Source organism: Ralstonia sp. 25mfcol4.1 (assembly GCF_900104095.1).
In the GTDB taxonomy this organism is placed as follows: domain Bacteria; phylum Pseudomonadota; class Gammaproteobacteria; order Burkholderiales; family Burkholderiaceae; genus Cupriavidus.
Genome location: NZ_FNJO01000006.1, coordinates 169550 through 282386, shown reverse-complemented (window position 1 = coordinate 282386; position 112837 = coordinate 169550). Strand labels below are relative to the sequence as shown.

Annotated in this window: 104 protein-coding genes and 1 pseudogene (2 of these 105 cut by a window edge); 55 read left to right on the top strand and 50 right to left on the bottom strand. The window is 66.4% G+C overall.

What is annotated here, in order from left to right:
* Positions 1 to 105: the 5' portion of an OpgC domain-containing protein gene (locus BLQ58_RS13440; protein ID WP_254775929.1), read on the bottom strand. 1038 nt of this gene lie to the left of the window's left edge; only the first 105 of its 1143 coding nucleotides appear in the window; it begins with the start codon at positions 103 to 105; the stop codon falls past the left edge of the window.
* Positions 106 to 429: 324 nt separating this feature from the next.
* Between BLQ58_RS13440 and BLQ58_RS13435 the strand changes: the two genes are divergently transcribed.
* Positions 430 to 1002, top strand: coding sequence for an FkbM family methyltransferase (locus BLQ58_RS13435; RefSeq protein WP_029050713.1), 573 nt, complete (start codon positions 430 to 432; stop codon positions 1000 to 1002).
* Positions 1003 to 1022: 20 nt separating this feature from the next.
* Here BLQ58_RS13435 and BLQ58_RS13430 read toward each other — a convergent pair whose 3' ends face one another.
* Both BLQ58_RS13430 and BLQ58_RS13425 read right to left on the bottom strand, forming a co-directional pair.
* A complete protein-coding gene (locus BLQ58_RS13430) occupies positions 1023 to 1604 on the bottom strand; it encodes a TetR/AcrR family transcriptional regulator (RefSeq protein WP_029050714.1) in 582 nt (193 codons plus the stop codon).
* An 84-nt stretch (positions 1605 to 1688) separates the two neighbouring features.
* Positions 1689 to 2540, bottom strand: a complete 852-nt coding sequence (locus tag BLQ58_RS13425; protein WP_029050715.1) for a class II glutamine amidotransferase — start codon at positions 2538 to 2540, stop codon at positions 1689 to 1691.
* 243 nt (positions 2541 to 2783) lie between these two features.
* Here BLQ58_RS13425 and clsB point away from each other — a divergent pair, with 243 nt between their 5' ends.
* Positions 2784 to 4022: a cardiolipin synthase ClsB gene (gene clsB / locus BLQ58_RS13420; protein WP_029050716.1), complete on the top strand. Its 1239-nt coding sequence runs from the start codon at positions 2784 to 2786 to the stop codon at positions 4020 to 4022.
* Positions 4019 to 4996, top strand: coding sequence for a lysylphosphatidylglycerol synthase domain-containing protein (locus tag BLQ58_RS13415; RefSeq protein WP_029050717.1), 978 nt, complete (start codon positions 4019 to 4021; stop codon positions 4994 to 4996). The genes clsB and BLQ58_RS13415 overlap by 4 nt, the downstream gene beginning before the upstream one ends.
* 57 nt (positions 4997 to 5053) lie before the next feature.
* Here BLQ58_RS13415 and BLQ58_RS13410 read toward each other — a convergent pair whose 3' ends face one another.
* A complete protein-coding gene (locus BLQ58_RS13410) occupies positions 5054 to 6460 on the bottom strand; it encodes a dihydrolipoyl dehydrogenase (RefSeq protein WP_029050718.1) in 1407 nt (468 codons plus the stop codon).
* Between the two features lie 208 nt (positions 6461 to 6668).
* A complete protein-coding gene (locus BLQ58_RS13405) occupies positions 6669 to 7403 on the bottom strand; it encodes a glutathione peroxidase (protein WP_029050719.1) in 735 nt (244 codons plus the stop codon).
* A gap of 235 nt (positions 7404 to 7638) precedes the next feature.
* Here BLQ58_RS13405 and BLQ58_RS13400 point away from each other — a divergent pair, with 235 nt between their 5' ends.
* Entirely contained in the window at positions 7639 to 9384 is a 1746-nt protein-coding gene (locus BLQ58_RS13400) for a dipeptidase (RefSeq protein ID WP_029050720.1), read from the top strand.
* 80 nt (positions 9385 to 9464) lie between these two features.
* Here BLQ58_RS13400 and BLQ58_RS13395 read toward each other — a convergent pair whose 3' ends face one another.
* The 3 genes from BLQ58_RS13395 to BLQ58_RS13385 form a co-directional block, all read right to left on the bottom strand.
* Positions 9465 to 9944 carry a nuclear transport factor 2 family protein gene (locus BLQ58_RS13395; protein WP_029050721.1) on the bottom strand — a complete coding sequence of 160 codons (480 nt, stop codon included), beginning with the start codon at positions 9942 to 9944 and terminating at the stop codon, positions 9465 to 9467.
* A gap of 158 nt (positions 9945 to 10102) precedes the next feature.
* Positions 10103 to 11179 (bottom strand): alpha/beta fold hydrolase, encoded by a 1077-nt coding sequence (locus BLQ58_RS13390; RefSeq protein ID WP_029050722.1) that lies wholly within the window; start codon positions 11177 to 11179, stop codon positions 10103 to 10105.
* Positions 11180 to 11470: 291 nt separating this feature from the next.
* On the bottom strand, positions 11471 to 11773 hold the full coding sequence (locus BLQ58_RS13385) for a hypothetical protein (RefSeq protein WP_139186109.1): 303 nt from the start codon (positions 11771 to 11773) through the stop codon (positions 11471 to 11473).
* A gap of 438 nt (positions 11774 to 12211) precedes the next feature.
* On the opposite strand from BLQ58_RS13385, the gene BLQ58_RS13380 reads away from it, so the two are divergent.
* Entirely contained in the window at positions 12212 to 13189 is a 978-nt protein-coding gene (locus BLQ58_RS13380) for a hypothetical protein (protein ID WP_029050723.1), read from the top strand.
* Between the two features lie 77 nt (positions 13190 to 13266).
* Here BLQ58_RS13380 and BLQ58_RS13375 read toward each other — a convergent pair whose 3' ends face one another.
* A complete protein-coding gene (locus tag BLQ58_RS13375; protein WP_254775938.1) occupies positions 13267 to 14205 on the bottom strand; it encodes a tripartite tricarboxylate transporter substrate binding protein in 939 nt (312 codons plus the stop codon).
* 231 nt (positions 14206 to 14436) lie between these two features.
* Positions 14437 to 16191, bottom strand: a complete 1755-nt coding sequence (locus BLQ58_RS13370) for an FAD-dependent oxidoreductase (RefSeq protein ID WP_029050725.1) — start codon at positions 16189 to 16191, stop codon at positions 14437 to 14439.
* 427 nt (positions 16192 to 16618) lie between these two features.
* On the opposite strand from BLQ58_RS13370, the gene BLQ58_RS13365 reads away from it, so the two are divergent.
* The 8 genes from BLQ58_RS13365 (at position 16619) to BLQ58_RS13330 (ending at position 23732) form a co-directional block, all read left to right on the top strand.
* On the top strand, positions 16619 to 18145 hold the full coding sequence (locus tag BLQ58_RS13365; protein WP_029050726.1) for an acetyl-CoA hydrolase/transferase family protein: 1527 nt from the start codon (positions 16619 to 16621) through the stop codon (positions 18143 to 18145).
* Positions 18146 to 18483: 338 nt separating this feature from the next.
* Positions 18484 to 18756, top strand: a complete 273-nt coding sequence (locus BLQ58_RS13360) for a hypothetical protein (RefSeq protein WP_029050727.1) — start codon at positions 18484 to 18486, stop codon at positions 18754 to 18756.
* 9 nt (positions 18757 to 18765) lie between these two features.
* Positions 18766 to 19290: a helix-turn-helix transcriptional regulator gene (locus BLQ58_RS13355; RefSeq protein WP_029050728.1), complete on the top strand. Its 525-nt coding sequence runs from the start codon at positions 18766 to 18768 to the stop codon at positions 19288 to 19290.
* A gap of 111 nt (positions 19291 to 19401) precedes the next feature.
* Positions 19402 to 20361, top strand: a complete 960-nt coding sequence (locus tag BLQ58_RS13350; RefSeq protein ID WP_029050729.1) for a patatin-like phospholipase family protein — start codon at positions 19402 to 19404, stop codon at positions 20359 to 20361.
* A complete protein-coding gene (locus tag BLQ58_RS13345; RefSeq protein ID WP_049815795.1) occupies positions 20345 to 21184 on the top strand; it encodes an AraC family transcriptional regulator in 840 nt (279 codons plus the stop codon). Before BLQ58_RS13350 ends, BLQ58_RS13345 begins: the two co-directional genes overlap by 17 nt.
* Before the next feature lie 81 nt (positions 21185 to 21265).
* Complete coding sequence (locus BLQ58_RS13340) at positions 21266 to 21664, top strand: cupin domain-containing protein (RefSeq protein ID WP_049815796.1); 399 nt, start codon at positions 21266 to 21268, stop codon at positions 21662 to 21664.
* 219 nt (positions 21665 to 21883) lie between these two features.
* A complete protein-coding gene (locus tag BLQ58_RS13335) occupies positions 21884 to 22255 on the top strand; it encodes a hypothetical protein (protein ID WP_049815797.1) in 372 nt (123 codons plus the stop codon).
* A gap of 220 nt (positions 22256 to 22475) precedes the next feature.
* A complete protein-coding gene (locus BLQ58_RS13330) occupies positions 22476 to 23732 on the top strand; it encodes a BON domain-containing protein (protein WP_049815798.1) in 1257 nt (418 codons plus the stop codon).
* A gap of 79 nt (positions 23733 to 23811) precedes the next feature.
* Here the strand turns inward: BLQ58_RS13330 and BLQ58_RS13325 are convergent, their stop codons facing one another.
* Positions 23812 to 25761, bottom strand: coding sequence for a methyl-accepting chemotaxis protein (locus BLQ58_RS13325; RefSeq protein WP_049815799.1), 1950 nt, complete (start codon positions 25759 to 25761; stop codon positions 23812 to 23814).
* Positions 25762 to 25970: 209 nt separating this feature from the next.
* On the bottom strand, positions 25971 to 26735 hold the full coding sequence (locus tag BLQ58_RS13320; protein ID WP_029050733.1) for an SDR family NAD(P)-dependent oxidoreductase: 765 nt from the start codon (positions 26733 to 26735) through the stop codon (positions 25971 to 25973).
* Between the two features lie 208 nt (positions 26736 to 26943).
* Here BLQ58_RS13320 and BLQ58_RS13315 point away from each other — a divergent pair, with 208 nt between their 5' ends.
* Together BLQ58_RS13315 and BLQ58_RS13310 are read left to right on the top strand one after the other, a co-directional pair.
* On the top strand, positions 26944 to 27570 hold the full coding sequence (locus BLQ58_RS13315; protein ID WP_029050734.1) for a TetR/AcrR family transcriptional regulator: 627 nt from the start codon (positions 26944 to 26946) through the stop codon (positions 27568 to 27570).
* A gap of 71 nt (positions 27571 to 27641) precedes the next feature.
* Positions 27642 to 28940 (top strand): MFS transporter, encoded by a 1299-nt coding sequence (locus BLQ58_RS13310; RefSeq protein ID WP_092598606.1) that lies wholly within the window; start codon positions 27642 to 27644, stop codon positions 28938 to 28940.
* Between the two features lie 24 nt (positions 28941 to 28964).
* Here BLQ58_RS13310 and BLQ58_RS13305 read toward each other — a convergent pair whose 3' ends face one another.
* Positions 28965 to 29831: a LysR family transcriptional regulator gene (locus tag BLQ58_RS13305; protein ID WP_029050736.1), complete on the bottom strand. Its 867-nt coding sequence runs from the start codon at positions 29829 to 29831 to the stop codon at positions 28965 to 28967.
* 122 nt (positions 29832 to 29953) lie between these two features.
* Between BLQ58_RS13305 and BLQ58_RS13300 the strand changes: the two genes are divergently transcribed.
* From BLQ58_RS13300 to BLQ58_RS13285, 4 genes are all read left to right on the top strand, one after another.
* Entirely contained in the window at positions 29954 to 30376 is a 423-nt protein-coding gene (locus tag BLQ58_RS13300) for a VOC family protein (RefSeq protein WP_029050737.1), read from the top strand.
* A gap of 42 nt (positions 30377 to 30418) precedes the next feature.
* Positions 30419 to 31114 carry a fumarylacetoacetate hydrolase family protein gene (locus tag BLQ58_RS13295; protein WP_029050738.1) on the top strand — a complete coding sequence of 232 codons (696 nt, stop codon included), beginning with the start codon at positions 30419 to 30421 and terminating at the stop codon, positions 31112 to 31114.
* 399 nt (positions 31115 to 31513) lie between these two features.
* Positions 31514 to 31963, top strand: coding sequence for a hypothetical protein (locus tag BLQ58_RS13290; RefSeq protein ID WP_029050739.1), 450 nt, complete (start codon positions 31514 to 31516; stop codon positions 31961 to 31963).
* A 228-nt stretch (positions 31964 to 32191) separates the two neighbouring features.
* Positions 32192 to 32797 (top strand): TetR/AcrR family transcriptional regulator, encoded by a 606-nt coding sequence (locus BLQ58_RS13285; protein WP_029050740.1) that lies wholly within the window; start codon positions 32192 to 32194, stop codon positions 32795 to 32797.
* 295 nt (positions 32798 to 33092) lie between these two features.
* Here the strand turns inward: BLQ58_RS13285 and xth are convergent.
* Positions 33093 to 33869: pseudogene (gene xth, locus BLQ58_RS13280) on the bottom strand (exodeoxyribonuclease III); the annotation flags it as partial.
* A gap of 116 nt (positions 33870 to 33985) precedes the next feature.
* On the opposite strand from xth, the gene BLQ58_RS13275 reads away from it, so the two are divergent.
* The 3 genes from BLQ58_RS13275 (at position 33986) to BLQ58_RS13265 (ending at position 37841) form a co-directional block, all read left to right on the top strand.
* Positions 33986 to 36319, top strand: a complete 2334-nt coding sequence (locus tag BLQ58_RS13275; protein WP_049815800.1) for an ATP-dependent DNA helicase — start codon at positions 33986 to 33988, stop codon at positions 36317 to 36319.
* 80 nt (positions 36320 to 36399) lie between these two features.
* Positions 36400 to 36726: a thioredoxin family protein gene (locus tag BLQ58_RS13270; RefSeq protein WP_029050742.1), complete on the top strand. Its 327-nt coding sequence runs from the start codon at positions 36400 to 36402 to the stop codon at positions 36724 to 36726.
* Positions 36727 to 36890: 164 nt separating this feature from the next.
* Entirely contained in the window at positions 36891 to 37841 is a 951-nt protein-coding gene (locus tag BLQ58_RS13265; RefSeq protein ID WP_029050743.1) for an MBL fold metallo-hydrolase, read from the top strand.
* A gap of 78 nt (positions 37842 to 37919) precedes the next feature.
* On the opposite strand, the gene BLQ58_RS28800 is transcribed toward BLQ58_RS13265, so the two are convergent.
* The 4 genes from BLQ58_RS28800 to BLQ58_RS13250 form a co-directional block, all read right to left on the bottom strand.
* A complete protein-coding gene (locus BLQ58_RS28800; protein ID WP_139186108.1) occupies positions 37920 to 38477 on the bottom strand; it encodes a hypothetical protein in 558 nt (185 codons plus the stop codon).
* 248 nt (positions 38478 to 38725) lie between these two features.
* Positions 38726 to 39043: a hypothetical protein gene (locus BLQ58_RS29485; RefSeq protein ID WP_254775928.1), complete on the bottom strand. Its 318-nt coding sequence runs from the start codon at positions 39041 to 39043 to the stop codon at positions 38726 to 38728.
* Entirely contained in the window at positions 39040 to 39576 is a 537-nt protein-coding gene (locus BLQ58_RS13255; protein WP_139186107.1) for a PAAR domain-containing protein, read from the bottom strand. The genes BLQ58_RS29485 and BLQ58_RS13255 overlap by 4 nt, the downstream gene beginning before the upstream one ends.
* A gap of 221 nt (positions 39577 to 39797) precedes the next feature.
* Positions 39798 to 40271: an Lrp/AsnC family transcriptional regulator gene (locus BLQ58_RS13250; RefSeq protein WP_029050746.1), complete on the bottom strand. Its 474-nt coding sequence runs from the start codon at positions 40269 to 40271 to the stop codon at positions 39798 to 39800.
* 206 nt (positions 40272 to 40477) lie between these two features.
* Here BLQ58_RS13250 and hppD point away from each other — a divergent pair, with 206 nt between their 5' ends.
* The 3 genes from hppD to BLQ58_RS13235 all read left to right on the top strand — a co-directional run bounded on the left by hppD (position 40478) and on the right by BLQ58_RS13235 (position 44396).
* Complete coding sequence (hppD, locus tag BLQ58_RS13245) at positions 40478 to 41551, top strand: 4-hydroxyphenylpyruvate dioxygenase (RefSeq protein ID WP_029050747.1); 1074 nt, start codon at positions 40478 to 40480, stop codon at positions 41549 to 41551.
* Positions 41552 to 41743: 192 nt separating this feature from the next.
* Entirely contained in the window at positions 41744 to 43132 is a 1389-nt protein-coding gene (locus tag BLQ58_RS13240; RefSeq protein ID WP_029050748.1) for an amino acid permease, read from the top strand.
* A 67-nt stretch (positions 43133 to 43199) separates the two neighbouring features.
* Positions 43200 to 44396, top strand: coding sequence for an amino acid aminotransferase (locus BLQ58_RS13235; protein ID WP_029050749.1), 1197 nt, complete (start codon positions 43200 to 43202; stop codon positions 44394 to 44396).
* Between the two features lie 106 nt (positions 44397 to 44502).
* Here BLQ58_RS13235 and BLQ58_RS13230 read toward each other — a convergent pair whose 3' ends face one another.
* Positions 44503 to 45258, bottom strand: coding sequence for an SDR family NAD(P)-dependent oxidoreductase (locus BLQ58_RS13230; protein ID WP_029050750.1), 756 nt, complete (start codon positions 45256 to 45258; stop codon positions 44503 to 44505).
* 159 nt (positions 45259 to 45417) lie between these two features.
* Between BLQ58_RS13230 and BLQ58_RS13225 the strand changes: the two genes are divergently transcribed.
* Both BLQ58_RS13225 and BLQ58_RS13220 read left to right on the top strand, forming a co-directional pair.
* The gene (locus BLQ58_RS13225; RefSeq protein WP_029050751.1) at positions 45418 to 46338 is read left to right on the top strand and encodes a LysR family transcriptional regulator; all 921 of its coding nucleotides are present in this window, start codon (positions 45418 to 45420) and stop codon (positions 46336 to 46338) included.
* 127 nt (positions 46339 to 46465) lie between these two features.
* Entirely contained in the window at positions 46466 to 47155 is a 690-nt protein-coding gene (locus BLQ58_RS13220; protein WP_343654877.1) for a hypothetical protein, read from the top strand.
* Positions 47156 to 47209: 54 nt separating this feature from the next.
* On the opposite strand, the gene nfsB is transcribed toward BLQ58_RS13220, so the two are convergent.
* The 3 genes from nfsB to BLQ58_RS13205 form a co-directional block, all read right to left on the bottom strand.
* Positions 47210 to 47863 carry an oxygen-insensitive NAD(P)H nitroreductase gene (gene nfsB / locus BLQ58_RS13215; protein WP_029050753.1) on the bottom strand — a complete coding sequence of 218 codons (654 nt, stop codon included), beginning with the start codon at positions 47861 to 47863 and terminating at the stop codon, positions 47210 to 47212.
* 173 nt (positions 47864 to 48036) lie between these two features.
* The gene (locus tag BLQ58_RS13210; protein ID WP_254775927.1) at positions 48037 to 49461 is read right to left on the bottom strand and encodes a heavy metal sensor histidine kinase; all 1425 of its coding nucleotides are present in this window, start codon (positions 49459 to 49461) and stop codon (positions 48037 to 48039) included.
* On the bottom strand, positions 49458 to 50132 hold the full coding sequence (locus BLQ58_RS13205) for a heavy metal response regulator transcription factor (protein WP_029051470.1): 675 nt from the start codon (positions 50130 to 50132) through the stop codon (positions 49458 to 49460). The genes BLQ58_RS13210 and BLQ58_RS13205 overlap by 4 nt, the downstream gene beginning before the upstream one ends.
* A gap of 186 nt (positions 50133 to 50318) precedes the next feature.
* Between BLQ58_RS13205 and BLQ58_RS13200 the strand changes: the two genes are divergently transcribed.
* Genes BLQ58_RS13200 through BLQ58_RS13190 form a run of 3 tightly spaced genes read left to right on the top strand, consistent with a single transcriptional unit; the run spans position 50319 to position 56208 of the window.
* On the top strand, positions 50319 to 53537 hold the full coding sequence (locus BLQ58_RS13200) for an efflux RND transporter permease subunit (RefSeq protein ID WP_029051471.1): 3219 nt from the start codon (positions 50319 to 50321) through the stop codon (positions 53535 to 53537).
* Complete coding sequence (locus tag BLQ58_RS13195; protein WP_029051472.1) at positions 53534 to 54718, top strand: efflux RND transporter periplasmic adaptor subunit; 1185 nt, start codon at positions 53534 to 53536, stop codon at positions 54716 to 54718. Before BLQ58_RS13200 ends, BLQ58_RS13195 begins: the two co-directional genes overlap by 4 nt.
* Before the next feature lie 20 nt (positions 54719 to 54738).
* Complete coding sequence (locus tag BLQ58_RS13190) at positions 54739 to 56208, top strand: efflux transporter outer membrane subunit (RefSeq protein WP_049815956.1); 1470 nt, start codon at positions 54739 to 54741, stop codon at positions 56206 to 56208.
* Positions 56209 to 56786: 578 nt separating this feature from the next.
* Here BLQ58_RS13190 and BLQ58_RS13185 read toward each other — a convergent pair.
* The 5 genes from BLQ58_RS13185 to BLQ58_RS13170 all read right to left on the bottom strand — a co-directional run bounded on the left by BLQ58_RS13185 (position 56787) and on the right by BLQ58_RS13170 (position 61326).
* Complete coding sequence (locus BLQ58_RS13185; protein ID WP_139186106.1) at positions 56787 to 57176, bottom strand: hypothetical protein; 390 nt, start codon at positions 57174 to 57176, stop codon at positions 56787 to 56789.
* Positions 57177 to 57211: 35 nt separating this feature from the next.
* Complete coding sequence (locus BLQ58_RS28795) at positions 57212 to 57586, bottom strand: hypothetical protein (RefSeq protein ID WP_139186105.1); 375 nt, start codon at positions 57584 to 57586, stop codon at positions 57212 to 57214.
* A gap of 8 nt (positions 57587 to 57594) precedes the next feature.
* Positions 57595 to 59961 (bottom strand): hypothetical protein, encoded by a 2367-nt coding sequence (locus tag BLQ58_RS13180; RefSeq protein ID WP_092598603.1) that lies wholly within the window; start codon positions 59959 to 59961, stop codon positions 57595 to 57597.
* Positions 59962 to 60259: 298 nt separating this feature from the next.
* Positions 60260 to 60913, bottom strand: coding sequence for a response regulator transcription factor (locus BLQ58_RS13175; RefSeq protein WP_092598600.1), 654 nt, complete (start codon positions 60911 to 60913; stop codon positions 60260 to 60262).
* Complete coding sequence (locus BLQ58_RS13170; protein ID WP_092598597.1) at positions 60910 to 61326, bottom strand: response regulator transcription factor; 417 nt, start codon at positions 61324 to 61326, stop codon at positions 60910 to 60912. Before BLQ58_RS13170 ends, BLQ58_RS13175 begins: the two co-directional genes overlap by 4 nt.
* Before the next feature lie 314 nt (positions 61327 to 61640).
* Here BLQ58_RS13170 and BLQ58_RS13165 point away from each other — a divergent pair, with 314 nt between their 5' ends.
* The 3 genes from BLQ58_RS13165 to BLQ58_RS13155 are packed head-to-tail and all read left to right on the top strand — an operon-like array spanning position 61641 to position 64194.
* The gene (locus BLQ58_RS13165) at positions 61641 to 62462 is read left to right on the top strand and encodes an alpha/beta fold hydrolase (protein WP_092598594.1); all 822 of its coding nucleotides are present in this window, start codon (positions 61641 to 61643) and stop codon (positions 62460 to 62462) included.
* Positions 62463 to 62491: 29 nt separating this feature from the next.
* The gene (locus BLQ58_RS13160) at positions 62492 to 62701 is read left to right on the top strand and encodes a hypothetical protein (RefSeq protein ID WP_092598591.1); all 210 of its coding nucleotides are present in this window, start codon (positions 62492 to 62494) and stop codon (positions 62699 to 62701) included.
* Positions 62683 to 64194: an MFS transporter gene (locus BLQ58_RS13155; RefSeq protein ID WP_092598588.1), complete on the top strand. Its 1512-nt coding sequence runs from the start codon at positions 62683 to 62685 to the stop codon at positions 64192 to 64194. The genes BLQ58_RS13160 and BLQ58_RS13155 overlap by 19 nt, the downstream gene beginning before the upstream one ends.
* Positions 64195 to 64216: 22 nt before the next feature.
* Here BLQ58_RS13155 and BLQ58_RS13150 read toward each other — a convergent pair whose 3' ends face one another.
* Positions 64217 to 65395, bottom strand: coding sequence for an HlyD/EmrA/EmrK family protein (locus BLQ58_RS13150; protein WP_092598585.1), 1179 nt, complete (start codon positions 65393 to 65395; stop codon positions 64217 to 64219).
* Entirely contained in the window at positions 65392 to 66891 is a 1500-nt protein-coding gene (locus BLQ58_RS13145; protein WP_092598582.1) for an efflux transporter outer membrane subunit, read from the bottom strand. Before BLQ58_RS13145 ends, BLQ58_RS13150 begins: the two co-directional genes overlap by 4 nt.
* 265 nt (positions 66892 to 67156) lie before the next feature.
* Here BLQ58_RS13145 and BLQ58_RS29135 point away from each other — a divergent pair, with 265 nt between their 5' ends.
* The 5 genes from BLQ58_RS29135 (at position 67157) to BLQ58_RS13125 (ending at position 71338) form a co-directional block, all read left to right on the top strand.
* On the top strand, positions 67157 to 67312 hold the full coding sequence (locus BLQ58_RS29135; protein WP_175459900.1) for a hypothetical protein: 156 nt from the start codon (positions 67157 to 67159) through the stop codon (positions 67310 to 67312).
* A 151-nt stretch (positions 67313 to 67463) separates the two neighbouring features.
* Positions 67464 to 68474, top strand: a complete 1011-nt coding sequence (locus tag BLQ58_RS13140; protein WP_092598579.1) for a helix-turn-helix transcriptional regulator — start codon at positions 67464 to 67466, stop codon at positions 68472 to 68474.
* On the top strand, positions 68467 to 68943 hold the full coding sequence (locus BLQ58_RS13135) for a DUF3331 domain-containing protein (RefSeq protein WP_092598576.1): 477 nt from the start codon (positions 68467 to 68469) through the stop codon (positions 68941 to 68943). Before BLQ58_RS13140 ends, BLQ58_RS13135 begins: the two co-directional genes overlap by 8 nt.
* 6 nt (positions 68944 to 68949) lie before the next feature.
* Positions 68950 to 70350, top strand: a complete 1401-nt coding sequence (locus BLQ58_RS13130; RefSeq protein WP_092598573.1) for a cytochrome ubiquinol oxidase subunit I — start codon at positions 68950 to 68952, stop codon at positions 70348 to 70350.
* 16 nt (positions 70351 to 70366) lie between these two features.
* The gene (locus BLQ58_RS13125; protein ID WP_092598570.1) at positions 70367 to 71338 is read left to right on the top strand and encodes a cytochrome d ubiquinol oxidase subunit II; all 972 of its coding nucleotides are present in this window, start codon (positions 70367 to 70369) and stop codon (positions 71336 to 71338) included.
* A gap of 79 nt (positions 71339 to 71417) precedes the next feature.
* Here the strand turns inward: BLQ58_RS13125 and BLQ58_RS13120 are convergent, their stop codons facing one another.
* Complete coding sequence (locus BLQ58_RS13120) at positions 71418 to 71891, bottom strand: Dps family protein (protein ID WP_092598568.1); 474 nt, start codon at positions 71889 to 71891, stop codon at positions 71418 to 71420.
* Between the two features lie 300 nt (positions 71892 to 72191).
* On the opposite strand from BLQ58_RS13120, the gene BLQ58_RS13115 reads away from it, so the two are divergent.
* A complete protein-coding gene (locus BLQ58_RS13115) occupies positions 72192 to 73664 on the top strand; it encodes a sensor histidine kinase (protein ID WP_092598565.1) in 1473 nt (490 codons plus the stop codon).
* An 86-nt stretch (positions 73665 to 73750) separates the two neighbouring features.
* On the opposite strand, the gene BLQ58_RS29130 is transcribed toward BLQ58_RS13115, so the two are convergent.
* Complete coding sequence (locus BLQ58_RS29130) at positions 73751 to 73888, bottom strand: hypothetical protein (RefSeq protein ID WP_175459899.1); 138 nt, start codon at positions 73886 to 73888, stop codon at positions 73751 to 73753.
* Positions 73889 to 73895: 7 nt separating this feature from the next.
* On the bottom strand, positions 73896 to 74159 hold the full coding sequence (locus BLQ58_RS13110; protein WP_092598562.1) for a hypothetical protein: 264 nt from the start codon (positions 74157 to 74159) through the stop codon (positions 73896 to 73898).
* A 295-nt stretch (positions 74160 to 74454) separates the two neighbouring features.
* Between BLQ58_RS13110 and BLQ58_RS13105 the strand changes: the two genes are divergently transcribed.
* From BLQ58_RS13105 to BLQ58_RS13095, 3 genes are all read left to right on the top strand, one after another.
* A complete protein-coding gene (locus BLQ58_RS13105; protein ID WP_092598559.1) occupies positions 74455 to 76773 on the top strand; it encodes an FdhF/YdeP family oxidoreductase in 2319 nt (772 codons plus the stop codon).
* A 462-nt stretch (positions 76774 to 77235) separates the two neighbouring features.
* The gene (locus BLQ58_RS13100) at positions 77236 to 79359 is read left to right on the top strand and encodes a di-heme oxidoreductase family protein (protein ID WP_092598556.1); all 2124 of its coding nucleotides are present in this window, start codon (positions 77236 to 77238) and stop codon (positions 79357 to 79359) included.
* 85 nt (positions 79360 to 79444) lie between these two features.
* Positions 79445 to 80410 carry a glycosyl hydrolase gene (locus tag BLQ58_RS13095; protein WP_254775926.1) on the top strand — a complete coding sequence of 322 codons (966 nt, stop codon included), beginning with the start codon at positions 79445 to 79447 and terminating at the stop codon, positions 80408 to 80410.
* A gap of 70 nt (positions 80411 to 80480) precedes the next feature.
* Here the strand turns inward: BLQ58_RS13095 and BLQ58_RS13090 are convergent, their stop codons facing one another.
* Complete coding sequence (locus tag BLQ58_RS13090) at positions 80481 to 81497, bottom strand: hypothetical protein (RefSeq protein WP_139186104.1); 1017 nt, start codon at positions 81495 to 81497, stop codon at positions 80481 to 80483.
* 79 nt (positions 81498 to 81576) lie between these two features.
* On the opposite strand from BLQ58_RS13090, the gene BLQ58_RS13085 reads away from it, so the two are divergent.
* Together BLQ58_RS13085 and BLQ58_RS13080 are read left to right on the top strand one after the other, a co-directional pair.
* Positions 81577 to 81795, top strand: a complete 219-nt coding sequence (locus tag BLQ58_RS13085; protein WP_139186103.1) for a type 2 periplasmic-binding domain-containing protein — start codon at positions 81577 to 81579, stop codon at positions 81793 to 81795.
* A gap of 196 nt (positions 81796 to 81991) precedes the next feature.
* Entirely contained in the window at positions 81992 to 82699 is a 708-nt protein-coding gene (locus tag BLQ58_RS13080; RefSeq protein WP_092598547.1) for a glutathione S-transferase N-terminal domain-containing protein, read from the top strand.
* A gap of 34 nt (positions 82700 to 82733) precedes the next feature.
* Here BLQ58_RS13080 and BLQ58_RS13075 read toward each other — a convergent pair whose 3' ends face one another.
* On the bottom strand, positions 82734 to 83552 hold the full coding sequence (locus BLQ58_RS13075; protein WP_092598544.1) for an IclR family transcriptional regulator: 819 nt from the start codon (positions 83550 to 83552) through the stop codon (positions 82734 to 82736).
* A gap of 101 nt (positions 83553 to 83653) precedes the next feature.
* Between BLQ58_RS13075 and BLQ58_RS13070 the strand changes: the two genes are divergently transcribed.
* Positions 83654 to 84625, top strand: coding sequence for a Bug family tripartite tricarboxylate transporter substrate binding protein (locus BLQ58_RS13070; RefSeq protein ID WP_092598541.1), 972 nt, complete (start codon positions 83654 to 83656; stop codon positions 84623 to 84625).
* Positions 84626 to 84654: 29 nt separating this feature from the next.
* On the top strand, positions 84655 to 87018 hold the full coding sequence (locus BLQ58_RS13065) for a cytochrome P450/oxidoreductase (protein WP_092598538.1): 2364 nt from the start codon (positions 84655 to 84657) through the stop codon (positions 87016 to 87018).
* Here the strand turns inward: BLQ58_RS13065 and BLQ58_RS13060 are convergent.
* From BLQ58_RS13060 to BLQ58_RS13035, 6 genes are all read right to left on the bottom strand, one after another.
* Complete coding sequence (locus BLQ58_RS13060) at positions 87013 to 88023, bottom strand: transketolase family protein (protein WP_092598534.1); 1011 nt, start codon at positions 88021 to 88023, stop codon at positions 87013 to 87015. The genes BLQ58_RS13065 and BLQ58_RS13060 overlap by 6 nt on opposite strands.
* Complete coding sequence (locus BLQ58_RS13055) at positions 88020 to 88865, bottom strand: transketolase (RefSeq protein WP_092598531.1); 846 nt, start codon at positions 88863 to 88865, stop codon at positions 88020 to 88022. The genes BLQ58_RS13060 and BLQ58_RS13055 overlap by 4 nt, the downstream gene beginning before the upstream one ends.
* 20 nt (positions 88866 to 88885) lie before the next feature.
* The gene (locus BLQ58_RS13050) at positions 88886 to 90217 is read right to left on the bottom strand and encodes an MFS transporter (protein WP_092598528.1); all 1332 of its coding nucleotides are present in this window, start codon (positions 90215 to 90217) and stop codon (positions 88886 to 88888) included.
* Between the two features lie 84 nt (positions 90218 to 90301).
* Positions 90302 to 91051 (bottom strand): SDR family NAD(P)-dependent oxidoreductase, encoded by a 750-nt coding sequence (locus BLQ58_RS13045; protein WP_092598525.1) that lies wholly within the window; start codon positions 91049 to 91051, stop codon positions 90302 to 90304.
* A gap of 144 nt (positions 91052 to 91195) precedes the next feature.
* On the bottom strand, positions 91196 to 92098 hold the full coding sequence (locus BLQ58_RS13040; RefSeq protein WP_092598773.1) for a LysR substrate-binding domain-containing protein: 903 nt from the start codon (positions 92096 to 92098) through the stop codon (positions 91196 to 91198).
* A 35-nt stretch (positions 92099 to 92133) separates the two neighbouring features.
* Positions 92134 to 93066: a LysR family transcriptional regulator gene (locus tag BLQ58_RS13035; RefSeq protein WP_092598522.1), complete on the bottom strand. Its 933-nt coding sequence runs from the start codon at positions 93064 to 93066 to the stop codon at positions 92134 to 92136.
* Positions 93067 to 93166: 100 nt separating this feature from the next.
* Between BLQ58_RS13035 and BLQ58_RS13030 the strand changes: the two genes are divergently transcribed.
* The gene (locus BLQ58_RS13030) at positions 93167 to 94591 is read left to right on the top strand and encodes an aldehyde dehydrogenase family protein (RefSeq protein ID WP_092598519.1); all 1425 of its coding nucleotides are present in this window, start codon (positions 93167 to 93169) and stop codon (positions 94589 to 94591) included.
* Between the two features lie 49 nt (positions 94592 to 94640).
* Here BLQ58_RS13030 and BLQ58_RS13025 read toward each other — a convergent pair whose 3' ends face one another.
* Positions 94641 to 95639 (bottom strand): class I SAM-dependent methyltransferase, encoded by a 999-nt coding sequence (locus tag BLQ58_RS13025; RefSeq protein ID WP_254775925.1) that lies wholly within the window; start codon positions 95637 to 95639, stop codon positions 94641 to 94643.
* A gap of 218 nt (positions 95640 to 95857) precedes the next feature.
* Positions 95858 to 96922: a VWA domain-containing protein gene (locus BLQ58_RS13020; protein WP_092598515.1), complete on the bottom strand. Its 1065-nt coding sequence runs from the start codon at positions 96920 to 96922 to the stop codon at positions 95858 to 95860.
* 72 nt (positions 96923 to 96994) lie between these two features.
* Here BLQ58_RS13020 and BLQ58_RS13015 point away from each other — a divergent pair, with 72 nt between their 5' ends.
* From BLQ58_RS13015 to BLQ58_RS13000, 4 genes are read left to right on the top strand one after another with little or no spacing between them, the layout of a single operon-like run.
* Entirely contained in the window at positions 96995 to 97936 is a 942-nt protein-coding gene (locus BLQ58_RS13015) for a S1C family serine protease (protein WP_092598512.1), read from the top strand.
* A gap of 12 nt (positions 97937 to 97948) precedes the next feature.
* Positions 97949 to 98962, top strand: a complete 1014-nt coding sequence (locus BLQ58_RS13010) for an AAA family ATPase (protein ID WP_092598509.1) — start codon at positions 97949 to 97951, stop codon at positions 98960 to 98962.
* Positions 98940 to 99935 (top strand): DUF58 domain-containing protein, encoded by a 996-nt coding sequence (locus tag BLQ58_RS13005; RefSeq protein ID WP_092598506.1) that lies wholly within the window; start codon positions 98940 to 98942, stop codon positions 99933 to 99935. Before BLQ58_RS13010 ends, BLQ58_RS13005 begins: the two co-directional genes overlap by 23 nt.
* Positions 99932 to 101005, top strand: coding sequence for a vWA domain-containing protein (locus tag BLQ58_RS13000; protein WP_092598504.1), 1074 nt, complete (start codon positions 99932 to 99934; stop codon positions 101003 to 101005). The genes BLQ58_RS13005 and BLQ58_RS13000 overlap by 4 nt, the downstream gene beginning before the upstream one ends.
* 21 nt (positions 101006 to 101026) lie before the next feature.
* On the opposite strand, the gene BLQ58_RS12995 is transcribed toward BLQ58_RS13000, so the two are convergent.
* The 3 genes from BLQ58_RS12995 to BLQ58_RS12985 all read right to left on the bottom strand — a co-directional run bounded on the left by BLQ58_RS12995 (position 101027) and on the right by BLQ58_RS12985 (position 103875).
* Entirely contained in the window at positions 101027 to 101500 is a 474-nt protein-coding gene (locus BLQ58_RS12995) for a PaaI family thioesterase (protein ID WP_092598502.1), read from the bottom strand.
* A gap of 124 nt (positions 101501 to 101624) precedes the next feature.
* Entirely contained in the window at positions 101625 to 102866 is a 1242-nt protein-coding gene (locus tag BLQ58_RS12990; protein ID WP_092598500.1) for a GGDEF domain-containing protein, read from the bottom strand.
* Between the two features lie 235 nt (positions 102867 to 103101).
* On the bottom strand, positions 103102 to 103875 hold the full coding sequence (locus BLQ58_RS12985; protein ID WP_092598497.1) for an IclR family transcriptional regulator: 774 nt from the start codon (positions 103873 to 103875) through the stop codon (positions 103102 to 103104).
* 199 nt (positions 103876 to 104074) lie between these two features.
* Between BLQ58_RS12985 and BLQ58_RS12980 the strand changes: the two genes are divergently transcribed.
* A complete protein-coding gene (locus BLQ58_RS12980; protein ID WP_092598494.1) occupies positions 104075 to 105301 on the top strand; it encodes an MFS transporter in 1227 nt (408 codons plus the stop codon).
* Here the strand turns inward: BLQ58_RS12980 and BLQ58_RS12975 are convergent, their stop codons facing one another.
* The 5 genes from BLQ58_RS12975 to BLQ58_RS12955 all read right to left on the bottom strand — a co-directional run bounded on the left by BLQ58_RS12975 (position 105302) and on the right by BLQ58_RS12955 (position 109836).
* On the bottom strand, positions 105302 to 106069 hold the full coding sequence (locus BLQ58_RS12975; RefSeq protein ID WP_092598491.1) for a class I SAM-dependent methyltransferase: 768 nt from the start codon (positions 106067 to 106069) through the stop codon (positions 105302 to 105304).
* A gap of 67 nt (positions 106070 to 106136) precedes the next feature.
* A complete protein-coding gene (locus tag BLQ58_RS12970) occupies positions 106137 to 107006 on the bottom strand; it encodes an ABC transporter permease (protein ID WP_092598488.1) in 870 nt (289 codons plus the stop codon).
* Positions 107007 to 107024: 18 nt separating this feature from the next.
* The gene (locus BLQ58_RS12965; protein ID WP_092598485.1) at positions 107025 to 107888 is read right to left on the bottom strand and encodes an ABC transporter ATP-binding protein; all 864 of its coding nucleotides are present in this window, start codon (positions 107886 to 107888) and stop codon (positions 107025 to 107027) included.
* 1 nt (position 107889) lies between these two features.
* The gene (locus BLQ58_RS12960; RefSeq protein WP_092598482.1) at positions 107890 to 108915 is read right to left on the bottom strand and encodes an ABC transporter substrate-binding protein; all 1026 of its coding nucleotides are present in this window, start codon (positions 108913 to 108915) and stop codon (positions 107890 to 107892) included.
* A gap of 42 nt (positions 108916 to 108957) precedes the next feature.
* Positions 108958 to 109836, bottom strand: a complete 879-nt coding sequence (locus BLQ58_RS12955; protein WP_092598478.1) for a TauD/TfdA dioxygenase family protein — start codon at positions 109834 to 109836, stop codon at positions 108958 to 108960.
* 209 nt (positions 109837 to 110045) lie between these two features.
* On the opposite strand from BLQ58_RS12955, the gene BLQ58_RS12950 reads away from it, so the two are divergent.
* The 3 genes from BLQ58_RS12950 to BLQ58_RS12940 all read left to right on the top strand — a co-directional run.
* A complete protein-coding gene (locus tag BLQ58_RS12950) occupies positions 110046 to 111029 on the top strand; it encodes an aliphatic sulfonate ABC transporter substrate-binding protein (protein WP_092598475.1) in 984 nt (327 codons plus the stop codon).
* Between the two features lie 171 nt (positions 111030 to 111200).
* A complete protein-coding gene (pdhA, locus tag BLQ58_RS12945) occupies positions 111201 to 112292 on the top strand; it encodes a pyruvate dehydrogenase (acetyl-transferring) E1 component subunit alpha (protein ID WP_092598472.1) in 1092 nt (363 codons plus the stop codon).
* Positions 112285 to 112837, top strand: the 5' portion of a protein-coding gene (locus BLQ58_RS12940) for an alpha-ketoacid dehydrogenase subunit beta (protein ID WP_092598469.1). The gene runs 428 nt beyond the window's last position; 553 of the gene's 981 nt are visible here — the first part of the coding sequence; it begins with the start codon at positions 112285 to 112287; the stop codon falls past the right edge of the window. The genes pdhA and BLQ58_RS12940 overlap by 8 nt, the downstream gene beginning before the upstream one ends.

Sequence of the window (112837 nt, the reverse complement as noted above, 5' to 3'; positions counted from 1 at the left end):
CGTGTAGTCGGCCAGCACACTGCCGTTGACGTGATCGACCACGATGAAGAGCAGCGCGATGCCGCGAATGAGGTCGATTTCGGTGCGCCGCTGATTGTTGTTCACTGCGTTCACAGGCGTACATCCCAAGGCTTGCCTGCGGCGGGGGCGCCACGCGGCAATCACGGTGGGCATCTTACCTTGATCTCAGGGTTTACCTGTAAGAACAGTGTTTCAGCAAGTTACGATTTGTGATGCCCGCGGCAGGCGTTAATTTCACCAGGACGGTCAGATATTTCGATAATTATTTCGTAGATTTTCTATTGTCAAATCGCAGTTTTACGAAAATACGATTCACTTAATGACCGCACGGCGATTTCTGCTGGAATTTTTCCTATAATTCGCGCTGCTTTTCCCATCCTTACCTTGCAAAAAAAGGGGCGCGAAACAATGAGCACGATTCCGCAATGGCTTCATGACGAGGTCAATGACTATTTTGTTGTCCCGATTCGGATAACGCCCCGCACCGTGCTCGATATCGGCGCAAATATCGGCGCATTTGCACTCCGGGCCCACCGCGAATGGCCATCTGCCACGGTATTCTGCTATGAGCCAATGCCATTCAACGTGGAAAAGCTGCGTGAAAACGTCGATGGCGCCTGGTGCCATATTTCCCCCAGCGCCGTTCGCGCTGAAACGGGCGAGGACGACATTCACGTCGGGGACATGTTCGTCACGGGCGGATTCTCAAAAGGCGCGCGCATGACAAACCAGACCATTCGCGTCCAATGTGTGGCGGCCGGCGGCCTGCCTTCATGCGACCTGGTGAAAATCGATACCGAGGGGTCCGAAGTCGAGATTCTGTCGCATCTGAATCTCGAAAATACCCAGGTAATCATGTTGGAGCATCACAGCCTGAGCGATGCCGAAACCATCAGGCAAATGCTGAGCCCCATTTTTGAAATGGTGCACGACGAAACCTCGCGCGAGGTGGGTACCGAGGTGTATTTCCGGCGTGGCTAACGATGCAACGAGGACTGGCGTCAGTCCTCATACCCGGTAAATGCCGCGTGCAGCCGGGCAAGCGTGTGCCGCCCCGCGCGCACCACAGCCGCATCATGGGTGGTCTGCGCGCGCACGATCATCCCCTCGATACAGATAATCGCCTCTTCGGCGACCGCCTCGGGCTGATCCAGTCCCAGTTCTTTGGCGATCACCCGGACAAAATCCTGCAACGACGCCTTGTGCGACACGGCCTGCTCCAACAGCCGGGGGTCGTCACCGGCACCCCCGCCCGACTCCGCCACCATATTGATAAAGGCGCAGCCGCGAAAATCCTCGCCGTCGAACCATTCGCCCAGCGTATCGGCCATTACGTCAAGATTGGGCCGCGCTGCCAGCCGGCGTCGCACGCTCGATTCAAACCAGTCCATCCAGAAGTCATGGCGTCGCTGCAGGTATTCGAAGATCAGATCGTTCTTCGAGGCGAAGTGTCGATATAACGACATTTTGGCCACGCCCGATTCGGCAATGATGCGGTCGATGCCGGTGGCACGGTAGCCATCGCGATAAAACAGGCGTGCGGCGGTGTCGAGTATGCGGTCGCGAGCGGAAGGGGTGGCCATGGCGGGGTACAAGGTTCAGCGAAAACGCTGCCATTATAGTAGACAGGTCTGTCTCCGAGACAGCGTACTTCTGCGCTGGGCCTGTCACCGCGCCCAATCCTGATCCGGCAACCGGGGCGTGAAACAACGCTGCTGGATATCGCCGCGCCGTGCCACCAGCATGGTGGACTCCGGGATCTCTTCCCACACGCCCTGCACGTCGATCAGCGGCTCGGACAACACCAGGAAGGCATCGTCGCCGGCAGCGATGATGCGCGGGTCATCGGGATAGAGCGCCCGCAACTGGCGAAACGACGTGCTATGGAACAGCGAGCGGGAATCGCGTTCACTTGAATAGCGCGCCGCCACGATCTGCTGCCCGTCGGTCACGCAGACGGTCATGTTGATCGGGTGCTCGATATCGTGGCGATGCCCGACTGACTCGATCAGCCCTACCATCTGCTCCAGCGCACCCTGCGGGTCCCGCTCCAGGCCGAATGTCAGGGCCAGGAAGAACATCACCTCGGAATCAGTCGAGCCCTCGATCCACCGGAACAGGTGCGGCGCCACGGACATCATCAGGTCGCGCCGCACCAGCGGGTAGTCGCGGATGAGCCCGTTGTGAGCAAACAGCCAGCGTCCAAACCGGAACGGGTGACAGTTGGTTTCCTGGGTTGGCGTACCCGTGGCGGCCCGTATATGCGCCACGAACAGCGGCGCCCGCACCGCCCGTGCGGCCTCGCGCAGGTTGGTGTCGCTCCAGGCCGGATGCAGGCACCGATAGCGGAACGGCAACTCGGAATGCCGCCCGTACCAGCCGACGCCGAAGCCGTCGCCATTGGTCGTGGTATGTCCGAGGCGGGAATTCAGGCTCTGGTCTATCAGCGAATGCTCGGGCTGAAACAACACTGCCTCCATCGGAACGGAACGGCCCGAATAGGCCAGCCAGCGGCACATGATGCCTCCTCCAGTCAGTCAGTGCGGGATCTTCACTTCAGCATAGCAAGTGGCCCGCGAGGATGCTGTCGCAGCGCAATCCGCGTGGCCGTCCTGTGGCAATTCCTACATCGGCTGCCCGGGATCGCGCATCAATCGGCCCTGCCAAACACCCGGCACAGGTCTGATTCATCACCTTTCCGGCCGCTGGCGGGCTGCGCAGGCCTGTCCTCCGGCGGGCACCATTCGTGCTACATGCCCGAAATGGAGCAAGCATGGACCACCGGAAACCGCCTGCAGTTGCTGGAAAACGGCGACGAATACTTCCCGCGCCTGATGGCCGCCATCGGGGCGGCGCGCCATAGCGTGCTGCTGGAAACGTTCATCCTGTTCGAGGATGAGGTCGGCAGGCAGCTTGGCGATGCGCTGGCGGCGGCCGCGCGCCGTGGCGTAGCGGTCAGCATGACCGTGGACGGATTCGGCACGGCCGACCTGTCGCCCGACTACGTTGCGAAGCTGGCGGAAGCCGGCGTCGTGGTGCGCGTGTTTGCGCCGGGGCGCCGGCTGCTGGGCAAGCGGACCAATCTCTTCCGGCGGCTGCACCGCAAGCTGGTGGCCATCGACGGCGAACTCGCGTTCGTGGGCGGGATCAACCTGTCAGTCGAGCATCTGGTCGAGGCCAGTCCGTCCGCCAAGCAGGACTATGCCGTCGAGGTGCAAGGCCCGGCCGCGCGCATCATCCACGCCTTCATGCTCGAAGCCAGTGGCGACCGGCCCGCCAGGCAGCCCCGCGCACCGATCCCGCCGGCGCTGCCGCCCCAACCCGTGCGTGCCGCGCCCGGCTCCGTGCTCTTCGTCACACGCGACAACCAGGCACACCGCAATGACATCGAACAGCAATATCTGGCGGCGATTCGCTCGGCGCGACACCAGATCGTGATCGCCAACGCCTATTTCCTGCCAGGCTACCGGCTGCTGCAGGCGATCTGCAACGCCGCGCAGCGGGGCGTCGATGTGCGACTGGTGCTTCAGGGCCGGCCGGACATGCTATGGGTCAAGCGAACCGTTGACATGCTTTACGCGCACCTGCGCGAATCGGGCGTGCGCATTTTCGAATACTGCGAGCGGCCCAACCACAGCAAGGTGGCCGTGGTGGACGACGACTGGGCCACGGTGGGATCGAGCAACCTCGACCCGCTGAGCCTGTCGCTGAACCTCGAAGCCAACCTCGTGATCCGCGACACCGCGTTCGTGGCATCGCTGCGGGACAACCTGCGCGACCTGATGTCCGCGCGCTGCTCCGAGGTCTGCGCCGATTCGACGCCGCGCGGTGCGTGGTGGCATGGCATCGCCACGCCGCTGATCTTCCATTTCCTGCGCAAGTTTCCGGCGTGGGCAGGTTGGCTGCCGGCACACACCCCCAAAATCGTGTCGCCGGTGCCAGTACCCGACATCGCATCGGCGGAGCCGATGGTGCGCCAGACGCAGCAAGACAGCCCATGACGACCGCCGCCAGCCTGCGCCGCAGCCTGCGGCGCAATATCCGATGGTCCATCGTCAAGCGTGTGGCGGGGCTGGTGTTCGTGGCGCTGGTGATCTACCTGATCTACCGGAGCCTGAGTGGCGTCGATTGGGCGCAGGTTCTGCAGGCGCTGAAGCAGTACGACGCCGCAACGCTACTGCCGGTGCTCGGGCTGGCGTGCGTCAGCTTCTCGCTGCACGCGTCGTTCGACCTGCTTGGGCGCCGCTACACCGGGCATCACCTGTCCACGCCCCGCGTCATGCTGATTGCCTTCATCGCCTATGTCTTCAACCTCAACGTGGGGGCGATGGTAGGCGGGCTGGGCATGCGGCTGCGGCTCTATTCGCGCGCCAACGTCAGCGGATCCCAGGTGGCGGGCATCTACACCATCGCCATCATCACCAACTGGACGGGCTACATGCTGCTGGCCGGCGGGGTACTAACGCTGGCACCGCCGCCGCTGCCGGCGGACTGGGGCATCACGCCATGGATGCTGCGCGCCGTGGGCGCGGCAATGCTGGCTTGCGGCCTGTTGTACTGGCTGGCCTGCGCCAAAGCCAAAACGCGCAGCGTGCGGTTTGGCCGGCATGTGTTCCGGCTGCCTGGCTTCCGCTTTGCGCTGCTGCAGAACGTGCTGTCGATCGCCAACTGGATCGTGCTGGCGTGCATTATCGATCTGCTGCTGCCCAAGGCGGTCAGCCTGCCCCAGGCGCTGGCCGCCCTGCTGGTGGGTGCGGTGGCGGGCGCGCTGGCGCACATCCCGGCCGGCATCGGTGTACTCGAAAGTGTGTTCGTGGTGCTGCTGCGCCCCGTTGCGCCGGAGCACATCGTGGTGGCCGCCCTGATTGCCTACCGGGCGTTGTACTACCTTCTGCCGATGGTGTTGGCCACGTCGGCCTATGCGTGGATGGAACTGCGTGGCGCCCGGGCCGCAAGGCGCGTGGAGGCTCGATAGCAAAAGGGCAGGCAGCGCGTCTGCGCCACCTGCCCTTCAGTCATCGGTCTTCAGGCTTCAGGCTGCCACCTTCAGTTGCGTCAGCTTGGCCTCCGCATCGCGCAGTGCGGTACGCAGGCCCTCTTCCACCACCGGGTGATAGAACGGCATGGCCAGCATCTGCGAGATCGTCAGGTTCTGCTGGTACGCCCACGCCAGCAGATGCGCGATGTTTTCGGCGCGCGGCCCGATCCATTCGGCACCCAGGAAGCGGCCCGTGGCCCGGTCGGCATAGATGTGCATCAGCCCCCGGTTCTTCAGCATCACACGGCTGCGGCCCTGATCCTCGAAGCTGACTTCACCGGTCACGAAGCGGCCCGGGATCAGATCCGCATGACGCTTGCCCACCATGGCGATCTGCGGATCGGAGAACACCACGGCGATCGGCGCGCGGCGCGCCAGCGGACGCAGGTTCGGCCAGTGCGCGGCGTTCTCGCCGGCGATCCGGCCCTCGTCGGCCGCCTCGTGCAGCAGCGGCAGCACGTTGTTGGCGTCACCGGCGATGAATACCGCCGCATTGCCACACTGCAGCGTGACCGGATCGAACACCGGCACGCCACGGGCATCCAGTTCCAGCGCCGTGTTTTCCAACGCCAGGTTGTCGATGTTCGGCCGACGTCCCGTGGCAGCCAGCACGTACGCAAAGCGCTCGGTCACCGGCTTGCCGTCCTCGCCCTGGAACGTGATCACCGCTTCGTCGCCCTCGCGGCGCATATCGGTCACGTTGGCATCGGGCAGCAGCGAAAACTCCGCATTGAACGTCCTGGCCGCGTAAGCCCGGATCTCGGGATCGGATAACGGGCCAACGCCGCCGCCGACGCCGAACACGCGGACCCGCACGCCCAGCCGGGACAGCGCCTGGCCCAGTTCCAGCCCGATCACGCCGGGGCCGAACACGGCCACGCTGGCGGGCAGGTCCTGCCACGAGAACACGTCGTCGTTGACGATCAGGCGGTCACCGAACACCGTGAACGCCGGCGGCACGGCCGGACGCGAGCCGGTGGCAATCACCACGCGGCTGGCTCGCACCACGGTATTGGCGCCCACCTGCAGCACCGTGTTGTCGATGAACTGTGCGTAACCGCGCAGACGGTCTTCCTCGGGAATGTTGTCGACGCCGCGCACCACGAAGCCCACGAAGCGGTCACGCTCGCTGCGTACGCGGTCCATGACCTGGCGGCCGTCGATGCGCACCGGGCCGTCCACATGTACCCCGAATGCGGCGGTATGGCGCGCCTCGTGGGCGGCCTCGGCTGCCGCGATCAGCAGCTTCGACGGCATGCAGCCGACTCGGGCGCAGGTGGTGCCGTAGGCGCCGCCCTCGATGACGACGGCACGCTTGCCTGCGGCGATGGCCGCGCGATACGCTGCCAGCCCGGCGGTTCCTGCGCCAATCACTGCCACGTCGGTCTGAATCGTTTTCATGTGCGTTTCCTGTTCGTGAGTCTGCTTTGCGATCAATCGGCGGATGGGATGGCACCGTCCTCGCCATGGCGCGGCGAAGGCGATGCCATCGGGTCCGGCGACTGCCGGCCCGCGCCGCCGGTGCCCGGCGGAAGGTTGCGGGAGCGTTGCGGGGGCGGGAAAAGGTGCCCAGGACACCAGCCGGGGGAGCCGGGCCCGGGCGGGAGGATCAGGCGGCAGCCAGGTACTGTTCCAGCGCGGCGGCGCCGCCAACGAGCTTGCCGTTGATGAACACCTGCGGCGCGGTCATCTCGCCGGACATGGCGCCCAGCACCTTGCCGCGGATCTTGTTGTCCAGCGGCACGTCGATGTACTCGTAGCCCTTGTCCTGCAGCAGTTGCTTGGCCTTTGCGCAGTGCGAACAGCCCACCTTCGAGAACACCACCACCTGGTCAGGACGCTTCGCGTTCGGCGCGATGTAGTTCAGCATCGTGTCGGCGTCGGACACCTTGAACGGGTCGCCCGGCTCTTCCGGCTCGATGAACATCTTGTCCACCACCCCATCCTTCACGACCATCGAATAGCGCCAGCTGCGCTTGCCGAACCCCAGGTCAGCCTTGTCCACCAGCATGCCCATGCCGTCGGTGAATTCGCCGTTGCCGTCGGGGATCATCACGATGTTTTCGGACTCCTGGTCCTTGGCCCACTCGTTCATCACGAAGGTGTCGTTGACCGACACACACAGGATGGTGTCCACACCGGCGGCCCGGAACGCCGGGGCCAGTTCGTTGTAGCGCGGCAGGTGGGTCGACGAACACGTCGGGGTGAAGGCGCCCGGCAGCGAGAACACGGCCACGGTCTTGCCGTTGAACAGTTCAGCCGTGGTCACGTCCTTCCATTCGTTGTTTTCACGGACACGAAACGTCACATTCGGAACGCGTTGGCCTTCACGGGATTGCAGCATCGGAATCACTCCTTGGGTTGGTTTGGCGCCACATGTCGTGGCGATGGAGTGGATTTTCGCGGTCTGAATGTGATCCGTAAAATTCATTGTCTCAACCAACCCGATTAAAACTTTCTATGATCAATCGGAGGAATCCGATTGCTTTTGACTATCGAGCAGGGTTTTGAATGCTTCCGCTCGCACATGGGCGTCGCTATCATGCGGGCACACAAAAACCATGAAGGGACACCGCTCCATGACTCGCCTGCCCATCCGGCTACCCGCCGCGACCCTGCTGGCCGCCACCCTGTTCGCCCTCGGCGCCACGAGCGCCCCCGGCGTCGTCGCCGCCCCGCTGGCCAAGCCCCAGCTCGACCAGCTGGTGGCCAGCGCCACGGCCACCCCGCCCGCCAGCTTCGACGCGTTCCTGGACGCTGCCGTCAGGGCCGACCCGAAACTGGCCGGCTCGGTACGCGCCTATCGGGCCAAGCGGCCGCTCAAGGGCGACGACCTGGTCAACATCGGGCGCCTGCTGGGCATCTACAACCGCGTGCATAACCACCAGGCGGTGCTCGACACCATCACCGAGATGGTGGCGCTGCGCACCGTACGCGACGACAAGGTGCCGCAGCACGAAAACCCCGCCATCATCGCGTTCGGCAAGGTCGTCGAGCGCATGGCGAAGGATTTCGGGCTGCAGTTCCGCAATGTCGACAACCGCGTGTTCGAGGTGACCCTGCCGGGCCAGGGCAAGGAAACCTTCGGCATCCTCACGCACGCCGACGTGGTGCCCGTGGTGGCCGACGAATGGGTGCTCGACGACGGCACGAAGCTCGACCCGTTCCAGGTCACGCGCGTGGGCGATTACCTCTACGGCCGCGGCACCATCGACGACAAGGGATCGATTGCGGCGGCGCTCTTCGCCATGAAGACCGTGCGCGAGAGCGGCGTGCCGCTGGCGCGCACGATTCGCCTGATGATCGAGACGACCGAGGAAACCGGCGGCGACGGCATGAAGTACTACCGCGACAAGACCGCCCTGCCCGAGTACAACATCGTGCTCGACAGCAAGTACCCGGCCGTGGTGGCCGAAAAAGGCTCTGGCGCGCTGACCGTGCGCTTTCCGGACCAGCCCGCCGACGGCAAGCAGGCCGCCATCGTCGCGATGGCCGGCGCCGCATCGGCAAACGCGATTCCGCAGACGGCCACCGCCCGCATTGCCGGCGGCGACCTGAACGCCGTGGCCGCGACGCTGGAGCAGGCGCGTGCGGCCTTCATCGCCCAGCAAGCCGCGCAGGGAAAGTTCACCATCGATATCGCACGCAACGGCGACGCCATCGACGTAAAGGTGACTGGCTCGTCGGCACACGGCTCGCGCCCCGAGGAAGGCGTGAACCCCGTGCCGCGCCTGGCGATGTTCCTGCAGGCGTCGGGTGTGCCGTTCGCGGACAACCAGTACGCGCGCGCCACGCGCTACCTGACGGACCTGTACGGCACCGGCTACCTGGGCGAAAAGATGGATGTGGGCTATCGCGACGACTTCATGGGTCCGCTGACGATGTCGCCAACGCTGATCCGCGACCGCAACGGCAAGCTGGAAGTCACGGCCAATGTGCGCATGCCGCGCGGGTCCACGCCCGACGCCCTGCGCGCGAAGATCGCCGAGCGCATCCAGGCCTGGGCCGCGCAGACGCACACCGCGCTGGAGATCCAGCACGAACAGGGCGACTGGATGGCCCGCGACCCCAAGGGGGCCTGGCTGTCCACGCTGCTGAACATCTACGGCGACACCACCGGGCTCGAAGCCAGGCCGGTGCCCACGGCCGGCAGCACCACGGCCAAGCTGATGCCGAACGCCATCAACTTCGGCCCCGCCATGCCCGGCAAGAAGTACACCGCGCACAATGCCAAGGAGTACAAGGAAGTCTCCGACCTGAACCTGGACATGCAGATGTTCACGGAGATGCTGGTGCGCGTGGGCAACCTGCAGAAGATGCAGTGATGCAGTGAAGCCGTGATGCAAGACGCCCTCTCCCGCTTTTGGGAGAGGGCGAAGACGGCGCGCTCCGGGTGGGCAGCGTCTCAGAACCCCAGATCGCTCAGGCCCGGATGGTCATCGGGCCGGCGGCCCAGCGGCCAGTGGTACTTGCGGTCCGCCTCGCGGATCGGCGCGTCGTTGATGCACGCGAACCGGCGGCGCATCAGGCCGTTTTCGTCGAATTCCCAGTTCTCGTTGCCGTACGACCGGAACCAGTTGCCCGAGTCGTCGTGCCACTCGTACGCAAAGCGCACCGCGATGCGGTTGCCGTCGTGCGCCCAGAGCTCCTTGATCAGCCGATAGTCGAGTTCCTTCTGCCATTTGCGCGTCAGGAAGGCCACGATATCGTCGCGCCCGTTCACGAATTCGGCACGGTTGCGCCAGGCACTGTCGACCGTATAGGCCAGTGCCACGCGGTGCGGGTCGCGTGTGTTCCAGCCGTCTTCGGCCGCGCGCACCTTGGCGGTGGCGGTCTCCAGGGTGAACGGCGGCAGCGGTGGACGAACTTCGGGTTGGCTCGACATGGGAAAGCTCCTTGCGAATCGGAAAACCTTCAATCGGAAATCGGGACGAAACTTGCAGATCCAGAAGTAGACAGATCTGTCTCATAGTGTTAGGTAGACAGATCTGTATGTCAAGCGGAAATTCGTCGCCGCCGCCGGGTTGGGTGCGCTTCGGAGCGCTAGACACGCTGCCGGTCAAACCCCGATTCCCGCGCCAGGACGATGGCTTGCGAGCGATTCTCCACCTCGAGTTTCGAAAAGATGCTGGTGATGTGGTTGCGCACGGTTTTTTCGCACAGCCCCAGATGGGCGGCGATCTGCGCGTTGTCGCGGCCCTGCGCGATCAGCACCACGATGTCGCGTTCGCGCCGCGTCAGGGCACCGAAGGCGGGGTCGGTGGACGGTGCAGGTGCCGGCAGAAAGGCACGCACCTCCTCGATCCAGCGGTCCCAGGCCGGCTCGGTTTCCAGCAGCAGGTGATTGCCACTGTCCAGCGGCACGAAGCGGGCGTTGGGGATCATGCTGGCGATCAGCCGACCTTCGTCGAACGGCACCCGCGCATCGCGCACGGCATGCATCACCAGCGTCGGGCAGCTGACCCGCGGCAGCAGGTCCACCACGTCGATTTCGTTGAAGATGCGCATGAAGCGCGCGGCATTGACCGGCGACGTGGAAACCCGCTCCAGTTCATTGAACCAGCGGTGCTGCTCGGCCGTGCCGCCCGGAATGAACTGCGTGGTGAAGAACTGCCGGAAGGCCGGATTTTCCTGACCCCAGCCGATTTCGGCCAGCCGGATCATCAGATCGGCCTCTTCGCGCATGGCTTCGCCCTGGTTGCGCTTGAGCCGCCCCCGTGCGTAGCCGCCGTGCAGCACCAGATGGCTGACGCGCTCGGGATGCGCCACGGCATAGGCCACGGCGATCGATGCCCCCTGCGAGATGCCCAGCAACGCAAACGGCTCCACGGCCATGGCATCGACGATGGTTTCCAGGTCGCGCAGCCAGGCGTCGAATGACAGGTCTTCCACGTGGCGATCGGAAAGGCCGCAGCCGCGTTCGTCGTACCGGATCAGCGTGTGCTGCTCGGACAACGCGCACAGCATATGGCTCCAGACCGGGCTGCCCACGTCGAACTCGAGGTGGCTCATCCAGTTGGCGGCCTTCACCAGCGGCGGCCCGCTGCCCGTGATGGCATACGCCAGGCGTACGCGGTCCGGGCTGGTGCATAGGCGAATCTGCTGCTTGAGCATCGGCATGGGCGGGTCGCGCACGGGGCAGGATACGGGCGACGCGGCGCGCCGCCGGGCAACGTCCGGCAACGGCTCGCCGCGTCCGGCCGTGCCGGGCGACTCACCTATCTTAGACAACGATCCCCAGCGCGCCGACATCAATGACGACTGCCGGCCCCGCCATGTGCGGAAGGCCAGACGCGGTGCATGGATGGTGCGCCGGATGCCGTACACCAGGGCCGGTGTCTCGCGACGGAGGTTGAAATCCCGGCTGCAACAGGTGGTCTGTCGCGGCCGGGCGAAGCGCGCTAGCGCGCGTCAGACCGCGCGCATCGCGCAGTCCCCCTGGGCGCCCACGCTGCGCGCGCCGTCGGTGTACGCGTCGCGCGGACCGATGCGGTTGCCGCCGTCGCTGAAGGCATCACGCGGGCCCATTCGGGCGCCATCCGCATAGGGATCAAAGGTGCCACGCAGGCACGATGACTTGCTCACGTGCAATGTCGATCCATTCGACGGAACGAATACTTCGCTCCACGCGGCGTGGGCGGTCTGGGCGATGCCGATGGTCAATGCGGAAACGGCTGAAACGGCAAGCAGGGTCTTTGCAACTTTCGTACACATCTCGACGACTCCAAACTTTGAACTCCAATCAGAAGCAACACACGGATGGCCGGGGGCCGGGATGGCAGCGGCCGATCCGTGGAGTCATTGTCGGAAATCGCTGGCGAGCGTGTCCGTGACCGGTGTCCCGGTTTTTGCCCGCTCCGGGGGAAAACCCGGTGCCCGCACGTGGGACTTCGGTCCCGTGCAGGCGAACGGACCGGGCCGGTGGCGTACAGCGGTGGTCTGCACGCCGCGTCCAGCATGGCATTGCCGGTAGTCCTATCGTAATTCCCCGAGTAAACCCGCGCCAAGGACGCACGTCCCGCTTTCCGGTGCCGATTCCGATGAAAACGATTGCAGTCGGGACACCGGCCTCACGCGCGACGCCCCCAAAACGTCCGAGTATCCGCCCCACGTCCTCCATGGGACGGATTTCACGTATCAAGGAGTTTCGCAATGCAAGCTGTATCCCTTTCCGCCGACACACAACGCTACGCCCGCTGCATCGCCGCTTCACGCCGCATCCGCTGGGACATCGACCAGGACGTGATTCGCGGCCGCACGTTCGACCTTTCGCACAAGTTCATGCCCGACGGCCTGTCGCTCGTCGACGAACTGCCCTTCCTGAGCGCCTCTGAGCAGCGATTCCTGAGCCAGGTCCAAGGCCGTACCTACGCCAACATGTTCGGGCTGGTGGAACGCTTCGTCAGCGCGAAGGTGCTGGAGTTGACCGGGCAACATGCGCTGGGCGACCAGGTCGCGCTGGAGGCCCTGATCCGCTTTTCCGACGAGGAACTGAAGCACCAGGAACTGTTTCGCCGCATCGAACGGCTGGCCGCGCAGGACATGCCCGAAGGCTATCGCTTCGACGCCCAGCCGAACGACGTGGCCGCGTTCGTGCTCGGCAAGCGCACATGGGCCGTGCTGGCCGTGATCTGCCAGCTCGAACTGTTCTCGCAGGCCCACTATCGCGCCAGCATCGGCACGGCGCCGGACGTATCCGAGCTGTTCAAGGATGTGTTCCTGTACCACTGGCGCGAGGAATCGCAGCACGCGATCCTGGACGAGCTGGAGTGGATCCGCGAGAACGCCCGCGTCAGCGACGCCGAGCGCGATGCGGCCATCGACGACATGCTGGCGATCGTGGGCGGCTTCGACGCGATCCTGCAAGCACAGGCCCACGCCGATGCGGCCTACTTCCTGCGCGTGATCCGCGGCGCGCAGGATGCCCCGCATGCGCCGGACGTGGAGGCGGTGATCCTCAAGGCGTACCGCTGGACGTACATCGTGACCGGCATGTTCGAACCGCGCTTCTCGAAGCTCCTGGAGGAGATGACCACCGAGGCACAGCGCGCACGCATCCAGGCCGGCGCGGCGCCGCTGATGTACGCGATGCCGGCCAACGGTGCGCCGATGCCGGCGATGGCGGCCTGAGCCAGCCGGCGATCCGCCAGCCTGGCCCTTTGGCCATCTGGCGGACCGGCAACCCGGCGATGGCTCCCCGGGGCGCGTTACTCGGGCGTAATCCCGGCCTTCTTGATCTGCGCGGCCCAGCGGACCATTTCCTTGCGCAGCATGGCATCGGCCTGGGCCGGGCTCATCGTCAGCGGCTCGAAGCCTTCCTTGAGCAGCCGCGCCTTGAGTTCGGGCTGGGCCAATGCCGCGTTGAGCGTCTGGTTCAGTTTCGCCAGCACATCCGTGGGCGTACCGGCCGGCGCGCTGACGATAAACCACGTCTCGAACGCGTAGTTCGGCAGGCCGGCCTCGGCCATCGTGGGCACGTCAGGCATCAGCGGCGAACGCCTGGGCCCGGTCACGGCCAGCGCGCGCAGCTTGCCCGCCTGCACGTGCGGCAGCGCCGCGGACAGCACCGGGAAGCTCATCTGCACCTGGCCGGCAATCGTATCGACCAGGGCCGGGCCGCCGCCTTTGTAGGGCACATGCAGGATGTCGGCGCCGGACTCGGTCTTGAACAGTTCGGCCGCCATATGGAACGTGCTGCCCGACCCGGCCGATCCGAAGCTCAGCTTGCCCGGCTGCGCGCGGGCCAGGGCCACCAGTTCCTTGACGTTCTTCACCGGCAGCGCGTTGTTGACCACCAGCACGTGCTGCGACGTCCCCATCGTGCCAACCGACGCAAAATCCCTGGCCGTATCGAATGGCAGTTTGGCGAACAGCGAGGGATTGACCGCCAGCGCCACGTTGTTGATGGCCAGCGTGTAGCCGTCGGGCTTCGCCTTGGCGAGCTGGTCCATGCCGATATTGCCCGACGCGCCGGCGCGATTGTCGGCCACGATCGACTGCCCCAATTGCTTGCCCCAGGCATCGGTGATGAGCCGGCCGGCGATGTCGACGCTGCCGCCGGGCGCGAACGGCACGATCAGGCGGATCGGCCGGTTGGGGAAGCTGTCTGCGGCAAGCGAAGGCACGGCGGCAAGCGTGGCAGCCATCGCCGCAACGGCAATGCCCGCACGCTTCGCCAGGCTGGCGAAGGGAATACCCATGATGATCTGTCTCCTGGTTGATGCGCCGGGCTAGGGCCCGGTCGAATACCCGAATCGCCCTGCCGGCGACGATTCCGGACAGGGCGCAGGCAGTGTAACCATGAAACAAAGCGCAGGGTCATCGTCTTCAGAACGACATTGATGCCCTCAACTCACGAATCAGACATTCCTCCGCGCTCAGACCCGTGCATGTTCCAGCGTGGCCAGATAGTGATGGATCTGTGCCACCACGGCCGCGCCCTCGCCCACCGCGGCAGCCACGCGCTTGGTGGAGCCCGACCGGACGTCTCCAATCGCGAACACGCCGGGCACGCTGGTTTCGAGCGTGTAGTCGGCCCGTTCGGTGCAGGAGTGATGCGCGTCGTAGCCGGTCAGGATGAAGCCCTTGTTGTCGGTCTCCACATGGCACGAGCGCAGCCATTCGGTGTTCGGCGCCGCGCCGATGAAGAGGAACACGTGGCGCATCGGCACGGCCACGCATTCCGGCCCCCTGGCGCGCTCCTTGTACCGCACCGTGGAAAGCCAGCCATCGCCCTCCATCGCCGTGATCTGCGAATGGGTGTGCAGATGCACGTTCGGCAGGCCCTTGAGCCGGTCAATCAGATAGCGCGACATGGTGGCCTCCAGCCCCTCGCCGCGCACCAGCATATGCACCTCGGCCGCGTGCGACGCCAGGAATACCGCCGCCTGGCCAGCCGAATTGCCGCCGCCCACCAGCATCGCGTGTTCGTCCTTGCAGAGCTTGGCCTCCACTGGCGACGCCCAGTAGTACACGCCGCGCCCCTCGTAGCGTTCCAGCGAATCGATCTCGGCACGCCGGTATTGCGCCCCGCTGGCAATCACCACGGTCCGCGTGGGAATGCGGCGGCCGTCCTGCAGTTCGAGTTCGATCGGATTTTCGCCACAATGCAACGCCTTGGCTTCTAGCGGAATGGCGACGTGGGCACCGAACTTGAGCGCCTGCACGAACGCGCGGCCGGCCAGCGCCTGGCCGGAAATGCCGGTCGGAAAGCCCAGGTAGTTCTCGATGCGGGCACTGGCGCCGGCCTGGCCGCCCGGCGACCGGCAATCGAGCACGGCCACCGACAGCCCCTCGGACGCGGCATAAACGGCCGTCGCCAGCCCGGCCGGACCGGCCCCGACCACGATCACGTCATAGACATGGTCCGGATCGAATTCGGGCACCAGTCCCAGGCAACTGGCAAGCTGGCCTTCGTCCGGCGCGCGCAGCACGCTGCCGTCGGGGCAGATCACCATCGGGAAATCGCTCTGGGGCGCCTTGCTGATATCGAGCAGACAGGTGGAATCGGTGTCGGTCTCGATGTCGATCACGCGGTGCGGATGGCCGTTGCGGCGCAGGAACGCCTGCAATGCCAGCAGCAGCGGCTCGGTGCCCTTGCCGACCAGCACCGGCCCGCCCCCCTGCTCGATCAGCCCCACCCGGCGCAGGATCAGCGCGCGCATGATGCGCTCGCCCAGATCGGCTTCGGCCACCAGCAGCGCCCGCAGGCTGGGCGGCGGGATCACGAGGATGGTCACATCCTCCAGCGCCACGGCGTCCACCAGCGCCGGCTTGCCGGTCAGTTGCCCGACTTCGGCCAGGAACTGGCCCGGGCCCTCCTCGGTGATCGGCGTACGGTGGCCTAACCCGTCACGACGGTCGATCCGCACGCGCCCGGCCAACACCACATGCATGCCGCGGCCTGCATCGCCTACCTGGAAAATCAGTTCGCCGGCCTGCCATGTTCGGACGTGGCCGAAACGCCGGATACGGTCGATCTCGGCATGCGTCAGCGTGGGGAACATCTGGTGCCGGCGCGTTTCCAGGTTCGAGAACGGCGCCTCGAGTTCGGTCGGCGTCGGCTGCGCGGCCGGTGCGTCATCGGTGTCAGGATTGGCGTCGAGTTCCGACGTCGCCTGGGTCATCTCCATGCTTTCCCCCGTTGCTGTGAAGCGGCCGGCCACGCCGGCGCGTGATGCATCGATCGAAGACTGCGAAGACTGCCTGGCCGGGCATGCCGGCCGCGCTGGAAACGATAGTAGCCCCGCCAGCGCCGAAACACATCCGGGATGTTTGCGGCCCCCGGAAACGGCTCGCCATGCACCACTCTTGCGCAGGATCATGAAGCACCGGTATCCCTCCATGTATGGTTCTCGCCGCACTCTCCTGCCGCACGCTACGACAGTGGCGTGCCGTCTTCATGACTATGAAAATTCCGACTCGATCCCAGAGCTTTAAATCATGGTGAGAATATTAAGCGGTCGCTACACTGTGCTACGCGCCTCCAAGACGCACCGTCCGTCACGGACCCACGAGGCCCCTGGCGGCAGATCAGACAGCCCCCAGCAAGGAGACTAGATGTACCGCGATCGCATTCGCCTGGCCGCCCTCCAGGACAGGATCATGTCGGCCGATGAAGCCGCAAGCCTGATCCGGGACGGCATGACCGTCGGCATGAGCGGATTCACGCGTGCCGGCGACTGCAAGGCCGTTCCCGTGGCGCTGGCGCGCCGCGCCGCCACCGATCCGCTCCAGATCACCCTGATCACCGGCGCCTCGCTGGGACACGACACCGACAAGATCCTGGCCGAAAGCAACGTGCTGGCGCGGCGCCTGCCGTTCCAGTCCGACGCCACGCTGCGCCGCAAGATCAACGGCGGCGAGGTCATGTTCATCGACCAGCATCTGGGCGAGACCGCCGAACTGCTGCGCAGCGGCCAGATCGGGCCAGTGGACATCGCGGTCATCGAGGCCACCGCCATTACGGAGTCGGGCGGCATCGTCCCCACCACGTCGGTCGGCAACTCGGCCAGCTTCGCCAAGACGGCGAAGAAGGTCATCATCGAGTTGAACCTGAACATGCCGAGCGGGCTGGAAGGCCTGCACGACATCGCCTTCCCCGTGCAGCGGCCGTATCGGCAGCCGATTCCGTTGATTGCCGTGGAGCAGCGCATCGGCCTGCCCTACATCCCGGTCGACCCGTCGCGCATCGCGGCCATCGTCATCACGCAGGCCGACGACAGCCCGTCCAACGCGCTGCCGCCCGATGCCGAGACGAATCTGATTGCCGGCCACCTGAATGCGCTGCTGGAGCGTGAAGTGCGTGCGGGCCGGCTGTCGCCGACCCTGCAGCCGCTGCAGGCCGGCATCGGCACCATCGCCAACGCGGTGCTGCACGGCCTGGCCGATTCGCCATTCCATGATCTGACAATGTATTCCGAGGTGCTGCAGGACAGCACCATCGCGCTGATCGACGCCGGCAAGATGCGCTTTGCCTCGGCGGCGTCGATGACGCTGTCCGCGCCGGTGTATCGCCGTGTGCTCGACGACATCGACCACTACAAGAGCAAGCTCGTACTGCGTCCGCAGGAGATCAGCAACCACCCAGAGGTGCTGCGCCGCCTGGGCCTGATCACCATCAACACGGCGCTGGAATGCGACATCTACGGCAACGTCAACTCCACGCACGTGGGCGGCACGCACATGATGAACGGCATTGGCGGCTCGGGTGACTTCGCGCGCAATGCGTATTTGTCGGTCTTCGTCACGAAGTCGGTGGCGAAGGACGGCAAGATTTCCAGCATCGTGCCCATGGTGACGCACGTGGACAACAGCGAGCATGACGTGGATATCCTCGTCACCGAGCACGGCCTGGCCGACCTGCGCGGCCTGGCGCCACGCGAGCGGGCGCTGCAGGTCATCAACAACTGCACCGATCCGGCCTATCGCGACGGCCTGCTCGACTACTACCGCCGCGCCTGCCTGCGCGGCGGGCAGACGCCCCATGTGCTGGAGGAAGCGTTTGCCTGGCACACCCACTACCGCGACCACGGCACCATGCTGACGGACGCAGGCAAGCCGGCAAACGAACCGCTGGCGGCCTGACCGGTCCGCCGCGCGAGCCGCCCCTCAGGACCCGCAGCATGTGTTGCGGGTCCCCCATGAATCGTCCTCCCATCGCATCCAATGGCATGCCTGGATGAGCCTCCAGGCCACGCGCTCGCGGCGGCCAATTCCAGAGCGTTGTCGCCCATCTCCCGTTGAACCATGCGTCCGTCGCCCCGACGCGGGCGGACACATGTTCGTGCGAGTTTGTGTCTTTTGTGTCCAAATCGCCATTTTTCCGGCGCGCCCTGATAGGGTCTCTCCCACTGCTTTTCGTCAACCGGCTCGCAGATTGTCAGTTGACAACTGACGAGCTGCCGCATATCGTGGGAGGCCTGATGGGTCGGGAAAAACATCCAGGAAAGGAAATCGAAGCCGCAGTCCAGTACGCGGAGGGTGAATTCTGGCGTTGCAAGCTGGGCGGCGCGCATGCGTGGGGCAAGCTGTATTGCCCCTACCACTGCGCCGCCTGCCGCTGCGGGGAATTCTGCATCGTGTCGATCTGGAGCACGCCTCGCAACCCGGAACTCCATGCCCGGTTCCTGCGTCGCGTGGTAGACCACTGCGCCATCCATCAGAGCCGCAAAGCGCCCCCTGGTGTCTCGCACTGACAGGACAACATGGAATACAACTTCACCCTTAAGTACCAGCTGCCCGCTTCGGACGACGATCAGGACGACGTGGTGGAACGCCTTGGGGCCAGTGGCTGCGACGACGCGCTGGTCGGCATCGGCATTCCGGGACGCATTGCGCTGATGTTCGCACGGGAGGCCGACACGGCCCATGGCGCCATCCTCAGCGCGCTGGCCGATGTGCGCCGCGCCGCGCCGCTTGCGCGGTTGATCGAGGCCACGCCCGACTTCGTCGGCCTGACCGATGTGGCCGAGGCCGTCGGGGTCTCCCGGCAGAACATGCGCAAGCTGATGACCACCTACCCCGCTTCGTTTCCGCTGCCGGTGCACGAGGGCTCCGCGTCGGTCTGGCACCTGGCGGACGTGCTGCGCTGGCTGGCGCAGCGTGGCAGCTATAACCTGGACCCCGCGCTGGTCGATGTGGCCGAAGTCACGATGCAGGTGAACCTGGCGCGCTGCGCAACCCGCCTGCTGCCGGAAATCCGGCAGCAACTCGAGCCGCTGGTGGCCTGACAGGTCATTTCCACCCTGCCGGCCCTTTTTGCCGGACCGGAAGTGGCCTATCCTCTCCACACCACAATCGGTTCCAAACTCCACGGGCGATGCCGCCCAGATCTGAAGACCATGGAAAAGACTGCATTCGTGTTCGCCGGCGGTGGCAGTTTGGGCGCCATCGAAGTCGGCATGCTCCGCGAACTGGTGAGTTGGGGCGTCACGCCAGATCTGGTCATCGGTGCCTCCGCCGGTGCCATCAACAGCGCCTACTTCGCCAGCAACCCACACCCCGATGGCATTTCGAAGCTGGAAGGCCTGTGGCGCAGCATCACGCGGGCGGAGGTGCTGCCGTGGTCGTGGCGCAGCATGCTCGGGATGATCATTGGCAATCGCGGCCATCTTGTGGAGTCCATGGCGCTGAAGCGCCTGCTGAAACGCCATCTTGGCGACGCACGCGTGGAAGACGCGGCCTTGCCGCTGCACATTGTCGCCACCGACATGCATAGTGGGGCGGAAGTCCTGCTGTCGTCGGGCAATATCGTCCAGGCCGTGCTGGCCAGCGCGGCCATCCCGGGCGTCTTCCCGCCCGTGGAAATCAACGGCCAGAAGCTGATCGACGGCGGCGTGGCGAACAACACGCCCGTGTCCACGGCCATCCGCCTTGGCGCCACGCGCATCATCGTGCTGCCGGCGGGCTTTGCATGCGCCGAACGGCGTCCGCCCAAGGGCGCGATCGAACATGCGTTCAATGCGCTGTCGCTGCTGGTGGCGCGGCAACTGGTGCATGACCTGGAACGCTGGGGCGAGCAGGCCCACATTGCCGTGGTGCCGCCGCTGTGCCCGCTCGATGTCTCGCCGTACGACTACAGCCGATGCGGCGAGCTGATCGATCGCGCGGCCGCGGCGACGCTGGCCTGGCTGCGCGCCGACGGCCTGTCGAGCCGCCGGGTACCCGGCGCGCTGGAACCGCACGAGCACGATGCCGAAAACCCCAGCTGCAGCGCCGACATCGGCCTGCCCCCGGCCGGCGCCCCACATGCCCATCCCCACACCCATGACCACTCGACCACGCATGGCGGCGTCCACTGACGCCAGCATTGCGCTGCCGGGCAAGCGCGACTGGGTGCAACGTGACGCGTCCGCGCGCCAGATGGAGCGCATCGAGGCGTTTTTCGGTGGTCATGGCTATGACATGCACCGCCATGACACCTATGCCATCGGCTGCACGCTGTCCGGCGTCCAGAGCTTTTCCTATCGACGGGGCATGGTTCATAGCCAGCCGGGCGGCACCATCGTGCTGCATCCGGACGAGCCGCACGATGGCCATGCCGGCACCGACGCCGGATTCCACTACCGCATGCTCTACATCGAGCCTGCGCTGATCCAGCGCGTGCTGGGTGGCCGACCGCTGCCCTTCGTGGCCGGCGGGCGTTCCGACGATCCGCGGCTATTCGCGGCGGCCGGCACCTTGCTTCGGTCCATGGACAGCGCCATGGACCCGCTGGAGGAGGACGACGCGATCTTCGACCTTGCGCACGCGCTGGCAGCGGCGGCCGGGGCGGCACGTGGACGCCAGGCGGTGGACTACCGCGCCGCCGAACTGGCCCGGACCTGCCTTCGGGACAACCTGGAACGGCCGGTGACACTCGACGAGCTGGAGCTGGCCAGTGGCCGCGACCGCTGGAGCCTGTCGCGCGACTTCCGGGTGCTCTATGGCACCAGTCCGCACCGCTATCTGGTGATGCGCAGGCTGGACATGGTCAGGCGCCTGGCAGCGGCGGGGCAATCGCTGGCCGACGCCGCCGTCTGCGCCGGGTTCACCGACCAGAGCCACATGACCCGCCATTTCACGCGCGCCTTCGGGCATTCACCGGGCCGCTGGTTGCGCGCGTTGCGAGGCGCCGCGACCTGAGGCTGCACGATCGTACAAGACCGTGCGCCGACACAGGCGCAGACTCGGCTGCCTGTCTCATACACCACAAGGAGCCCCGTCATGCAGCCATCGCCGGTCGCAGTCCCCGCCCATCGCGCTGCCAGCGCCGTCAATTTCACCCAGAAGCTGAGCCTCTTCACCGACCACTGGCAGCCGCGCGTCATTGCCGAGATGAACGACTACCAGTTCAAGATCGTCAAGATCGAGGGTGAGTTCATCTGGCACCAGCACGCCGATACCGATGAGACGTTCATCGTGCTCGACGGCCAGTTGCGCCTCGACTTTCGCGACGGCCATGTGACCGTCAACGCAGGCGAAATGTACGTGGTACCCAAAGGTGTCGAACACAGGCCCGTAGCCGAGGCGGAAGTCCGCATGCTGCTGATCGAGCCGCGCGGTGTGGTCAACACAGGCGACCAGGGCGGCGACCGCACGGCGCAGAACGACGTCTGGATCTGAGCGGCGGCATCCGCATAGTTGGCATTTGCCCAACGAATCGCGATGCCAGGTGTTGGAATGACATAGCAGTTTGCCCAGTTTTATCCGCCAAAAGTGACGGGCGCCGCGCGCCCCGTCCGCATACGCCGATGGCATGTTCCCTGCAATCAGACGCATCGAGCGCGGCGCCGCGCCTCGACCCTGATCCGGAGCGTATTGCTCCTTTCCCGGAGAACTGCCATGTTGATTCCGCCACAGTTGCGGCCGGGCGTCGTCGCGCCGTCTCGCCCAAGCCAAGCCCGCATCATCCGCTACCGGATTCGGGGTTTCATCCTGCTGCTGCGCGTCCTGCTGCTTTGCTTTCACACGGCCGCCCACGCGGACAAGGCGCTTCCCGCGCCAGCCGAGGCGCGACCGCCCGCCAATTTTCTGGAAGCGGTGGCCATCGAATACGCGAACAGCCACCTGTTCAACACGGTGGAAGGCATTGCGCCGGTCCGCGAACCCCGCGCCGTGCCTGGCGAACCTGCGCCTGTGCCACAGCCGCCCAGTTCGGCCGCCACGAATGGTCCGCCCCCGGCCGGGAACATCCGTCGCGTGAACGCGCGGTGACCCACGGCGCACCCGCGCCCGACGTGCAGTCTTTACATGCAGCCTCGCAAGGCTTGCATGGAACGAGTGGTTTCCCGAGCGCCCCGTCGCCCGCCACGCCAGTCCGCACAAGGCGTCTTCGCCACGGTACGAAACTTGCCAGATTGTTGGAATGGCCAGCGGCGCGACGCGGCATGCCGCATCGCACGCATGGCGATCCCACAACCTTCAGGAGCGCAATATGGGCGACTACCACAGCGAGCGCAATCGCCGGAACACCCCCTGGCGAGCCGATGAAAACCGACGCGACGACGACATGGGCGATCCCTGGGACGATGGCCGCGGCTCACGCTGGCAGGATCAGGACTGGCAGCCCGAATCGTTCGGTGACAACTGGGACGACGCGCGGCGCCGCCAGCGCCTGACGCCGGGGCAGCTAAGCGAAGGCGGTCCGGCACCATCGGGCTATCGCGGCCGGGACGATCGCGGCAGCGATCTGCAATACGGACTGAACGGCGGTTATGGCGAGTCCCCGGAGGACGACCAGGACTGGCGCCAGCGAGAGCAATACCGCAGCCGCCAGTACGCCAGCGAGTATGGCGATTACGGCGATCTGGGCGACGAGCGCCGGCGCGTCGACTATGGCGTGCACCGCCGGCAAGGCGAGTTTGGCCAGTATGGCTCCGGCGGCGACTACGGCAACGATGACGAAGGGGGGAGCCGCAGCCGCGGTGACGACTGGCAGCGCGGCCAGGGCGGCCGGGCTGGCCGGGAGTCGGGCGAACGGCGCGACGAACGCGGATTCGGCAACGCCGACCAGGCCTGGCTGCGCGCGGCGGAGCGGCGCGCCCCGGCATATCGGGGCCAGGGCGGCGACGAGCACAGCGGTCAGGGCAGCGGCCGGGGCAGCGGCCACACCGCCTATTTCAACGACCTGCGCAGCGATACCCGCTACTGGACGGAGCCGCGCGACGAATGGGGCGAAAGCCGCCCGTCCTACCACGCGCAACGCTACGGGCGGGACTATATGAGCGGCGGCGATGACCGGGAACGCGGCTATTCGCAATCGGGACGCGAATCCGGCGGACGGTGGCGCGAGGCGTGGCGCGACCATGACGACGACCGTGAAGAAGAGCACGGCGCGCTCTACAACCTTGGCCACCGCATCGGCCAGGCCGTCAGCGACTGGTTTGGCCCCGGCGCCATGGAAAAGCGCGCAGGCCCGCGCGGCTACACGCGCACGGACGAGCGTATCCGCGACGAGATCTGCGAACGGCTGACCTTCACCAGCGGCATCGACGTGCGCGAGGTGTCGATCGACGTCGACAAGGGCAAGGTCACGCTTGGCGGCACGGTGCAAACGCGCGGCCAGAAATACGATATCGAGGATCTGGCCGACAACACGTTCGGCGTGACGGAAGTGGAAAACAACATCCGCGTCCAACGCCAGGATGTGGATGCCGCCGTCACCGGTGCCGGCGGCTTCAACGGCTGGTAAGGCCGGTCCGGCCCGCCCGGCAACACGCGCCCGCTGCGAAGCGGGCGCTTTGCTTTCGGGGCCTCCGTTTTCACACGCCCTACGCCGCCAGCCGGAACACGCTCACCGCCTGCTCCATCCGCTCGGCCTGTTCCTGCAGCGCCCTGGCCGCCGCCGCAGCCTCTTCCACCAGCGCGGCGTTCTGCTGGGTGACCTGGTCCATCTGGGTCACAGCCTGATTCACCTGCGCAATGCCGCCGCTCTGCTCGTGCGACGCGCGGCTGATCTCGTCCATCATCGTCGTCACGCGCTGCACCGCCGTCACCACTTCACTCATGGTGGCCGCGGTATCGACGGCCAGCGCCGTGCCATCGGCAACACGGCCTGCCGACTGCGAAATCAGCGTGCGGATTTCCTTGGCCGAATTGGCGGCGCGCTGGGCCAGCGTGCGTACCTCGCCCGCCACCACCGCAAAGCCTCGCCCGGCCTCGCCGGCCCGGGCCGCCTCGACGGCCGCGTTGAGCGCCAGGATATTCGTCTGGAACGCAATGCTGTCGATCACAGCGATGATGTCGACGATCCGGCGCGAATCGGCCTCGATCTCGCTCATGGTCTGGCGCATGCGGCTCACCGACTCGCCACCCGCCACGGCAATGCCGGCCGCTTCGGCAGCAAGCGTGCTGGCCTGGCTGGCGTTGCCGGCGTTCTGCTGCACGATCGACGTCAGTTCCTCCATGCTGGCCGCCGTCTGCTCCAGCGACGACGCCTGCGCCTCGGTGCGCTGCGACAGGTCCGCATTGCCTTGTGCGATCTGCCCCGCCGCCACCAGCACGTTCTGCGCGCTGTCGCGCGTATCGCCGATGATGCCGCGCCATGCCTCCACCAGCGTCATCAGGTGCCGCTTGACGTCGCTGAGTTCGTCCCGGCCGCGCGCCTCGATCTGCACGCCCAGGTCGCCGTCGTTGATGCGCGTCACCAGGTCGGCCACATCGCGGACGTCGTCGCGCATGCCACGGCTGAAACCGGCAAACAGGTAGAGCGCGCCGCCCACGGTCAGCAGCGCAATGGTTGCCAGCACAGCCAGCTTGCGCTGCTCGGCGGCCACGCGCTGCGCCAGCATGGTGCCCGCCAGGGCGGTGAACTCGCGGCTGACCGCCGATACGGCTTCGATCGCGGCGGTGCCCTCGGCAAAGTACGATTTGGCATCGATCGTGATACCGGCCGAACCAAGCATGCTGACCTTCAGCGTGCGATAGAAATTGTCCACGGCCGCCAGCTGCTTCATCGCCGCATCCACCCGGTCGTGATACTGCGGCGCGGCGCGCTCCACGCGGGCCATGTCACGGCGGGCAACTTCCAGCCCGTCCAGGATCTGGTCGGCCAGCGCGGCCAGGTCGGCCTGCTGCGCGGCGTCGGAATAGCCGCCCTGGGCGATGATGCCGGCGCCCCGCCCGCGCGCCAGCGCGCTGACTTCGGCCAGCTTGGGCATCGGACCCACGGTCAGGTTGATCAGGTAGTAGGAGCCGGCCTCTGGATCAAGCGCCAGCGACGAATGGTCGGCCACGTCGCCGATGAACAACCGCGTCTGCCTGACCAGCGCGGTATGGCGCTCGAACAGCGGCGCGGCAGGCGTGTCGAGGCCAAGCTTGCGGATCTGCTGCCAGGATTCGTCCAGCTTCCGTACGTCGGGCGCGATGGCAAACGATTCAATGGCACCCGATTCCCCGAGCAGGCTGGCCAGATGCTGCGCGGCCTTGCCGTCGGCGGCGTCGAAGGTGGGCCGGAAACTGGCGTTGCCGAGCAGCACGCCATTTGCAGCGCCCCGGCGCACCTGCGTTTCGCGCATGAAGTCCAGCGCGATACCCACGAGCTTGAGGCCGCGCTGCTCGTCCTGCGTGTCGCGGATCGACTGCACAGACTGGTTCAGCACCGCCAACAGCGCCCCGCACAGCGGGATCAGGAACAGTACGGACAACAGCACCAGCTTGCGCGTGATGGTCAGGCGGGACATCAACCGGGTGGCGGGGGTCAGGAATGCGGTCACGATCATCCTAGATTCGAGGGTCTCATAGCCCGCTGTAACGGCTTCAATTCGTAGGAATAAAGCCATTTTTCCCGCTATTTCGCGCGCTTTTTGATATCGCACAAATGCAGTGCGATCCGCGCACAATGCCAGTGCCGCGCGCACAAAAAAGGCGCGGCCGACTGCACATGTCTTGCAGCCGGCCGCGCGCTGGTGCGCTGCTGACAGACGCGGATTTATGCCGTGGCGCCGCCGTCCAGGCCGATGGTCTGACCCGAGATATAGCGGCCCGCCGGCGATGCCAGCAGCACCGCCAGGCCGGCTACGTCGCTGGCCTCGGCGATGCGGCGCATCGGGATATTGGCGGACAGCGCCTTCTCGCGTTCGGGGTCGCCCCACAGCGCGTCGCGCGAGAAGTCCGTGCGCACCGGACCGGGGTTGATGCTGTTGACGTTGATGTTGTACTGGCCCAGCGTCTGCGCCAGATTGCGCATGGCCAGGTCGGTCGCGCCCTTCGAGATGCTGTACAGGGCCAGCATGGCGGAGCCGCGCCGCGCGGCAATGCTCGACATGAAGATGATCGAACCGTCCTTGCGCTCGATCATCTGCGGCGCCAGCGCGTTTACCAGCACCAGGTTGCCGCGCACGTTGCCGGCCATCACCTCGTCGAACTGCTCCGGCCCCTGCCCCAGCATCGAACCCACCGCCGTGCTGCCGGCGGCGTTCAGCACCAGCGCGTCCACGCGGCCGAACCTGGCCAGCACCTGGTCGGCAAAGGCGCGCACGCTGTCGAGGCTGACGATGTCGCAGGCAATGCCCGTGGCATCGATGCCCTGTTCGCGCAAGCCGGCCGCAACCTTGTCGGACACCGCAGCGTCGCGGCCCGATACCACCACGCGGGCACCAGCCTGGCCCAGGGCACGCGCCATTTCCAGGCCCATGCCCTTGGTGGAGCCGGTGACGACCGCGACGCGGCCAGACATATCGAACAGTTTGAACATGACAGGTTCTCCTTTGGGGGTGAGGAAAGGGTTTCAGGGTTTCAGGATTTCGGTTTCAACGCTTCAACGCTTCAACGTTTGCGGCACCTTCGCCGGATGCCGCCATCGCCCAGTTTGGATGATGATCGACATCTATTGAATAAAGTATGGACATCATCTAAACTGCGGTCAAGCTCGTTTTTCAAGAATTTGCGACAAGGAGATCGACATGGCACGTGCATCACGGGCAGTCGCCGATCAGCATAGGACAGCCATCGAGGCTGCGTCGGCACGGTTGTTCCGCCAACACGGCCTGCACGGCGTCACGGTGGCGCAGGTGATGGCTGACGCCGGACTGACCCATGGCGGTTTCTACGGTCATTTTTCGTCGAAGGACGAACTGGCGGCGGTGGGCTGTGCGCGTGCCTTTGCCGATTCGGCGGCGCGCTGGCGGCAGCGGATCGAACAGGCCGGCGGCGACACGCACGCAGCCCGGCGCTTTCTGGTGGATCAATACCTCGGCGAAGTGCATCGCGATGCACCCGAACATGGTTGCCCGGCGTCGGCACTGGTTGGCGACGTGGCGCGCGAACCAGCCGGCAAGCCCGTGCGCGGCGCCTTTCTGGATGGCATCCGGCAGCTGCTGGACGCCTGGAAGACGCTCGCACCCGATGCGACAGCGGCGGGGCCCGGTGCTGACGACGCCCTCGCGCACCGCACTGCCCTGCTGGAAATGGCCACGATGGTCGGTGCCGTCACGCTGGCACGCGCCACCGCCGGGGATCCCCTTTCCGACGACATCCTGGACGCCGCCCGCGCCTGGCTGCTGAACGCCGGCGAGGCCGCCCCGGCCTGATCGCCTTGGGCATCGCGCCATAACCGTCGATGCCTTTCCTCCTTCCACCCCATCGCCCCCAACGGAGCCCCATGTTTGCGCAAGCCCTATCCAGCCGGCTGGACCGGCGCGGCATCCACTACGCGTGGATCGTCGCCGCCATCACGTTCTGCGTGATGCTGACCACTTCCGCCGCGCTCGGCCTGCCCGGCGCCTTCCTGAAACCGCTGACCACCGAGATGGGCTGGAGTACCGACCAGGTGTCATCGATCCTGGCCTTCCGCTTTGCGCTGTTCGGGCTGATGGCGCCGTTCTCGGCCATCCTGATGGAGCGATTCGGTGTTCGCAATGTCGTCTGTGCGGCCCTGGCGCTGATTGCCGGTGGCATGGCACTGGCGACGGTCTCCACGCAGATCTGGCAGCTGTTCGTGGCCTGGGGCCTGATGCTGGGCGTCGGCTCCGGGCTCACGGCCCTGGTGCTGGCCGCCCTGGTGGCCAACCGCTGGTTCACGGCGCGGCGCGGGCTGGTCATCGGTGTGCTCACCGCCAGTTCCGCCACGGGACAACTCGCCTTCCTGCCTGTCGCGGCATGGCTGATCGAGCATATGGGCTGGCGCGTGGCAGTGCTGCCCGTGCTGGCGGCATGTGCCGCGCTGGCGGTGGTGGTGCTGGGTTTCCTGCGCGGGCGGCCGGCCGACGTCGGCCTGGCGCCCTATGGCGAAGTGCCGGCGGCGGTTGCCGCGGCGCCGGCGCCAGCCGCGCCCCTGTCATGGTCGGGTCCGTTCGTGGTGCTGCGCGAGGCAGCCCGCACGCAGACGTTCTGGATCCTGGCCGGCACCTTCTTTATCTGCGGACTGTCGACCAACGGGCTGATCCAGACGCACTTCATCGCACTGTGCGCAGACTTTGGCATGTCAGCCGTACCAGCCGCCTCGGCGCTGGCGATGATGGGCGCGTTCGACTTCGTCGGCACCATCATGTCCGGCTGGCTGTCGGATCGCTACGACAGCCGCAAGCTGCTGTTCTGGTACTACGCGTTGCGCGGCCTGTCGCTGTTCTGGCTGCCGCACTCGGAATTCACGCTCTATGGCCTGTCTGTGTTCGCCATGTTCTACGGTCTGGACTGGATCGCCACGGTACCGCCCACCATCAAGCTGGCCGGCAGCACGTTCGGCCGCGAGCGCGCCCCGATGGTGTTCGGCTGGATCTTCGCCGCGCACCAGATAGGCGCGGCCACGGCGGCGTTTGGCGCCGGGCTGTCACGCACGCTGTGGCTCACCTACTCGCCGGCGCTGTACGTTGCGGGTAGCGCCTGCCTGGTGGCCGCGCTGCTGGCGCTAATGGTGCGCCGCAAGGCGCCGGAAGCCACCCCACAGCCGGCACGGGCCTGAGAATCCCCTGTCCCGCCTTTCCCCTCAGCGTTCGCGGCTGGCCACCACGAACGCGTCGATCAGGGCGGCAGCCGACGCTCGCTTGAGCGCCGACTGCCGCACCAGCACCCCGATCTCGCGATACAGCGGCTGGCCCGGCATCGGCACTTCCTTGATGTGAGGGGTCTGCCGCAGCGGCACCAGTGCCGACGGAATGATCGCGCAGCCCAACCCTTCGCTCACCATCTGCAGGATCACGGCGGGCTCGTCCAGCTCCATGCCCTCGCGCACCCACAGCCGGTGGCGCCGCAGGTACCGATCCACCAGCTGCCCACCCGTGGAGTGGCGGTTGTAGCGGATGAACGGCACGGTCTCCAGCAACGTCTTCAGGGTGTCCGGCGCGTCGGGCGGCGCCACGGCCACGAACCGTTCGCGGATCAGCGGCACCCATTTCAGTTCCGGCGGAATGCCGAGGCGTGGCTTCACCAGCACGGCGATATCCAGTTCGCGGGCATCCACCTGAGTCAGCAACTGGGTCGACATGCCCGGCACGATGTTCACGTGGGTGTCGGGGTGCGCCACCCTGAAACGCTGCATCGCCTGGGGCAGCAGGCTCGATTGCACGGTGGACACGGCGCCAAGGTCCAGCGGCGCCATGTCGCGGTGGGCCCGCGCACCTTTCATCGATTCGTAAAGCCCGACCATCCGCGCGGCATCGTCCAGCATCTGGCGGCCTTCGTCACTCAAGGCCACCGATTTGCCAGTGCGGTCGAACAGCGTGCAGCCCAGATCGTCTTCCAGGCGGCGGATCTGCGTGCTGACCGCCGATTGCGTCAGGCCCAGCCGCGTGCCGGCGGCGGAAAACGAGCCGGTTTCGGCGGCCACCAGGAAAGTCTTGAAGTAGCGTAGCAAGGCGCGATTCAAGCATCGAAATTTTCGATACTTAGTCAAAAAATGATTCGTTTCATATTACGAGTTCTGCTGATTACAATCAACGACACACTCCACAACCGCCTCTCCAAAGAGCCACAGCGATGAGCGCCATTCCCCTGTTCCACCTTGCCTTTCCGGTTCACGACCTCGCCACCGCACGCCAGTTCTATGGCGACCTGCTGGGCTGCCCCGAAGGGCGCAGTTCGGACGCCTGGGTGGACTTCAACTTCTACGGCCATCAGGTCGTGGCGCACCTGTCGCCGGACGAATGCGGCCATCGCGCCACCAGTGCCGTGGATGGCGACGATGTCCCGGTACGCCATTTCGGCGCGATCCTGCCGATGGCCGAATGGGAACGCCTAGCAGACAAACTGCGGGCCGCGGGCACGAAGTTCGTGATCGAACCGCACGTGCGCTTCAAGGGCCAGGTGGGCGAACAGGCCACGATGTTCTTCCTGGACCCGTCGGGCAACGCCCTCGAATTCAAGGCGTTTGGCGACCTGAGCCAGGTGTTTGCGAAGTAACCCGGGCAATCCTTTCCCACTGATAGAAAGACAGAGCGAGACATGACCGATTTCGTGATCCAACCCGCGCCGCAGGCCAGCGTGGCCGTTGCCGGCAGCCAGGCCCGTTTTCCGATCCGCCGCGTGTTCTGCGTGGGCCGCAACTACGCCGCGCACGCCCGCGAAATGGGCAAGGACCCTGACCGCGAACCGCCGTTCTTCTTCACCAAGCCGGCTGACGCCGTGGTGGCAGCCGAAGGCACCGTGCCGTATCCGCCACTGACCGAAAACCTGCATCACGAGATCGAACTGGTGGTGGCCATCGGCAAGGCCGGCACCAACGTCAAACCCGAACAGGCGCTGGATCTCGTGTGGGGCTATGGCGTGGGCGTCGACCTGACGCGCCGCGACCTGCAGGACGTGGCCAAGAAAATGAGCCGCCCGTGGGACTGGTCGAAGTCGTTCGACGCGTCGGGCCCGTGCGGCCCGCTGCAACCGGCCTCGGCAATCGGCCACCCGGCCAAGGGCGCCATCTGGCTCAAGGTTAATGGCGAAATGCGCCAGGAGGGCGACCTGACCGAACTGATCTGGCCCGTGGCCGACGTCATCGCCTATATCTCGGAGGCCATGGCCCTGCAACCCGGCGACCTGATCTTCACCGGCACCCCGGCGGGTGTGGGCGCCCTGAACCCCGGTGATGCCGTGACAGCTGGCGTCGAAGGTGTCGGCGAGATCGCTTTCACGATCGGCAAGCGGTAAACCTGGCCGTACGGCTGATGCAAGGGCGGCGAGGTCCCAGCGCGGGGCGTCGCCGTTTTCTCATTTAAATTCAACGGATTACCATAGAATGGAGGGGCGCGTAGAGCAAACCCTCCACCTTGCACATCGGAATTTCTTCAAATTCTCCTTGCTTATCTATCTAGTAGTAGATAATATTCGAGCCATGGACGACGCAACGCAGCAAACGAAACAAGCAGCGCAGCCGAATCCAAGCATCATCAGGTTGTTTGTCAGTACCGGAAGCGGTCTTTTTTTTAGCGCAACGTATCTATCTAGCAGTAGATAGCAGCCAGAACAAAGACCCCTGATTCGCAGCACAGACATCGGCCAGCGATCCACACACGAACCGGGATCGCCGACCTTGCAAAGGAGAGCATCATGAACGCCAAGACCATCGTTACCGCCGCCGCCCTCGCCGCCGCCTTTGTGACTGGCGCCGTCCAGGCAGCCCCCGCCGCGCAAAAGACCGGCGAAGTCTACGGTTACAGCTATCGCGTGCAAGACCAGCGCAGCGCATTTACCGATGGCGCCCGCCAGGGCAAGTTCGATGCCTTCACCGAAGGCGCCCGCATCGGTAACCGGGACGCCTTCACCGACGGTGCCCGCGTGACCAACCGCGACGGCCTGGTGGCCAGCATCGGCAACCGCGACGCCTACACCGATGGCGCACGCGTCGGCAAGGCCGACCCGTTCACCGACGGCGCCAAGATCGGCAAGTTCGACCCGTACACCGATGGTGCCCGCACCGTCGCCGGCCTGGACCGCACGGGTGTGTCGTCCGAACCGTCGCGCAACTTCGACGTGTACACCGACGGCGCCCTCGTCTGAGCCCCCGCAACGGCCGTGACCCGGTAAATGACGGGGCACGGCCGCAACAGATACCTGGAGTTTCATCATGACCTTGCGTGACACAGCCCTGATCCTGGGCGGCTGGGTGGTGCTCTGCCTCACCAGCGGCGCAGTCCTCTCGCTGGTTGCGCAGACGCTGTCCATCTGAGAGGACGGACGGGCGAACAACCGGAGGGTCCATCGCCACAAAAGGCGCGGACAGTTGACATGAAAACGCATTCCGTACGCGATCAATTGCTCGAGCACGCCTCCGTGCTGATCCGGCAACGGGGCTACAACGGTTTCAGCTACCGCGACCTCGCGGAGCTGGTAGGCGTGAAGACATCGAGCATCCACTACTACTTCCCGGCCAAGGACGACCTGGTGCTGGAAGTGGTGCGCCTGTACCGTGAACGCTCGCAGGCCCGGCTGGCGGCCATCGACACATCGCTGCCGCTGATCGAGCAGGCGGAGCGATATGTGGGCCCGTTGCGCAACGATATCGAGCTGAACCAGATCTGCCTGGCCGGGATGTTGTCCGCCGAGGTGCTGGCACTGCCCGATGCGATCCGCAGCTACCTGCAGGCGCATTTCCAGGCGAATGAAACCTGGATCGCGAACCTGCTGCGCCGCGCCGAAACCGAACGCGGCCAGCCGTACCCGGTGCCGCCGCAGTTGCTGGCCAAGGTGCTGTATGGCGCGATCCAGAACGGCATCATCACCGCGCGGATGTCGGGCTCCAGCGACCGGCTGGACGCCGCGGCCGACATGCTGCTGGGCGCCGTGCGCGGGTCGATGTGCGCGGTGACGGAGCACGAACCGGCGATGGCCTGATGACCCGCCTGGCCTGAACAGTTTTCTGGGCGCCCCGGTTCAGGCGCCCGACGCCAGCTGTCCGCTCTCGCGACGGGCGTCACCATTTCTCCGACGCCGGGATCGTCCCCCGGCGATTTTTTGTTTACGAGCCGGCCTTCTTCGTGGCGGCCTTCTTTGCAACGGCCTCCTTTGCAGGCGCGTTCCTTACGGGCGCCTTCCTTGCCGCCGACTTTTTTGTAACGGACTCCTTCGCCGCTACCTTCGTCGCTACCTTCGCCGCAGCCTTCGTCGCTGTTCCGGCCGGCTCCCCGCCGCCAGCGTCGATCACCACCCATGCCGGCGCATGATCGCTGGCCTTCTCCTCGCCGCGCACCCATTTGTCGACGCCGGCATCACGCATCCGCATGCCCGGGCTCAGCAGCAGGTGGTCGATCCGCAGCCCCGAATTGGTCTGCCAGTGCTGGCGAAAGTAATCCCAGAACGTGTAGATCTTCTCGTCGGGATAGCGCGCCCGCAGCGCATCGGTCCATCCCTGCGCCAGCAGACGCCGGTAACATTCGCGGCTTTCCGGCTGCAACAGCGCATCCTTGAGCCATGAACGCGTGTTGTAGATGTCGTCATCGGTGGGCACCACGTTGTAGTCGCCGGCGATCACCACCGGGTGGCCGCTCTCCAGCAGGGTCTGCGCATGCTGGATCAGCCGTTCAAACCACGCCAGCTTGTAGTCGAACTTCGGGCCCGGCTGAGGATTGCCGTTGGGCAGGTACAGGCACGCGATCAGCACGCCCTCCACGGCGGCTTCCAGGTAACGGCTCTGCGTGTCCTCGTCGCCGCCCGGCAGTCCGCGTCGCACCTCCACGGGATCGGCGCCCCTGGCCAGGATCGCCACGCCATTCCAGGACTTCTGCCCGTGCCAGATCGCCCCGTAGCCGGCCGCGCGGATCTCGTCGATCGGAAACCCCTCGTCCACCGTCTTCAGCTCCTGCAGGCAGGCCACGTCGGGCGCCTCGCGTTCCAGCCAGTTCAACAGCGCCTGCAGGCGCGTGCGTACCCCGTTGATATTGAAGGTGGCGATCTTGAGCGGATGCATCGGAACGTTCTCCTTTCAGGCCGGTTTCCATCTTAGATTCCCGCGCGGGGATTTCCTGTCGGTGTCCGATCACTGTATATTCATACAGTCCCGCGATCTTCCACCCCCTTTGCGTCTTGTCCGCCACATCCACCAACCCGCCCCGCTATACCGTCGCCGTGCGCACCCTGTGCGAGTTCACGGCCAAGGCGGGCGACCTCGACCTGCGCTTCACGCCCTCACCCACGGGGCAGGAGGGCGTGGCCGGGCATGGCGTGGTGACAAGCCGGCGCGGGCCGGGCTATGAGGCCGAGGTAGCCCTGTCGGGCGATTTCGAGGGCCTGCGGGTGCGCGGGCGGGCCGATGGCTACAACCCGGTGACCAACCGCGTGGAAGAAATCAAGACGGTGCGCGGTCAGAAGGTGGAGATTCCGCAGAACCACCAGGCGCTGCACTGGGCCCAGGCCAAGATCTACGGCTGGTTGCTGTGCCAGTCCCGCGAACTGAAGCAGATCGACGTCGCGCTGGTGTATTTCGACATCGTGAGCCAGCAGGAACGCGTGCTCAAGGAACGATTCGAGGCCCAGGCACTGCGCGAATTCTTCGAGGACAGCTGCCGCCGCTTCATGCACTGGGCCGAGCGCGAGGCCGCGCATCGCGCGGGCCGCGACGCCGGGCTGGCCGCGCTGGCCTTCCCGCACGGCACGTTCCGCGATGGGCAGCGGCTGCTGGCGGAATCGGTCTACAAGGCCAATGCGTCGGCGCGCACGCTGCTGGCGCAGGCCCCGACGGGCATCGGCAAGTCGATCGGGACGGTGTTTCCCGCGCTCAAGGCCATGCCGACGCAGCGCATCGACAAGGTGTTCTTCCTGTCGGCGCGATCCACGGGGCGCGCCGTGGCGCTGCATGCCACGCGGCAGCTCAGGCAGAACGCCGACGAAACGCCGCTACGCGTGCTGGAGCTGACCGCCCGCGACAAGGCCTGCGAACACCCCGACCTGGCCTGCCACGGTGAATCGTGCCCGCTGGCGCAGGGCTTCTACGACCGCCTGCCCGCTGCCCGCGACGCCGCCAGCCGCGCGCCGCTGCTGGACCGCGCCACCACGCGCGACATCGCCCGCGCACACCAGGTCTGCCCGTATTACCTGGCCCAGGAGATGATCCGCTGGAGCGATCTGGTGGTTGGCGACTACAACTACTACTTCGACCGCAGCGCGCTGCTGTACATGCTGACCGCGATGAACGAATGGCGCGTCAGCGTGCTGGTGGACGAAGCGCACAACCTCGTGGACCGGGGCCGTGCGATGTACACGTCCACGCTCGACCATGCGGCGTTCCGGGGCGTGCGGCTCGCCGCGCCGGCGGCGCTGAAGCGTCCGATGGACCGCGTCTACCGGCAGTGGCATGCGCTGGCCAAGTCCGGCGATGCCGCGTACGAAACGCGCGACGAGGAGCCCGCCGCGTTCGTGGAGGCGCTGGTGCAGCTTTGCACGGCCATCATCGACGACATGAGCGACCATCCGCAGCGGCACGACGCCGCGCTGGAACGCTTCTATTTCGATGCCATGCATTTCCTGCGGCTGGCCGAGCAGATGACCGAATACGGCGGCAAGCATTCGCTGTTCGACATCACGCGCACGCCGCGCAAGCGGACTGGCTTCGACGCCGACCTGTGCATACGCAACCTGTTGCCGGCCCCCTACCTGGCCCCGCGCTTCGCGGGCGCGCATTCGACCACCCTGTTCTCGGCCACGCTGCAGCCCGCCGACTACTACCGCAACCTGCTGGGTCTGCCCGCCAGCGCGGTAGGCGTGGAAGTGCCTTCGCCATTTCAGGCCGAGCAGCTCGATGTACACGTCGCGCGCCATATTTCCACGCGCTTCGCACAGCGCCGGCGCTCGCTGCCCGCCATCGTGCAACTGATGGCCGACCAGTTTGCGCGGCGTCCAGGCAACTACCTGGCGTTCTTCAGCAGCCACGACTATCTGCAGCAGGCGGCTGCGCTGCTGGCCGAACAGCACCCCGGCATTCCCGCCTGGTCGCAGGCGCGCGGTATGACCGAGGCGGGCCAGGCAGCCTTTCTGGACGCCTTCGCACCCGGCGGCCAGGGCATCGGCTTCGCGGTGCTCGGGGGGGTATTTTCCGAGGGCGTGGACCTGCCCGGCGACCGCCTGATCGGTGCCTTCGTGGCCACCCTGGGCCTGCCGCAGATCAATCCGGTCAACGAGCAGCTGCGCGAGCGCATGGAAACCGTCTTCGGACAAGGCTACGACTACGCCTACCTGTATCCCGGCCTGCGCAAGGTGGTGCAGGCCGCCGGCCGGGTGATCCGCACCCAGCAGGACCGCGGCGTGGTCTGGCTGATCGACGATCGCTATGCGCGCGCCGAAGTGCAGGCGCTTTTGCCGGCATGGTGGGAAATTCTTACCGGGCCGCCGGCGCACGCGCGCCCGCTGTCGCTGGCAGAATGACGGCTACGCCGCTGGCGCGGAAATCGCGTGTCGGGGCATAAGCCTTCACCAGATCCCATGTATCGACGGAGTCCCAACCGATGAGCATGACCCACACTTTTGCCACGACGGAGCCGTCGCGCGACGAGATCGATGCGCTGCGCGGCGCCACCATCCTGGAGTTCGGCACCCCCTGGTGCGGCTTCTGCCAGCGCGCGCAGCCGCTGATCGAATCGGCCTTCGGCCAGCATCCGGCCATCGGCCATATCAAGGTGGAGGATGGCAGCGGCCGTCCGCTGGGGCGCTCGTTCCGCGTCAAGCTCTGGCCCACGCTGGTGTTCCTGCGCGACGGAAAGGAAGTGGCGCGCCTGGTGCGCCCGAACGACGCCCGGGATATTACCGAGGCCATGCGCAAGATCGACCAGTGATTCGCCGAAGCCCGCGTCCCCGGGTTCGCTTTGTCCCACTGAACGTTCCATTCGTGCCTTGATGATGTGCGAAGGCCGGCGCTAAGGTTGTGCCTGCCTATTCTGGCTGTTTTCCGATTTCAATGTCGGCGCGACGGCCAATCACAACATCAAGGAGACAACACGTGTTCCAGCCCCGACGCCGCAAGGTGCTTGGCCTGGGCGTGGCCGCCGCCGGCGCCGCCCTGCTGCCCCAGATCCCGTTCGCTCAACCGGCCGCCGGGCCGGGCGGCACCCGGCTGATCCTCCTGGGCACCAAGGGCGGCCCACGCGTGGGCGGGTCGCGCTCGAACCCGGCCAACCTGCTGCTGATCAACGGCGTGCCCTACGTGATCGACTGCGGCTCGGGCGTGTCACGCCAGATGGTCAACGCCGGCGTGCCGCTGTCGGCGCTGCGCTACGTGTTCATCAGCCACCACCATTCGGACCACGATCTCGAATACGGCAACCTGATCTACAACGCATGGGCCACGGGCCTGAACCAGACCGTGCATGCCTACGGGCCCGCCGGAACCGCCGAAATGACGCGCACCTACTGGGCGCTGAACCGCTTCGACATCGACACGCGCATCGCCGACGAAGGCCGTCCCGACATCCGCAAGCTCGTGGAAGCCACCGATATCACCGACAACGGCGTGGTCCTGCAAAACGCCGACGTCAAGGTGACGGCCTTCCGCACGCCCCACCCGCCCATCGTCGACAACTTCGCCTACAGGTTCGAGACGGCCGACCGCACCATCGTGTTTTCCAGCGACACCGCCTACAACCCGAAACTGGCCGAATTTGCCAAGGGCGCCGACGTGCTGGTGCACGAGGCCATGTACGGCCCGGGCATCGACGCCCTGGTGGCCCGCGTGGCCAACGGCGCCACCATCAGGAAGCACTTCCTGGAAAGCCACACCCTGACTGAAGACGTCGGCCGCATCGCCGCGGCGGCGGGCGTGAAAACGCTGGTGCTCAGCCACTTCGTGCCCGGCGATGACGACCGCATCACCGACGAAATGTGGGCCGCCGACGTCCGCAAGCACTACAGCGGCCGGATTGTGGTGGGGAAGGATTTGATGGAGGTGCGGTAGGCTTTGACAGCCAATCCTATGGAGCGACAACAATCAGCCCGCACTATGGCGGGCTGCTTTTACTCGCCAACCGCAAAATCAATCTGACTTGAATCCCTTGAACGTCTTGGTGTCCGCTACGGCATAGTAAAGCTGTATGCCCTTTCCCTTGGCAGGCGCAAATCGACCGATATACCCGGCCATCACGAACGCCGCAGAGCCCTGCCCAGTCGATTCCACTACACATACGTACCGGCTTGTTCCCTGTGTCACGACGCCATAACCAGCGCGCAAGGGGACTTCCAAAGGTGCCGGCTTCCATTGCGAAAGTGGAATGGCCGTCCGGATATACCCGCGACGTCTGCCTACAAATACATAGTCGTTATCCCCGCCCTTGCTGACAGCGTATCCGACGCGGACACCGGGCAACCGCTCCGGCCAGGTCAAGCGGTAGCCGGGAACGTCCTCAACCACCTGATGGCCGCTCGCCCCCATCACGACGGAAATGCCGGCAGCCGTTGAATACCCGAGCAGGCAACTTTCGATGACAGCTTGCGGCGGCTGCGCGTGGGCAACGGAACAGCAACCGACAAGTAAAAATACAGATGGCGCGAATCGCATTACCTGTGCGCCTTTCCTCTGGAAATCTTCAGCCATTCGCTCCCAAATTTCCAAAATATCGTTCCTCCATGGGCCGCAGTGGATTCGTAAGTGTATGGATATGTTCCTATAACCTTTCGTTCCTGAACGATTTTTCCGCGTCGTCTCTTCTTGACAACGATCGATAGCTCATACTCGCCATCCGTCGCTTTGACATCATAGATGTTGTGTCGCGGATCGGAGAAATATATTCCCGCTCTAACCTTCTGATGAGCCTTGTAGTTTGATTTGATATCGGCACCATCTCAGAAATATGCGCCATTTGAGTGGTCTACACCATCCGCAAAGGCATTTTGTGCCGCCGCTATTGCGACAGACATCTCAGGCGATTTTTCTATTTGAGCATCCGTCGATTTCATTAGCTTTGCAAATCTTTGATTACCGTCGGCCACGACAAAACTGAAGGACCGCTCCTTGGTCGTGAAGATGGCCATAGTTTGATATCCACGTGCCTTCATTTGCCTGACGCTGGCAATGGCCGCCATTTCCTCATAGACATTCTTCGGTGACGATTCGCCATAAGCAATCGCGGCCAGCAATCTCGTTTCCGAATCGTAGCTCATGCCTGCCGCCCCTCATGCCAAATAACCGCTTCTAAATAGCATTGCCCCGCCACGGCTTGAGTGCACCCGTTATCCATCAATTGATCCCTGAATACCATCTCGCCGTCGATGTAAAGATCGTAGCGCAGGCCGGTCACCCGTTCACCCGACCCGGTATTTACTACCTCAAAATACTGCTCAATTACTTCGTCATCACTGTCCGACTGACAATCTTGCACCGACGCTGGAGCAAGCGAGCGCGCATCACAGATTTCAACCCACGAGTCATACTGAGTTTCAATAACAAGTGGTTTCTCGGTACACTCGCAATAGACCCGAGCGCCAGATACCAACGCCTGTCTGCCGTCCTGATCGAAGTCCGGAAAACAGTTATTGAATACACGCCCGGTCGATTTACACGCAGGGCAGGTTGCCACATCGCCTTCGGACCCTACTGCCTTCCCCATATCAATGAAACCGTGGTCCGTGACAATCAACTGCCCGCCGGTACTGGTGGGATCCATATCTCGCAAGAAAAATCGAATATCTCTCATCGGTCCACCTGACCCTTTTCTAGATTGATAATCCCCCCATATGGCTGGTTTCTTGTGCTACGAGAGTACGACATTTCTGACCTCCGAGAGATTTTGGACAAGCCCCACATCTCTAGCACGAGGCACCGCTCACAAAAATCGCATATCTCCGATTTCCCTAACCCAACAAAACAAAAAGCCCGCACATGGCGGGCTTTTCACTCGTTCATCCGCAACCCTGCTCACAAATCCAGCGGCATCGCGCTTGTGCACTTGATTTCGTCCAGGCACACGCTTGACTTCACGCCGCTCACGCCGGGGATGCGCATCAGGGTGTCGAGCAGGAAATCGGACAGCGACTTCAGGTCCCTGGCCACGACCTTCAGTACGTAGTCGATGTCGCCGGTCACGGAGAAGCATTCCTGGATCTGGGCGAGTTCCGCCACCAGTCCCTTGAATTTGGACAAATCGCGAATATGGCCGCGTTCCATCGTCACGTGGATGAACGCCGTCACGCCAAATCCCAGCGCGTTGCTGTCGAGCCGCGCCTCGTAACGCTTGATGATGCCGCCCTCCTCCAGGCGGCGGTGGCGTCGCAGCGTCTGGGCCGGGGACAGGTTGATCGCCTCGGACAGTTCCAGGTTGGTGGCGCGCCCATGTTCCTGCAGCTCCGCCAGCAGGCGGCGATCGATGCGGTCGAGGTCGGTTTGCTGCATTCTGATTTCCTGAGATGGCGGTTTGACGAAATCTTATCTCATCTTTCAGGGTTTCCCTGCGTGCCTTACGAAATCCTATTTAGCGGGGCGGGTTCTACAATTTCCTCACGTTGCGCAGCGCGCCAAGCGTCCCCCAAGCCACTCGCGCGGCTGCCTCACCGAAATATTATTTCCATCCCCTCTCTCGCCCCCGAGGTGCTCCGATCATGGCCGACCTGTTTGAAAACCCGATGCAACTGATGGGCTTCGAGTTCGTTGAATTCGCCTCGCCCACGCCCAACGTGCTGGAACCGCTGTTCGAGAAAATGGGCTTTACGCTGGTGGCCCGTCACCGCTCGAAGGACGTGGTGCTGTATCGCCAGGGCGACATCAACTTCATCGTCAACAACGAGCCGCATAGCGAAGCCGCCTATTTCGCCGCCGAACACGGCCCCAGCGCCTGCGGCATGGCCTTCCGCGTCAAGGACTCGCACAAGGCGTACAACCGCGCGCTGATGCTGGGCGCCCAGCCGATCGAGATCGCCACGGGCCCGATGGAACTACGGCTGCCGGCCATCAAGGGCATTGGCGGCGCGCCGCTGTACCTGATCGACCGCTTCGAGGACGGCAAGTCGATCTATGACATCGACTTCGAATATATCGAGGGCGTGGACCGCCACCCGAAGGGCCACGGCCTCAAGCTGATCGACCACCTGACGCACAACGTCTACCGTGGCCGCATGGCTTACTGGGCTAACTTCTACGAACGTCTGTTCAACTTCCGCGAAATCCGCTATTTCGACATCCAGGGCGAGTACACGGGCCTGACCTCGAAGGCGATGACCGCGCCGGACGGCAAGATCCGCATTCCGCTGAACGAGGAATCGTCCAAGGGTGCGGGCCAGATCGAGGAATTCCTGATGGCATTCAACGGCGAAGGCATCCAGCACATCGCCTTTGCCGTGGACAACCTGATCGACGTCATCGACAGCCTGCAACTGGCCGGCGTCGAACTGATGACCGCCCCGAACGACTATTACTACCAGGCCCTGGACACCCGCCTGCCGGGCCACGGCCAGCCGGTGGACCAGCTCAAGGCCCGCGGCATCCTGGTGGACGGCACCACCGAAGGCGGCCGGCCGCGCCTGCTGCTGCAGATCTTCTCGAAGACCGTGCTGGGCCCGGTGTTCTTCGAATACATCCAGCGTTCGGGCGACGATGGCTTCGGTGAAGGCAACTTCAAGGCGCTGTTCGAATCACTCGAACGCGACCAGATCGAGCGCGGCACGCTGAAGGTGTGACGCATCCGGCCCGGCGCTGAACCGGGCCGACCCAATTCCCTGCTTTTCCAAGCGTGTGCCGGTAAACTCCCGGGTTTTCGCCGGCGCGCACCCCTGCGTCCGGCGTTACCCGCGCCGGCGTTTTTTCAAAGCGCCCAATCCCAAAGAGGCGCGCCGCCATTCCACAAGAATGGGTAGAGGATAGACACCCCAATGCATGCTTCCGATAGCCAAGGCACGCTCAAGCGTGGCCTGAAGAATCGCCATATCCAGCTGATTGCGCTAGGCGGCGCCATCGGCACCGGCCTGTTCCTGGGCATCGCCCAGACCATCAAGCTGGCCGGCCCGTCCGTGCTGCTGGGCTACGCGCTGGCCGGCATCGTCGCGTTCTTCATCATGCGCCAGTTGGGCGAGATGGTCGTCGACGAACCGGTGGCCGGCTCGTTCAGCTACTTCGCCAACAAGTATTGCGGCCACTTTGCCGGCTTCATGTCCGGCTGGAACTACTGGGTGCTGTACATCCTGGTCAGCATGGCCGAACTGTCGGCGGTGGGCATCTACGTCCAGTACTGGTGGCCGGGCATCCCGACATGGGTGTCGGCGCTGGGCTTCTTCGTCGTCATCAACGCCATCAACCTGGCCAGCGTGAAATCGTTCGGCGAGATGGAATTCTGGTTCTCGATCATCAAGGTCGCGGCCATCGTCGGCATGATCGGCTTTGGCGGCTACATGCTGGGTACCGGCGGCGCCGGCCCCGAAGCGAGCGTGGCCAACCTGTGGCAGCACGGCGGCTTCTTCCCGAACGGGCTGGGCGGACTGGTGATGGCGATGGCCGTGATCATGTTCTCGTTCGGCGGCCTGGAGCTGGTGGGCATTACCGCTGCCGAGGCCGACAACCCGGGCAAGAGCATCCCCAAGGCCACCAACCAGGTGATCTACCGCATCCTGATCTTCTACGTTGGCGCGCTGGCCGTGCTGCTGTCGCTGTACCCGTGGCAGAAGGTGGTCACCGGGGGCAGCCCGTTCGTGCTGATCTTCCATGCGATGAACAGCGATATCGTGGCCACCGTGCTGAACGTGGTGGTGCTGACGGCGGCGCTGTCGGTCTACAACAGCGGCGTCTACTGCAACAGCCGCATGCTGCTGGGCCTGGCGCAACAGGGCAACGCCCCGCGTGCGCTGATGAAGGTGAACCGTCGCGGCATTCCGCTGGCCGCGCTGGGCGTATCGGCCCTGGCCACCGGCCTCTGCGTGCTGGTCAACTACTTCATGCCCGGCGAAGCCTTCGAACTGCTGATGGGACTGGTGGTCTCGGCCCTGATCATCAACTGGGCCATGATCAGCATCATTCACCTGATGTTCCGCCGCGCCAAGCGCGCCGAAGGCAAGACCACGGCGTTCCAGAGCCTGGGCTACCCGCTGACGAACTACGTGACGCTGATCTTCCTGGCCGGCATCCTGGTGGTGATGTTCCTGACGCCGGGCCTGCGCATTTCGGTCTACCTGATTCCGGTCTGGCTGGTCATTCTTGGCGTAAGCTATCGCCTCCGGCAGAAGAACGCCGGTTCGGCCATGCCCGCCGCGAGCGCCCAGATCCAGTAACCTGCCTGAGCGGCCCGTGTGCGCACCGGGCCGCTGCCCCCCTGAACCCGCAAGCCAGACGCATCCCATGTTCGAACACATCGAAGCCTTTCCCGGTGACCCGATCCTCTCGCTCAACGAGGATTTTCAGCAGGACCCGCGTACCAACAAGGTCAATCTGAGCATCGGCATCTACTTTGACGACGAAGGCCGCCTGCCCGTCATGCAGGCCGTGGCCGAAGCCGAAGCCGCGCTCCTGTCGGACATGGGCCCGCGCCCCTACCTGCCGATGGCCGGCATCGCCGCGTACCGCCAGGCCGTGCAGGCGCTGGTGTTCGGCGACGACTGCGCCGCCCGCGCCGAAGGCCGTATCGCCACGCTGCAGACGCTGGGCGGCTCGGGCGCACTGCGCGTGGGTGCCGACTTCCTGAAACGCTATTTCCCGACCGCGGAAATGTGGATCAGCAACCCGAGCTGGGAAAACCACCGCGTGGTGTTCGAACGCGCCGGCTTCAAGGTCAATACCTACCCGTACTACGACGCCGAAACCGGCGGCCTCAAGTTCGACGCCATGCTGGCGGCCATCCACGCCATTCCGCAGGGCGGCATCGTGCTGCTGCACGCCTGCTGCCACAACCCGACCGGCGTGGACCTGAACGAAGACCAGTGGCGCCAGGTGATCGGCGTGCTGAAGGCTCGCAAGCTGCTGCCGTTCGTCGACATGGCCTACCAGGGCTTTGGCTCGGGCCTGGACGACGACGCCTTTGCCGTGCGCGAACTGGCCCGCCAGAACGTGCCCGCGCTGGTGGCCAACTCGTTCTCGAAGAATTTCTCGCTATACGGCGAGCGCTGCGGCGGGCTCTCCGTGATCTGCCAGAGCGCCGACGAAGCCAGCCGCGTGCTGGGCCAGCTGACCGGCGCCGTGCGCGCCAACTACAGCAACCCGCCCACCCACGGCGCCCGCGTGGTGGCCCGCGTGCTGACCACGCCGGCCCTGCGCCAGAGCTGGGAAACGGAACTGGCAGCCATGTGCCAGCGCATCACGCGCATGCGCCAGGCCATCCACGACCAGCTGCGCGAGCATGTCAGCGGCGAAAAGCTGTCGCGTTACATCAAGCAGCGCGGCATGTTCACCTACACGGGCCTGTCGGCCGACCAGGTGGACCGCCTGAAGAACGAGCACGGCGTCTACGTGCTGCGCTCTGGCCGCATGTGCGTGGCCGGCCTGAACGAGCGCAACGTCGGTGTGGTGGCGAATGCCATCGGCCAGGTGCTGAAGGGCTGATAGCTGGACCGCGCGCCTTCGACGCGCCATCGCGTTTTAAGCAAACAGCCACCCTCGGGTGGCTGTTTTTTTGCCCGGACGATATCGTCCAAACCATGCCGGCCGCTCAGACCTGCGCCTGTCCGCCATCGGCGGCGATTTCGGCGCCGTTGATGAAGCTCGAATCGTCGGACGCCAGGAACGTCACCACGCGGGCGATTTCCTCCGGGGCGCCCAGCCGGCCCATCGGCACCAGCGACGCCAGGTAGCCCAGCAGCCCGTCCTGCCCGGCCTTGGTGTCGCCGCCCAGTTCGGCCAGCCCCACCGTGTGCGTGGAACCGGGGCTCACCACGTTCACGCGGATGCCGCGATCCTTGAGGTCCAGCACCCAGCTGCGGGCCAGGCCGCGCACCGCCGCCTTCGAGGCGCTGTAGATGCTGAACGCCGGCGTGCCCGTCGATCCGGCGATCGAGCCGGTCAGGATGATGGAACCGCCCTTGCCCATCAGCGGCAGCGCCTTCTGCACCGTGAACACCACGGCGCGGACATTGCGATTGAACGTATCGTCGAAATGCTGCGCCGTGATCTCGCCCAGCGGCGCCATGGTGCCGCCGCCGGCATTGGCGAACAGCACGTCCAGGCGCCCATCGCCCTCGCGGATCGTGTTGACCAGCGCATCGAGGTCGGCCTCGCGGGTCACGTCGCCCTGCACGCCTACCGCGCCATGGCCGATGGCTGCCACGGCCTTGTCGAGTTCCGCCGGGCGGCGGCCGGTCACATACACCTTCGCGCCCTCGCGGGCCAGGTCCTGTGCGGCAGCCAGTCCGATGCCGCTCGTGCCGCCGGTTACCAGGGCGATCTTGCCTTCCAGTCGCTTGCTCATGATGTTTCCTTTCGTGTTGAAGAGTGGATGGCTTGACTGTAGGCATTAATGATTTGCGAATAAACACCCAGAAAATTAAATCATTATTCATCATCATGAATAATCAGGCATACTGCGTGCGGTCCCACCCTCCCTGCCGTTTTTTCGCCTTCCCTGCCCATGGATCAAATGCAAGCCCTGCGCGTGTTTGTGCGCATCGCCGAATCCGGCGGTTTCAGCAAGGCCGCCGACACGCTCAACATTCCGCGTCCCACCGTCACCAAGCTGATCCAGGATCTGGAGTCGCACCTGCGCATCAAGCTGTTCCAGCGGTCCACCCGCAAGGTGGTGGTGACCGACGAGGGGCAGGCGTACTACCGCCGCGCGGTCAAGGTGCTGGCCGATGTGGACGAAATGGACACGCTGTTTGCCGATGCCCGCGGCGCACCGCGCGGGCGCCTGCGCGTGGACGTCGGGTCGTCGCTGGCCAACCTGATCCTGCTGCCCAACCTGCCGTCCTTCCGCGCGATGTATCCCGAAATCCAGCTCGAAGTCGGCGTTGGCGACCGCCATGTCGACCTGATCGGCGACGCCGTCGATTGCGTGATCCGGGGCGGCGACCTGACCGATACGTCCCTGATCGCCCGGCATGTCGCCAGCCTCGATTGGGGCACCTACGCGGCCGCGCCGTACGTTGCCGCGCGCGGCAAGCCGGCGCACCCGGCCGCGCTGCAGACCGACCACGACGTGGTGGGCTACTTCTCGTCGCTCACGGGCCGCGTGATGCCGCTGCTGTTCGAGCGCGATGGCGAGCGCGTCGACGTGGACGTGCGCAGCCGGCACGGCGTGTTCGTCAACGAGAGCACGGCCCACCTGACGGCGCTGGTCAGCGGCCTGGGCGTGGCACAGACCTTCGGCTTCATGGCGCGGCCGCATCTGAAAACCGGCGCGCTGGTCCAACTGCTGCCCGAATGGAGCCGGCCACTGCATCCGTTGCATATCGTGTTCCACCCGTCGAGGAACCAGAGCGCCAGACTTCGTGCGTTCGTGGACTGGGTGGTGGCACTGTTCGCGCCGTACGACTGCACGGGCAGGCGCTAGGCCTGCGCCACGTGGCGGCACCGCGTTGGCCGGCGTTACACTGCCGGCCATGCCCGACGACCGCCATCCCGCTTCCCCGCCGCCTTCGCCGCCAGGCCTGACTTCCTGTTTCCGAAACGGGGACGCCATGCGCAGCCGGCGCGTGAGCGAGCGGATCTTGTCGGATACGGTGGGCATTCCGGCCCCGCCGGCGCGGCTGCTGGCGGACTGGGCGCGCGAGATTGCGTCGCAGATGACGCTGGAGCCCGGCGACGTCGAAGTCATGCCGCTGGCCCGTGCGCGGATGCGCTGGCCCGATTACGCGCGCTGCGTGCAGGCCGTGGCCGACTGGACGGCGTCACTGGGCCTGCCGGGCCTGCTGGCCCAGAGCGATATCGCGTTGATGGCCTGCCGGGGCGCCCGGTACCACCATGACGGCGACCAGTACGGCGGCGCGGCCTTCTGCAATCTGTTCCTGAGCGACGACAAGGGACAGGAAGTGCATTTTCCATCGCTGGACCTGCGCATCCCCCTGCATCGCGGCACGGTGCTGCTGTTCGATACCTGCCAGCCACATGGCGTGGTGCCGCGCGGCGCGGCGCGCTTCGATCCCGCCGATTTCCCCGCCAGCCAGGACGGGCATGACAACACGCAGCTGTTCCTGACCTGGGAACTGCCCATGGAAGATGCCCGGGTGGCCCGCGCGCTACGCGTGACGTTCGACCATGACCCGGCAGCCGCGGCGCAGGTCGAGGAAGAACAGGTGCGGCGCGATGGCCAGAGAGTCTGGGTATGCCCGGTCACCGGCCAATGGTTGCTGGCTGACCCGCAGACCTGACGTCACCGCAGGAAAGGGTAGACGAGGCCAGAGCGCCGTCCGGCCTCGCCGGCTTCAGATATGCGTGAACACCGCCTCTTTCGGCAGGCGGGATTTCGGCAGGCCGGCATTGAAGTCCTTTTCGCTGCGGCGGCCCAGCGACACCAGCACGACGCTGGTCAGGCCGCGCTCACGCAGGTTCAGCGCCGAGTCCAGCGCGCCAGCGTCGAAGCCCTCCATCGGCGTCGCGTCGATGCCAAGCATGGCGGCGCCCAGCAGCAGGCCGCCCAGCGCCAGGTAAACCTGCTTTTCCATCCATTGCGGCACATCGCGCAGCGTGTAGCGGTGCAGGTCCACATACGAGCGGCGGCTTTTGTCCTGGCCTTCGCGGGCGCCTTCCACCTTGAACCGGCCGTCGCGTTCCTCCTGCGCCAGCACGGCGCGCAGGTGGGCTTCGTCCAGGTCGGCACGCATGCACAGCGCAATCACGTGCGAGGCATCGACGATCTTCGGATGGTTGTACGAAAACGTGCCGGTGGCGGCCTTCGCGATGGTCTCGCGGCCTTCGGGCGTCGACGCCACCACGAAATGCCACGGCTGCGAGTTGACCGACGACGGGCTGTTGTGCAGCCACGCCAGCAGCATGTCCACCTGGTCCTGCGGCAGGGTCTGGCCGCCTTCGTACGCCTTGACGGTATGGCGGGACAGGACGGCGTCGGTGAAATTCATGGTGGGCTCCGGATCGAGAATTGGAAAATCGGCTATGCGTCGCATTATCGTCGCCGCAACGTTCTCGAAAAAGCAGGATAATCCGGCAGGACTTTCACTCCCGCAGTGAAAATGATCGGGCGTGCCGATGTGCCCGCCGCCTCAGCAGCGCCAGCCGGACGGGGATCACCTTCTCAGCGGCCAGGGAACACGAGCCGGAACGTCGTCAGGCCGTCGGGCACGGATTCCACCTGCACCACGCCCTGGTGCAGCTCCATGATGGTCTTCACGATGGCCAGCCCGATGCCCGACGATTCGCCGGAATTGGCGCGGGCGGGGTCGCCGCGGAAGAACCTGTCGAACAAGCGCGGCAGGTGCTCGGGCGCGATGCCGGGCCCGTGGTTGGCCACTTCGATCACCACCGTGCCGGCTTCCTGCCGGCTCCGGAGCGCAATCACCGCCGATTCGGGCGAGTGATGCACGGCGTTCGACAGCAGGTTGCCCAGCGCGCGCCGGAACAGCGTGGCATCGGCATAGAGCGTGCCTTGCGCGTCCACCTGGATGGCGATGCCATGCGCATCGGCCAGCAGCTCGAAATAGTCGGCCTGACGGGCCAGTTCGGTCTTCAGGTCGAGTTCCGCCCGGTGCATGGCCACCCGCGCATTGTCGGCGCGCGCCAGGAACAGCATGTTCTCGATCATGCGCGACAGCCGCTCGTATTCCTCGACGTTGGACGCCAGCAGCGCCTGGTATTCCTCCACCGACCGCTCGCTCGACAGTGCCACCTGGGTCTGGCCCAGCAGGTTGCCGATCGGGGTGCGGAAATCATGGGCCAGGTCGGCCGAGAACTGCGACAGGCGCTCGTAGCGTTCGCGCAGACGGTCGATCATGCGCTGCAGCGCGCTGGCCAGTTCATCCAGTTCCGCCGGCAGCCGCGACGGATCGACCGGCAGCACGCCGCTGGCAAACGTCACCGACGCCGTGCCAGCCGCAATCCGTCGCAGCGGCGCCATGCCGGCATGCAACGCCGCGTAGCCCAGCAAGCCGGCGCCCAGCGCCCCAAGGCACACGGCGATGCACAGCTTCAGCCGGTAGTCGCGCAGCAGCACCACGCGCGAGGCTGCCACCTGGTGGATCTCCGCCCGCACCGTCCGCGCGTCCGCGCCGGTGCCCACGCGCGCCTGCATCGCCAGACCCCGCGCCGGTATCGCGGCAGGCGTCTCCCATGACTGGATGGCCGCTGCCGATGGCGGCGTATCGGCGTCAATGGCGGCCATTGCCGGCATGTTGCCCGGCTGGGCGCCCGCCTGCGTCAGCAGCACGCCATCCGCCGCCAGCAGCCGCAGGCCGAATTCCTCGTTGCCCGCGACAATGCCGCGAATCTCCTGCCAGCGTCCGGCCTGGACGTCGGCGGCCGGCAGTTCGGCCAGCTTGGCGCGTGCGCGAACGGCCTTGCGCAGCAGTTCCGAATCGTCGCGCTCGATGATCTGCGTGGCCAGCGCCCGGTACAGGTACACGCCGACACCCGCGAAGGCGCAGCCGGCGATCAGCGCGAATGCCACCGCCAGGCGCGCGGTCAGCGAGCGGGGCAGCAGGCGGGTATGCCGGCGCACCGTCACGACGCGCGCAGTTCCAGCACGTAGCCGATGCCGCGCACGCTGTGGACGAGCTTGGGCGCGAAATGGTCGTCCATCTTGGCACGCAGGCGCCGGATGGCCACATCCACCACGTTCGTGTCGCTGTCGAAATTCATGTCCCAGACGTGCGATGCGATCTGCGTGCGGCTCAGCACCTCGCCGCTGCGGCGTGCCAGGAAATGCAGCAGCGCAAATTCGCGCGGCGTCAGGTCGATGCGCTGGCCCGCGCGCATCACGCGATGCCGGATCAGGTCGATTTCCAGGTCTGCCACCTCGATGCGGTCGGCCTCGCGCACCGGCCCGCGCCGCAGCAGCGTGCGCACGCGCGCCAGCAGTTCCACGAACGCGAAGGGCTTGGCCAGGTAGTCGTCGCCGCCCAGCTCCAGGCCGCGCACGCGGTCTTCCACCTCGTCGCGCGCCGTCAGGAACAGCACGGGCGTGTCCTTGCTTTCGCGCAGCCGGCGCAGCACGTCCCAGCCATTCATGCCGGGCAGCATCACGTCGAGGATGATCAGGTCGTAGTCGTCCTCCATCGCGTGGTGCAGGCCATCGGCGCCAGTGCGCGCCAGATCCACCACAAAGGACGACTCGGCCAGCCCCTTGCGCAGGTATTCGCCCGTTTTCGGTTCGTCTTCGACCACCAGGATCTTCATCGGTCCAGTCCTCAACCATCGGCGGCGCCAATCCGCCGCATTGCCAGCAGGATGGTAGCGAGCGGCGCCGCCGGTTTGGATGACAAGACTGTAATCGTTTTGACCGGAATTCACAGGGCGGGCGGTTTCTAGAATCGGCTCCATTCCTTACGATTGGCGCGCCCCCGGGGCGCCGGGAGAGAAAGCATGTGGATTGTCAGGCTCGCCCTGCGCCGCCCCTATACCTTCATCGTGCTCGCCATCCTGCTGTTGCTGGGCGGCGTGGTGGCCATCCTGCGCATGCCGACCGACATCTTCCCGTCGATCGACATCCCGGTGGTGAGCGTGGTGTGGAGCTACAACGGCCTGTCCGCCCAGGACATGGCCCAGCGCATCGTCACCGGCTACGAGCGGTCGCTGACCACCGACGTCGACAACATCGAGCACATCGAGTCGCAGTCGCTGCCGGGCGTGGCCGTGATCAAGGTCTTCTTCCACCCCGGCGCCGATATCAACCGTGCGATTTCGCAAGCGACGGCGGGCGCGCAATCGATCCTCAAGCAGATGCCGCCGGGCGCCACGCCGCCGCTGGTGCTGAGCTACAACGCGTCGACGGTGCCGATCCTGCGCCTGGCGCTGGGCAGCGACACGCTGCCCGAGCAGGAACTGTACGACCTGGGCAACAGCTTTATCCGCACGCAACTGGCCACGGTGCAGGGGGCGTCGGTGCCGCTACCCTACGGCGGCAAGGTTCGCCAGGTGATGGTGGACCTGAACGTGCCGGCGCTGCAGGCGCGCGGACTGGCGCCGCTGGACGTGGTCAACGCCATCAACGCCCAGAACCTGGTGCTGCCCGGCGGCACGGCCAAGATCGGCGCGCTGGAATACCGCGTGGACCTCAACGGCAGTACCCAGACCGTGGCGGCGCTGAACGACCTGCCGGTACGCAGCGGCCCGGACGGCACGGTCTATGTGCGCGATGTGGCGCAGGTGCACGACGGCTATGCGCCGCAGACCAACGTGGTGCGCCATGACGGCAAGCGCGCCGCGCTGCTGGAAATCGAGAAGACCGGCAGTGCGTCCACGCTGACCGTGGTGGCGCAGATCCGCGCCCTGCTGCCGCATATCCTGTCCGGCCTGCCCAAGTCGCTGCAGGTGCAGCCGCTGTCGGACCAGTCCGTGTTCGTCACCTCGGCCATCGACGGCGTGCTGCACGAAGCGCTGGTGGCCGCCTGCCTGACGGCCATGATGATCCTGCTGTTCCTGGGAAGCTGGCGCGCCACGCTGATCATCGCCATCACCATCCCGCTGTCGGTGCTGGCCGCCCTCATCGGGCTGGCCGCGCTGGGGCAGACGCTGAACATCATGACGCTGGGCGGCCTGGCGCTGGCGGTGGGCGTGCTGGTGGACGACGCCACCGTGGCCATCGAAAACATTGCCCACCACCGCGAAACGGGCAAGCCGCTGGAGCAGGCTATTCTCGACGGGTCGGGCGAGATCGCGCTGCCCACGCTGGTATCCACGATGTGCATCTGCATCGTGTTCCTGCCGATGTTCCTGCTCAGCGGCGTGGCGCGCTACCTGTTCGTGCCGCTGGCCGAGGCGGTGGTATTTGCGATGATGGCTTCGTACTTCCTGTCCCGCACCCTGATCCCCACGCTGGCGCACTACCTGCTGCGCGGCGAGCCGGATGCGCAGACAGCCGTGCCCCGTGCAACGGGGCGCCTGGCGGGCGTGGCCGGCTGGTTCGGCACGGCGCACCGCCGCTTCGAGGCCGGCTTCGAGCGGGTGCGTGGCGCCTACGGGCGCATGCTGTCCGCCGCGCTGGCCAGGCCGCGCCGGACCATGACGATCTTCGCGCTGGCCTGTGCGGGGTCGATGACGCTGGTGCCGTTCCTGGGCCAGGACTTCTTCCCGGCCGTGGATAGCGGCGAGATCCGCCTGCATATGCGCGTTCGCACGGGTACGCGTATCGAGGAAACCGCCCGCATCACCGATCAGGTCGAAGCCGACATCCGGCGCGTGGCAGGGCCGCAGCACGTGGCTGGCATCGTCGACAACATCGGCCTGCCTGTCAGCGGCATCAACCTGACCTACGACTCGTCGCTGCCGATCGGCACCGGCGATGCCGAGATCCTGGTGTCGCTGAAGCCCGACGCAGGCCGCTCCAGCGTGCTGATCGAACAGCTCGACGCCGCGCTGCAGAAGGATTTTCCGGGGGTCAGTTTCTCGTTCCTGCCGGCCGACATGGTCAGCCAGATCCTCAACTTCGGCCTGCCCGCCCCGATCGACATCCAGATCGTCGGCAAGGATCTGGCCGGCAACCGCAAGGTGGCGGACCAGTTGCTGCGCAAGCTGGCCGGCGTGCCGGGCCTGACGGACCTGCACCTGCAGCAGCCGGCCGACCAGCCCGCGCTGACCGTCGACGTGGACCGCACGCGCGCGCTGCAGGCGGGGCTGTCGCAGCGCGAAGTGGCGCAGAACCTGCTGATTGCGCTATCCGGCAGCGGCCAGACCGCGCCCAACTTCTGGCTCAACCCGAAGAATGGCGTCAGCTATCCGCTGGCCGTGTCCGTGCCCCAGTACGCGATGGATTCGCTGCAGCGCCTGTCGAATATCCCGCTGGGGCTGGGCGCCGATACCGCGCAACAAGGCGGCGCCGGGCAACTCGGCCAGTTCGGCACCATCGCGCGCGGAAGCCAGCAAGGCGTGGTGTCGCACTACAACGTGCAGCCCGTGCTGGACCTGTTCGGCGCGGTGCGCGGTCGCGACCTGGGCGCCGTGGCCAGCGATGTGCAGCGCATTGTCGACCAGGCCCGCGCGCAACTGCCGGCGGGCTCGGACATCGTCGTGCGCGGCCAGGTGCAGACCATGCACGCGTCGTTCACGGGGCTGCTCACGGGCCTGGCCGCCGCCATCGTGCTGGTGTATCTGCTGATGGTGGTGAACTTCCAGTCGTGGCTCGATCCGCTGGCTATCGTCGGCGCCCTGCCCATGGCGCTGGCGGGCATGGCGTGGATGCTGTTTGCCACCGACACGACGATCAGCGTGCCCGCGCTGACCGGCGCCATCATCTGCGTGGGCATCGCCACCGCCAACAGCATCCTGGTGATCAGCCATGCGCGCGACAGCCTGTCGGCAGGCAAGAACCCCATCGACGCCGCCTGGGACGCGGGCTTCAGCCGCTTCCGGCCAGTATCCATGACCGCGCTGGCGATGCTGTTCGGCATGGTGCCGATGGCGCTGGGCTCGGGCGGCGCCGGCGCGCAGAACGCCCCGCTGGGCCGCACCGTAATCGGTGGCCTGGCCTTCGGCACCGTGGCCACGCTGGTGCTGGTGCCTGTCTTCTTCGCCGTGCTGCATGGCTGGATGGCCCGCCGCGCACGATCCGATCACAACACGCCCCTTCAGGAGCGCCTGGCATGACCCGAACCGACCTCGATCCCAAGGCCGCCGCGCCGCGCCGCAACCCCAGGCTGGCCATGCTGGCCCTGGCTGGCGCCGCCGTGGCGCTGGCCCTGACGGCCGGCATCGTGCCGCGCTGGCAAGGCCACGCCGTATTGCAGCAGCGCGCGCAGGCCGCGCAGACGCCCATCGTCAGCGTGGTGCACCCGCGCGCCGCAGCGGCCGCGCACGACATCACCCTGCCGGCAGACGTCCGCGCCTACGAGGACGCCGCCATCCACGCGCGCGTCAACGGTTATCTGCGCCACTGGTACGCCGATATCGGCACCCCGGTCAAGGCGGGCCAGTTGCTGGCGGAAATCGATGCGCCCGAAGTGGCCGACCAGTTGCGGCAGGCGCGCGCCGACGAAGCGACCGCCGCCGCCAACTACCAGTTGGCGAGCACCACGGCCAAACGGTGGCAGGACCTGCAGGCGACGAACTCCGTCGCCCAGCAGGAAACCGACCAGAAGGTGGCCGACATGAATGCCAAGGCGGCGCTGCTGGCGGCGGCACGCTCGAATACCTCGCGGCTGGCCCAGCTTGCCAGCTACACGCAGATCCGCGCGCCGTTCGATGGCGTGATTACCGCGCGCAACGTCGATACCGGGGCACTGATCGACGCCGGCAGCGCGCCCGGTCAGGGTCGCGAACTGTTCCATATCTCGGCCGGCACGCGGCTGCGCGTCTACGCCCAGGTGCCGCAGGACGTCAGCGCGGCAATGGGGCCCGGCACGCAGGCGTGGCTGACGCTGCCGCAAGCACCGGACAAACGCTACCCTGCCACGGTGGCGCGCACGGCCGGTGCCATCGATCCCGTCACGCGCAGCCTGCGCGTGGAACTCGATGTCGATAGCCAGGACGGGCGCATCCTGCCGGGCGCCTACGCACAGGTGCATCTGGAAGTGGGCAGCGCACACGCCGGCCTCGATCTGCCGGCCAATACGCTGATGTTCCCCGCCGGCGGCCCGACCGTGGCCGTGGTCGGCCCGGACAACACACTGACGATCCGCCACGTGGCGCTGGGCCGCGACTTCGGCACCCATGTGGAAGTGCTGGACGGACTGCAAGCCAGCGACCGCGTCGTGGTGAACCCCGGCGACGGCATCGTGGCCGGCATGACAGTACGCGTGGCCGCGCCGGCAAAGGGAGATCCGGCATGACGCTCACCATGAAACCGGTCATGAAGCGCACCCTCCATCGCAACTTCCACCGCACCGTCATCGTACTGGCCTGCGCATGGCTGGCCGGCTGCGCCAGTGTGCCCTATCACGTTCCGGCGATGCCGCTGCCGGCGGCCTATCACGAAGCCCAGGACGGCGGCGCCCAGGGCGCGCAGCCGGACGACGCCATCGCGCCGGACTGGTGGCGCGCGTACAACGACGCCACGCTCGACGCCCTGCTGGCCCGCATCGACGTATCGAACCAGAGCCTGCTGAAGTCGATGGCCCTGCTGCGCGATGCCCGTGCCCAGGTAGATGCCGCCCGCGCCGATTACTTTCCGACCGTCGGCGCCACGGCCAGCGTCACGAGCACGCACCTGTCGGCCAACGTACTCGGGCACTCGCGGGCTGGAAAAACAACGCGCGATCACCTGCTGGGCCTCGGCGCCAGTTGGGAACCCGACCTGTTCGGGCGCATCGGCAACAACGTCGATGCCGCGAAAGCGAGGCTGCAGGCCAGCGCCGACGACGTAGCCGCCGTCCGCCTGAGCCTGCAGGCCGAAGCCGCGATCGATTACTTTGGTATCCGGTCGCTCGACCGCGAGGCCGCATTGCTTCAGCAGACCGTGGACGCATACGCGTCGGTGCTGCAACTGGTGACCAACCGCTACAAGGGCGGCATCGCCGCCGAAGGCGATGTCGCGCAGGCGCAGGCTCAGGTGGAAAGCACACGAGCCCAACTGGCCGACCTGCAACTGGCGCGCACCCAGTTGCTGCATGCACTGGCCACGCTGGTGGGCGAACCCGCCAGCACGTTTGCGCTGCCGGCACTCCCCGCCGACGCCGCGAACATCGCCGGCACCGCGAGCGCCGATATCGCCCTGCCCGCCACCCCGGCCGCCGTGCCCGCCACCCTGCTGCAGCGCCGCCCCGACATCGCGGCCGCCGAGCGCCGCGTCGCCGCCGCCAATGCGCAGATCGGCGTGGCCCGCGCGGCCTTCTTCCCGACGCTGATGCTGAACCTGAACGGCGGACTCGAAAGCTCGGGGCTGGCCGGCTGGCTGACCGCGCCAAGCCGCTTCTGGGCCGTGGGCCCGGCCCTGGCCGCAACGATATTCGACGGCGGCAAGCGCCAGGCCGGCGTGGACAGCGCCCGCGCCCAGTTCGACGCCAGCGCCGCCGACTATCGCGAAACGGTGCTCAAGGCCGTACAGGACGTGGAAGACAACTACGCCGCGCTACGACTGCTGGACCATGAAGCCGCCAGCCAGCAAGCCGCTGTCACCGCGTCCCGCCGCGCCCTGCAACAGGCCATCGACCGCTACCGCAAGGGCGCCGCCGCCTACCTCGACGTCAACGTCGTGCAAGCCGCCGCCCTGACCGACGCCCGCGCGCTGGAAGCCGTGCACCGGAGGCAGTTGGCGGCCAGCGTGTCGCTGTTCCGGGCGTTGGGCGGGGGGTGGGAGGGGACGGGCACTGGATTCCAGTAGAACTGGTTGTTTTTCCTTTTCTTTACGTGATTGGAAACGATCGAGCGTCCGGAGCTTCCGCCCAACCGTGTATGCTTTGAAAGCAAAATGCTTGGGAAACTGCAGGAACCGACAAGAGGATTACTACGATCAAGAAATTATTCTTCCACATCTGCGTCGATTCCTCCGTATTCAGGCGGAATCCGGTGACTCACTGCAATTACATGTGCCTCCGTCGAATTGGTTCTCACCAGATCAGTCGCATCCGTGATATTGGGAGATGCTTTGGAAAATTTCGTCGTCCGTATCGGCCAACGTACTCACGACAAGCATCATTCTATTTTTTTCCACAGCCAACCACAGGGCCCTAACTCACGCCCGAACACGCGATCATCTCTGGGCGGTCTTTGCAGCGCAAATCATACGATTCACATGGAAGCGCATGGGATGCTTTATACGGCGTCCAGCCGGTCGCGATTAGTTGTTGCCGTACTTTGGAGTATTTTTCGCCAACCCTTACCTTTGGATAATCGCGGATTTTCTCGACCGTACAGGCAGCACCCGCATTAACATGCAAGAAGCTGAGCGTTAGATTCGATCTAGGCGGGATCTGCGCATCCATAGTACTGCCCAATGCCGACGAAGAGTTCATCACCAACATCTGCAAGCGTATCAACGATGAGTATCATTCCATTTTTCTTCCATAGCCAGGCGCAGGGACCCACTCCAACACCAGAACATGCAAGCACTTCCGGACGATTCGCGCAGCATTTATCGTCGAGTTCATATGGAAGCGCATTAGGAGCGCGATACGGTGACCATCCCGCGGAAAGTAGTTTTTGGCGTACACTGGAATATCGTTCATCAATCGCGATGTGGGGCACGTCTCGAATCTTCTCAATGTCACTTTTGCGTAGATTTCCGTTTGAAACACGATCGCCAATATAGAAATGAGCTTTCTTTTCATCGGAGGTTTTTCCTAGCTTCAATATGGCGAGATCTCGTCAAAACGCCATAGCCAAATCTATTCCGATGGCGGGCACTCGTGATAAACGCCGACGCCTGTAAATCGCTCATCCTCTACTTCGTAAATCGTACCTACCACGATAAATACCTTATTTTTCTGCCACAGCCACGCGCACGGCGCCAATTGAACTCCGGAACAGGCGAGCATTTCCGGTCGATCTTTGCATCGTTCGTCTTCGGCCGCACAGGGCAGCGCTTCAGGAGCTCGATATGGCGTCCACCCCGCCGAAAGTAATTTTTCGCGGACTGATGAGTAATTTTCCTGCTGCATGAACTGAGGCAAAGTAGGTGGAGTACTATCGATGACGCAGTCGGCTCGCGCGGTTACACCGAACAGTCCGATGGTTACGAAAATGAGGAGCTTTCTTTTCATATGCGCACCTACACTTTCCAATACTCTGATATCTCTTCTAATATCTCACGTAACATTTTTGTGGACTCCGGATTGGCAAAGTTCGGCGGCTCATCGTAGTAGGATTGGTTTCCGTCAGAGACACTCTTGCCCCATCTTGTTCGACCTTTTGGCGCGGCGATGGATGCCCACTCCTGTGATGCAGCAAATTGAGCATCATCGATAGAGCCAATCCCTCGCTTTACGAATTTCGCGAGCCCTCCCTTGCCCGCCTTTTCAATAAGAAACTCGCTAAAGAGACGTTCTTGCATCGCATGGTCGAACACTTCTTCCCCGGTCAACTGTAATGCGATCTTGCCTTGGGCCAAGGTAGATTTAGTCACCTGATACTTTCCCGCCGCAAATATTCGGTTTGTATCTGTTGGATGTAATTTAGCGGCCTCGAGTATGGCGTCGATCGATTTCTTGGTTATCGTGCCTTGGGGCGGATTTACGAACGAGTGAACCACTTTGTGGTTGATAGTGCCGGTGTTGTAAGACTCATAGTTACCCTCTCCGTGCGCGATAACATCCCCGATTCTCCGAATGAAATCATGCACACGCATATCCACGAAGAAATTCCCCACCACCCCCACCGGATGCATATGAAACACCGCCGGACCGGGTAAATCAGGCAGTCTTGCCTTGACCTCCTCCCACCACACCAGTTTCTCGATACGCCGTTGCTCGGCTGCGTACTGGGCATTCGCCCCCGTCTCCTTTTCGAGTTCCGCGGTCAGCGATTTCCATTTGGATGCGTTGGCCCATTCGCTTTCGTGCCGGATAATCAGGCGCGATGCACGCAGCGACTGCCATCGGTCTTTCGCGGCCACGCATAGCTCGTCGATGGCTCGCTCGCCGTTACTGCCGGGGCAAATTGCCTGATAGACGCTTTTCATTAGCGGACTAAGTTTGTCCAGCGCTGCGGTGGCCGGCATGTCCTTGTCGCAGGCATAGTCGACGTACGCTTTTGATTTGGCGCATAGCGTATGGGCGGGGTCATGCGCACCCTCGATGGTCTGGAAATCCACCCAATCCTGCGGATACTCGCGCGTGACGCGACCGCCCGCGAAATTCTGTTCTCGTACCCAGCCGCTGATTTCGTTGCCGAGCATGTTGGCGCTGTGCACTTTCCACCAGTTCAGCTTCAGGTTGTCCGCGCCGGGGCTGGTCTCCGTGAACTTGTGTTCCTTTCGCCGGCCCAGTTCCGCTAGCGACAGCATTTGGACGACATCGGTGCGCGGAGCGTCCTTTCCCTCCTGATGGGCTGCCTTATAGAGCTTTGTTCGCCTGTCGATACGCAGCAGCGTGGCTTCGCCGGGTAACCCCAACGCCTTCCAGCGCGCGGGATGCGGCGAGTGTTCCTGGATCCAGGCTCGGCTCGTCTGAAGAAAGGTCTTGATGTCTTCGCCGCAGAAGAACTCGATATGAACCATGCGGGTGGGCGCCGAATGATTGAGCGAGTCGTACCGGCCGAGGTGGCCCAGCAACTGGCCCGCTTTGACCCTGATCGGTTTTGGAGGAACGACTATGCAGTCGAGCGCGGTGTCGGGCATGAATTCCTCGACCACCTGTCCACCATTTTCGCGCCCCAGAAATACCCAGCCGCCGACCGCAGCATCGGGCGCCACGAAGTCTCCAACACGGGGCGGAATCGGCGGGCCGCTGCGTGCGATCTTTCCCCAGTTGCCAGTGCGCTCGCTGATACTGAACTGTGTGCCCTGCGGCAGGATGCCAAGCGCCGTGCCGCCGGCCCGTGCGGACCGCACGCGCAGGCCCTTCTGCTCGGCGGGCGCAGCGCGCAGGCCGGGCCTGGGGCGTTGCCGATCCCGGGCGAACGTCGTGACCTTGAACTCCGGCGACCAATGGGCCGGGCGGGACAACGTCTTCTTGTTCTCGTAGCCAGCCAGATCCTGCAGGTGCATGTACAGGCTGTAGAAGGTCAGCCAGGTGCCGCGTGGAAACTCCATCTTGTGGCGCACCAGCGCGAACCCCGTGTTGTAGCAAGCCTGGCTGGCGGACTGCTGGCCGTTGCCGGGAAGCTCGGTAACCGGACAGGTTCGATCAAGTCTCCACGCCACGACTTCGCCGTCGGCCATCGCCAGCACGCCGCCGGTCAGGTCGAGGAACTGTCCTGCGCCTGCTTCGGTGATATGAATGCCGCCGTGCCACATGCCATGGGCGCTGACTGCAAAGGCGCCGCCCGGCTCACGTCGGAGCAGGCGGTGGAACTCGTGCTCGTCCGTAATCTCGACGCCTGGCGCGCCGTCCTTTGTGGCCTTTTTTCGCAGGGGGAAGGTGAAGCGGAGTGGCTTCAGCGGGACCAGTGGCTTATTGGGTACGGCGGTCGCTTTCATCGCCGCAGGCTCCGCACCACACTGCGCAATACTGGACAACAGACGCAAAGGCCGATCAAAGGCCCTGCCGGGCCGCGACGCACGGCCTCAAATTCGTTTGCTGACATGGGATCTCGTTGCAACGCACGTTACTGTGCGCCGCACGCTACCCGTATTCGTGTCTTCGCAAAACAGAGAAAACCATTCCATCTGGCGCATCGCAAAAGATCGCCAGCTTTCTCGAAAGATCGTGGATTACCGATGTTCGACAGGTGCGAATGCTGCTCTAACGGCAACGCCCAGCGGGCAGACCATCTGCCTACACCCCGTTCCGCGTCGAATCGATGATGCCTAGCGCTTCGGCCTTGAGCACGAAGTCGGCCAGCGAGCGGGCGCCCATTTTCTTCATGGCCTGGGCGCGGTGGATCTTGATGGTGATTTCGCTGAGCGTCAGTTCGGCGGCAATCTGCTTGTTCAGCAGGCCGCGCACCACGTAGGCCATGACCTCTTTTTCGCGGGGGGTCAGTTCTTCGTAGCGTTGGCGCAGGTCGGCGTCGCGGGTGTCCGTCTGGCGCCGGGCGGCGTCGCGGGTCAGGGCGCTTTCGACCGCGTCCAGCATGTCCTGGTCGCGGAACGGTTTGGCCAGGAAGTCCATCGCGCCGGCCTTCATGGCCTTGACCGACATGGCGATGTCGCCGTGGGCCGTCATGAAGATGATCGGGATCGGCATCTTGCTGGCCGCGAACTGTTCCTGCACCGCCAGGCCGCTCTGGCCCTTCAGCCGGACGTCGAGGATCAGGCAGCTGGGGATGTCCGGCCTGGGCGCCGCCAGGAAATCCGTGGCTGAGGCGAAGGTTTCGACCTGGTAGCCGACCGAGCGCAGCAGCATTGACACCGCGCGGCGCATGGACTCGTCGTCGTCCACCACGTAGACCACCGACACCCCTTCTCCGGACGGGATCGCTGTATTCATGGATTCACTTTCGTTCCGGGCGCGGTCTCGGGGCGCGGCGCAAGCGCGCCGGACGCCACATCTTCCAGGAATCGCTGGACGGCCGCGCCATCGACCGGTTTGCACAGACATGCCTGCGCGCCGGCACGCGAGGCTTCGCGGCGGATGGCATCGGTGCAGAACGCGGTGATGAATATTACCGGAACCTGACTGCCCTGCGCGTTCAGGGTGCGCAGCATCTCCAGCCCGCTGATCTTGGGCATCTGGACGTCGGACAGGATGCAATGCGCCTCGGCCGCCCCGCCAGCCTCCAGAAAGACCTGAGCCGATGCGTAAGTGCGCGCCTCCCAGCCCAGCGAACGGACCAGCCGGGAAGTCGCCGCGCGAATGGAATCGTCGTCGTCGATGATGGCGACAACCAGTTTCTTGGCCAAGGCCGGTACCTCACAACAATCTCATGGCGCAATGGTAGCGGCCCGCATCGGTGGCCAACACTATGCCTTCGTATAGGCGTCGGGCCGCCGCGACACGGCGCGCGGACATCCCGGAAGCCCCTGCCAGCATCCGCCTAAAGCCCGCCTAAAGCCCGCCTAAAGCCCGCTGAAAGCCCCTTGAAAGCCGGCGCCGGACGGCCTGCACACATCCGGCGCCCGGACGTGCAAATGCGAAAGCAGCGCCGATCGCGCGGAACGGTCCGACCCGCGCCGGCAGTAGCCTCAAACCTCACTCTCTCCTCAGGAAGACCGACATGAGCTACATCACCACCCAGGACGGCACCCGCATCTTCTACAAGGACTGGGGCACCGGCCGCCCCGTGGTCTTCTCGCACGGCTGGCCGCTGCATGCCGACGCCTGGGACGCCCAGATGCTGTTCCTGGCGCAGCACGGCTTTCGCGTGATTGCCCACGACCGTCGCGGCCACGGCCGCTCGGACCAGCCCGCGCACGGCAACGACATGGACACCTATGCCGACGACCTGGCCGCCGTGCTCGACGCCCTCGACATCCAGGGCGCCACGCTGGTTGGCCATTCCACCGGCGGAGGCGAAGTGGCGCACTACATCGGCCGGCATGGCTCGAAGCGCGTGGCCGGGGCGGTGCTGATCGGCGCCGTGCCGCCGATCATGCTCAAGACCGAGGCCAATCCCGGCGGCCTGCCGATGGAAGTCTTCGACGGCATCCGCCAGGGCGTGGCCGACAACCGCTCGCAGTTCTACAAGGACCTGGCGCTGCCGTTCTTCGGCTTCAACCGTCCGGGCGCCAAGGTGGCGCAGGGCACCATCGACAACTTCTGGCAGCAGGGCATGGCCGGCGGCGTGCTGGGCCAATACCTGTGCGTGAAGGAGTTCTCCGAGGTGGACTACACCGAAGACCTGAAGAAGATCGACGTGCCCACGCTGATCCTGCATGGCGACGACGACCAGATCGTGCCGATCGACGATGCCGGCCGCCTGTCGGCCAGGATCGTCAAGGGCGCGACCCTCAAGGTCTACGCCGGCGCACCGCACGGCATGTGCGTCACGCGTGCCGACGAGGTCAACGCCGACCTGCTGGCCTTCCTGAACCGCTGATTCATCAACGCCCCAACCGGAGAACCGCCATGCGTCCGATTCTGGTTCGATCCATCCTGGCCGCCACCTGCCTGCTGGGGGCCGTGGCCGCCCACGCCACCGATCCGGCCACCAGCCCGTTTGCCGCCGACCGCTACGACTACAGCGTGCTGCCGGCCGCCAAGGCCGTGACCAAGGCCGCGGCCCCGGCCCCGGCCCGGTGCCACGACGGCAAGGCGGCATGCCATCCGTCGCGTTAGGCGCCCTGCCGCGCGTCACGCGCGGCGGTGTGCTGCTGATGGGGCTGGCACTGGGGTGCGCCACGGGGGTCGACTTCGTGGCCACCTCGATGCTGGCCACCGGCGCGGTGCAGATCCACGCCGGCGTCTACGCCACGCCCGACGACTTCCTCTGGTGCTTTACGTCCTATGCTGCGGCCGCCATCGTCGCCAACCTGATGCTGCGGCGCATCGCGGACCTGATCAGCTACCGTGGCTTCACGATGCTGGGCCTGCTGGTGGCCATCGGCGGCGCGCTGCTTTGCGCGGTATCGAATAACATCGTGCAGCTCTCGCTGGCGCTGGCCGTGCAGGGCCTTGGTGCGGGCGGCCTGTTCGCTGCCGCGCGCACGCTGATCCAGATGATCGCCGCCCCGCAGGAGCGCCCGCGCCTGCTGTGGCCGTTCGTGCTGGGCGCCATCGGCATGCTGGCCGCGGCGCCGTGGATCACCGCCACGCTGATCCTCGATGCCAGCTGGCGCCTGATCTTCGTGGTGCAGGCCATCGGCGCCGCCGCAACGCTGTTGCTGGTGTCGGTCACCTATCCGCACCGCGTCACCCCGCCCCGTCCGCCTGACATCGACGCCCTGGCCGCGATGGACTGGTACACCGTGCTGCTGCTGGGTCTGGGGGCACTGGTGCTGGTGCATGGCCTGGCCGATCTGCGGCTCTATACGGCAGCCAGCACCCCCATCGTGCTTGTCCGCCCGCTGGCGGGTGCCGCCCTGATGACGCTGGCCTTCGTGCGGCTGCACCGGCATCCCGACCCGTGGCTCAATACGCACCGGCTGGGCGGCAAGCGCTATCTGACCGGCCTGGGCTTCTACGCCATCTACTCGTTCGTGGCGGGGCTGTGGAACTACCTGATCCCGATCGTGCTGCAGCTGGGCCTGGGCTTCTCGTTCGAGACCACCGGCATCGTAACGACGCTGACCGCCGCGGCGGGCGTCGTGGCAGCCATCGTGTTCGTGCTGTATGGCGCGCGCCTGCCCGGTTCGCGACGCTGGCTGGCACTGGGCTATGTCATGCTGGCGGGCGCGGCGTGGATGCTGGCCACGCGCCTGATGACGGACCTGTCGCTGGGCCGCGTGGTACCGGCGCTGCTGCTGCAGAGTATGGCGCTGCCGTTCAGCCTGATCGTCGTGGCCAAGCTGACGTTCCTGGACACACCGCTCGACGATTTCTCGCACACCTACCAGTTCAAGAACATCGTGCGCCAGGTTGCCTCGGCGGCCGGCACGGGAACCGCCGCCCAGTGCCTGCAGTACGGCGAGGCGCTGGCGCGCACGCACCTGGTGGCACGCGTCGACCCGTTCGGCATCGCACCGCTGCCGCATGGCGCCGCACTGATCGGTCTGTCGCAGCAAATCGACCAGCAGGCGGTGTTGCTGGCCGGCGCCAACCTGCTGGCCATCGTGGCGCCCGGCTGCCTGCTGGTGGCCGGCTTTGCGCTGTGGCAGCGGTGGCTGCGGTGAGTTCCCGCTGACGTTTGCGGTCTCAACGCTCGTTGGCCGCGATGATCTTCGCGATGTTCGCGTCGGCGTCGCGCCCCACCGTTGCGTAGACGTCCGTCGACAGCGGCGTCACGGCCGGCAGCGTGTTGAGGCTGGCGCCGTCGTGCTGGTGCACATCCACGGTCACCTGCATCGACAGGCCGATGCGCAGCGGATGCGCGGCCAGCTGCGCGGCATCGAGCGTGATCCGCACCGGCAGACGCTGCACCACCTTGATCCAGTTGCCAGTGGCGTTCTGCGCGGGAAGCACCGAGAACGCAGCGCCCGTGCCGGCCGAAAAGCCCGCCACCTTGCCGTCGTAGCGCACCTGGGCGCCGTAGAAGTCGGCCACCAGCGACACCGGCTGGCCCACGCGCATGTCCTTCATCTGGTTTTCCTTGAAGTTGGCGTCCACCCAGACCTGGTCCAGCGGCACCACGCCCATCAGCGGCACACCGGGCGCCACGCGCTGGCCCACCTGCACCGCGCGGCGCGCCACGAAGCCGGTGACTGGCGCCGGCAGTGTCGAACGCGCGTGCGTCAGATAGGCGGCGCGATAGCTGGCGACGGCGCGCGCCACGTCGGGATGCTGCGCGATGCTGGTGTTGTGCGTCAGGGCCAGGTTCGATGCCAGCTGTTCCTGCGCGGCACGCAACGCCGCCTCCGCTTCCTTGAGCGTGGACCGGGCGTGGTCGACGTCCTCTTTCGATACGGCGCCGGTCCCGTCGACCGACATCCGCCTGCGTAGATCGTCACGGGCGTTCTCCACGTTGGCCTGGCGCTGGGCGATGTTCGCCTGCAGCGTGCCGTTGTTGACATAGAGCGTGCGCACCTGGCGCACCGTTTCGGCCAGTTGCGCGGCCGCCTGCTGCAGCGCCATCTCGCTGTCGGTGGGATCCAGCCCCACCAGCGGCTGGCCCATCGTCACGCGCTGGGTGTCATCGGCGGCGATCGATACGACCGTGCCAGGCACCAGCGACGTCACCTGCACCACGTTGCCGGACACATAGGCGTCATCGGTGGACGCGAAGTGCCGGCCGATGGTCCACCAGTACGCGCCGGCGCCGATGCCCGTCACGGCGACCAGGGCGGCCACGGTGATCAGGCGGCGGCGCGGTACGGGACGCATTTCGGCCGACGGTGCGGGCGCGGCGGGAGCAGCGGGCGGGGCGGATGTGTTCATGGTGAGGTGCTCGTGGGATTAGGTGACGCGGCGGCCTGGGCTGCGGCATGTTCCGGCAACTGCCCGACGTAGCCGCCGCCCAGCGTCCAGACCAGCTGGAACTGGAGATCGAGTTGCTGCCCTTGCAGCTGGGCCACCTGGCGTTGCTGCGCCAGGACGCTGTCCTGCGCCGTCAGCACGGCCAGCTGGTTGGCCAGGCCGGCCTGCCAGCGACCGGAAGCCAGCGCATAGGCACGCTCGGCCAGCGCCTGGGCCCGCTGCCGCTGCGCAGTTTCGGCGGCCACGGCTTGCAGGCTGCCGACGGCATCGGCCGTCTCGCGCAGTGCATCGGTCAGCGTCTGGTTGTAGTCGGCCACGGCTGCGTCGTAGTCGGCGTAGCGCGCGTGCAGGTTGGCCCGCAGGCGGCCGCCTTCGAACACCGGCAGCCGCAGCGAAGGGCCAAAGGCAAAGGCCCGGCTCGCGCCGAGCAGGAAATCGGACGGCGTGATCGTGGTCAGGCCGGCCATGGCGGACAGCGTGACGTCGGGCAGGAATTCCGCACGCGCCACGTCGATGTCTTTCGAGGCAGCCTCCACGCGCCAACGCGCGGCCACGAGGTCCGGGCGGCGCGACAGCAGCCCGATGCGCGCGTCGTCGGGCAGGCCGGCCATCGGATGACCACCCGAGCCGTTCAGCAGCACCGGCCGGGTGATCGCCAGTCCGCGGTCAGGGCCCTTGCCCAGCAGCGCGGCAATCTGGTGGCGCGTCAGGGCGATGGTGTCGTCGACATGCGTCAGATCCGCCTCGGCGCCGGCCAGGTCGGCGTCCTGCAGCGTGATGCCCACCTGGGTATCGAGGCCAGCCACCAGCCGGGCCTTGCCCAGCGCGGACAGTTCGCGGCGCTGGGCAATCGTTTGCTTGGTGATGTCGCGCAGCACGTACAGCGTGGCCAGCCGCGCGTAGACGCGTGCCACGCCCGTGGTCAGCAGCAACTGGGCAGCCTGGCCTTCGGCTTCGGCCTCGCGCACGCCGGACATCGCGGCCTGCAGCGCGCTGCGGTGCCGGCCCCAGAAGTCCAGGTCATACGTCAGGCCGCTGGACAGCTGCACTTGGTTGATCCAGCGGCCCGACAGCGGCGTGGCGCCAAGCAGGTCGGTCTCGGAAATGCGCTGGCGCGACACACCGCCGCGGATATCGATGTCGGGATACAGGCCGCTGCGCGCGCCCTCGGCCACGGCACGGGCTGCCTCCACGCGCGCCTGCGCAGCCTGCAGCGTCGGGCTGCCGGCAACCGCCTCGCGGGCCAGTGCGCCAAGCTGGGGGTCGCCAAAGCGGTCGATCCAGTCCTGCGACGGCCACTGGCCATGCTGGGCCGGCAGGCTTTGCGCAATGTCGGTAACCACCGCCGGCGTCTGCGTGGGGCGGCTGTGGTCGAACGCGGCGCAGCCCGTCAGCGCCAGGGTAGTCAGCACGGCGGCAGCCACGGGCAAGCGCCGCCATCCGGTCGCGGCATGCATCACAGCCTCACTCCGATGGTTGATGTCGGGAATGATGGCCGCTGGCGCGCACGGCCGTGGTTGCGAACGCCAAGTTATTTCGGGATGGCACTACCGGGTGGCGGGACCGCCTCTATCCGCATGGTTTCGCCCCTTTCCGGTGCATTGCGTTGGGCCGGCCTATACCTTCGTTTAACACCGCACCACCTACACGGCAATTGTGGGCATCCGTACCCGGCTCCTAGCATTCCAGTCAACCACCGACTGCTTCCACGGGAGCCGCACCATGACACATCAGAAGCTCTGGATGCCGATCATCGCCATCACCCTCGCCTTCGCTACGGTCGGCGTGGCTGGCGCCGTGGTTTACGGCATGTGGCAACAGGCCATCGAGCCCGTTCACGCCGCAGCGCACGCCGTGCTGTCGCACCACCACCTGTGAGCGCCGCCATGTCCGACCAGGAAAGCCTGCTGCTGATGTACGGCTGGATCGTCCTCGCCGTGCTGAACCTGATTTTGATTGCCGTCGCGTTCCTCCAGTACGCCGAGTGAACGCCCGCCGCCGAACCGATACCGCATCCCGGAGCCCCGCCATGAAAGATGTAGCCACCACCGTCCTCGACGCCCCTGACACCTCTGGCGCCGCACCTGCCCGGGCAGCGCCCCAGCTGCGCGTGGCCGCCGCGCAGGCGCCCGGCTTCGTCCAGTGCGAGACCCGCTGGCGCCACGCCCCCGAGGCCGTGGTCACGCCCGGCCACCGCGACGCCATCGTGGTGTCGCGCTGGACCTGCGACGGCGAGCCGCCTGACATGGTGTCGCACGCCGGCGAACCCACCCGGCACTGCATCGCCATCAACCTGCGGTCCAGCTCGATCCGCTTCCTGTGCGGCGGCATGCCCGTGTTTGACGGACGACTGGGTGCCGGTGCGGTCCACGTGACCGCGCCGGGCACCGCCACCAGCGCCGTGTACGCATCGGCCAGCGACGTGCTTCACCTGTTCGTGCCCCAATCGGTGCTGGCGGCCTGCTATGCCGACCAGTTCGGCCACGACCACGACGGCGAATTGCGGCTCGACGATCCGTTCCTCCATGCCGACCCGGCGCTGGAACGGCTTGGCCAGGCCCTGGCGGTGGCGCATTCGCAGGACCCCGGTCTGGGCCGCATCTTTGCCGACAGCGTGGCGCTGGCCATCGTGGCGCGCGTGGTGGCCAATCATTTCCAGCGCATTGCGTCGAAAACGCGTGCGGTGACCACGCTGCCCCAATGGCGTCTGCGCCGCGCCATCGAGTTCATCGACGCGAACCTGTCCGCGCCCATCGGGCTGGCCGATATCGCGCGCAGCACCGGGCTCACGCGCATGTACTTTGCCGCCCAGTTCCGTCGCACCACGGGCATGCGCCCGCACGAATACCTGGTGCGCCGCCGAATCGAACACGCGCAGGACCTGCTGCGTGGCGGTGACGGCAGCGTGCTGGAAGTGGCCATGCGCTGCGGATTCCGCTCGCAAGCCCATTTCACCACCGTCTTCAAGCGTTTCGTCGGCGACACGCCGCACTGCTGGCGCGTCAAGGTCACCTCTACCCCCGGGAGCTCCCATGGCTGAAACCCTGTACCCCGCATCCGTTGATACCCGCGATCTGGCGGACGTGCGCGACAGCGCCTGCGACACGTGGCTGCGCACCATCGCGCTGCTGGATCCGAAGAGCCAGACGCTGGCGTCCCTGACCTACACCGCCGGGGACAACGCGCTGCGCGCCCATGCCCCGATCGTCAGCATCATCGAACGGCTCAGCGGCGCCATGGCCGTGGTGAGCTGGCGCGACGCCACGCACTGCCGCTACGGGGCGCAGGTCTGGACCATCGGCGCGGCCCGCGACAGCGGCGTCTGCGCGTTGTCCGGCCAGCCCATCGACAAAAGCGACCTGGTGTTTCGCCCGCAGCGTTCGCGTCCGCCCGCGCTCAATGCCGACGCGATGATCCTGGCCTCGGCCATGGAGAGCGCCGGCGTGGCGCTTGCGCCCGCGCTGGACGACGCGCAGCCCACCATTGCCTACCGATCCAACGCCAGATAACGCGCCATGCACGACGTCACCGACCTGTCGCGGCTGCAGTTCGCCTTCACCGCGATCTTTCATATCCTCTGGCCGATCCTGACCATCAGCCTGTCGGCCTTCCTGTTCATCGTCGAAGTGCTCTGGATTCGCACCAACGACGTGGCGTGGTACCGCCACGCGCGGTTCTGGAGCAAGCTGCTGCTGCTGAACTTTGCCGTCGGCGTGGTCAGCGGCATCCCGATGGAGTTCGAATTCGGCACCAACTGGAGCGCGTTCTCGCAGTTCACGGGGCAGTTCTTCGGCAACATCCTCGGCTTCGAGGGCGCCATGGCGTTCATGCTCGAAGCCGGCTTCATCGGCATCATGATGTTCGGCTGGGAGCGCGTGCCGCGCGGCGTGCACCTGTTCGCCACCGGCATGGTGGCGCTGGGCTCGTCGCTGTCGGCCTTCTGGATCATGGTGGCCAACTCGTGGATGCAGACCCCGGCAGGCGTGGCGGTGAAGGACGGCAAGATCGTCGTCACCGATTACCTGCGCGCGATCTTCAATCCCGACGCGCTCTGGGGCGTCAGCCACATGTGGATGGCCGCCCTGGAAACCGGGCTGGTGGTGGTGGCCGGCATCTCGGCCTGGTACCTGCTGAAGCGGCGCCAGCCGGATTTCTTCGCACGCTCGTTCCGGCTGGCCATGGTGCTGCTGGTGATCGTGACGCCGTTGCAGGTATGGCTGGGCGACGGCAGCGGCGTGGACGTCTTCGAGACGCAGCCCGCCAAGGGCGCCGCCATCGAAGGCCACTGGCAGACCAATGCGCCGGGCACGGCCGCGTCGTGGTCGCTGCTGGCCTGGCCCAACCAGGCCACCCAGCGCAACGACTGGGCCATCGAGGTGCCCGGCATGCTGAGCCTGCTGGCGACGCACAAGGTGCATGGCACCGTCACGGGACTGGCCGACATTCCGCGCGCCGACCAGCCCCCGATGCTGCCGCTGCTCTACTACGCGTTTCGGGTGATGGCCGGCATCGGCGTGCTGTTCGTGGTGCTGGCGTTGTGGACGGCACGGGTGCTGCGCCGCACACGCCACCAGCCCGCCAGCCTGAGCCAGCATCGGGCGCTGCTGCTGGCATGGATCGTCGCCATTCCGCTGCCGTACCTGGCCGTCGAGTGCGGCTGGATCGTGCGCGAGGTGGGTCGCCAGCCATGGCTGGTCTATGGCCTGTTGCGCACCCCGCAAGGGGTCTCGACCGCCATTTCCGCCGTCGACGTGACTGGCAGCATCGCGATGTTCGGCGCCTTCTACGCCGTGCTGCTGGTGACCTTCACCTGGCTGGCCGCGCGCTGGCTGCGTCAGGGCCCGGACCTGACGCTCACCGCTCCGGCAGCCGCCGCGGCGGCCCTGCCGGCTGCAGCCGAGCGCAGCACCTACTGACCCCCGGAGACTCGCCATGGAAACTACCGCCCATACCCTGCTGGTATCGCTCTGGTTCTGCATCCTGGGCCTGATGCTGGCCGCCTATGTCGTCACGGACGGCTTTGACCTTGGCATCGGCATCCTGAGCCTGTTCGAGCCCGAGCGCGAACGGCGCGACGTGATGGTCGAATCGATCATCCACGTCTGGGATGCCAATGAAACCTGGCTCGTGGTGCTGGGGGGCGGGCTGTTCGGCGCCTTCCCGGCCGCCTACGCCATGCTGCTGCCCCAGCTGTACCTGCCGCTGATGGCGCTGATCGCCGGGCTGATCATGCGCGGCGCAGCCATCGAGTTCCGCCACGCCACCCATCGCGGCCCGTTCTGGGACCGGGTCTTCGGCGTCGGCAGCCTGCTGGCCGCCGTGGCCCAGGGCGTGATCCTCGGACGCATCATCACCGGGCTCGATCCGGGCGCATGGAACGCCGTGTTCACGCTGGTTGCCGCCGTGGGCGTGGCCGCCGGTTACGCGCTGCTGGGCGCCACCTACCTGATCAAGAAGACGTCGTATCCGGTCGACGCTTCGGCGCGCAAGTGGACACTGGCAACGCTGCCGATCACCGTCGTCAGCGCGCTGGTGCTGTCCGGCGCCACGCTGCGGCTAAGCCTGATCGGCACCGACCGCTGGCACCAGCATGGCGTGCTGGCCGTGCTGCTGGCGCTCGGTGTGATGGCCGCACTGGCGGTCGCCTGGATTGCCGGGTCCACCTGGACCGGCCGCCGCCGCGCCCCGTTTCGCGCCGCCGTGCTGTTGTTCCTGGTGTCGTTCGGCGGCCTGGCCATCAGCCTGTTCCCGAACGTGGTGCCGGGGCGGCTGTCGCTGGTCGATGCCGCCTCCGACGACCGCACGCTGGTATTCATGCTGATCGGCATTGGCGTGCTGCTGCCGGTCATGCTGGGCTACAACCTGTACCAGTACCACGTGTTCCGCGGCAAGGTGGCCGTCTGAATTGTTGCATGCGACGCCGGCCCGCGATGAAAAAAAGCCCTCTCCAACGGAGAGGGCTTTGGCGTTGGCGTCGGCAACGTTACCTGACCGACTCCGCCAGGAACCACGCGCGGCGCTGCGCTTCGTCGATCCAGTTTTCCAGCAGGCTGGCGGAGGCCACGTCGGCATGGTCGTCGCATACCGCGTGGGCGTCGAGCATGGCTTCGACCAGCGCAAGGTTGTCGGCATGCAGTTCGCGCAGCATGGCCTTGGGCGAGACGTCCTCGGCGTCGTTGTCGCGCACGCGCTGGAGTCGTGCAATGGCGCCGATCGAGCGCAGCGTCGTGCCGCCGAGCTTGCGCACGCGTTCGGCCACGTCGTCGGTCATCGCGAAGATCTGGCTGGCCTGCTCGTCCAGCATCAGGTGGTAGTCGCGGAAGTGCGGACCGGACATGTGCCAGTGGAAGTTCTTGGTCTTCAGGTACAGCGCGAAGACGTCGGCCAGCAGCCGGTTCAGGTGATCCGAGATTTCTGTAACGGCCAGGCCGGGATCGTCAAGCTGGGTATGGGTCATGATGGGCTCCAGTAAGGCATACCAAAGGGCTATGTGCCCCGATTCTGTGCACTCGCGGTCGCCTGCGGCGCGGGCGAGTGTCCATCTCGACTGTGCACCTGCGGCAAAGGCGCGGATTGTCCCCAGATCAAGCGCTTGCAAAAACGCACCCGCGGTTTGCAAAGGGCGACGAATGCATGGACATCTCCTATACCTTCATATGATTCCTCGACCAGTCATTCAGGACTAATATCAGGGTCGGATCATGCTGCCGGCCGTGGGCATGGCATACCGATAACCAGCAATACGGGCGAAACAGGGATGTACAACCCAACCACCAACCGGCTGTTGATGGGCGCGGCGGGCCTGCTGGGCCTCTGTGTCTTCACGATCGACGCCTTGACGCCGCTCGATTTCGCCATCGCGGTGGTCTATGTGCTCGTCATCCTGCTGGTGGCGCTGACCGGATCGATCCGCGCCACCCGGATCACCGCTGCCACGGCGCTGGTGCTCACCGTGGTGGCCTTTGCGTTTTCGCAGAACCCCGACCCCGATCACGGCCAGCTGGCACGCTTCGTCTTTGCCCTGCTGGCCATCGGCACCACCACGCTGCTGGCGCTGCGCAACCTGGCCGACATGGCGCGGCGGCGCCGCACCGAGGCCGCCCTGGCGCGCAGCGAGGCGTTCCTGGCCGAAGCCCAGCGGCTCAGCAAGACCGGCAGTATCGCGCTGCGCCTGCCGGCCAACACGATGACGTGGTCGGACGAGGCATTCCGTATCCTCGGCTACCCACGGGGCGAGGCACCGCATTTCGGCATGGTGCTCACGCGCGTGCATCCGGACGATCTGGCCGAAGTGCAGCGCGTGCATGCGGCCATGCTCGGCGGCGTGCCGAGCGTAGATCTTCGGCACCGGCTGCTGCTGCCCGATGGCGCGGTCCGTCACGTGCATCTGGTGGCGCGGCGCAGCGCCACGGCCGGCGACCAGCACGAGTACATGGGCGCCCTGATGGATACCACCGACGCCATCGCGACCCAGCAGGCACTGCATCGGACCATGACCGAACTGGCGCATGTGTCGCGCGTGACCACGCTTGGCCAGCTGGCCGCGTCGATCGCACACGAGGTGACGCAGCCGATGGCCGCCATCGTCACCTGCGGCAGCTCGGCACTGCGCTGGCTTCAGCGCGACGAGCCCGAGATCGCCGAAGCCACCGAATCCATCGAACAGGTGATTCGCGACGCCAGCCGCGCCAACGACATCATCCGGCAGATTCGCGCCATGGCGCAGAAGTCGGAACCCAAGTACGTCGACATCGGCGTCGACAACCTGGTGACGGCTTCGCTGGAACTGGTGCGGCGCGAGCTGCAGGACCATCAGGTATCGGCCGAGTTGGACCTGGATGCCGACGGCGTGCAGATTCACGGTGACTGGACGCAACTGCAGCAGGTGCTGGTGAACCTGATGGTGAACGCCGCGCAGGCCATGGCGCACGTGTCCGGCCGGCGCCGGCTCACGCTGGCCAGCCGCGTCCTGCCAGACCATACGGTGCTGCTGGTGGTCAGCGATACGGGTCCGGGCATTCCCGACAAGGACATGGATCGCCTGTTCAACGCGTTCTACACGACCAAGCCGGACGGCATGGGCATGGGCCTGTCCATTTGCCGGAACATCGTGGAATCCCATGGCGGCAGCATCGCGGCGGAATCTTTGCCCGAAGGCGGTGCGAAGATGATGGTACGGCTGCCGCAGCGGCTGGCCGATGGCGAGCAGGCGACCGAGGAAGCGGCCTGATCGCGACCGTGAGACGCCCCGGGGGCGAAGGTTGTGTCGCCCGCTGAATCCCGACCCACAAGAAAAACCGGCGCCTGGGCGGCGCCTCAGACGCCTGCCCAGAGCGCCGTGACCAGCGCCATGCCGCAACTGGCGGCACAGACGCCCAGCCATGCCAGCGCCAGCGTGACACCACCGACGGCCGCGCTGGCGGCCCGGCCTTCGATTTCGACATTGGCGATCATGCCGCGCTCAAGCGGGCGTGTTGCCCGGAGGCGCCGATACGCCGGTCAGGTCCTGACCCACCTGGATGAAGCGGCCCTGATCCGCCAGCGACACATTGAAGCGCGCGCCCTGCGTGTACACGTCACGCGGCTGGTCGATGTTGTACTGCGGATGCGAATGCGTGGCCGGGTGCTTGCCGGTCTCGGCGGCATTGGCCATGCCGCTGCCAAGGGCGCTGACGGCGGCCACGCCGCATGCCACGAGAACGGGAACGATGTGCTTGCGAATCATGATGAACTCCTGGTTGACTTGCGTTGCGGACGGGAAAACTTTCCGGCTTCCCCGCCAGGGCCTGCGTCGCAAGCCCGTGAATCCATCGTAGGCGGCACCGCCGCGCGGCGCATTCGTACGTGGGTTGCCTCGCGCTAGTCAATTTGTAGGGCACCATCATCCTTTGGTTTGCATGCCGCATCGCCGGGCGTGCAAAACCGAAACCCCTACCGCCAGCGGCAACGCCCGCCACCCTGCCGGCGATACGCTTGGGCCATCCCGACGTATCGATTCCTTTCAGGCAGGAGCCCCCGCCATGGCCTTCAAGTCAAAGCCACGCATCGAACCCTATCCCCATGCCGCCGCCGGATGGGGCGCGCTCAAGTACGTGGCCATCAACCTGATCAAGGAGCGCGTGCCCGGCCGCGACTACGCGATGCTGTTCCGGCAGAACAAGGCGGACGGCTTCGACTGCCCCGGCTGCGCCTGGCCAGACCGCGAACACGCCTCGACGTTCGAGTTCTGCGAAAACGGCGTGAAGGCCGTGGCCGCGGAGTCCACCGGCAAGCGCGTGACGGCCGCATTCCTGGCGCAACACACGGTGGCGGCCCTGATGGACCAGACCGACTACGAACTGGAGCAGCATGGCCGCCTGACCGAGCCCGTGATTTACGATGGCCTGACCGACACGTACCGGCCGATCTCCTGGCAGGACGCGTTCGCGCTGATCGGCACCCGCCTGCGCGCCCTGCCCGATCCGAACCAGGCGGCCTTCTACACCTCGGGCCGCGCCAGCAACGAGGCCGCGTTCCTGTACCAGTTGTTCGCGCGTATGGTCGGCACCAACAACTTCCCGGACTGCTCGAACATGTGCCACGAGGCCACCAGTCGCGGCATGCCCCATACGGTGGGGGTCGGCAAGGGCACCGTGACGCTGGAGGACTTCGAGACCTGCGACACCGTGCTGCTGTTCGGCCAGAACCCCGCCACCAACCATCCGCGCATGCTGGCCGAACTGCGCGACTGTGCCCGCCGTGGCGCCACGCTGGTGTCGATCAACCCGTTGCGCGAGCGCGGGCTGGAGCGATTCACCAGTCCGCAGAGCCCGGTGGAGATGCTGACCATGTCCGACACGAAGATCTGCTCGGTGTTCGTGCGGCCCACGCTGGGCGGCGACTACGCGCTGATCAAGGGCGTGGCCAAGCGCGTGCTGGAACTGGACGACGAGGCGCAGGCCACGGGTGCGGCCCGGGTGCTTGACACCGTATTCATCGCCGAACACACGCACGGCTTCGACGCCTTCGCGGCCGACCTGCGTGCCGAATCGTGGACCGTCATCGAGCAGGAATCGGGCGTGCCGCGCGCGGACATCGAAGGCCTGGCCGCGATCTACGCGCGTGGCCAGCGCGTGATCTGCACCTGGGGCATGGGCCTGACGCAGCACAAGCATTCGGTCCAGACCATCCAGATGCTGACCAACCTCATGATGCTGCGCGGCAATATCGGGCGCGAAGGCGCGGGCCTGTGTCCCGTGCGCGGCCACTCGAACGTGCAGGGCAACCGGACGGTCGGCATCGAGGAGCAACCGACGGAAGCCTTCCTCGACAAGCTTGGCGCGGCATTCCGCTTCACCCCGCCACGCGAGCACGGCTACGACGTGGTGGAGAGCATCGAGGCCATGCTGCGCGGCGACGTGAAGATCTTCGTGGCGCTGGGCGGCAACTTCGCGGCGGCTACCCCGGACACGCCCCGCACGTGGGACGCGCTGCGCGCGTGCAACCTGACCGTGCATATCGCGACAAAGCTCAACCGCAGCCACCTGGTCCACGGCAAGGAGGCATTGATCCTGCCCACGCTGGGCCGCACCGAGATCGACCTGCAGGACGGCGTGCCGCAGGGCGTAACCGTGGAAGACTCGGTCTCGAAGGTGCATATCTCGTTTGGGATGAATACGCCGGCGTCGCCAGACCTGATGTCCGAGACCGCGATCATCGCCGGCCTGGCTCATGCCACGCTGGGCAGCGCCACCGTTGACTGGCGCTGGTACGCACAGGACTACGCGCGCATTCGCGACAAGATCGCCGAGGTGGTCGACGGATTCGAGCACTACAACGCCCGCGTGGCGGTACCGGGCGGCTTTCACCTGTATGTGCCCGCGCGCGAGCGACAATGGCACACGCCGTCCGGCAGGGCGGAGTTCCTGGTCAACCCGCTGACCCTCGACACGCCGATCGCCCGGGCCCGCGCCCGCCACGGCGAACGCGTGATGACGCTGATGACCACGCGTTCGCACGACCAGTACAACACCACGATCTACGCGCTGGACGACCGCTATCGCGGCGTCTTCGGCCAGCGCCGCGTGGTGTTCATCCATCCGGCGGACCTGCAGATGCTGGGCCTGCGCGACGGTGAATGGGTCGACATGACCACGGTCTGGCACGACGATATCGAGCGGCGCGCCGACGGATTCCGGCTGGTTGCCTACGACATCCCACGCGGTTGCGTGGCGGCCTATTACCCAGAGACCAACCCCCTGGTGCCGCTGGACAGCGTGGCCGACCTCTGCAATACACCGACATCGAAATCGGTACCGGTGCTGCTGCATCGGGCCAGCGCGGCAACCGCATCTCTTTGAGCGTCAACTCATTGGACGCTTGATAATTCAACGCCTGGCCCCCCGGCCACTGCCGTCCTCCGGCAAGTGGCCGTTTTCATGGCCGCCGCCGTAGCAATGTCTGCGGCTTTCGCGCAACGAAATCTGCACCAGATTGGCCCACGCGGCACGCGCTCCGCAATAACCGAAGGTGCCATCCCCGGCAGAAAACCTCCGGTTTCTGTCATGTCCATGTCATCGACCGGGCTGTATCCGGCGTGCAGTCAAGAGGTGACGATCCTCGTCACCGCAAGGCGCAATTTTTGTCACCCGATGCGCCAGATAATGACAATTGACATCTATTTAAGCAGCTCACGATAATCGCCGCGGCTACAGGGAATGGGCCGTTTCGCGGCACACGGCAGATGTCCGTGCCGAAGCCGGGGATAAAAGAAATCGAAACGGAGCCCGGCGCGGTTCCGACAAGAACGAAGGGTCAATACAATGAAAAAAGTCGCTCACCATCGTGGGCCGGCATTGCTGCTGGCCGCCTTATTCATGGTCGCCGCGTGCGGCGGAGGGGGCGGCGACGGCGGTTCGGCGCCTGCCCCGACTGTCACGCCATCGCTCTACGAACCGTTGTACGGCGCCGATACGCCGGTCATGGAACAGATCCAGTACCGGGAGGCCGACGGCACGCTGGTCACGATGATGGGCTCGCGCCCGACCGAGCGCCACGCGCGCGAACGCGGCGAAGCCTGGGATGCCCCCGATGCGGGCCCGGGCCGCTACCTGACCTTCCCCACGTTCTACTTCCAGAACCGCACGTTCGGCCTGGAAATCCGCGACCACGTGCCCGCCGGCAAGCAGCTGATCGAGGTCTACCTGCGCGTGAACCAGGGCATCTTCGACGGCACCACGTTCAGCCTGTTCCGCAACGTGCTAGATCCTACGGTGCGTGACTATGGCTGGTCGCTGAACTACGGCTTCAACAATCCGAAGGAAGGCGGCCTGCCGATCTGCCGCGAAAACCAGCCGCGCGAAGACTGCATGATGACCTTCGACTCGAACTGGCGCACCGACCCGCACAGCCCCCTGAAGATCGGCGACAAGGTCGAGCTGGCCCCGGCGCCGCGCCTCAAGCGCGATCCGGTGGTGGACGGCGGCGGCAGCCGCTACTACTCGTTCGAGCAGCTCTACATCGTGGGCGTGGGCATGCGTCCGTGGTACGGCATCGCGCCGAACCTCGATTCCGAACCGCTGCCCGACGACGCCCTGCTGGGCGGCCAGGCCAGCCTCTCGTACAACTACTCGGAAGAACCGATGCGGGTCTTCCAGCAGATGGCCAACAACATCGGCATCACCAATACGCAGCGGTTCGTGGAAGGGCGCCGGCTGTTCCACACGTCGTTCGCCGACGGCACGCACTCCGAGCACGATCGCGACAACCCCGTGTTCACGGCCCATATCGGTCAGCTCGGCGCGCGCTACAACCAGCCGCGCTGCATCGAATGCCACACCAACAACGGCCGCAGCAAGCCGCTGGCGCTGGGCGCGAAGCTGGATACGATGTCGTTCCTGACAGCCAACGGCGACGGCAGCGGCCCCGACCCCGTCTACGGCCACAACGTGCAGCAGCACGCCCAGGATGCCAAGGCGGCCCCCTACGACGTCACCGTGCAGTCGTTCGACACCACCGTGCGCACGCTGCCCGATGGCGAGAAGGTCGAACTGGTCAAGCCGGTCTTCGCGTTCAAGGGCCCTGCCCCGGGACGCTACTCGGCGCGCCAGGCCGCTCAGGTGATCGGCATGGGGCTGCTGGAGGCCATTCCAGAATCCACCATCCTGGGCCTGGCCGACCCCGATGACGCCAACGGCGACGGCATCCGCGGCGTGGCCAACCTCGTGGTGGATCCGCAGACGGGCAAGACCCACGTGGGCCGCTTTGGCTGGAAGGCATCGAAGGGCAGCATCCGCCAGCAAGTGGCCGACGCGCTGATCAAGGACCTGGGCGTGACGTCGCCGATGTTCCCCGACTACGGCTGCCAGCGTGGGGCGGCGAACTGCCACACGGTCACCACGCCGACGTCGGTCAGCGAGAACGAACTGCAGCGCGTGACGCACTACCTGTCGCTGATCGCCGTGCCGGCCCAGCGCAAGCTGCGCAGCGGCTTCCCGGACGGCGTCCGCGTGTCGCCCGAGCATGACGTGGATCCGGCACAAATCGCGCGAGGCACCGACCTGTTCACGCAGGTGCGCTGCGCGGCCTGCCATACGCCAACCTTGAAGACGGGCGCCACGCATCCGTTTGCCGAACTTCGCGAGCAGATCATCCATCCGTACACCGACCTGCTGCTGCACGACATGGGGCCCGAACTGGCCGACACGCTGTCCGAGGGCCGCGCGTATCCCAGCCAATGGCGCACGGCGCCGCTGTGGGGCATCGGCTCGTTGCGCTTCGTGCAGGGTGGCGATACCAGCGTGCGCCTGCTGCATGATGGCCGCGCCCGCACCATTCCCGAAGCCGTGCTCTGGCACGGCGGCGAGGCCACCGATAGCCGCAAACGCTACGAAGCCCTGCCGAAGGCCGACCGCGACGCGATCACGGCGTTCCTGCAGTCGCTGTAGCGCACGGTGACACCAGCCGCTTCCCTCTCCCGCCCGAGGCAGAGGGAAGCCACCCAATCCGACTCCGCTTCACACGGTAACCCACATGCTGATGCACACCCTACGCAGCCGTGCCGTTGCGCCGCTGCTCATGGCTTTCGCGCTGACCGCCTGCGGCGGCGGCGACGGGGGCACCCCGACGTCCGCGAGCGGCGGCTCTGGCGGTTCCGGCGGCAACCTCTCGGCAAGCACGCCGACCGCACCCACCACGCCGCCGTCGTCCACGCCGGGCGTGACCAAGAGCGCCAAGCGTGGCATCGCCTACGATCTGGCCAGCAAGGCCGACGTGGCAGCGCTGGCCCCCGGCGTATCGTGGTGGTACAACTGGTCGCCCAGGCCCAGCGCATCGGCGCCCACCGACCCGCGCGCCGCCTATGGCATGGACTTCGTGCCGATGCTCTGGAACGACTACGCGTTCGATGCCGCCACGGTGGAGACGTGGCTGAATGCGCATCCGGAGGTCAAGTACCTGCTGCTCATGAACGAGCCGAACCTGACGGATCAGGCCAACCTGTCGCCTGCCGCGGCGGCGGCAGTCTGGCCGCAGTTCGAAGCCATTGCCGCCCGTACCGGCGTCAAGCTGGTGGGCCCGGCCATCACGTGGGGCACCATGCCGGGCTACAGCGATCCCGTGGTCTGGCTCGACGCGTTCTACAACGCCTATCGCGCCGCCAACGGCAACCGCAATCCCCAGATCGATTATCTGGCCTTCCACTGGTACGACTATGGCCTGGGCGGGCAACTCGACCGCCTGGCCAAGTACGGCAAGCCGTTCTGGGTCACCGAGTTCGCCAACTGGCACAGCAATGTCGACGGCGCGCAGGTCGATACGCTCGAAAAACAGAAGACGCAGATGCGCGAAATGGTGGCCACCTGCGAGCAGCGCACCGATGTCTTCCGCTACGCATGGTTCACGGGCCGCTGGAACCCCGATCCGCATTTCACCAGCCTGCTGGGCGCCGATGGCGAACTGACGGAACTGGGGCGCTACTACGTGAGCCTGCCGTTCTGACGCCGCCGGCCCGCGGCCGCATGGCGGCGGGGCCGGCGGGATGGGTGCGGATCGTGTTGGACGGCCGTGCCTAGCGGGACACGTGGCGCTCCGTCAATCCGTGCGCCAGCGGCGTCGCGGCCGGTGCCGTCAGGGTCGGCGTGCCCGGCACGCGCGCCGCAGCCACCGCTTCGCGCTCCACGCGGATCTGATCGATCTCGGCGCCCACGTCGCCCGCCTCGCTGACGCCCATCGCGATGACCACGGTGCCCCGGGCCACCGGCACCGGCACCGGCGGCGACATACCGCTGCATAGCGCCGTGTTGCACGGCATGCCGTTGCCGCCCAGCGGCACGCGGGCGATGGTGGTGGCCGCCGAGCCCAGCTCGGCAAACGTCGCCGCGCCTTCGCCATTGACCACGAGCTGCCGGGTCACCAGCGCGAACGACACCGCGATCTGCGCCGATTGCGCGCCGTTGCCCGCAGCCGTCTTCGAAATCGTGTTCGCAGCCCGGATATAAAGCGGACGAAAGCGGAAGTAGTCGGTGAACTTGCCGTCCTGCAGCCGCTGTTCGATGGCCAGCACGGCGACCAGCCCGGGGCGCGACGGCGCATCGCCCAGCGCATAGCGTGCGAATACTGCGCAACGGACGCCACGGAAGCCCGCCGCCGAGAAACTGACGTCGACATTGCTGGCGTCGATCGCCTCGCGCTTCAGCTGTTCCGGACTGCCCTGGTCCTTGTCCGCGTAGAGATCGGCAACCAGCCGCGTACCGCTGGCCACGAACGCGGTGCCGGCTGCGTTGGCTGCGGCGGCTGGCCGGGCGGGCGCAGTCGATGCGTTCGGGGAAGATTTCGATGCGGGCTCGGCGCACTGTGGCGAGGCCAGCAGGTCCTTGATCTGGCGGTTCTCCGGCAGCGCCAGGATGGCACCCAGATCCTTGTCCGTCGACCAGTCCTTGCCGGCGGCGACCCATGCCTGCGCCGCGCGCTTCGGTTTGCCGCTGAGGTCGTCAGCCTTGAAGGCCGATGCTGGTGGCGCTTTCGGTGTCGATGTGCAGCCGGCAGCGAGCATGCAGCCGGCAGCGAGTCCCAAAAAGGTCCTCATGCTGCCCTCCCATGAAAGAAGCTAGAGGATATGGCCCGCCCGTGCGCGGCGGATACCATCCAAATGACTGAACAGCCAAATGGAGAGTAGTCATCCTGACGCATCGATGCCAGGCGAGTGTCGGGCAGGCGCAACGATTGTCCAGCATGATCTCGACGCGGGCCGGCTGCGGCTGGTGCTGCCCGACGCCGCCTTGCGGCCCGTGCCGCTGCAGGTGCTGCACGGATTCGGGCGCCGCCTGCCGGCCCGCGCGAAGATCTTCGTCGATTTCGTCGCCGCGGAACTGGCTGGCCGGTAGCCAACCGATCGCGCCACACGCCATCGCCGCTGTTGGACGGCGCCCGACTGGCTGACCGGTCGGCCGCGCCGCCCGCACCCATTCAGGATTGGCCCGGATCAAATATCACATCATGGGTATTTGTCGACTGCCAGGCAAAACTGCGCCAAAGCCATTACCATGCCGCTTTCGCCCACAAAACGACAACCGCATCACGATGACCGTTCTGTCCGACTTTCCGATTACCGGCAAATGGCCGGCGCAACATCCCGACCGCCTGCAACTGTATTCGCTCAATACCCCCAACGGCATCAAGGTATCGCTGATGCTGGAGGAAACCGGGCTGCCCTACGAGCCGCATCTCGTCCGCTTCGACAAGCACGACCAGACCTCGCCCGAATTCCTGTCGCTGAACCCCAACAACAAGATCCCCGCGATCATCGACCCCAACGGCCCCGGCGGCCAGCCGCTGGCGCTGTGGGAATCGGGCGCGATCCTGGTGTACCTGGCCGACAAGACCGGCAAGTTCATGCCGGCCGACCCCGCGCTGCGCTACGAGACCCTGCAGTGGGTCATGTGGCAGATGGGTGGCATCGGCCCGATGTTTGGCCAGGTGGGCTTCTTCCACAAGTTCGCGGGCAAGGACTACGAGGACAAGCGTCCGCGCGACCGCTATGTGGCCGAATCGAAGCGGCTGCTGAACGTGCTGAACGAGCGCCTCAAGGGCCGCCAGTGGATCATGGGCGACGACTACTCCGTTGCCGACATCGCCACGTTCCCCTGGGTGCGCAATCTGCTGGGCTTCTACGAGGCGGGCGACCTGGTGGGCATCCAAGACTTCCCCGAGGTGTCGCGCGTGCTGGCAGCCTTTGTGGCGCGGCCGGCCGTGCAGCGCGCAGTCGATATTCCGAAGCGACCGGAATAAGGCGGCGCGGCATCGGGCCGCCGCCCCCCGAGGATCAGCCCGCGAACCCCAGCAAGACGCTGATGGCCGCAGCTTCCTCGCGCACAGCGCGGCCGATCGGTCCGTCGATCGACGGATCGAAGCCGCCAGTGGCGCCCAGCGCGGTCAGCACCGCGCAAACCCGGCCGGTGTAATCGCGCACGGGCGCCGCCACCGCGCTGATGCCTTTGAGGTTGGTATCGCGCACCGCCGCGCAGCCTTGTGCCCGCACGGGCTTGCGCAACGCCCCTAGCGGGTCCTTCGCGTCCAGGTCCGCGCGCTGTCCCGGCGTCAGCACATCGAGTTCCGCGCGCGCCAGCGCCTGCACGTTCGAATCGTCGAGCATGCCCAGGAACACGCGGCCCGTGGCCGACCACAGCAGCGGCATCACCGACCCCACCCGCACGTTCACCGTCACCGGCAGGCCCGGCTCTTCGATCCTGACGATGGTGGGCCCCTTGTTGCCCATCACCGCGATGAAGCACGTCACTTCGAGCCGCTCGCGCAGCCGCGCCAGCGACGCTTCGGAGAGCCGGATCGGGTCCGCCTGGCGCATCGCGGCCAGCCCGATCTGCAGCGCCTCGATGCCCAGGTGGTACTGCTGGGTGTTCGCTTCCTGTGCGACGAACCCTTCCTCCATCAGGCTCACCAGATAGCGGTGCACCTTGGCCGGGCTTTCACCGATCTGCCCCGCGATAGCCGTCAGGCTGGCCCGCCCACCCAGGCGCGCCAGTGTCTTCAGCACGGCCATGCCGGTTTCGGCGGCCTGCACGCGCTGGCGGCGTTCGCGCGGGCGGGGACCGGGGTCCGGAGAGAATTCGGAAGCAGAAGTCATGACGCCCGAGGTTAACCCTCATTCATTGATTACGCAATGCGTATATGATTTACGCAAAAGAGGCCCACCACCATCCGGCCAAATACCAAGGAGACACCCCGATGCCCCGCTTCCAGCCCCTGGCGCTGCTTGCGCTGTCTTTTGCAGTGGTTACCGGCGCACATGCCGCCGATGCCTGGCCTGCCAAGCCGATCCGGTGGATCGTGCCGTACCCGGCGGGAGGCGGATCGGACTTCCTGGCGCGCACCATCGGACAAGGGCTGTCGACCCGCGTCAGCCAGCCAGTGGTGGTGGATAACAAGCCGGGCGGCAATACCGCGATTGGCGCTGCCGAGACTGCCCGCTCGGCGCCCGATGGCTACACGGTGCTGTCGGCCGACAACGGCACGCTGGTCTTCAATCCCGCGTTGTACAAGACGCTGTCCTACAACCCCACGCGCGACCTGGCGCCCGTGACGCTGCTGGGCCGTTTTCCGATGATCCTGGTGGTCGGCCCCGGCACGCAGGCCAAGACCGCGCAGGAGTTCATCGCCCAGGTCAAGGCGACGCCGGGCGGCGTGAACTACGGTTCGGCGGGCGCCGGCAGCCCGCACCATCTGGCGATGGAGCTGCTCAAGACCGAAGCCAACCTGACCATGACCCACGCGCCGTATCGCGGTGCCACGCCGGCCCTGTCCGACGTGGCCGCCGGCCAGATTCCCGCGATGATGGTCGACTACGCCGCCGGCGCGGGCTTCATCAAGGGCGGAAAGGTGCGCCCGCTGGCGGTGGCCAACGCCACGCGCCTGCCCCAGTTGCCCGACGTGCCGACCTTCGGCGAGCTTGGCTACAAGAACGTGGAAGCCGCCGCGCTGGTGGGCATGGTGGTGCCGGCCGCCACGCCGCCCGAGGTCATCAACACGCTCAACCGGCAGGTAGTGGCGTCCGTGAAAGACCCCGCCATCCACAAGAAGCTGGTCGACTTCGGCGTGGAGCCCGTCGGCAACACCCCGGCCCAGTTCGCCGACCTGCTGCGCAGCGAGACCGCACGCTGGACCCGGCTGATCCACGACCTGAAGATTTCGCTCGACTGACGCACCACCGCCCGTAGTTGGAGTTCCGCATGACCCAGTCCACCCCACCCGCGCGCGGCGCGGGCTGCCCGATCGACCACGCCGCACTGGGAGCCGCCGGCGCGTCCCCTGTCCTGGCGCCGAACGGCTGCCCGGTCAGCCACAACGCCGCGGCGTTCGATCCGTTCGAGGACGGCTACCAGCAGGATCCGCCCGACTACCTGCGCTGGTCGCGCGAGCAGGAACCCGTGTTCTACAGCCCGAAACTGGGCTACTGGGTGGTGACCCGCTTCGACGACATCAAGGCGATCTTCCGCGACAACCTCACGTTCAGCCCGGCCATCGCCCTGGAGAAGATCACCCCGACCGGCGACGAAGCGAACGCCGTGCTGGCGTCGTACGGCTATGCGATGAACCGGACACTGGTCAACGAGGACGAGCCGGCCCACATGCCGCGCCGCCGCGCGCTGATGGAGCCGTTCACCCCGGCGGAACTGGTGCACCATGAGCCGCTGGTGCGCCGGCTGGCGCGCGAATACGTCGACCGCTTCATCGACGATGGCCGCGCCGATCTGGTCGACCAGATGCTCTGGGAGGTGCCGCTGACCGTCGCCCTGCACTTCCTCGGCGTCCCCGAGGAAGACATGGACCTGCTGCGCCAGTATTCGATCGCCCACACGGTGAACACGTGGGGCCGGCCGAAGCCCGAAGAACAGGTGGCCGTGGCCCATGCCGTGGGCAACTTCTGGCAGCTGGCGGGCCGCATCCTCGACAAGATGCGCGACGATCCATCGGGAGCGGGCTGGATGCAGTATGGCATCCGCAAGCAGCAGGAGCTGCCCGAGGTCGTCACCGATTCGTACCTGCACTCGATGATGATGGCCGGCATCGTGGCCGCGCACGAGACCACGGCCAATGCATCGGCCAACGCCATCAAGCTGCTGCTGCAGCATCCCGACGTCTGGCGCGAGATCTGCGAAGACCCGGCGCTGATTCCCAACGCCGTGGAGGAATGCCTGCGCCACAACGGATCGGTGGCCGCCTGGCGCCGCGTGGTGACGCGGGACACCGAGGTGGGTGGCATCCCGCTGGCGGCAGGCAGCAAGCTGCTGATCGTGACATCGTCGGCCAACCATGACGAGCGCCATTTCTCGGATGCCGACCTGTTCGACATCCACCGCGACACCGCCAGCGACCAGCTGACCTTCGGCTATGGCGCGCACCAGTGCATGGGCAAGAACCTGGCGCGCATGGAAATGCAGATTTTCCTCGAAGAGCTGACCAGCCGTCTGCCGCACCTGCGGCTGGCCGACCAGCACTTCACCTACGTGCCCAACACGTCGTTCCGTGGCCCGGAGCACCTGTGGGTGGAATGGGATCCCGCGCTGAATCCCGAACGCACCGATCCCGCCGTGCTGGCACCCCGCGACGCGGTGCGCATCGGCGAGCCCACCGGCAATATCGGCCGCACGCTGGTGGTCGAGGCGGTCGAGCCGGCCGCGCAGGACGTGCTGCGTATCCGCCTGGCATCGCAGGACGGCCGCCCCCTGCCGCGCTGGACGCCCGGCGCGCATATCGACGTCGAATGCGGCCACACCGGCATCTCGCGCCAGTATTCGCTCTGCGGCGACCCGGCCGATGCCAACGCGTTCGAGATTGCCGTGCTGCGCGAGCCGGAAAGCCGTGGCGGTTCTGCCTGGCTGCACGCCAACCTGCGCGTCGGCGACAAGCTCAAGGTACGAGGACCGCGCAACCACTTCCGGCTCGACGAAAGCTGCCGCAAGGCCATCTTCGTGGCTGGGGGCATTGGCGTGACGCCGGTCAGCGCCATGGCGCGGCGCGCGCGCGAACTCGGCATCGACTACGTGTTTCACTACTGCGGCCGGTCGCGCAAGGCCATGGCCCTGCTCGACGAACTGGCTGTGCTGCACGGCAACCGCCTGCACGTCCATGCCGCCGATGAAGGCCATCGCGCCAACTTCGGCCAACTGCTCGCCAGCCCGGACACCGGCACGCACATCTACGCCTGCGGCCCGGCGCGGTTGATCGAGGCACTGGAAGCATGCTGCGCCAACTGGCCCGAGGACACGCTTCGCGTGGAGCACTTCAGCTCCACGCTGGGCACTCTCGACCCATCGAAAGAACTGGCTTTCACCGTCGAGTTGAAGGATTCCGGGCTGACGCTCGACGTCCCGTCCGACCAGACCCTGCTTACCGCGCTGCGCTGCGCCAATATCGACGTGCAGAGCGACTGCGAGGAAGGCCTGTGCGGTTCGTGCGAGGTGCGCGTGCTGGCTGGCGACATCGACCACCGTGACGTCGTGCTCACCCGCACCGAGCGCGACGCGAACAACCGGATGATGTCGTGCTGCTCACGTGCCGCGCGCGGCGGGAAGATCGTGCTGGCGCTATGAATAGCCCAGCCATCCCTTGATGGTCTGCCCCATCACACCGGCCGAAATGCCGTAGCGGTCGTGCAGTGTCGGCAGCGCGCCGGCGTCCAGGAATGCGTCGGGCAAGCCCACCTGCCGGAACGGTACATGCACGCCCGCGCGCATGAGCGTGCCTGCCACCGCCTCGCCCAGCCCGCCCATCACCGTATGGTTCTCGGCCACCACCACCAGGCGGCCCGGCCTGCGGGCTTCGCGCAGGATCGTCTCGGTGTCGAGTGGCTTGATGGTCGGCACATGCAGCACCGCCACGCCCACGCGATCGGCCTCCAGCGCCTTGGCCACTTCCAGCGCGCGCATCGTCATGATGCCCGACGAGATGACCAGCACCTCGGCGCCATCGCGCAACAGCCTGGCCTTGCCCAGTTCGAAGGTGTAGTCATACTCGTCCAGCACCACCGGCACATTACCGCGCAGCAGCCGCGCATAGACCGGCCCGTCATGCGCCGCGATGGCCGGCACCATCTGTTCGATATCGAGCGCGTCGCACGGGTCGATCACCGTCATGTTCGGCATGGCGCGCATCAGGGCCAGGTCTTCCGCCGCCTGGTGGCTCGGGCCGTAGCCCGTGGTCAGCCCCGGCAGCGCGCAGACGATCTTGACGTTGAGGTTGTCCTCGGCAATCGTCTGGTGAATGAAGTCGTAGGCGCGCCGCGTGGCGAACACCGCGTAGGTGGTGACGAACGGCACCGCCCCTTCATGGGCGAAGCCGGCGGCGGCGCCCATCAGCAACTGCTCGGCCATGCCCATCTGGTAGTACCGCTCGGGATAGGCCTTGGCAAAGATATGCAGGTCGGTGTACTTGCCCAGGTCGGCCGTCATGCCGATGATGTCGGGCCGTTGCGCGGCCAGCGCCGTCAGCGCGTGGCCGAACGGTGCGGCACGCGTGGCCTGCCCTTCGCCGGCAATCGAGGCGATCATCGCCGAGGTCTTGAGCCGGGCCTTGCCGGTATTTACAGTGTTGCTCATGCTTGTCTCCCGGCTTCCAGCGCCTGCAGCGCCAGTTGCCATTCGTGGGCTTCCACCCGGATGAAATGGTTCTTCTCGCGCTGTTCCAGGAACGGCACGCCGCACCCCATGCGCGTGTCGCAGACGATCATGCGCGGCTGCGGCCCCTGATGCGCGCGGGCGTTCTGGAACGCGCTGGCGACGGCGTCGATGTCGTTGCCATCCACGCGTTGCACGTACCACCCGAATGCTTCCAGCTTGGGCACCAGCGGTTCGAACGACAGGATCTGCGTCGACGGGCCGTCGGCCTGCTGGTTGTTCACGTCAACCATGGCGATCAGGTTGTCCAGCTTCCAGTGGCTGGCCGACAGGATGCCTTCCCAGATGGACCCTTCGTCAAGCTCGCCGTCCGAGAACAGCGTGTAGACGAACGCGTCCGAGCCCTTGCGCTTCAGACCCAGGCAGCGGCCCACTGCAATCGTCAGCCCCTGGCCCAGCGAACCGCCGGACATCTCCATGCCGGGCGTATAGCTGGCCATGCCCGACATCGGCAGCCGGCTGTCGTCGCTGCCATAGGTTTCGAGTTCCTCGGCGGGCAGGATGCCGGCTTCGAGCAGCGCCGCATACAGCGCGATGGCGTAGTGGCCGTTGGACAGCAGGAAGCGGTCGCGCCCTTCCCATTCAGGATCCTCGGGGCGGAACTTCATGGCGCCAAAGTAGGCCACGGCCAGCACGTCGGCGATGTCCAGCGCCTGGCCGACGTAGCCCTGCCCTTGCACTTCGCCCATCAGGATGGCATTGCGCCGGATACGGTAGGCGCGCTCGGCCAGCGACACGGGCGCGTCGAGATTGGTACGACTCATGATGACTCCAGAAAGGAATTTCAGCGGTTGACGGTGCGGGCCGGCACCAGGAAGACCAGCAGCGCGCCGCAGACGACCGTTGCCGAGATGAACATCAGGCCTGCGGTGGACTTGCCCGTCAGGTCGTTGAGCCAGCCGACGATGGCCGGCGAGAAGAAGCCCGCGAGGTTGGCCACGCAGTTCACCGCGGCGATGCCGGCCGCCGCCGACATGCCGCCAAGCAGCGCGGTGGGCAGCGCCCAGAACTGCGACGAAGACGCCATGATCCCGGCTGCGGCAACGCACAGGCACACTATGGCAGCCGTGACACTGCCCAGCATCGGCAGCGTGGCGAAGCCCACGGCGGCGACCAGCATCGGGATGGCCAGGTGCAGGCGGCGCTCGCGGCGGTGATCCGCCGAACGGCCGATCAACGGAAGCGCGACGATGGCGCACAGGTACGGCACGGCCGTCAGGATGCCCACCCAGAGCGGGTCGGCCACACCGGTCTTGCGGATGATGGTCGGCAGCCAGAAGGTCAGGCCGTACTGGCCCAGCACCACACAGAAGTAGATCGCGGCCATCAGCCAGAGGCGCCGGTCTGCCATGAATGCGCGGATCGACAGGTGCTGCACCTTCTGCGCGTTGTCACCGTCGACATTGCGGGTCAGCAGCGCCTTTTCCTGGTCGGACAGCCACTTCGCGCCCTGGATGCCGTTATCGAGGTAGAACAGGATCGCAATGCCGAGCACCAGCGACGGCAGCGCCTCGATCAGGAACAGCCACTTCCAGCCGGCCAGGTCGTGCACACCGTGGAGCGCATGCATGATCCAGCCTGACAGCGGCCCGCCGATGATGCCCGCGAGCGGAATCGCCATGAAGAACATCGACAGCGCCTTGGCCCGGCGCTCCGACGGGAACCAGTACGTCAGGTACAGGATGACGCCGGGCGCGAAGCCAGCCTCGGCAACCCCGAGCAGGAAGCGCAGCACGTAGAACTGCGTCGGCGTATTGACGAAGGCGAAGCCTGCCGAGATGACCGCCCACGTCAGCATGATGCGCGCCAGCCAGTTGCGCGCACCGAGCTTGTGCAGGATCACGTTGCTTGGCACTTCGAAGATGAAGTAGCCGAGGAAGAAGATGCCGGCGCCCAGGCCGTAGATGGTCTCGCTGAACTGCAGGTCATTGAGCATCTGCAGCTTGGCGAAGCCCACGTTGACGCGATCCAGGTAGGCACCCAGATAGCACAGCATCAGGAATGGAATCAGGCGTCGCATGACCTTGGCATAGGTACGCGACTCGAACGTGGCCGCATCGGCGCGCGGCATCACCGCGTCGGCCGCAATGGCCGACGGTACGTATTTCGTCTTCATGGAGTGTCTCCTGCCGGTGCCCCGGGTGGTCCCGGGTGCGTTGACATGGTGGGTGCGGCCGTCCGTTTCGGAGGCCGCCGGGCGTCAGTGGATCAACATGCCGCCGTTCACGTCGAGCGTGATGCCGGTCAGGTACGTGGACAGGTCGCTGACCAGGAACAGGCACGCGTTGGCCACGTCCTCGGCGTCGCCAAGGCGGCCCAGGGGAATGCCCTGGATGATGTCGGCGCGCATGTCGGGCGTCAGCTTGTCGCCGGTGATATCGGTCTGGATCAGGCCCGGCGTGACGGAGTTCACCCGGATACGGTCGCTACCGAATTCACGCGCCATGGCGCGGGCCAGACCCAGCACGCCGGCCTTGGCCGCGCTGTAGTGCGGGCCGCCGAAGATGCCGCCGCCACGCTGGGCCGACACCGACGACATGCAGACGATGCTGCCGCGCTTCTGCTCCTTCATCTGCGGCAGTACCGCCTGGGACATGTACAACGTACCGCGCAGGTTGACGTCCACCACGGCATCGAAGTTCGCGGCGCCGATATCCAGCGTGCGGATGGGCTGCGTGATGCCCGCGTTGTTGATCAGGCCATCGATGCGTCCGTAGCGACGCATCGTCGCGTGCACGGCGGCCTCGCACGACGCCTTGTCGGTCACATCGCAGCGCAGGCCCAGATGGCCTTCGCCCAGATCGGCGGCAGCGGCTTCGGCCGCTTCCTGTTGCAGATCCACGATGACCACCGTGGCGCCTTGTGCCGCCAGCACCCGCGCCGTAGCCTTGCCGATACCGCGCGGCGAGGCGGCGCCCGTGACGATCACTACCTTGTTCTCGACCAGCATCTCATGTCTCCTTCTGTTTCGACTTGACGATGGGTCCAGTTTTGTCGCAGGCGGAGCGCCGATCAATGCATTCGGGCTCAACTATCGTTGAGAAATTTTCAGATGTCGGCCGGCGCGCCCTCCGGGGAAAACCCTCGGCGCCGCTCAGGCGGCCGCCCCTTCGCGCGGACGGTTGACCTCGCGGTCCAGCCAGGCCAGAAAGCGCGCCACACGCGGCAGCTCGGCGTTCTGTGCCGGATACGCGACGTGGTGACTGGCCACCTCCACCGCGTATTGCGCCTCGAACACCGGCACCAGCGCGCCCTTGCGCAGCATTACCGATGCCAGCAGCGAGCTTTCCAGTGCGACGCCGAGCCCCAGCGCGGCGGTTTCGAGCGACATGTACGAACGGTCGAACGAGAAATCGAACGACTTCCGCGCGGCCGGCACGCCAAAGCGCGCGAACCACTGCTGCCAGCGGACCAGCGGCGTTTCGGAATAGATCAGGCGACGATCGACCAGATCGGCAGGATCGCGCACGGGATGCTTGCGCAGGTAGTCCGGCGACGCCATCGGCAGGATGCGCTCGTGCCGGAGCGTCTTCACCTCAAGATCGCGCCAGTGCGCATGGCCGTGCCGGACGTCGAGGTCATAGAAGCCGGCCGTGAAGGACACGTCCTCGTACGAACAAGACAGGTTCAGCTGGATGTCGCCGTTGTCCGCCTGGAAGGACGCCAGCCGGGGCAGCAGCCACATCAGCCCGAAACTCGGACTGGTATGGACCCTGAGGATATCGACGGCGCCTGGGCTGGACGCGCGTTCGGTGGCCCGGCTCAGTTCGGCCAGCGCGCCAGTGACGTCGCGCAGGTATTGCTCACCGACCGGCGTCAGCACGAGCCCCCGGCCCTGCCGGAAGAACAGCGCCTGCCCGACCGCTTCCTCGAGCCTGGCAAGCTGATGACTGACCGCCGAGGCCGTCAGCCCAAGTTCTTCGGCGGCCTTGTTGACGCTCTTGTTCCGGGCGACGCTTTCGAAGGCGACGATGGCCTTGACGGGTGGAATGCGCATGACGATCGGCGAAGGGTTGAACGCGGCGGCCACCATTATGGCTGCTTCTGCCTGCCGCCCCGCGCGCTTTGGCGCTGCGTCTCGGCGTGTTCGCGGATCGTCCCGACCAGCGCGCGCAAGCCGGCCGGGGCATGGCGGTGGCTCGGGTAGTACAGGCAAAGGCCGTCCAGCGGCGGCGTCCAGTCTTCCAGCACGCGCACAAGCGTGCCGGCCGCGAGATCGGCGCTGACCGTCCACTCGGTCAGGTAGGCCAGCCCGACGCCCGCGCGCGCCGCCGCAAGCATCAGGCTGCCATCGTCGAGTGTCAGGCTGCCCTGGCCGTCGAAGCGCACCGTTTCGCCATGGCGCTCGAATTCCCACTGGTAGATCGTGCCACTGGGCATCCGGCTGCGGATGCAGCGATGCGCCTTCAGGTCTGCCGGCGTGCGCGGCTTGCGATGGCTGGCGAAGTACGCCGGGCTGCCCACCACGGCGAAACGCTGGCGGTCGCCGAACGGCACGGCCACCATGTCCTGCGGCACGGTTTCGATCAGGCGCACGCCGGCGTCGAAGCCCTCCAGCACGATATCGATCAGCTTGCCTTCGGTCACGATATCGAGCTTCATCTCCGGATAGCGCGCCAGGAACGCCACGAACACGGCCATCACCTGATGCGCCGCGCCCACCGACGTGTTGATGCGCAACGTGCCCGACGGCGTATCGCCATAGCTGCCCGCCCGATCCATTGCCTCGCGAATGGTGGACAGCGCGGGCCCAACGGTGGCAACGAACTGCGCCCCGGCTTCGGACAGCGACACGCTGCGCGTCGTGCGATTGAACAGCCGCACGCCGATACGGGCTTCCAGCCCCGCCACGGCATGGCTCAATGCGGAGGTCGACACCCCCATCTCATTGGCCGCCGCCCGGAAACCGCGATGACGCGCCACCGCCAGCACGGCCTCAAGCTCGCCTAGCCCCGAAGTCTTCATTGTTCGATTCTGTTTAACGATTCATAAACGATTGTATGGCTAGTCAGCCCAATGCCGGCGTCTTATCTTGATGACAACGCCAACTGCTTTCTCGTACCCCATGTATCGCATCGACCAGATCTATATCGACGGCGCCTTTGTCGTGCCGCACGGCGAAGAACAATTCGCCTTGTTCAACCCGGCTACAGAGGCGGTCATTGGCCACGCGCGGCTGGCCGACGAAGTGGATGCCGCCCACGCGGTGGCCGCCGCCAAACGCGCCTTTCCGACGTTCTCGCGCACCACGCCGCGCGAACGCATCGACATGCTGCTGCGCATGCACGCTGCCGTGCTGGCGCGCGAGGACGACCTGCTCGATGCCATCGTCGAGGAATACGGCGCGCCGGCGTCGCGCGCCCGCTGGATGGCCCGGCACGCCAGCGAGGTGCTGCGCGACGCCGCCGGCGTGCTGGAGAACTATGCGTTCACGCGGCGCATGGGCACTTCCGAGGTCGTCATGCAGCCGCTGGGCGTGGCCGGCCTGATCACCCCGTGGAACAACGATGCCGGCTTCATCACCGGCAAGCTGGCGGCGGCGCTGGCGGCGGGCTGCGCCGCCGTGGTCAAGCCCAGCGAGATGAGCGCGCTGCAGACTCGCGTCGTCACCGAGGCCCTGCACGCGGCCGGACTGCCGCCAGGCGGCTTCAATATCGTCACCGGCCGTGGCGACACGGTGGGTGCCGCGCTCACCGCCCATCCCGACGTGGCAAAGCTGTCGTTCACGGGATCGACGGCGGTAGGCAAGCACATCCTGCGCACGGCGGCCGAATCGCTCAAGCGCACCACGCTGGAACTGGGCGGCAAGTCGCCGGTGATCGTGCTCGACGATGCCGACTTCGATCAGGCCGTGCCGCTGGTGCTGCAGGCCGGCTTCATGAACAGCGGCCAGGCCTGCATCGCCGGCACGCGCATTCTGGTGCCGCACGCCAGGCTGGCCGAGTTCGAGGCGCGCCTGGTGGCTGCCATGGCCGACGTTCACGCTGGCGACCCGCGCGACGCCGCCACCACCATCGGCCCGATGGTCAGCCAGAAGCAATGGGATCGCGTGCAACGCTACATCGGCATCGGAATGTCGGAAGGCGCCCGCGTGCTTGCTGGCGGCCCGGGCCGGCCGGACGGCATCGAGGCAGGCTGGTTCGTCCGGCCGACCGTGTTCAGCGATGTGACCGCCGACATGACGATCGCCCGCGAGGAGATCTTCGGGCCGGTGCTGTCGATCCTGACCTGCCGCGATATGGAAGACGCCATCGCGATCGCCAACGACACGCCATATGGATTGCAGGCCTACGTGCTGTCGAGCGACGTGTCCCGGGCACGCGAGGTGGCCTCGCGCATCGAAGCAGGCCGCGTGCTGGTGAACACCGTCACGCATGACCCGGCCGCACCGTTCGGCGGCTTCAAGCAGTCGGGCATCGGCCGCGAGTACGGCACGTTCGGCCTCGAAGCGTTCCTGGAGCCGAAGGCCGTGCTGGGCGTGGCGGGGTGACGACGGCCGCCGCGTTCCACCGCGCCCGACCGCCGTCGGCGGCGGCGCGCTAGGTGCCGGCGGTCTGCCCGGGCGCCCTCGCCACGCAGAACAGGCTCATCGCCGCCTGCGGCGTGCCCGGCCTGATGCCTGACAGGCGCTGCGCCATGCGCATCTTCAATGGCGCCGGGCCGATCTGCCCCTCGAATACTTCGGCCCCCACCATATGATTGTGCGGGAGCACCTTCACCTGCCATCCGCGTGGTTCCAGCACGCCGCGCAGAAAGGTCTCGGTCACACCGTCGCCGGGGCGATGATGCAGCTCGGTGGCCAGCGCCCAGTACTGCTCGTTATCGGCGGCGGCGTGACCGCCACGCTTGAGCCAGCGGTAGATCGGCACGCGCAGCCGCCACATCAGCATGGCCAGACCGCGGAAGTTCCACGCCGTGAACTGGGGATCATGGTCCGTGATCAGCACCCCGCCCGGCTTGACCAGCCGCGCGGCTTCGACCAGCACGGCGGCCATGTCGTCGCAGTGGTGCAGCGACCCGTTGATGGCCACGATGTCGGCGATGCCCGTCGCCAGCGGCATGTCGTGGGCATCGGCTTGCAGCGGGACATAGCCGACGCCTGCCGCGCGCTGCAGGCTGCCCTCCGCGACATCGACGCCGATGGCCACGCGCGGCGTGCCGCCCAGCGTAGCCAGCACGTTGCCGGGGCCGCAACCCACGTCCACCAGGACCTTGCCGTCGAGCGGTCCCGTCACGGCATGCCAGCGTTCGCGCCATTGCGGATAGCGATGGACATTGGCCAGCCAGTCGTCCATCCATTTCGGATGACTGAAGTAGTGCGCATTGGCACGCATGCCGCGCGTATAGCGGATCGGCGCCCGGGGAAACCAGCCATCCTGCACGGCGGCGCCCGCCTTCAGATAGGGCTGCAGGCGCTGCAGGTAGTCGTGGCCACGACCATCCCGCCCTTCGGGATGCCGCTGAGGACTGACCATCGGTGGATCGGCGGCCGTCACAGTTTCCTGCCAGGCAGCTGCAAGCGTATCGGACTGCTCCATGTCACCCCCAACAAAGTAAAAAAAAAGACCATGCCCAGCGTCGCGCTGCTGCGCGATCGTCGGCAGGAATTCCTGGGTATGGGACTGAGTCGGCAGGTGCTCGATGGCACAGCCGTTTGACGCGTTCGGGGGAAGTTAAGCAGTCTTACTGCAGTGCAGCAGTGTCCGAAAAGCTTCCATTAGTGCGCATTTGGTGCGGTAGCACACATAACCTGGAGTCAGCGGCGGAACCAGAGGATGGAAAGCGCACATGCCGCCACAAGCAAGAGGCTGGCGACGGCGGCGAACAGCGCGCCGACCTCGGTCTCCCTGCGTTCCAGCGCAAAGCGGGCGCTGAGCTGGCGGTACACGCGGCTGAGGTCGGCCGCCGAGCCGGCCTGGAAGTATTCGCCGCCGGTGATATTGGCCACGGCGCGCAAGGCGGGCTCGTCGAGCTGCATGAAGTAGGACAGCAGCGGCTCGCCTGCCACACCGCCCTGCGCCGATCCGAAGCCCACGGTATAGACACGCACGCCCCGCTGGGCGGCCATGCGCGCCGCGTCGAGGGGGTCGGGGCCCGTGGTGCGGCGGCCATCGCTGAGCAGGATGACGGCGCCGTGGCGGTAGGAGCCCGGCTGTACCGCGGGCCGCTCCTTCGCGCGCTTGCGCGCGGCGTCGGCCGCAGTGGCTTCGTCAAGTGACGTAGCGGGCCTGCCCACCAACGGTGCACCGTCGTTGAACAGGACGGCTTCGAGGTCGATGCCATCATCGGGAAACAATACGGCCAGTGCCTGTATCAGGCCGCTGCCGGTGGCCGTGCCGCGCTGCAGCTGGAAGCGGTCGAGCGCATCGAGCATGTCCTGGCGGTTGTCGGTCGGCGCCAGCACCTCCGCTGCGGTGGCGGCGAACGAGACAATGCCCAGCCGCACACTCGACGGCAGCCCCACCACCAGGTCACGCGCGGCCTGCTGGGCGGCGGCGATGCGCGTGGGCGCCACGTCGGTGGCCTCCATGCTGCGCGAGACATCCATCGCCAGCACCAGCGTGATGGTGTCGGACGGCAGCGTGATGGTGGCGCTGGGCCGCGCGCAGGCCAGCAGGGCGGCACCGAGCGCAAGCAGGAAGAGTACGGGAGGAATGTGGCGCCGCAGGCGTTGGCCGGGCCCCAGCGCGGCGCGCGGCAATGCAAGACTGGCATAAAGCAGGGCTGCCTTCTTGCGCCGGGCAATCAGATACACGTAGGCGGCTGCCAGCAGTGGGAGCAAAAGCAGCAGCCAGAGCATTTGCGGCCAGAGAAACTGCATGCCCTGCTCCTTGGCGCGTGAGTAAGAGGATGGTACTGTATTTTTTAAGGCGCGACGGAACCGGGGGCTGCGATGAAACGGGTGACGATCTACGGGTTGGTTTCAGTGGCCGTCGTCCTGGTATTCGCCGCAGGCGCATCGGTCTCGTGGCTGTCTCAGCCGCCGCCTCGCAAGCTCACGCAGGCCGACATCGACGCCGCCGTGCTACACACGCTGCAGACCAAGACGCTGCCATCCCAGGCTGCCCGGGCCGCCGAATCCATCCGCGAATCGGTGGTCGAGATCCGCAGCTTCGCGCCCGAAAAGGCACCCGATCCGCCCCCCGCCGTCAAGGCAAAGCGCGATCCGCCCGACACCAGATCGAAATCCGCACAGAAGGCCGCGCCGAAGGCTGCGCCCAACGCCAGCCCGCAGCGCGATGAAGCCGCCGCCAGCGATCCGCCCCGGCACAGCGAGCAGCCCGACGCCAGGTCCGAAGCCCGCCACATCGGGTCCGGCGTGGTCGTCACCGAGACCGGCACCATCATCACGAACTACCACGTGGTGGCCGACGCCAGCCGGCTTGAGGTCACCTTCCACAATGGCCAGACCTCGGAAGCCTCGCTGCTGCAGGCGATGCCCGAGAAGGATCTGGCCATCGTGCAGGCGAAATCGATCCCCGACGACCTGCCGGCCGCCACGCTCGGATCGAGCCAGAACCTGGCCCCGGGCATGGAAGTCGTGGCGGTGGGCTTTCCGTTCGGCATCGGCCCGTCGGTGTCTGCCGGCGTGATCTCCGGGCTTGACCGGCAGTTCGTGTCGCCGGACCGCAAGCAGAAGCTCGACAAGCTCATCCAGTTCGATGCGGCGGCCAATCCCGGCAACTCGGGCGGTCCGCTGGTGAACATGAATGGCGAGGTGGTGGGCATCGTCACCGCCATCCTCAACCCCAACCCGAGTGGCACCTTTCTCGGCATCGGCTTTGCCATCACGATCGAAAGTGCCGGCATGGCCCTTGGATCATCTCCCTTCTAGACGCGGAGGCCCATGAACGACCCAGCCCGCGGCGCCATCGACAGCGCCAACCTGATGGAACGCCTGCTGTACGAGGTGAAACGCGTGGTGGTGGGACAGGACCACTTCCTGGAACGGGTGCTGGTGGCCATGCTGGCCGGCGGGCACCTGCTTGTGGAAGGCGTGCCCGGGCTGGCCAAGACGCTGACGGTCAACACGCTGGCGCGGACCATGAGCGGATCGTTCAAGCGCATCCAGTTCACGCCCGACCTGCTGCCCGCCGACCTGATCGGCACCCGCATGTACAACCAGGGCACCGGCGAGTTCTCCACGGTGCGCGGGCCGGTCTTCGCCCACCTGCTGCTGGCCGACGAAATCAACCGCGCGCCGGCCAAGGTACAGAGCGCACTGCTGGAAGTGATGCAGGAGAAACAGGTGACGATTGCCGGCGAGTCGCATGCGGTGCCGACGCCCTTCCTGGTCATGGCCACGCAGAACCCAATCGAGACGGAGGGCACCTACCCGCTGCCCGAAGCCCAGGTGGACCGCTTCATGATGAAGGTGCTGGTGGGCTATCCCACCGAGGAAGAAGAGGTCGTGATCGTCAACCGCGTGACCGGCCCGCGCATCGGCGTGAGCGCGATCGCCACGCCCGAGCACCTGGCCGGACTGCAGGAAGAGTGCCGCAAGGTGTACGTGGACCCGGGCCTGATCCAGTACGCGGTGCGCGTGGTGGCCGCCACGCGCAAGCCCGCCAGCCATGGCCTGGAAGATCTGGAGCGTTACGTGTCGTTCGGCGCCAGCCCACGCGCCACCATCGGCCTCATTGAAGGCGCGCGCGCGCTCGCGTACCTGCGCGGCCGCGACTATGCCCTGCCCGAGGACGTGACCGACCTGGTGCCCGACGTGCTGCGCCATCGCATCGTGCTGTCGTACGAGGCGATCTCCGATGCGGTGACGGCCGACCAGCTGATTGCACGCATCCTGCAGGCGCTGCCGGTGCCGGAACGGCCCATGGAATCCCATGTTCGGGCGGCTGCGCGCTAGGCGCCAAAGCGGCCCGACAGGCGTCGTCGCTGGCGACGGCGTGGCGCGCGTGGGCGCCAGCCAGACCGATGCGCTGCTGCGGCGGCTGGAATGGACCGTGGTCCGGCGGCTCGACGGCCTGCTGCAGGGCGACTACCGCACGCTGTTTCGCGGCTTCGGACTCGATCTGGCGGACCTGCGCGAGTATCACCCGGGCGACGACGTGCGCCATATCGACTGGAACGTGACGGCCCGGCTGCAGACGCCACACGTGCGCGAGTACCAGGAGGATCGAGAGGTAGCGGTCTGGTTTCTGCTGGACCTCAGCGCCTCGGTCGATTTCGGGTCGGGCACGGTGCGCAAGCGCGATCTGCTGGCCGATTTTTCCACGGTCATGGCGCTGCTGCTGACCCGCTACGGCAATCGCGTGGGCACCGTGCTGTACGGCGGCGCGGCCGACGCCTCGGCCTCCGTGGTGCCGGCGCGTGCCGGTCGCCGCCATCTGATGCATCTGCTGGACCGCATGCACACCACGCCCGCCGCATCGCCGGGCGACACCCGCCTGCGCGATCTGCTGGAGCGTGCGCGCTCCGTCGCAAAGCGCCGTTCGGTGATGTTCGTCGTCTCCGACTTCATCAGCGCGCCCGGCTGGCAGGCTTCGCTGGCGATGCTGGCGCGGCGCCACGAAGTGGTCGCCGTGCGGCTCGTCGATCCTCTGGAGCTGGCGCTGCCCGACCTGGGCGTGGTGGTGATGCAGGACGCCGAAACCGGCGAGCAGATGGTGGTGGATACCCACGACAAGGGCTTTCGCAAGCGTTTCGCGGCCATCGCCGAGGCACGCGAGGCCGAACTGCGCCTGGGCTTCACCCGTGCCGGCGTGGATTGCCTGACCTTGTCCACCGACACCCGCCTGGACCTGGCGCTGCTGCAGTTCGCGCGCCAGCGCAGCCGCCGGCTTGGCACCGTGCGCGACGCCACCAGGGGCATCGCATGATCGAGGCGCTGAACCGGCTGCCGGTGCTGAGCTTCCTGTGGCCCGCCATGCTGTGGCTGCTGGCGCTCGTGCTGCTGCTGGGCGCGGGCTACCTGTGGCTCGATGCGCGCCGGCGCCGCGCCGCCGCGCGATATCCGGCCTTGCGCGTCGCGGGCATGGCAGGCGCGGCGAACACCGCCGGCAAGGCTCCGGCCAACTGGCGCCGCCATGTGGCGCCCGTGTTCGCGCTGCTGGCGCTGGCCGCACTGGTGGTGGCCATCGCGCGCCCTCAGGCGGTGATGGTGCTGCCATCACGGATCGAGACGGTGGTGCTGGTGATCGACCTGTCCGGCAGCATGCGCGCGCAGGACGTCAAGCCCAGCCGCCTGCGCGCCGCGCAGGGTGCGGCCAAGGTGCTGCTCGATGCGCAGCCGTCCGGGGTCAGTACGGGCGTGGTGGCGATGGCCGGCACAGCGGCCGTGGCGCAGGCGCCCAGCCGACGCAAGGAAGATGTGGCCGCCGCCATCGACAAGCTGCAGCCACAGGGCGGCACGGCGCTGGGCAACGGGCTGCTGATCGCGCTGACGACGCTGATGCCGCAACTGACGGAAGAAGCGGCGCGGCTGATGAACGAGGACGGACCCATTCCGAAATCGACGCCGGGCGATACGGACGAGGCCGTCGCACCCGGCTCCTATGCGGCCGGTGCGATCGTGCTGTTCTCCGACGGCGAGAGCAATGCCGGCCCGGCCGCACTGCAGGCCGCCCAGCTGGCCGCCGCCCACGGCGTGCGCGTCTACACCGTGGGCGTGGGCACGGTCGAAGGCGTGGTGCTGAAGGCCGACGGCATGTCGGCCCGCGTCAAGCTCGACGAACAGGTGCTGAAGCAGGTGGCCGACGCTACCGGTGCCGAATACTTCCGGCTCGAAGATGCATCGCGGCTCAAGACCGTGTACCGCGCCATCAACGCGCGGCTGGCCCATGGCAAGCGCGACCAGATCGAGGTCACCGCGTTCTTTGCCGCGCTGGGCGCCTTGCTGGCAACCTGCGCGGGGCTGCTGTCGCTATGGTGGTTCGGGCGCGTGCTGTAGCGTCAGACCGCCACCGGTCCGCTATCGCGGCTGCAGCACCAGCAGCGTGGATGTGCCGTGCGCCAGCACGCGTCCCGAGGTATCGGTCACGCGGCAGTCCGCGGTGATGATCTGGCGGCCCTGCGTGATGACCCGCCCTTCGGCACGCACCCGCCCGGTATCGGGCTTGATGGCGCGCGAGAAATTGCCCCGGGTTTCCACGGTGGTGTAGCCGGTGCCGGCAGGCAATACGGAATTGGCCGCGCATCCGGTGGCGCTATCGATGAGCGTCAGCGCCCAGCCGCCATGCACGGTGCCCATCGGATTGAGCAGATGCGCGCCCGGATCGCCCTCGAACGCGGCAAAACCGTCGCCCACTTCGACCAGCCAGAAACCTAGCGCCTGGCCGATCGGCGGCTGCGGCAGCCGGCCTTCGACGATGGCCTCCAGCACAGCCTTGCCAGTCATGCCCGCAATGTCGGCGGGGTTCGCCACGCCATAGTGATAATCGGTCACGCACGTCTCCGTGTTCTTGTGGGATGGGATAAAGATGCTCGCGGCATTGCGGGCAAGCTTATCGCAATATCCCGGCGGCTGCCGGGCCGGCGACGTCCGGAGTCGGAGTGGTGTCAGGCCGCCATCACGCCGCGGTGACGCAGTCCTGCTCGGCCTGGACCGCGGGCTCCGGCTCGCAGTCGGGCCGCATGCTGGATGCCAGCACGAACTGGTCGCGGCCGCGCTGCTTGGCCATGTAGAGCGCACGGTCCGCTTCGGCGAACAGACTGCGCCACAGGCCGTCGCGGCCCGATGGTCCGCCGTGCAGCTGCGCCACGCCGATGCTGACGCTGGCATGGCCGCAGCCGGGGCCGTCGCCGTCGGGCAAGGCAATCGCCCTGACCTTGCGCAGGATACGGTTGGCCAGCGCGGTGGCCTGATGCTCGTCGGTATGCGGGCAGAGGATGCAGAATTCCTCGCCGCCGTAGCGCGCGGCAATGTCCGACGCGCGCCGCGAGTTGTCGAGCGCGGCGGCGATGTCGCGCAGCACCTGGTCGCCGGCGTGGTGGCCGTGCCGGTCGTTGACACGCTTGAAATGGTCGACGTCGATCACCAGGCACGACAGCGGGTCGCCGTCGCGCTGCCAGCGCGCCACCAGGCCCATGGCGGTCATGTCCAGCGCGCCGCGATTGAGCAAGCCAGTCAGCGCATCCAGGCGCGCGCCGCTTTCGTTGCGGGCGATGATCTGTTCCATCGCCATCAGGCTGAAGCCGAACAGGCCAAGCAGCACGGCCACCAGCGGCGCCAGTGGCCAGATCGACGCACTGGTCTGCAGGAAGAACGGCGTGATGGCCAGCCCCTTGAACGCAGCGCCGTAGCTGAGCGCCGCCACCTGCGAGCCAAGCAGCACGAGGTGCGACGCCAGCACCAGCGGCCCGCCGATGCTGGTCCGGCCGCGCCGGCTGCGCAGCATCGTGACGATGGTACTGAACGAGATCATGGCCAGCATGCCGTACGCCACGCCGTGCAGCAGCAGGCGCCCGTCCGACAGGCCGGACATCAGCACCAGCAGCACCAGCGTGACCAGACCGATGATGCGCAACGGCAGCGCACGGTCCGCCAGCCCGTAATAGGCGCGCACGCCACGGTAGATGGTCAGCCGGCCGATCAGATAGGCCCCGGCGCCCAGCGCCGACAGCTGCAGCGAATCGCCGGCGACGCTGGCGGCCACCACCAGGCCGGCGCCCGATGCCACGACATGCCCAACGGCCCACAGGCGCCCTGCCTCGCTGGCGCGCAGCGCCAGAACCAGCCCCGCGGCCATGACCAGCGTGCTGGAGAACACCACCATCATGACGACCAGAATCGTCTGCTGAGCCAGGTGCACGGGAATCCGTTTCCTCTTAAAGCTACCGGGGGCGGCTGCCGTTATCCACGTTAACCCTTGTTGGGTGTCCCGACGTGAGAAACGGTGGATTGAAACGCCGTGACGGGATGCGAAGCGACCGGCGAAAGGACGCATCATAGCCCGCACACTGGCTGCGGCGCACCCCCGGCAAGCCGGGTACCCGTCGCATTTTTGCAATGGTTTGCACTGTGCGGACACCCGCTGGGCGGAATGCTCAGTCGTCCTGCGGCGGGGCGGTCGTCGACGATCCGGCGCTGGCCGGCCTGACTTCGGGAAAGGTGCCGCCCAGTGCCAGCGTCAACGCGCGGGCGGCGTCCAGCACCTGCTCGCGGAAGGCCTCGCTGAAGCGCGGCGTCGGGCAGGTCAGCGTCAGGGCCCCCTTCAGTTCGCCACCGGGGCCGAACACCGGCGAGGACACGCCGGCGATATCGGGGCTGCGGTCGCCCACCATCGCGACCACGCCTTCGTCGCGGATCCGCTGGTAGATCTCGCCGCGCGCCCCGGCAAAGGCCCGCAGCACGCGTCCACCCGAGCCCCGGTTGCGCGGCAGCAGGTCGCCGGCGCGGATATGGTCGCGCACCGGCTGCGGCGAATCCACGCGATACAGGCACAGGCGGTGCTCGCCCTGCTCGACGTGGAACGCGGCCGATTCCCGGGTCACGCGCACCAGTTCGCGCAGGGCCGGCATCACCACTCCCTCCAGCGAGAACGACGCCGCGTAGACCGCGTTGAGCCGTGCCACTTCGGGGCCCAGCGCATAGCGGCCGTCGGGCAGCCGCTGGATCAGCCGGGCATGTTCCAGCGAAGCCAGCAGCCGCAGCAGCGTGCTCTTGTACAGGCCGCTGCGCTGGGCCAGTTCGGCCAGGCCCAGCGACGTGTCGCCCTCGCGGAAGACCGATAGCACGAAGAGCGCCCGGTCGACGGCAATCGCACCGCCATCGGCGGCGTTCTTGTCGGCTTCGGACAGCTGGGCGGCTTTGCGTGGCATGGGCAGGCAGGCGGGACAGGCAATTGGAACGGGCGTCCACCGTATAGAACGGACCGGGTGTTGTCAATGCGACCATAAGTGCGCCTCAATACCCGGCGCGATTTCGGCAATGCCGGTATGATGACGCCTTCCGGGTTTTCCCTAGGTCGTCGTACCAGACGAGCCGGAGCCCGGCCAACCCGCGCCTCCTGAATCACCCATGTCCGCCCCGAGCCATTCCTCGGTCACACCACCGCACGGTGAACCCGCCGCCGGCAATGTGACCCGCCGCATTCTTGCCGTCGTCTTCTTCAACTTCATCGCCTATCTGGCAGTCGGCCTGCCGATTGCCGTGGTGCCGGGTTTCGTCCACGGCGACCTGGGCTATAGCGCCGTCCTGGCTGGCCTGGCGGTCAGCATCCAGTACCTGGCCACGCTGATGAGCCGTCCCTGGGCCGGCACGCTGTGCGACACGCAAGGCCCGAAGCGCTCGGTGCTGACCGGGCTGGCGCTGGTCACGGGCAGCGGCGTGCTGACGCTGGTGGCGTCGCTGTTCGCGGGGAGCGACTGGCTGGGGCTGGCCTGGCTGCTGGCGGGACGTCTGATGCTGGGCGCGGGCGAAAGCCTGGTCACCACGGGGACCATCGCCTGGGGTATTGGCAGCGCCGGCGCGCGGCACACCGCCAAGGTGATCTCGTGGAACGGCATCACCACCTATGGCGCACTGGCCGTCGGCGCGCCGGTGGGCGTGGTGCTGGCCAAATGGGGCGGCCTGGGTACGATTGGCGTGGTCACCACGCTGATTGCCGGCGCGGCGCTGCTGCTGGCGCGACGCCGCCCGCCGGTGCCGGTGCTCAAGGGAGACCGCCTGCCGTTCCGCCGCGTCTTCCGCGCCATGACGCCGTTCGGCCTGTGCCTGGCGCTGGGGTCGGTTGGCTTTGGCGTGATCACGGCGTTCATCACGCTCTACTACAGCAGCAAGGGCTGGGATCACGCGGCGCTAGCGCTGACGGCGCTGGGCATCTGCTTCGTGCTGACCCGCCTGGTAATGGCGGACGCCATCGCGCGGTTCGGCGGCTATGCCGTGGCGCTGGTGTCGTTTGCCGTGGAAGCCGCCGGCCTGGGCATCATCTGGATGGCCCACGCGCCCTGGCAGGCGCTGGCGGGCGCGGCCGTGGTGGGCTTCGGTTTTTCGCTGGTGTTCCCCGCGCTGGGCATGGAAGCGGTCAAGCGCGTGCCGGCCACCAATCGCGGCTCGGCATTGGGCGCCTATGCGCTGTTCCTCGATTTCGCGCTGGGCCTGACGGGCCCGGTGGCCGGCTTTATCGCCGCGCAGGGCGACTACCCGGGCGTCTACCTGTTTGCCGCGCTCAGCGCCGTGCTGGCGCTGGTGCTGAGCCAGTTGCTGGCCGCGCGGTATCGCGACCAGTTCGCCCCGGCCACCTGATTACAGCCGTTCGCAGCAATAGGCTTCGGTACTGTAGGGAAACGACACCTCGTCGCGGCCCTGCAGCGCCGGATCGCCGCCGATCACCGCATGCAGACGCGCGCGCACGGCGTCCTGCTCCGGCTGCGGCAGCGACGCGATAAAGCTGACCGACATCACGCGGTCGACAATCACCTGCTCCGGCGCGCCGGTATGCGTGTAGGGAAACCGCGTCAGGCCAAGCGGCCCGAAACCATCGGCCGGGAAGACCTTCTTCCAGTCGCCCTTGTAGAAGCGCGGCGCATCGCCCTCGTAGGGCGTCATGATTTCGGTCAGCCGGGCCACCCAGCCCACCGATTCGTCGCGCACATTCCAGACCAGCCCGAGCCGGCCGCCCGGCTTCAGCACACGGCCGATTTCGCGCATGGCGGCGGAGTTGGCAAACCAGTGAAAGGCCTGCGCGCAGACCACGGCGTCCACGCTGGCATCGGGCAGCGGCATCGATTCCGCGCTGCCCTGCACGGCGCGCACCTCCGGCAACTTGCCCGAAAGCTGGGCGCGCATCGCATCGACGGGTTCCACGGCAATGACGCTGGCGCCGGTGGGCACCAGCAGGCGGGTGAACTTGCCCGTGCCGGCGCCCAGGTCAACCACGGTCTTGCCGGGTGCCAGCCCCAGCGTGTCGCGCAGCCAGGCGCCGAGTTCGGCGGGATATTCGGGACGCCCGCGGGCGTAGGTATCGGCCTGGGACGAGAAGCCCTGGGCGGCGGCATGATGGATTGTCGTCATGACCCCGCACGATACGCCGGCGGCGCGACATCGACAAGTCGCACCGCCGCAGGCGGCACGGCTTCTTTCAGTGCTGCAGGCCCCAGCGGCGTACGGTCAGGCGTTCCAGCGTGGTGAAAACCAGCCCTTCCACAGCCAGTCCGATCAGGATCACCGTGGCCAGCCCGGCGAAGACGCGGTCGGTGTAAAGCTCGTTGCGGTTCTGGAAAATGTACCAGCCCAGCCCGCCCTTGCCCGACGACGCGCCAAACACCAGTTCGGCCGCGATCAGCGTGCGCCAGGCAAACGCCCAGCCGATCTTGAGGCCCGACAGGATGGCCGGCAGCGCCGCCGGCACCAGGATCAGCACCACGTAGCGCAGGCCGTGCAGCCCATAGTTGCGGCCCGCCATGCGCAGCGTTTCGGGCACGCCGCGAAACCCCGCGTAGGTATTCAGCGCCAGCGGCCACAGCACCGAATGGATCAGCACGAACACCAGGCTGCCGGTGCCCAGCCCGAACCACAGCAGCGCCAGCGGCAGCAGCGCGATGGCAGGCAGCGGGTTGAACATGGCCGTCAGCGTATCGAGCAGATCGCGCCCGATGCGCGTCGACACCGCCACGGTGGTCAGCGCGAACGCCAGCACGATGCCCGCCGCGTAGCCCTGCAACAGGATCGACAGCGACACCACGGCCTTGCCCGGCAGTTCGCCGCTGGCGATGGCCGCCACGAACGCGCGCGCGGTAGCCAGGAAGGTCGGCAGCAGCAGGTCGTTGTCCTGCACGCGGGCGATGACCTCCCAGGCGAGGGCCAGCACCAGCAGGATCAGGGCCTTGCGCAGCCAGCCCTGCTGCCACAGTTGCCGGTACCACGGCAGCGCACGGGACAGCGGCACGGCCGTGAAGGGTTCGAGTACGCGCTCGTATTCGGGGCGCAGGGTGGGGAGGATCGTCGACATGATCTGGCGGGGGGAACGTTAGTGCGTGGCGGCGTGGCGGGCGCGGCCGGAGGCCGAACCGGCCTCGGCCGGCGTGTCGAACAGCATCGCGTGGATGCGTTGGGCAGCCTGCTGGAATTCGGCGCTGCCCTGGCTGGCCAGCGAAAACTGGTGGCTGTTCAGCTCGGCGCGCACGCGGCCCGGATGGGGCGACAGCAGCAGGATGCGGCTGCCCACCACCAGCGCCTCTTCGATCGAATGGGTCACGAACAGCAGCGTGAACGCGGCCTCGTCCCACAGCGCCAGCAATTCTTCCTGCATGCGCCGGCGCGTCAGCGCGTCCAGCGCGGCGAACGGTTCGTCCATCAGCAGCACCTTGGGCCGCGTGGCCAACGCGCGGGCAATCGCCACGCGCTGCTTCATGCCGCCAGACAGCGTGTGCGGATAGGCATCGGCAAACGCCGCCAGGCCAACCTTGTCCAGGAAATGCATGGCCACGTCGCTGGCCTCGGCCTTCGACAGGCCGCGCGCCTGGCGCAGCGGAAACATCACGTTCTGCCTGACCGTCTTCCACGGCGGCAACTGGTCGAACTCCTGGAACACGACGATGCGGTCCGGCCCTGGCGCCTGCACGCGCTGCCCTTCGAGCCGGATCTCGCCCTCGGCGGGCGGCACGAAGCCCGCCACGGCCTTGAGCAGCGTCGACTTGCCGCAACCGGACGGCCCCAGCAGCACGAAGCGGTCCGACGCATGCACGTCGAAGCTCACGCGGTGCGTGGCTCGCACCACGCGCGTCGGCGTGCGGTATTCCAGCGACACGCCATCCACCTGCAGCAGCGGCTGCGGATGAGGCACCACGCGCAGGTGCGGGTTGCCGTGATTGCCGTGATTGCCTTCTGCCATGTCAGCTCCCCTGCGCGGTGGCCGGATCCTGGAAGAAGTAGTCCTGCCAGGACGCCGGGCGGTTCTTGATGGCGCCCACGCGGTGCATGAAATCGGCCAGCGGATAGGTGTTCTGCGGCGTGACCTTGAACTGCACCTGCGGATTCTTGAGGATCTTCACCAGCAGCGCGCGATCGATCTTGGCCTTGTTCACCCGGATGTAGAGGTCGGCGGCTGCCTCGGGGTTCTTCGTCGCGAACGCGGCGGCCTCGCCCAGCGCATCGACAAACGCGCGATATGTCTTGGGATTCTCGTTGCGGAATTTCTCGGTGGCGTACAGCACCGTGGCCGAGCTGGGCCCGCCGAGCACGTCGTACGAGCTCAGCACGATGCGCGCGTTCGGGTTGCCGGCCAGTTCCTGTTCCTGGAACGGCGGATTGCCGAAGTGGCCGGTGATCTCGGTGCCGCCCGCGATGATCGCCGCGGCGGCATCGGGGTGCGGCACGGCCACGGTCCATTTGTCCAGGCGGTTGAATTCCTTGTCGCCCCACTGCTTGGCGGCAGCCAGCTGCAGCACGCGCGACTGTACCGATACGGTCACCGCCGGCAGCGCGATGCGGTCCTTGTCCGAGAAGTCCGCGATCGACTTCACCTTGGGATTGTTCGAAACCAGGTAGTACGGAAAATTGCCCAGCGACGCCACGCCCTTCACGTTCTGGCGGCCGTGCGTGCGATCCCACAGCGTCAGCAGCGGGCCGACGCCGGCACCGGCGATATCGATGGCGCCCGACAGGAGCGCGTCGTTCACGGCCGATCCGCCCGACAACTGCGTCCATTCCACCTTGACGTCGACACCCTGCTGCTTGCCGTGCTTTTCGATCAGCTGCTGGTCACGCGCCACGTTCAGCAGCAGGTAGACCACGCCGAACTGCTCGGCAATGCGGATCCTGCCCTCCGCGTGTGCGGTGCCCGTCAATGCCAGGCCGGCGGTCAGGACGGCCAGCGTGGCACGGCGGGCGATGGGGGCGGCGAACGAAAATACTGACATGCGAAATGCTCCGGGGACGCTTGAATTGATTTTGGGAGAGGCTCAGAACGGCGTATCGCCTTCGATGGTGGTACGGAACATCACGCGGCGCAGGTGGTCGGGCGTGCCGGCCGCCAGGTGCAGCAGCGAGCGGTTGTCCCAGAACACCAGGTCGTGCTCGCGCCACTGGTGGCGGTAGACGTACTCGGGCCGCACGCTGTGCGCGAACAGTTCATCGAGCAGCGCACGGCTTTCGTCGTCGGGCAGGCCGACGATCTTCGTCGTGAAATGCTCGCTGACGAACAGCGCGCGGCGCCCGGTCTCCGGATGGGTGCGCACCACCGGATGCACCACGGGCTCGACCTGTGCGATCTGCTCGGGCGTCAGGTTGGGCCGCCACGGGCTGCGCTTCTGCAGCTCGGCGTAGCGCGCCAGGTAGGTGTGTTCGGCGGTCAGCCCCTCGATCTTCTGCTTCAGTGCCGCCGGCAGGCCATCGTATGCGGCGTGCATGTTGGCGAAGAGCGTGTCGCCGCCTTCGGCCGGCAGTTCGATGGCATGGAGCAGCGAGCCCAGGCTCGGCGTTTCCTTGTACGACAGGTCGGAATGCCAGAAGTGGCCTGCGTCGCCCAGCCCGATCGGCTTGCCGTCCTTCAGCACGTTGGACACGATCAGGATCTCGGGGTGATCGGCCAGCTGGAACTGGTGCAGCACATGGATCTGCAGCGGGCCAAAGCGGCGGCTGAATGCGATCTGCTGGGCCGGCGTGATGCGCTGGTCGCGAAACACCACCACGTGGTGATCCAGGTGGGCGCGATGGATGCGCCGGAAGTCGTCGGCTGAAAGCGGCTGATCGAGGTCGAGCCCGATCACTTCCGCGCCGAGGGCGGCACCCAGCGGGCGGATCTCGAAATCCTGCACGGTATCTACGTCGGCAATCGTCATGGCAATTCCTGGCCTTGGGGGAAGCACAAGCCTTGCACTCTAGGGAGCCACGACGCCGCACACAACGAATCAAATCGCGCGCCGTTATGCGGCCAGCGCATATGACCCGTCGTAGTACGCCCGGCGCATAAGCAAGCGCGCTTTCCTTCGTTCCCGTGCCACGTCGCGTTCCGTACGCTGACCGATTGCTTCTTCGAAGGAATGCCGCGATGTCATCCCCCAACACCACCCGTCGGCGCATCGTGCTGGCCAGCATGGCCGGCCTGGGCGCCGTCGTCGCGCCCGCCATCTCGTCCACGGCGGCGCTGGCCGCCGACACGCCCGAGACGCTGCGTATCGGCTACCAGAAGTCGTCGACGCTGATGATCTGGCTGAAGTCGCGGCAGGTTCTGGAACAGGCGCTGGCGCCGCGCAAGGTCAGCGTGCAGTGGCACGAATTCACATCGGGGCTGCCGCTGCTGGAATCGCTCAATGTGGGCAACCTCGACCTGACCGCCGACGTGGCCGATGCCGTGCCGCCGTTCGCACTCGCCGCCGGGGCCAGCATGACGTACTACGCCATCGAATCGCCATCGCCCACGGCGCAGGCCATCGTGGTGCGCAGCGACTCGTCGATCCGGTCGGTGGCCCAGCTCAAGGGGCAGCGCGTCGCGTTCTCGAAGGGTGCCGGCGCGCACTACCTGCTGCTGGAGGCCCTGAACGAGGCAGGTCTGTCGATGCGCGACATCGAACCCGCGTATCTGACACCGGCCGATGCCCGCGCAGCGTTCGAGCGCGGCAGCGTAGCCGCCTGGGTGATCTGGGATCCGTTCCTGGCGGCCGTGCAGCGCCAGGCCAACGCGCGCATCCTGCGCGACGGCGTGAAGCTGTCGAGCTACCGGCGCTTCTACCTGGCCGCCACGCCCTATGCAAAGCGCCGGCCCGACGTGCTGGCCACGGTCTACGGCGAGCTGCGGCGCGCCGGCGAATGGATCAAGGCCAACCCCGCCGAGGCCGCCGCATGGCACGCCCCGTTGATCGGCCTGGACGCCGCCACCGTCGAAGCCGCCAACGCACGGCGCACCTATCAGGTACAGCCCGTGGACGGCGCTGCGCTCGACGAGCAGCAGCGCATCGCCGACGCCTTCGCCGGCCAGGCCATCCTGCCGCGCAAGGTCACTGTGGCCGCGTCGCCAGTGTGGAGGCCGGCGTGACCACGCCCGATGCCTGACCGCGCCCGCCACGGGAGCGGTTGAACCCGCGGGGCGTCCTGCGGTGCGCCACCGCACGCCCCATCCCCTGTTCCGTGCCCTATAGTCGAAGGCAGCAGCGTCCACAAGATGCTGCGCCGCACAGGACACAGCGAACCACAAGGGGACCACCACATGGGCACTGTTGCGCGCTTTGACATCGGCTTTACGCGTTACCTGTCTCCCGAGGGCGCGCCCGCCCGGGACCTTCCCGTCTTCGCCCGCGACCCGGCCGCCCTGCTGCCGCTGTATCGCGCCATGGTGCTCACCCGGCAGTTCGACCTCAAGGCCGTCGCCATGCAGCGCACCGGCCAGATCGGTACGTTCGCGTCGGCGCTGGGCCAGGAAGCCATCGGCGTGGGCGTGGCCACGGCCATGCGGCCAGACGACGTACTGATCCCGTCCTACCGCGACCATGCCGCCCAATTTGTGCGAGGCGTCACGATGACGGAGAGCCTGCTGTACTGGGGCGGCGACGAACGGGGCAGCGAATTTGCGGCGGTGCCGCACGACTTCGGCAATTGCGTGCCGATCGGCACCCAGGTCGGGCACGCGGCCGGCGTGGCGTATGCGTTCAAGCTGCGCCGGCAGCCGCGCGTGGCAGTCTGCATCATCGGCGACGGCGGCACGTCTAACGGGGCGTTCTACGAAGGCATGAACATGGCCGGCGCGTGGCAGGTGCCGCTGGTCATCGTCATCAACAACAACCAGTGGGCCATCTCGATGCCGCGGGCCAAACAGACGGCGGCGGCCACGTTGGCGCAGAAGGCCATTGCGGCAGGCATCCCGGGAGAGCAGGTGGACGGCAACGACGTGATTGCCGTGCGCGAACGCGTGGGCGACGCCATCGAACGGGCACGCGACGGGGCCGGCCCGGCGCTGATCGAGGCCGTCACATACCGGCTGGGCGATCACACCACGGCCGACGATGCCTCGCGCTATCGCGACGACGCCACGGTCAAGGACGCCTGGCTGCACGAACCCGTCAAGCGGATGCGGGACTACCTGGCCAGCGTGGGTGCCTGGGATGCCGGACACGAAGAGGCGCTGGTCCGCGAGTGCCAGCAGGCCGTGGCCGCCGCCGTGGAAGCCTACCTGCAACTGCCCCACCCCGACGTCTCGGCGATGTTCGATTGCCTCTACGAGACGCTGCCGGCCGCGATGGCCGACCAGCTCGACACCGCGCAACGCTACGCCGCACAGGACCGGGAGACCCATCATGGCTGAACTGCATATGGTGGAAGCGGTCAACCTGGCGCTGGCGCACGCGCTGGAACACGACCCCGACGTGGTGCTGCTGGGCGAGGACATCGGCGTCAATGGCGGCGTGTTCCGCTCGACGGTTGGGCTGCAGCAGCGTTTTGGCGACGCGCGCGTCATCGACACGCCGCTGGCCGAAGGCGGCATCGTCGGCGCGGCCATCGGCATGGCGGCGATGGGCCTCAAGCCCGTGGCGGAGATCCAGTTCGCGGGCTTCATCTATCCGGCCATCGACAACATCCTGAATCACGCCGGCCACCTGCGGCACCGCACGCGCGGCCGGCTCAGCTGCCCGCTGGTGGTGCGCGCGCCCAGCGGCGCCGGCATCCACGCGCCCGAGCACCACTCCGAAAGCCCGGAGGCACTGTTCGCGCATATCCCGGGCCTGCGCGTGGTCATGCCGTCGTCGCCGGCCCGCGCCTACGGCCTGTTGCTGGCCGCGATCCGCGACCCCGACCCGGTGATCTTCTTCGAGCCCACCCGGCTCTATCGCCTGTTCCGGCAGGAGGTGG

What these genes read in the sequence shown, in the direction of transcription:
- BLQ58_RS13070 (WP_092598541.1), top strand. Translation starts at nt 83,654, where the DNA reads ATGCCCCGCTTCCAGCCCCTGGCGCTGCTTGCGCTGTCTTTTGCAGTG.
- BLQ58_RS13380 (WP_029050723.1), top strand. Translation starts at nt 12,212, where the DNA reads ATGCAAGCTGTATCCCTTTCCGCCGACACACAACGCTACGCCCGCTGC.
- BLQ58_RS13300 (WP_029050737.1), top strand. Translation starts at nt 29,954, where the DNA reads ATGAGCGCCATTCCCCTGTTCCACCTTGCCTTTCCGGTTCACGACCTC.
- BLQ58_RS13325 (WP_049815799.1), bottom strand. Translation starts at nt 25,761, where the DNA reads ATGATCGTGACCGCATTCCTGACCCCCGCCACCCGGTTGATGTCCCGC.
- BLQ58_RS13165 (WP_092598594.1), top strand. Translation starts at nt 61,641, where the DNA reads ATGAGCTACATCACCACCCAGGACGGCACCCGCATCTTCTACAAGGAC.
- BLQ58_RS13075 (WP_092598544.1), bottom strand. Translation starts at nt 83,552, where the DNA reads ATGACTTCTGCTTCCGAATTCTCTCCGGACCCCGGTCCCCGCCCGCGC.
- BLQ58_RS13235 (WP_029050749.1), top strand. Translation starts at nt 43,200, where the DNA reads ATGTTCGAACACATCGAAGCCTTTCCCGGTGACCCGATCCTCTCGCTC.
- BLQ58_RS13190 (WP_049815956.1), top strand. Translation starts at nt 54,739, where the DNA reads ATGAAGCGCACCCTCCATCGCAACTTCCACCGCACCGTCATCGTACTG.
- BLQ58_RS13140 (WP_092598579.1), top strand. Translation starts at nt 67,464, where the DNA reads ATGAAAGATGTAGCCACCACCGTCCTCGACGCCCCTGACACCTCTGGC.
- BLQ58_RS13230 (WP_029050750.1), bottom strand. Translation starts at nt 45,258, where the DNA reads ATGAGCAAGCGACTGGAAGGCAAGATCGCCCTGGTAACCGGCGGCACG.
- BLQ58_RS13085 (WP_139186103.1), top strand. Translation starts at nt 81,577, where the DNA reads ATGGAGAGTAGTCATCCTGACGCATCGATGCCAGGCGAGTGTCGGGCA.
- BLQ58_RS13225 (WP_029050751.1), top strand. Translation starts at nt 45,418, where the DNA reads ATGGATCAAATGCAAGCCCTGCGCGTGTTTGTGCGCATCGCCGAATCC.
- BLQ58_RS13365 (WP_029050726.1), top strand. Translation starts at nt 16,619, where the DNA reads ATGTACCGCGATCGCATTCGCCTGGCCGCCCTCCAGGACAGGATCATG.
- BLQ58_RS12965 (WP_092598485.1), bottom strand. Translation starts at nt 107,888, where the DNA reads ATGGCAGAAGGCAATCACGGCAATCACGGCAACCCGCACCTGCGCGTG.
- BLQ58_RS13015 (WP_092598512.1), top strand. Translation starts at nt 96,995, where the DNA reads ATGAAACGGGTGACGATCTACGGGTTGGTTTCAGTGGCCGTCGTCCTG.
- BLQ58_RS13050 (WP_092598528.1), bottom strand. Translation starts at nt 90,217, where the DNA reads ATGAAGACGAAATACGTACCGTCGGCCATTGCGGCCGACGCGGTGATG.
- BLQ58_RS13180 (WP_092598603.1), bottom strand. Translation starts at nt 59,961, where the DNA reads ATGAAAGCGACCGCCGTACCCAATAAGCCACTGGTCCCGCTGAAGCCA.
- BLQ58_RS28800 (WP_139186108.1), bottom strand. Translation starts at nt 38,477, where the DNA reads ATGGCTGAAGATTTCCAGAGGAAAGGCGCACAGGTAATGCGATTCGCG.
- BLQ58_RS12955 (WP_092598478.1), bottom strand. Translation starts at nt 109,836, where the DNA reads ATGACGATTGCCGACGTAGATACCGTGCAGGATTTCGAGATCCGCCCG.
- BLQ58_RS13355 (WP_029050728.1), top strand. Translation starts at nt 18,766, where the DNA reads ATGGAATACAACTTCACCCTTAAGTACCAGCTGCCCGCTTCGGACGAC.
- BLQ58_RS13005 (WP_092598506.1), top strand. Translation starts at nt 98,940, where the DNA reads ATGTTCGGGCGGCTGCGCGCTAGGCGCCAAAGCGGCCCGACAGGCGTC.
- BLQ58_RS13155 (WP_092598588.1), top strand. Translation starts at nt 62,683, where the DNA reads ATGCCATCCGTCGCGTTAGGCGCCCTGCCGCGCGTCACGCGCGGCGGT.
- BLQ58_RS13110 (WP_092598562.1), bottom strand. Translation starts at nt 74,159, where the DNA reads ATGATTCGCAAGCACATCGTTCCCGTTCTCGTGGCATGCGGCGTGGCC.
- BLQ58_RS12975 (WP_092598491.1), bottom strand. Translation starts at nt 106,069, where the DNA reads ATGACGACAATCCATCATGCCGCCGCCCAGGGCTTCTCGTCCCAGGCC.
- BLQ58_RS13025 (WP_254775925.1), bottom strand. Translation starts at nt 95,639, where the DNA reads ATGGAGCAGTCCGATACGCTTGCAGCTGCCTGGCAGGAAACTGTGACG.
- BLQ58_RS13150 (WP_092598585.1), bottom strand. Translation starts at nt 65,395, where the DNA reads ATGAACACATCCGCCCCGCCCGCTGCTCCCGCCGCGCCCGCACCGTCG.
- nfsB (WP_029050753.1), bottom strand. Translation starts at nt 47,863, where the DNA reads ATGAATTTCACCGACGCCGTCCTGTCCCGCCATACCGTCAAGGCGTAC.
- BLQ58_RS13395 (WP_029050721.1), bottom strand. Translation starts at nt 9,944, where the DNA reads ATGTCGAGCCAACCCGAAGTTCGTCCACCGCTGCCGCCGTTCACCCTG.
- BLQ58_RS13285 (WP_029050740.1), top strand. Translation starts at nt 32,192, where the DNA reads ATGAAAACGCATTCCGTACGCGATCAATTGCTCGAGCACGCCTCCGTG.
- BLQ58_RS13145 (WP_092598582.1), bottom strand. Translation starts at nt 66,891, where the DNA reads ATGCATGCCGCGACCGGATGGCGGCGCTTGCCCGTGGCTGCCGCCGTG.
- BLQ58_RS13000 (WP_092598504.1), top strand. Translation starts at nt 99,932, where the DNA reads ATGATCGAGGCGCTGAACCGGCTGCCGGTGCTGAGCTTCCTGTGGCCC.
- BLQ58_RS13375 (WP_254775938.1), bottom strand. Translation starts at nt 14,205, where the DNA reads ATGGCTGCCACGCTTGCCGCCGTGCCTTCGCTTGCCGCAGACAGCTTC.
- BLQ58_RS13035 (WP_092598522.1), bottom strand. Translation starts at nt 93,066, where the DNA reads ATGAAGACTTCGGGGCTAGGCGAGCTTGAGGCCGTGCTGGCGGTGGCG.
- BLQ58_RS13360 (WP_029050727.1), top strand. Translation starts at nt 18,484, where the DNA reads ATGGGTCGGGAAAAACATCCAGGAAAGGAAATCGAAGCCGCAGTCCAG.
- BLQ58_RS13160 (WP_092598591.1), top strand. Translation starts at nt 62,492, where the DNA reads ATGCGTCCGATTCTGGTTCGATCCATCCTGGCCGCCACCTGCCTGCTG.
- BLQ58_RS13290 (WP_029050739.1), top strand. Translation starts at nt 31,514, where the DNA reads ATGAACGCCAAGACCATCGTTACCGCCGCCGCCCTCGCCGCCGCCTTT.
- BLQ58_RS13370 (WP_029050725.1), bottom strand. Translation starts at nt 16,191, where the DNA reads ATGGAGATGACCCAGGCGACGTCGGAACTCGACGCCAATCCTGACACC.
- BLQ58_RS13080 (WP_092598547.1), top strand. Translation starts at nt 81,992, where the DNA reads ATGACCGTTCTGTCCGACTTTCCGATTACCGGCAAATGGCCGGCGCAA.
- BLQ58_RS13120 (WP_092598568.1), bottom strand. Translation starts at nt 71,891, where the DNA reads ATGACCCATACCCAGCTTGACGATCCCGGCCTGGCCGTTACAGAAATC.
- BLQ58_RS13350 (WP_029050729.1), top strand. Translation starts at nt 19,402, where the DNA reads ATGGAAAAGACTGCATTCGTGTTCGCCGGCGGTGGCAGTTTGGGCGCC.
- BLQ58_RS13320 (WP_029050733.1), bottom strand. Translation starts at nt 26,735, where the DNA reads ATGTTCAAACTGTTCGATATGTCTGGCCGCGTCGCGGTCGTCACCGGC.
- BLQ58_RS13430 (WP_029050714.1), bottom strand. Translation starts at nt 1,604, where the DNA reads ATGGCCACCCCTTCCGCTCGCGACCGCATACTCGACACCGCCGCACGC.
- BLQ58_RS12950 (WP_092598475.1), top strand. Translation starts at nt 110,046, where the DNA reads ATGTCATCCCCCAACACCACCCGTCGGCGCATCGTGCTGGCCAGCATG.
- BLQ58_RS13340 (WP_049815796.1), top strand. Translation starts at nt 21,266, where the DNA reads ATGCAGCCATCGCCGGTCGCAGTCCCCGCCCATCGCGCTGCCAGCGCC.
- BLQ58_RS13065 (WP_092598538.1), top strand. Translation starts at nt 84,655, where the DNA reads ATGACCCAGTCCACCCCACCCGCGCGCGGCGCGGGCTGCCCGATCGAC.
- BLQ58_RS13435 (WP_029050713.1), top strand. Translation starts at nt 430, where the DNA reads ATGAGCACGATTCCGCAATGGCTTCATGACGAGGTCAATGACTATTTT.
- BLQ58_RS29135 (WP_175459900.1), top strand. Translation starts at nt 67,157, where the DNA reads ATGACACATCAGAAGCTCTGGATGCCGATCATCGCCATCACCCTCGCC.
- BLQ58_RS12970 (WP_092598488.1), bottom strand. Translation starts at nt 107,006, where the DNA reads ATGTCGACGATCCTCCCCACCCTGCGCCCCGAATACGAGCGCGTACTC.
- BLQ58_RS13130 (WP_092598573.1), top strand. Translation starts at nt 68,950, where the DNA reads ATGCACGACGTCACCGACCTGTCGCGGCTGCAGTTCGCCTTCACCGCG.
- BLQ58_RS29130 (WP_175459899.1), bottom strand. Translation starts at nt 73,888, where the DNA reads ATGATCGCCAATGTCGAAATCGAAGGCCGGGCCGCCAGCGCGGCCGTC.
- BLQ58_RS13095 (WP_254775926.1), top strand. Translation starts at nt 79,445, where the DNA reads ATGCTGATGCACACCCTACGCAGCCGTGCCGTTGCGCCGCTGCTCATG.
- BLQ58_RS12985 (WP_092598497.1), bottom strand. Translation starts at nt 103,875, where the DNA reads ATGCCACGCAAAGCCGCCCAGCTGTCCGAAGCCGACAAGAACGCCGCC.
- clsB (WP_029050716.1), top strand. Translation starts at nt 2,784, where the DNA reads ATGGAGCAAGCATGGACCACCGGAAACCGCCTGCAGTTGCTGGAAAAC.
- BLQ58_RS13335 (WP_049815797.1), top strand. Translation starts at nt 21,884, where the DNA reads ATGTTGATTCCGCCACAGTTGCGGCCGGGCGTCGTCGCGCCGTCTCGC.
- BLQ58_RS13315 (WP_029050734.1), top strand. Translation starts at nt 26,944, where the DNA reads ATGGCACGTGCATCACGGGCAGTCGCCGATCAGCATAGGACAGCCATC.
- hppD (WP_029050747.1), top strand. Translation starts at nt 40,478, where the DNA reads ATGGCCGACCTGTTTGAAAACCCGATGCAACTGATGGGCTTCGAGTTC.
- BLQ58_RS13255 (WP_139186107.1), bottom strand. Translation starts at nt 39,576, where the DNA reads ATGAGAGATATTCGATTTTTCTTGCGAGATATGGATCCCACCAGTACC.
- BLQ58_RS13125 (WP_092598570.1), top strand. Translation starts at nt 70,367, where the DNA reads ATGGAAACTACCGCCCATACCCTGCTGGTATCGCTCTGGTTCTGCATC.
- BLQ58_RS13250 (WP_029050746.1), bottom strand. Translation starts at nt 40,271, where the DNA reads ATGCAGCAAACCGACCTCGACCGCATCGATCGCCGCCTGCTGGCGGAG.
- BLQ58_RS13270 (WP_029050742.1), top strand. Translation starts at nt 36,400, where the DNA reads ATGAGCATGACCCACACTTTTGCCACGACGGAGCCGTCGCGCGACGAG.
- BLQ58_RS13345 (WP_049815795.1), top strand. Translation starts at nt 20,345, where the DNA reads ATGGCGGCGTCCACTGACGCCAGCATTGCGCTGCCGGGCAAGCGCGAC.
- BLQ58_RS13400 (WP_029050720.1), top strand. Translation starts at nt 7,639, where the DNA reads ATGACTCGCCTGCCCATCCGGCTACCCGCCGCGACCCTGCTGGCCGCC.
- BLQ58_RS13100 (WP_092598556.1), top strand. Translation starts at nt 77,236, where the DNA reads ATGAAAAAAGTCGCTCACCATCGTGGGCCGGCATTGCTGCTGGCCGCC.
- BLQ58_RS29485 (WP_254775928.1), bottom strand. Translation starts at nt 39,043, where the DNA reads ATGAGCTACGATTCGGAAACGAGATTGCTGGCCGCGATTGCTTATGGC.
- BLQ58_RS13055 (WP_092598531.1), bottom strand. Translation starts at nt 88,865, where the DNA reads ATGAGTCGTACCAATCTCGACGCGCCCGTGTCGCTGGCCGAGCGCGCC.
- pdhA (WP_092598472.1), top strand. Translation starts at nt 111,201, where the DNA reads ATGGGCACTGTTGCGCGCTTTGACATCGGCTTTACGCGTTACCTGTCT.
- BLQ58_RS13385 (WP_139186109.1), bottom strand. Translation starts at nt 11,773, where the DNA reads ATGTGTACGAAAGTTGCAAAGACCCTGCTTGCCGTTTCAGCCGTTTCC.
- BLQ58_RS13060 (WP_092598534.1), bottom strand. Translation starts at nt 88,023, where the DNA reads ATGAGCAACACTGTAAATACCGGCAAGGCCCGGCTCAAGACCTCGGCG.
- BLQ58_RS13390 (WP_029050722.1), bottom strand. Translation starts at nt 11,179, where the DNA reads ATGCCGATGCTCAAGCAGCAGATTCGCCTATGCACCAGCCCGGACCGC.
- BLQ58_RS13105 (WP_092598559.1), top strand. Translation starts at nt 74,455, where the DNA reads ATGGCCTTCAAGTCAAAGCCACGCATCGAACCCTATCCCCATGCCGCC.
- BLQ58_RS13020 (WP_092598515.1), bottom strand. Translation starts at nt 96,922, where the DNA reads ATGCAGTTTCTCTGGCCGCAAATGCTCTGGCTGCTGCTTTTGCTCCCA.
- BLQ58_RS13425 (WP_029050715.1), bottom strand. Translation starts at nt 2,540, where the DNA reads ATGTGCCGCTGGCTGGCCTATTCGGGCCGTTCCGTTCCGATGGAGGCA.
- BLQ58_RS13090 (WP_139186104.1), bottom strand. Translation starts at nt 81,497, where the DNA reads ATGAGGACCTTTTTGGGACTCGCTGCCGGCTGCATGCTCGCTGCCGGC.
- BLQ58_RS13410 (WP_029050718.1), bottom strand. Translation starts at nt 6,460, where the DNA reads ATGAAAACGATTCAGACCGACGTGGCAGTGATTGGCGCAGGAACCGCC.
- BLQ58_RS13240 (WP_029050748.1), top strand. Translation starts at nt 41,744, where the DNA reads ATGCATGCTTCCGATAGCCAAGGCACGCTCAAGCGTGGCCTGAAGAAT.
- BLQ58_RS13040 (WP_092598773.1), bottom strand. Translation starts at nt 92,098, where the DNA reads ATGCGCATTCCACCCGTCAAGGCCATCGTCGCCTTCGAAAGCGTCGCC.
- BLQ58_RS13135 (WP_092598576.1), top strand. Translation starts at nt 68,467, where the DNA reads ATGGCTGAAACCCTGTACCCCGCATCCGTTGATACCCGCGATCTGGCG.
- BLQ58_RS28795 (WP_139186105.1), bottom strand. Translation starts at nt 57,586, where the DNA reads ATGAAAAGAAAGCTCCTCATTTTCGTAACCATCGGACTGTTCGGTGTA.
- BLQ58_RS13205 (WP_029051470.1), bottom strand. Translation starts at nt 50,132, where the DNA reads ATGAAGATCCTGGTGGTCGAAGACGAACCGAAAACGGGCGAATACCTG.
- BLQ58_RS13030 (WP_092598519.1), top strand. Translation starts at nt 93,167, where the DNA reads ATGTATCGCATCGACCAGATCTATATCGACGGCGCCTTTGTCGTGCCG.
- BLQ58_RS13175 (WP_092598600.1), bottom strand. Translation starts at nt 60,913, where the DNA reads ATGAATACAGCGATCCCGTCCGGAGAAGGGGTGTCGGTGGTCTACGTG.
- BLQ58_RS13220 (WP_343654877.1), top strand. Translation starts at nt 46,466, where the DNA reads ATGCGCAGCCGGCGCGTGAGCGAGCGGATCTTGTCGGATACGGTGGGC.
- BLQ58_RS13310 (WP_092598606.1), top strand. Translation starts at nt 27,642, where the DNA reads ATGTTTGCGCAAGCCCTATCCAGCCGGCTGGACCGGCGCGGCATCCAC.
- BLQ58_RS13010 (WP_092598509.1), top strand. Translation starts at nt 97,949, where the DNA reads ATGAACGACCCAGCCCGCGGCGCCATCGACAGCGCCAACCTGATGGAA.
- BLQ58_RS13195 (WP_029051472.1), top strand. Translation starts at nt 53,534, where the DNA reads ATGACCCGAACCGACCTCGATCCCAAGGCCGCCGCGCCGCGCCGCAAC.
- BLQ58_RS13295 (WP_029050738.1), top strand. Translation starts at nt 30,419, where the DNA reads ATGACCGATTTCGTGATCCAACCCGCGCCGCAGGCCAGCGTGGCCGTT.
- BLQ58_RS13045 (WP_092598525.1), bottom strand. Translation starts at nt 91,051, where the DNA reads ATGCTGGTCGAGAACAAGGTAGTGATCGTCACGGGCGCCGCCTCGCCG.
- BLQ58_RS13415 (WP_029050717.1), top strand. Translation starts at nt 4,019, where the DNA reads ATGACGACCGCCGCCAGCCTGCGCCGCAGCCTGCGGCGCAATATCCGA.
- BLQ58_RS13405 (WP_029050719.1), bottom strand. Translation starts at nt 7,403, where the DNA reads ATGCTGCAATCCCGTGAAGGCCAACGCGTTCCGAATGTGACGTTTCGT.
- BLQ58_RS12960 (WP_092598482.1), bottom strand. Translation starts at nt 108,915, where the DNA reads ATGTCAGTATTTTCGTTCGCCGCCCCCATCGCCCGCCGTGCCACGCTG.
- BLQ58_RS13330 (WP_049815798.1), top strand. Translation starts at nt 22,476, where the DNA reads ATGGGCGACTACCACAGCGAGCGCAATCGCCGGAACACCCCCTGGCGA.
- BLQ58_RS12980 (WP_092598494.1), top strand. Translation starts at nt 104,075, where the DNA reads ATGTCCGCCCCGAGCCATTCCTCGGTCACACCACCGCACGGTGAACCC.
- BLQ58_RS13200 (WP_029051471.1), top strand. Translation starts at nt 50,319, where the DNA reads ATGTGGATTGTCAGGCTCGCCCTGCGCCGCCCCTATACCTTCATCGTG.
- BLQ58_RS13115 (WP_092598565.1), top strand. Translation starts at nt 72,192, where the DNA reads ATGTACAACCCAACCACCAACCGGCTGTTGATGGGCGCGGCGGGCCTG.